The sequence below is a fragment of the Mesorhizobium vachelliae genome (genome assembly GCF_033977325.1).
Taxonomy (GTDB): domain Bacteria; phylum Pseudomonadota; class Alphaproteobacteria; order Rhizobiales; family Rhizobiaceae; genus Mesorhizobium; species Mesorhizobium vachelliae.
The window spans coordinates 277,950-391,512 of the sequence record NZ_JAVIIR010000004.1 but is presented as its reverse complement, the minus strand read 5'-3'; the positions used below and the strand labels follow the sequence as shown (position 1 = coordinate 391,512).

The 113,563-nt window shown below is 63.3% G+C and carries 107 protein-coding genes and 2 tRNA genes (2 of these 109 only partly in view); 74 read left to right on the top strand and 35 right to left on the bottom strand.

From position 1 onward, the window contains the following. The 5 genes from RFM41_RS12135 to RFM41_RS12115 form a co-directional block, all read left to right on the top strand. On the top strand, positions 1 to 895 hold the 3' portion of the coding sequence (locus RFM41_RS12135) for a hypothetical protein (protein ID WP_320245447.1). Its footprint begins 299 nt before the window's first position; the window shows 895 of its 1,194 coding nt (coding positions 300-1,194); the start codon falls outside the window, past its left edge; the stop codon is at positions 893 to 895. 73 nt (positions 896 to 968) lie between these two features. Further along, complete coding sequence (locus RFM41_RS12130; protein WP_320245446.1) at positions 969 to 1,403, top strand: hypothetical protein; 435 nt, start codon at positions 969 to 971, stop codon at positions 1,401 to 1,403. Next, on the top strand, positions 1,403 to 3,604 hold the full coding sequence (locus RFM41_RS12125) for an AAA family ATPase (protein ID WP_320245445.1): 2,202 nt from the start codon (positions 1,403 to 1,405) through the stop codon (positions 3,602 to 3,604). The genes RFM41_RS12130 and RFM41_RS12125 overlap by 1 nt, the downstream gene beginning before the upstream one ends. After that, positions 3,601 to 4,377 (top strand): M41 family metallopeptidase, encoded by a 777-nt coding sequence (locus RFM41_RS12120; RefSeq protein WP_320245444.1) that lies wholly within the window; start codon positions 3,601 to 3,603, stop codon positions 4,375 to 4,377. Before RFM41_RS12125 ends, RFM41_RS12120 begins: the two co-directional genes overlap by 4 nt. 658 nt (positions 4,378 to 5,035) lie before the next feature. Further along, entirely contained in the window at positions 5,036 to 5,536 is a 501-nt protein-coding gene (locus tag RFM41_RS12115; RefSeq protein WP_320245443.1) for a hypothetical protein, read from the top strand. A 196-nt stretch (positions 5,537 to 5,732) separates the two neighbouring features. On the opposite strand, the gene RFM41_RS12110 is transcribed toward RFM41_RS12115, so the two are convergent. From RFM41_RS12110 to RFM41_RS12100, 3 genes are all read right to left on the bottom strand, one after another. Next, a complete protein-coding gene (locus tag RFM41_RS12110) occupies positions 5,733 to 6,230 on the bottom strand; it encodes a hypothetical protein (RefSeq protein ID WP_320245442.1) in 498 nt (165 codons plus the stop codon). After that, complete coding sequence (locus RFM41_RS12105) at positions 6,231 to 6,758, bottom strand: hypothetical protein (protein WP_320245441.1); 528 nt, start codon at positions 6,756 to 6,758, stop codon at positions 6,231 to 6,233. Positions 6,759 to 6,905: 147 nt separating this feature from the next. Further along, on the bottom strand, positions 6,906 to 7,070 hold the full coding sequence (locus RFM41_RS12100; protein ID WP_320245440.1) for a hypothetical protein: 165 nt from the start codon (positions 7,068 to 7,070) through the stop codon (positions 6,906 to 6,908). Between the two features lie 687 nt (positions 7,071 to 7,757). On the opposite strand from RFM41_RS12100, the gene RFM41_RS12095 reads away from it, so the two are divergent. Further along, entirely contained in the window at positions 7,758 to 8,090 is a 333-nt protein-coding gene (locus RFM41_RS12095; RefSeq protein ID WP_320319263.1) for a hypothetical protein, read from the top strand. Between the two features lie 226 nt (positions 8,091 to 8,316). Here the strand turns inward: RFM41_RS12095 and RFM41_RS12090 are convergent, their stop codons facing one another. Beyond that, a complete protein-coding gene (locus tag RFM41_RS12090) occupies positions 8,317 to 11,760 on the bottom strand; it encodes an AAA domain-containing protein (RefSeq protein ID WP_320245438.1) in 3,444 nt (1,147 codons plus the stop codon). A 538-nt stretch (positions 11,761 to 12,298) separates the two neighbouring features. Here RFM41_RS12090 and RFM41_RS12085 point away from each other — a divergent pair. The 6 genes from RFM41_RS12085 to RFM41_RS12060 all read left to right on the top strand — a co-directional run bounded on the left by RFM41_RS12085 (position 12,299) and on the right by RFM41_RS12060 (position 19,390). Continuing rightward, positions 12,299 to 13,180 (top strand): hypothetical protein, encoded by an 882-nt coding sequence (locus tag RFM41_RS12085; protein WP_320245495.1) that lies wholly within the window; start codon positions 12,299 to 12,301, stop codon positions 13,178 to 13,180. Continuing rightward, positions 13,170 to 14,492, top strand: a complete 1,323-nt coding sequence (locus tag RFM41_RS12080; protein WP_320245437.1) for an AbiJ-related protein — start codon at positions 13,170 to 13,172, stop codon at positions 14,490 to 14,492. Before RFM41_RS12085 ends, RFM41_RS12080 begins: the two co-directional genes overlap by 11 nt. 53 nt (positions 14,493 to 14,545) lie before the next feature. Then, positions 14,546 to 15,853, top strand: coding sequence for a hypothetical protein (locus RFM41_RS12075; protein ID WP_320245436.1), 1,308 nt, complete (start codon positions 14,546 to 14,548; stop codon positions 15,851 to 15,853). Between the two features lie 195 nt (positions 15,854 to 16,048). After that, the gene (locus RFM41_RS12070; protein ID WP_320245435.1) at positions 16,049 to 17,053 is read left to right on the top strand and encodes an ABC-three component system protein; all 1,005 of its coding nucleotides are present in this window, start codon (positions 16,049 to 16,051) and stop codon (positions 17,051 to 17,053) included. Next, positions 17,041 to 17,532 (top strand): ABC-three component system middle component 2, encoded by a 492-nt coding sequence (locus RFM41_RS12065; RefSeq protein WP_320245434.1) that lies wholly within the window; start codon positions 17,041 to 17,043, stop codon positions 17,530 to 17,532. The genes RFM41_RS12070 and RFM41_RS12065 overlap by 13 nt, the downstream gene beginning before the upstream one ends. Continuing rightward, on the top strand, positions 17,525 to 19,390 hold the full coding sequence (locus RFM41_RS12060) for a hypothetical protein (protein WP_320245433.1): 1,866 nt from the start codon (positions 17,525 to 17,527) through the stop codon (positions 19,388 to 19,390). Before RFM41_RS12065 ends, RFM41_RS12060 begins: the two co-directional genes overlap by 8 nt. 368 nt (positions 19,391 to 19,758) lie before the next feature. On the opposite strand, the gene RFM41_RS12055 is transcribed toward RFM41_RS12060, so the two are convergent. The 3 genes from RFM41_RS12055 to RFM41_RS12045 form a co-directional block, all read right to left on the bottom strand. Further along, positions 19,759 to 21,777, bottom strand: a complete 2,019-nt coding sequence (locus tag RFM41_RS12055) for a site-specific integrase (protein ID WP_320245432.1) — start codon at positions 21,775 to 21,777, stop codon at positions 19,759 to 19,761. Positions 21,778 to 22,076: 299 nt separating this feature from the next. Next, positions 22,077 to 22,150: transfer RNA gene (locus tag RFM41_RS12050), tRNA-Gln, on the bottom strand. A 192-nt stretch (positions 22,151 to 22,342) separates the two neighbouring features. After that, a complete protein-coding gene (locus RFM41_RS12045) occupies positions 22,343 to 23,275 on the bottom strand; it encodes a lysylphosphatidylglycerol synthase transmembrane domain-containing protein (protein WP_320245431.1) in 933 nt (310 codons plus the stop codon). A 263-nt stretch (positions 23,276 to 23,538) separates the two neighbouring features. On the opposite strand from RFM41_RS12045, the gene RFM41_RS12040 reads away from it, so the two are divergent. Together RFM41_RS12040 and RFM41_RS12035 are read left to right on the top strand one after the other, a co-directional pair. Further along, positions 23,539 to 24,903, top strand: coding sequence for a Ppx/GppA phosphatase family protein (locus tag RFM41_RS12040; protein WP_320245429.1), 1,365 nt, complete (start codon positions 23,539 to 23,541; stop codon positions 24,901 to 24,903). A 334-nt stretch (positions 24,904 to 25,237) separates the two neighbouring features. Then, positions 25,238 to 25,942: an RlmE family RNA methyltransferase gene (locus RFM41_RS12035; protein ID WP_320245428.1), complete on the top strand. Its 705-nt coding sequence runs from the start codon at positions 25,238 to 25,240 to the stop codon at positions 25,940 to 25,942. Positions 25,943 to 26,158: 216 nt separating this feature from the next. On the opposite strand, the gene RFM41_RS12030 is transcribed toward RFM41_RS12035, so the two are convergent. Further along, positions 26,159 to 27,583: an MFS transporter gene (locus tag RFM41_RS12030; protein WP_320245426.1), complete on the bottom strand. Its 1,425-nt coding sequence runs from the start codon at positions 27,581 to 27,583 to the stop codon at positions 26,159 to 26,161. A gap of 298 nt (positions 27,584 to 27,881) precedes the next feature. On the opposite strand from RFM41_RS12030, the gene guaB reads away from it, so the two are divergent. Genes guaB through RFM41_RS12015 form a run of 3 tightly spaced genes read left to right on the top strand, consistent with a single transcriptional unit; the run spans position 27,882 to position 30,419 of the window. Then, positions 27,882 to 29,384 (top strand): IMP dehydrogenase, encoded by a 1,503-nt coding sequence (guaB, locus tag RFM41_RS12025; protein ID WP_320245425.1) that lies wholly within the window; start codon positions 27,882 to 27,884, stop codon positions 29,382 to 29,384. A 46-nt stretch (positions 29,385 to 29,430) separates the two neighbouring features. Beyond that, entirely contained in the window at positions 29,431 to 29,979 is a 549-nt protein-coding gene (locus RFM41_RS12020; RefSeq protein ID WP_320245424.1) for a hypothetical protein, read from the top strand. A 20-nt stretch (positions 29,980 to 29,999) separates the two neighbouring features. Next, positions 30,000 to 30,419 carry an MAPEG family protein gene (locus RFM41_RS12015; protein WP_320245422.1) on the top strand — a complete coding sequence of 140 codons (420 nt, stop codon included), beginning with the start codon at positions 30,000 to 30,002 and terminating at the stop codon, positions 30,417 to 30,419. 43 nt (positions 30,420 to 30,462) lie between these two features. Here RFM41_RS12015 and rnd read toward each other — a convergent pair whose 3' ends face one another. Together rnd and RFM41_RS12005 are read right to left on the bottom strand one after the other, a co-directional pair. Continuing rightward, the gene (rnd, locus tag RFM41_RS12010) at positions 30,463 to 31,614 is read right to left on the bottom strand and encodes a ribonuclease D (RefSeq protein WP_320245420.1); all 1,152 of its coding nucleotides are present in this window, start codon (positions 31,612 to 31,614) and stop codon (positions 30,463 to 30,465) included. Positions 31,615 to 31,791: 177 nt separating this feature from the next. Then, positions 31,792 to 33,018 carry an MFS transporter gene (locus RFM41_RS12005; RefSeq protein ID WP_320245419.1) on the bottom strand — a complete coding sequence of 409 codons (1,227 nt, stop codon included), beginning with the start codon at positions 33,016 to 33,018 and terminating at the stop codon, positions 31,792 to 31,794. Between the two features lie 115 nt (positions 33,019 to 33,133). Between RFM41_RS12005 and RFM41_RS12000 the strand changes: the two genes are divergently transcribed. The 3 genes from RFM41_RS12000 (at position 33,134) to aspS (ending at position 37,412) form a co-directional block, all read left to right on the top strand. Further along, positions 33,134 to 33,892 (top strand): DeoR/GlpR family DNA-binding transcription regulator, encoded by a 759-nt coding sequence (locus RFM41_RS12000; protein WP_320245418.1) that lies wholly within the window; start codon positions 33,134 to 33,136, stop codon positions 33,890 to 33,892. 110 nt (positions 33,893 to 34,002) lie between these two features. Further along, positions 34,003 to 35,445, top strand: coding sequence for an ATP-dependent nuclease (locus RFM41_RS11995; protein ID WP_320245417.1), 1,443 nt, complete (start codon positions 34,003 to 34,005; stop codon positions 35,443 to 35,445). Positions 35,446 to 35,615: 170 nt separating this feature from the next. Further along, positions 35,616 to 37,412: an aspartate--tRNA ligase gene (gene aspS, locus RFM41_RS11990; RefSeq protein WP_320245416.1), complete on the top strand. Its 1,797-nt coding sequence runs from the start codon at positions 35,616 to 35,618 to the stop codon at positions 37,410 to 37,412. Positions 37,413 to 37,510: 98 nt separating this feature from the next. Here the strand turns inward: aspS and RFM41_RS11985 are convergent, their stop codons facing one another. Beyond that, positions 37,511 to 38,701, bottom strand: coding sequence for an aq_1923 C-terminal domain (locus RFM41_RS11985; protein ID WP_320245415.1), 1,191 nt, complete (start codon positions 38,699 to 38,701; stop codon positions 37,511 to 37,513). Positions 38,702 to 39,117: 416 nt separating this feature from the next. Here RFM41_RS11985 and parC point away from each other — a divergent pair, with 416 nt between their 5' ends. Next, entirely contained in the window at positions 39,118 to 41,373 is a 2,256-nt protein-coding gene (gene parC / locus RFM41_RS11980) for a DNA topoisomerase IV subunit A (RefSeq protein ID WP_320245414.1), read from the top strand. A gap of 250 nt (positions 41,374 to 41,623) precedes the next feature. Continuing rightward, complete coding sequence (locus RFM41_RS11975; RefSeq protein ID WP_320245413.1) at positions 41,624 to 42,820, top strand: AI-2E family transporter; 1,197 nt, start codon at positions 41,624 to 41,626, stop codon at positions 42,818 to 42,820. Here RFM41_RS11975 and RFM41_RS11970 read toward each other — a convergent pair. The 4 genes from RFM41_RS11970 to RFM41_RS11955 all read right to left on the bottom strand — a co-directional run bounded on the left by RFM41_RS11970 (position 42,808) and on the right by RFM41_RS11955 (position 46,011). Next, positions 42,808 to 43,704 carry a DMT family transporter gene (locus RFM41_RS11970; RefSeq protein WP_320245412.1) on the bottom strand — a complete coding sequence of 299 codons (897 nt, stop codon included), beginning with the start codon at positions 43,702 to 43,704 and terminating at the stop codon, positions 42,808 to 42,810. The two genes, RFM41_RS11975 and RFM41_RS11970, sit on opposite strands and share 13 nt — an antisense overlap. 123 nt (positions 43,705 to 43,827) lie before the next feature. Next, a complete protein-coding gene (locus tag RFM41_RS11965) occupies positions 43,828 to 44,592 on the bottom strand; it encodes an arginyltransferase (RefSeq protein ID WP_201415167.1) in 765 nt (254 codons plus the stop codon). 148 nt (positions 44,593 to 44,740) lie between these two features. Next, positions 44,741 to 45,211, bottom strand: a complete 471-nt coding sequence (locus RFM41_RS11960; RefSeq protein WP_320245411.1) for an RDD family protein — start codon at positions 45,209 to 45,211, stop codon at positions 44,741 to 44,743. A gap of 107 nt (positions 45,212 to 45,318) precedes the next feature. Beyond that, complete coding sequence (locus RFM41_RS11955) at positions 45,319 to 46,011, bottom strand: methyltransferase family protein (protein ID WP_320245410.1); 693 nt, start codon at positions 46,009 to 46,011, stop codon at positions 45,319 to 45,321. A gap of 159 nt (positions 46,012 to 46,170) precedes the next feature. On the opposite strand from RFM41_RS11955, the gene sthA reads away from it, so the two are divergent. Beyond that, positions 46,171 to 47,559, top strand: coding sequence for a Si-specific NAD(P)(+) transhydrogenase (gene sthA, locus RFM41_RS11950; RefSeq protein ID WP_320245409.1), 1,389 nt, complete (start codon positions 46,171 to 46,173; stop codon positions 47,557 to 47,559). A gap of 104 nt (positions 47,560 to 47,663) precedes the next feature. Here the strand turns inward: sthA and RFM41_RS11945 are convergent, their stop codons facing one another. Continuing rightward, complete coding sequence (locus tag RFM41_RS11945; RefSeq protein WP_320245408.1) at positions 47,664 to 48,329, bottom strand: alpha/beta hydrolase; 666 nt, start codon at positions 48,327 to 48,329, stop codon at positions 47,664 to 47,666. A gap of 198 nt (positions 48,330 to 48,527) precedes the next feature. Between RFM41_RS11945 and RFM41_RS11940 the strand changes: the two genes are divergently transcribed. Continuing rightward, positions 48,528 to 49,712 carry an OpgC family protein gene (locus RFM41_RS11940; protein ID WP_320245406.1) on the top strand — a complete coding sequence of 395 codons (1,185 nt, stop codon included), beginning with the start codon at positions 48,528 to 48,530 and terminating at the stop codon, positions 49,710 to 49,712. A 20-nt stretch (positions 49,713 to 49,732) separates the two neighbouring features. On the opposite strand, the gene RFM41_RS11935 is transcribed toward RFM41_RS11940, so the two are convergent. Further along, entirely contained in the window at positions 49,733 to 50,812 is a 1,080-nt protein-coding gene (locus tag RFM41_RS11935; RefSeq protein WP_320245405.1) for a LacI family DNA-binding transcriptional regulator, read from the bottom strand. 177 nt (positions 50,813 to 50,989) lie between these two features. Here RFM41_RS11935 and RFM41_RS11930 point away from each other — a divergent pair, with 177 nt between their 5' ends. Beyond that, positions 50,990 to 51,133, top strand: coding sequence for a hypothetical protein (locus RFM41_RS11930; protein WP_320245404.1), 144 nt, complete (start codon positions 50,990 to 50,992; stop codon positions 51,131 to 51,133). A 211-nt stretch (positions 51,134 to 51,344) separates the two neighbouring features. On the opposite strand, the gene RFM41_RS11925 is transcribed toward RFM41_RS11930, so the two are convergent. Further along, entirely contained in the window at positions 51,345 to 51,719 is a 375-nt protein-coding gene (locus tag RFM41_RS11925) for a DUF423 domain-containing protein (protein ID WP_320245402.1), read from the bottom strand. A 38-nt stretch (positions 51,720 to 51,757) separates the two neighbouring features. After that, complete coding sequence (locus RFM41_RS11920) at positions 51,758 to 53,005, bottom strand: MFS transporter (protein ID WP_320245401.1); 1,248 nt, start codon at positions 53,003 to 53,005, stop codon at positions 51,758 to 51,760. Between the two features lie 115 nt (positions 53,006 to 53,120). Between RFM41_RS11920 and RFM41_RS11915 the strand changes: the two genes are divergently transcribed. Together RFM41_RS11915 and RFM41_RS11910 are read left to right on the top strand one after the other, a co-directional pair. Beyond that, positions 53,121 to 53,786, top strand: a complete 666-nt coding sequence (locus tag RFM41_RS11915; RefSeq protein ID WP_320245494.1) for a GntR family transcriptional regulator — start codon at positions 53,121 to 53,123, stop codon at positions 53,784 to 53,786. A 115-nt stretch (positions 53,787 to 53,901) separates the two neighbouring features. Then, complete coding sequence (locus RFM41_RS11910; protein WP_320245400.1) at positions 53,902 to 54,873, top strand: glycosyl transferase family 90; 972 nt, start codon at positions 53,902 to 53,904, stop codon at positions 54,871 to 54,873. A 7-nt stretch (positions 54,874 to 54,880) separates the two neighbouring features. Here RFM41_RS11910 and RFM41_RS11905 read toward each other — a convergent pair whose 3' ends face one another. After that, positions 54,881 to 55,924 (bottom strand): aldo/keto reductase, encoded by a 1,044-nt coding sequence (locus RFM41_RS11905; protein WP_320245399.1) that lies wholly within the window; start codon positions 55,922 to 55,924, stop codon positions 54,881 to 54,883. 262 nt (positions 55,925 to 56,186) lie between these two features. Here RFM41_RS11905 and ppk2 point away from each other — a divergent pair, with 262 nt between their 5' ends. Continuing rightward, positions 56,187 to 57,107 carry a polyphosphate kinase 2 gene (gene ppk2, locus RFM41_RS11900; protein WP_320245398.1) on the top strand — a complete coding sequence of 307 codons (921 nt, stop codon included), beginning with the start codon at positions 56,187 to 56,189 and terminating at the stop codon, positions 57,105 to 57,107. A 189-nt stretch (positions 57,108 to 57,296) separates the two neighbouring features. Here ppk2 and RFM41_RS11895 read toward each other — a convergent pair whose 3' ends face one another. From RFM41_RS11895 to RFM41_RS11885, 3 genes are all read right to left on the bottom strand, one after another. After that, a complete protein-coding gene (locus RFM41_RS11895; protein WP_320245397.1) occupies positions 57,297 to 57,944 on the bottom strand; it encodes a dihydrofolate reductase family protein in 648 nt (215 codons plus the stop codon). A 152-nt stretch (positions 57,945 to 58,096) separates the two neighbouring features. Further along, entirely contained in the window at positions 58,097 to 59,128 is a 1,032-nt protein-coding gene (gene hemB / locus RFM41_RS11890) for a porphobilinogen synthase (RefSeq protein ID WP_320245396.1), read from the bottom strand. A 205-nt stretch (positions 59,129 to 59,333) separates the two neighbouring features. Then, positions 59,334 to 60,149: a DUF2066 domain-containing protein gene (locus RFM41_RS11885; protein ID WP_320245395.1), complete on the bottom strand. Its 816-nt coding sequence runs from the start codon at positions 60,147 to 60,149 to the stop codon at positions 59,334 to 59,336. A gap of 90 nt (positions 60,150 to 60,239) precedes the next feature. Here RFM41_RS11885 and RFM41_RS11880 point away from each other — a divergent pair, with 90 nt between their 5' ends. From RFM41_RS11880 to RFM41_RS11815, 14 genes are all read left to right on the top strand, one after another. Then, positions 60,240 to 60,788: a methyltransferase family protein gene (locus RFM41_RS11880; protein ID WP_320245394.1), complete on the top strand. Its 549-nt coding sequence runs from the start codon at positions 60,240 to 60,242 to the stop codon at positions 60,786 to 60,788. A 107-nt stretch (positions 60,789 to 60,895) separates the two neighbouring features. Beyond that, entirely contained in the window at positions 60,896 to 61,939 is a 1,044-nt protein-coding gene (locus tag RFM41_RS11875) for an enoyl-CoA hydratase/isomerase family protein (protein ID WP_320245393.1), read from the top strand. Beyond that, positions 61,936 to 62,358, top strand: coding sequence for a DUF6163 family protein (locus RFM41_RS11870; protein ID WP_320245392.1), 423 nt, complete (start codon positions 61,936 to 61,938; stop codon positions 62,356 to 62,358). Before RFM41_RS11875 ends, RFM41_RS11870 begins: the two co-directional genes overlap by 4 nt. A gap of 344 nt (positions 62,359 to 62,702) precedes the next feature. After that, on the top strand, positions 62,703 to 63,218 hold the full coding sequence (ldtR, locus tag RFM41_RS11865) for a transcriptional regulator LdtR (RefSeq protein ID WP_040983294.1): 516 nt from the start codon (positions 62,703 to 62,705) through the stop codon (positions 63,216 to 63,218). A gap of 484 nt (positions 63,219 to 63,702) precedes the next feature. After that, complete coding sequence (locus tag RFM41_RS11860) at positions 63,703 to 64,956, top strand: L,D-transpeptidase family protein (RefSeq protein ID WP_320245391.1); 1,254 nt, start codon at positions 63,703 to 63,705, stop codon at positions 64,954 to 64,956. Positions 64,957 to 65,218: 262 nt separating this feature from the next. Further along, entirely contained in the window at positions 65,219 to 66,859 is a 1,641-nt protein-coding gene (locus RFM41_RS11855) for a Na+/H+ antiporter (protein WP_320245390.1), read from the top strand. Positions 66,860 to 66,984: 125 nt separating this feature from the next. After that, entirely contained in the window at positions 66,985 to 68,298 is a 1,314-nt protein-coding gene (glyA, locus tag RFM41_RS11850; protein WP_320245389.1) for a serine hydroxymethyltransferase, read from the top strand. Between the two features lie 111 nt (positions 68,299 to 68,409). Then, positions 68,410 to 68,985 (top strand): invasion associated locus B family protein, encoded by a 576-nt coding sequence (locus RFM41_RS11845; protein WP_430691482.1) that lies wholly within the window; start codon positions 68,410 to 68,412, stop codon positions 68,983 to 68,985. A 112-nt stretch (positions 68,986 to 69,097) separates the two neighbouring features. Beyond that, entirely contained in the window at positions 69,098 to 69,577 is a 480-nt protein-coding gene (gene nrdR / locus RFM41_RS11840) for a transcriptional regulator NrdR (protein ID WP_040999929.1), read from the top strand. A 2-nt stretch (positions 69,578 to 69,579) separates the two neighbouring features. After that, a complete protein-coding gene (gene ribD / locus RFM41_RS11835; RefSeq protein ID WP_320245387.1) occupies positions 69,580 to 70,710 on the top strand; it encodes a bifunctional diaminohydroxyphosphoribosylaminopyrimidine deaminase/5-amino-6-(5-phosphoribosylamino)uracil reductase RibD in 1,131 nt (376 codons plus the stop codon). Further along, on the top strand, positions 70,710 to 71,327 hold the full coding sequence (locus tag RFM41_RS11830; protein WP_320245386.1) for a riboflavin synthase: 618 nt from the start codon (positions 70,710 to 70,712) through the stop codon (positions 71,325 to 71,327). The genes ribD and RFM41_RS11830 overlap by 1 nt, the downstream gene beginning before the upstream one ends. Before the next feature lie 109 nt (positions 71,328 to 71,436). Next, positions 71,437 to 71,931, top strand: coding sequence for a 6,7-dimethyl-8-ribityllumazine synthase (locus tag RFM41_RS11825; RefSeq protein ID WP_320245385.1), 495 nt, complete (start codon positions 71,437 to 71,439; stop codon positions 71,929 to 71,931). Next, on the top strand, positions 71,928 to 72,422 hold the full coding sequence (nusB, locus tag RFM41_RS11820) for a transcription antitermination factor NusB (protein ID WP_320245384.1): 495 nt from the start codon (positions 71,928 to 71,930) through the stop codon (positions 72,420 to 72,422). The genes RFM41_RS11825 and nusB overlap by 4 nt, the downstream gene beginning before the upstream one ends. After that, on the top strand, positions 72,419 to 73,639 hold the full coding sequence (locus tag RFM41_RS11815; protein ID WP_320245383.1) for an MFS transporter: 1,221 nt from the start codon (positions 72,419 to 72,421) through the stop codon (positions 73,637 to 73,639). Before nusB ends, RFM41_RS11815 begins: the two co-directional genes overlap by 4 nt. Positions 73,640 to 73,699: 60 nt before the next feature. Here RFM41_RS11815 and RFM41_RS11810 read toward each other — a convergent pair whose 3' ends face one another. After that, a complete protein-coding gene (locus tag RFM41_RS11810; RefSeq protein ID WP_320245382.1) occupies positions 73,700 to 74,272 on the bottom strand; it encodes an NADPH-dependent FMN reductase in 573 nt (190 codons plus the stop codon). 238 nt (positions 74,273 to 74,510) lie between these two features. On the opposite strand from RFM41_RS11810, the gene osmF reads away from it, so the two are divergent. From osmF to RFM41_RS11790, 4 genes are read left to right on the top strand one after another with little or no spacing between them, the layout of a single operon-like run. Next, positions 74,511 to 75,422: a glycine betaine ABC transporter substrate-binding protein OsmF gene (gene osmF, locus RFM41_RS11805; RefSeq protein ID WP_320245381.1), complete on the top strand. Its 912-nt coding sequence runs from the start codon at positions 74,511 to 74,513 to the stop codon at positions 75,420 to 75,422. Positions 75,423 to 75,474: 52 nt separating this feature from the next. Further along, complete coding sequence (locus RFM41_RS11800) at positions 75,475 to 76,638, top strand: ABC transporter permease (RefSeq protein WP_320245380.1); 1,164 nt, start codon at positions 75,475 to 75,477, stop codon at positions 76,636 to 76,638. After that, positions 76,635 to 77,573, top strand: coding sequence for an ABC transporter ATP-binding protein (locus RFM41_RS11795; RefSeq protein WP_320245379.1), 939 nt, complete (start codon positions 76,635 to 76,637; stop codon positions 77,571 to 77,573). Before RFM41_RS11800 ends, RFM41_RS11795 begins: the two co-directional genes overlap by 4 nt. Continuing rightward, positions 77,570 to 78,319 carry an ABC transporter permease gene (locus tag RFM41_RS11790; protein ID WP_320245378.1) on the top strand — a complete coding sequence of 250 codons (750 nt, stop codon included), beginning with the start codon at positions 77,570 to 77,572 and terminating at the stop codon, positions 78,317 to 78,319. Before RFM41_RS11795 ends, RFM41_RS11790 begins: the two co-directional genes overlap by 4 nt. A gap of 15 nt (positions 78,320 to 78,334) precedes the next feature. On the opposite strand, the gene RFM41_RS11785 is transcribed toward RFM41_RS11790, so the two are convergent. After that, the gene (locus RFM41_RS11785) at positions 78,335 to 78,559 is read right to left on the bottom strand and encodes a hypothetical protein (protein ID WP_320245377.1); all 225 of its coding nucleotides are present in this window, start codon (positions 78,557 to 78,559) and stop codon (positions 78,335 to 78,337) included. Positions 78,560 to 78,641: 82 nt separating this feature from the next. Between RFM41_RS11785 and RFM41_RS11780 the strand changes: the two genes are divergently transcribed. Both RFM41_RS11780 and RFM41_RS11775 read left to right on the top strand, forming a co-directional pair. After that, positions 78,642 to 79,142: a DUF2165 family protein gene (locus tag RFM41_RS11780; RefSeq protein WP_320245376.1), complete on the top strand. Its 501-nt coding sequence runs from the start codon at positions 78,642 to 78,644 to the stop codon at positions 79,140 to 79,142. 230 nt (positions 79,143 to 79,372) lie between these two features. Continuing rightward, on the top strand, positions 79,373 to 81,514 hold the full coding sequence (locus RFM41_RS11775; protein ID WP_320245375.1) for a sodium-translocating pyrophosphatase: 2,142 nt from the start codon (positions 79,373 to 79,375) through the stop codon (positions 81,512 to 81,514). A 96-nt stretch (positions 81,515 to 81,610) separates the two neighbouring features. Here the strand turns inward: RFM41_RS11775 and RFM41_RS11770 are convergent, their stop codons facing one another. The 3 genes from RFM41_RS11770 to RFM41_RS11760 all read right to left on the bottom strand — a co-directional run bounded on the left by RFM41_RS11770 (position 81,611) and on the right by RFM41_RS11760 (position 83,827). Next, on the bottom strand, positions 81,611 to 82,555 hold the full coding sequence (locus tag RFM41_RS11770) for a glycosyltransferase family 2 protein (protein ID WP_320245374.1): 945 nt from the start codon (positions 82,553 to 82,555) through the stop codon (positions 81,611 to 81,613). Between the two features lie 46 nt (positions 82,556 to 82,601). Beyond that, a complete protein-coding gene (locus tag RFM41_RS11765) occupies positions 82,602 to 83,147 on the bottom strand; it encodes a dTDP-4-dehydrorhamnose 3,5-epimerase family protein (RefSeq protein WP_320245373.1) in 546 nt (181 codons plus the stop codon). 155 nt (positions 83,148 to 83,302) lie between these two features. Continuing rightward, the gene (locus RFM41_RS11760; protein WP_320245371.1) at positions 83,303 to 83,827 is read right to left on the bottom strand and encodes an outer membrane protein assembly factor BamE; all 525 of its coding nucleotides are present in this window, start codon (positions 83,825 to 83,827) and stop codon (positions 83,303 to 83,305) included. Positions 83,828 to 83,944: 117 nt separating this feature from the next. Here RFM41_RS11760 and RFM41_RS11755 point away from each other — a divergent pair, with 117 nt between their 5' ends. The 7 genes from RFM41_RS11755 to RFM41_RS11725 all read left to right on the top strand — a co-directional run bounded on the left by RFM41_RS11755 (position 83,945) and on the right by RFM41_RS11725 (position 88,725). Further along, the gene (locus RFM41_RS11755; protein WP_320245370.1) at positions 83,945 to 84,487 is read left to right on the top strand and encodes a ubiquinol-cytochrome C chaperone family protein; all 543 of its coding nucleotides are present in this window, start codon (positions 83,945 to 83,947) and stop codon (positions 84,485 to 84,487) included. An 11-nt stretch (positions 84,488 to 84,498) separates the two neighbouring features. Beyond that, the gene (locus tag RFM41_RS11750; RefSeq protein WP_320245369.1) at positions 84,499 to 85,047 is read left to right on the top strand and encodes a YceD family protein; all 549 of its coding nucleotides are present in this window, start codon (positions 84,499 to 84,501) and stop codon (positions 85,045 to 85,047) included. Positions 85,048 to 85,177: 130 nt separating this feature from the next. Next, positions 85,178 to 86,248, top strand: a complete 1,071-nt coding sequence (gene plsX, locus RFM41_RS11745; protein ID WP_040999912.1) for a phosphate acyltransferase PlsX — start codon at positions 85,178 to 85,180, stop codon at positions 86,246 to 86,248. Between the two features lie 9 nt (positions 86,249 to 86,257). Further along, positions 86,258 to 87,229: a beta-ketoacyl-ACP synthase III gene (locus RFM41_RS11740; RefSeq protein WP_320245367.1), complete on the top strand. Its 972-nt coding sequence runs from the start codon at positions 86,258 to 86,260 to the stop codon at positions 87,227 to 87,229. A gap of 104 nt (positions 87,230 to 87,333) precedes the next feature. After that, positions 87,334 to 87,657 (top strand): integration host factor subunit alpha, encoded by a 324-nt coding sequence (locus tag RFM41_RS11735; RefSeq protein WP_040983242.1) that lies wholly within the window; start codon positions 87,334 to 87,336, stop codon positions 87,655 to 87,657. Positions 87,658 to 87,788: 131 nt separating this feature from the next. Further along, positions 87,789 to 88,328, top strand: coding sequence for a MerR family transcriptional regulator (locus RFM41_RS11730; protein ID WP_040983239.1), 540 nt, complete (start codon positions 87,789 to 87,791; stop codon positions 88,326 to 88,328). Positions 88,329 to 88,422: 94 nt separating this feature from the next. Then, complete coding sequence (locus tag RFM41_RS11725; protein WP_320245365.1) at positions 88,423 to 88,725, top strand: ElaB/YgaM/YqjD family protein; 303 nt, start codon at positions 88,423 to 88,425, stop codon at positions 88,723 to 88,725. Positions 88,726 to 89,085: 360 nt separating this feature from the next. Here the strand turns inward: RFM41_RS11725 and RFM41_RS11720 are convergent, their stop codons facing one another. After that, entirely contained in the window at positions 89,086 to 89,274 is a 189-nt protein-coding gene (locus RFM41_RS11720; RefSeq protein ID WP_320245364.1) for a hypothetical protein, read from the bottom strand. 183 nt (positions 89,275 to 89,457) lie between these two features. After that, complete coding sequence (locus RFM41_RS11715; protein WP_320245363.1) at positions 89,458 to 90,066, bottom strand: hypothetical protein; 609 nt, start codon at positions 90,064 to 90,066, stop codon at positions 89,458 to 89,460. A gap of 295 nt (positions 90,067 to 90,361) precedes the next feature. Between RFM41_RS11715 and RFM41_RS11710 the strand changes: the two genes are divergently transcribed. From RFM41_RS11710 to RFM41_RS11680, 7 genes are all read left to right on the top strand, one after another. Next, a complete protein-coding gene (locus RFM41_RS11710) occupies positions 90,362 to 90,628 on the top strand; it encodes a helix-turn-helix domain-containing protein (protein WP_320245493.1) in 267 nt (88 codons plus the stop codon). A gap of 152 nt (positions 90,629 to 90,780) precedes the next feature. Beyond that, positions 90,781 to 91,239, top strand: a complete 459-nt coding sequence (locus RFM41_RS11705) for a YbaK/EbsC family protein (protein WP_320245362.1) — start codon at positions 90,781 to 90,783, stop codon at positions 91,237 to 91,239. A 254-nt stretch (positions 91,240 to 91,493) separates the two neighbouring features. Next, positions 91,494 to 92,822 carry an NAD(P)H-dependent oxidoreductase gene (locus RFM41_RS11700; RefSeq protein WP_320245361.1) on the top strand — a complete coding sequence of 443 codons (1,329 nt, stop codon included), beginning with the start codon at positions 91,494 to 91,496 and terminating at the stop codon, positions 92,820 to 92,822. A 2-nt stretch (positions 92,823 to 92,824) separates the two neighbouring features. Continuing rightward, positions 92,825 to 93,853 carry a thiamine pyrophosphate-dependent dehydrogenase E1 component subunit alpha gene (locus RFM41_RS11695; protein WP_320245360.1) on the top strand — a complete coding sequence of 343 codons (1,029 nt, stop codon included), beginning with the start codon at positions 92,825 to 92,827 and terminating at the stop codon, positions 93,851 to 93,853. Then, positions 93,853 to 94,851, top strand: coding sequence for an alpha-ketoacid dehydrogenase subunit beta (locus tag RFM41_RS11690; RefSeq protein ID WP_320245492.1), 999 nt, complete (start codon positions 93,853 to 93,855; stop codon positions 94,849 to 94,851). Before RFM41_RS11695 ends, RFM41_RS11690 begins: the two co-directional genes overlap by 1 nt. Positions 94,852 to 94,854: 3 nt before the next feature. Continuing rightward, positions 94,855 to 96,249: a pyruvate dehydrogenase complex dihydrolipoamide acetyltransferase gene (locus tag RFM41_RS11685; protein WP_320245359.1), complete on the top strand. Its 1,395-nt coding sequence runs from the start codon at positions 94,855 to 94,857 to the stop codon at positions 96,247 to 96,249. A 137-nt stretch (positions 96,250 to 96,386) separates the two neighbouring features. Next, complete coding sequence (locus RFM41_RS11680; protein WP_320245358.1) at positions 96,387 to 97,532, top strand: DUF930 domain-containing protein; 1,146 nt, start codon at positions 96,387 to 96,389, stop codon at positions 97,530 to 97,532. 63 nt (positions 97,533 to 97,595) lie between these two features. On the opposite strand, the gene RFM41_RS11675 is transcribed toward RFM41_RS11680, so the two are convergent. Together RFM41_RS11675 and RFM41_RS11670 are read right to left on the bottom strand one after the other, a co-directional pair. Then, on the bottom strand, positions 97,596 to 98,270 hold the full coding sequence (locus RFM41_RS11675) for an HAD family hydrolase (RefSeq protein WP_320245357.1): 675 nt from the start codon (positions 98,268 to 98,270) through the stop codon (positions 97,596 to 97,598). A gap of 87 nt (positions 98,271 to 98,357) precedes the next feature. Continuing rightward, positions 98,358 to 98,999 (bottom strand): hypothetical protein, encoded by a 642-nt coding sequence (locus RFM41_RS11670; protein ID WP_320245356.1) that lies wholly within the window; start codon positions 98,997 to 98,999, stop codon positions 98,358 to 98,360. Between the two features lie 189 nt (positions 99,000 to 99,188). On the opposite strand from RFM41_RS11670, the gene RFM41_RS11665 reads away from it, so the two are divergent. The 5 genes from RFM41_RS11665 to ptsP are packed head-to-tail and all read left to right on the top strand — an operon-like array spanning position 99,189 to position 103,900. After that, on the top strand, positions 99,189 to 99,626 hold the full coding sequence (locus RFM41_RS11665) for a transcriptional regulator GutM (protein WP_320245491.1): 438 nt from the start codon (positions 99,189 to 99,191) through the stop codon (positions 99,624 to 99,626). A gap of 53 nt (positions 99,627 to 99,679) precedes the next feature. Continuing rightward, positions 99,680 to 100,438, top strand: coding sequence for a PTS glucitol/sorbitol transporter subunit IIC (gene srlA, locus RFM41_RS11660; RefSeq protein ID WP_320245355.1), 759 nt, complete (start codon positions 99,680 to 99,682; stop codon positions 100,436 to 100,438). 15 nt (positions 100,439 to 100,453) lie between these two features. Next, positions 100,454 to 101,458: a PTS glucitol/sorbitol transporter subunit IIB gene (gene srlE / locus RFM41_RS11655; protein ID WP_320245354.1), complete on the top strand. Its 1,005-nt coding sequence runs from the start codon at positions 100,454 to 100,456 to the stop codon at positions 101,456 to 101,458. A 28-nt stretch (positions 101,459 to 101,486) separates the two neighbouring features. Then, on the top strand, positions 101,487 to 101,867 hold the full coding sequence (locus RFM41_RS11650) for a PTS glucitol/sorbitol transporter subunit IIA (protein ID WP_320245353.1): 381 nt from the start codon (positions 101,487 to 101,489) through the stop codon (positions 101,865 to 101,867). A gap of 47 nt (positions 101,868 to 101,914) precedes the next feature. After that, a complete protein-coding gene (gene ptsP / locus RFM41_RS11645) occupies positions 101,915 to 103,900 on the top strand; it encodes a phosphoenolpyruvate--protein phosphotransferase (RefSeq protein WP_320245352.1) in 1,986 nt (661 codons plus the stop codon). Between the two features lie 16 nt (positions 103,901 to 103,916). Here ptsP and RFM41_RS11640 read toward each other — a convergent pair whose 3' ends face one another. Next, on the bottom strand, positions 103,917 to 104,702 hold the full coding sequence (locus RFM41_RS11640) for a hypothetical protein (RefSeq protein ID WP_320245351.1): 786 nt from the start codon (positions 104,700 to 104,702) through the stop codon (positions 103,917 to 103,919). 152 nt (positions 104,703 to 104,854) lie between these two features. Between RFM41_RS11640 and RFM41_RS11635 the strand changes: the two genes are divergently transcribed. After that, entirely contained in the window at positions 104,855 to 105,868 is a 1,014-nt protein-coding gene (locus RFM41_RS11635; RefSeq protein WP_320245350.1) for a sugar-binding transcriptional regulator, read from the top strand. Positions 105,869 to 105,931: 63 nt separating this feature from the next. On the opposite strand, the gene RFM41_RS11630 is transcribed toward RFM41_RS11635, so the two are convergent. Further along, positions 105,932 to 106,008, bottom strand: a tRNA-Pro gene (locus RFM41_RS11630). A gap of 148 nt (positions 106,009 to 106,156) precedes the next feature. On the opposite strand from RFM41_RS11630, the gene RFM41_RS11625 reads away from it, so the two are divergent. From RFM41_RS11625 to RFM41_RS11600, 6 genes are all read left to right on the top strand, one after another. Then, positions 106,157 to 107,371, top strand: coding sequence for a YcaO-like family protein (locus tag RFM41_RS11625; protein WP_320245349.1), 1,215 nt, complete (start codon positions 106,157 to 106,159; stop codon positions 107,369 to 107,371). Continuing rightward, a complete protein-coding gene (locus RFM41_RS11620; RefSeq protein WP_320245348.1) occupies positions 107,368 to 108,696 on the top strand; it encodes a TfuA-like protein in 1,329 nt (442 codons plus the stop codon). The genes RFM41_RS11625 and RFM41_RS11620 overlap by 4 nt, the downstream gene beginning before the upstream one ends. Positions 108,697 to 108,763: 67 nt before the next feature. Further along, positions 108,764 to 110,152 (top strand): gluzincin family metallopeptidase, encoded by a 1,389-nt coding sequence (locus tag RFM41_RS11615; protein ID WP_320245347.1) that lies wholly within the window; start codon positions 108,764 to 108,766, stop codon positions 110,150 to 110,152. A 22-nt stretch (positions 110,153 to 110,174) separates the two neighbouring features. Beyond that, positions 110,175 to 110,357: a hypothetical protein gene (locus RFM41_RS11610; RefSeq protein ID WP_320245346.1), complete on the top strand. Its 183-nt coding sequence runs from the start codon at positions 110,175 to 110,177 to the stop codon at positions 110,355 to 110,357. A 61-nt stretch (positions 110,358 to 110,418) separates the two neighbouring features. Further along, positions 110,419 to 111,264, top strand: coding sequence for a hypothetical protein (locus RFM41_RS11605; RefSeq protein WP_320245345.1), 846 nt, complete (start codon positions 110,419 to 110,421; stop codon positions 111,262 to 111,264). A 246-nt stretch (positions 111,265 to 111,510) separates the two neighbouring features. Further along, the gene (locus tag RFM41_RS11600) at positions 111,511 to 113,277 is read left to right on the top strand and encodes a tetratricopeptide repeat protein (RefSeq protein ID WP_320245344.1); all 1,767 of its coding nucleotides are present in this window, start codon (positions 111,511 to 111,513) and stop codon (positions 113,275 to 113,277) included. Here RFM41_RS11600 and RFM41_RS11595 read toward each other — a convergent pair. Further along, positions 113,269 to 113,563, bottom strand: the 3' end of a protein-coding gene (locus RFM41_RS11595; RefSeq protein WP_320245342.1) for an O-antigen ligase family protein. It continues 1,022 nt past the right edge of the window; the window shows 295 of its 1,317 coding nt (coding positions 1,023-1,317); the start codon falls outside the window, past its right edge; it ends in the stop codon at positions 113,269 to 113,271. The two genes, RFM41_RS11600 and RFM41_RS11595, sit on opposite strands and share 9 nt — an antisense overlap.

Below are 113,563 nucleotides of genomic sequence, written 5' to 3'. Positions count from 1 at the left end.
ATGGGGACTGGCGCGGCTTTGCGCCGACAATCCCGCGCTGGCGCTGATGCCAGCCGAGACGGCACTTCCCGTGGTGCCGGCAGCGATGGAGCTTCTGGAACGCAACGGCTGGGAAAGCCTGGAGGGTCTCAGGTTGCGTTCGGAGGTGCATTACCGCACGAGCTACATGCCGGACCTCTTCCTGGTCGATACGCAAAACCACGCGGCGCTACTCCTCGACGTCAAGCGTTCGCTCGCGTCCTATGCGGAGCGGCGGCTGAACGCGTTGCGCAAGCGCATGATGGCCGCCGCCCTGATCGCGGGGGACTGGCTGCATGTCGAAGGACGGATGGTCGGCGTGTCGCGGGTCGACATCGCCATTGTCGACGGCTCCAACATCGAGCATGACAGGACCAAGGGCATCTTCGCCCTCGACGAGGTGGGCGAACTGATCGGTGTCGCGGGTGCCGGCCAGGCGATGCTGGCGCTCAGGGCAAAGTTTGCCCGCCGGGTTCGGCGGGAGCTTGAGGAGACCTGCCGCCGGGCTCTCGGTCGAATCCATAGGACAACGGCCGGGAGCTCTCTGGCCCGAAGTGCTGCGTCTGGACGATCGGTGCGAGACGAGGGCCGTGAAGCCTTCCACTTCGGCGGTCCGAGTGAAGAACACGGCGTCGGGGAGGACAGTGCGTTCCTTTCCGGCGGTGGGAATCCACAGGCGGAGCCTCGCAACGATGCCGACGCGGATGCGGATGACGGCGATGGGTATGGCGACGCGGGCGACGGCAATGCCGTCTTGGGCGGCGCTCTCTCATTCGCGCCTCCGCGCCGGGCACGAACGGCCGACTGGCGTCGGATAGCCGCTTCCAGGCGACAGCCGATCAAGGTCGGCTTTGCGCGGGGCCGCGACGGCCCCTGAGCCGTCAGCCTTCACATCCACCATCGTAGCCAGCTTTGCGCACGGCTCCATGCCGCTGCGACAGGAGAGTCTTTTGAACGACAACAACCATGCCGGAACGACTACGGCCAACCGGGCCGTCGATGATGCCGACGCGATCGCCACAGGGATTGGCGTTTCCGTGGCGAGGGACAGCCCGATCGCGGCGCTGCTGGAGACCGCCGGCCACAGCCGTGATTGCATCATGCGCGTGCGTTCCGGCTGGGTCGAGGCGTGTTCCTGCGAGGGGCATGCGCGGCCCTTCGGCGACGCGTCCATGGCCATCGGTCTCGCCATCCGTTTCGCCCGCATGGGAGCGGCACACAGCGTTCCGATCCCGCCCGGCGTGCTCGCACTGCTGGTCGAGCAGGTCGATGCCGGCAATCCGGCGGCGGTCCTTGTGTGGAGATGGCTTGCCGGGCGCGGTCAGGTCCCGACCCCCGCCCTCATGCGTCCGAAGCTGCGCCTGGTCAAAGGAGAGGCACGATAATGGGTAGCACCGTCACGCGGACCCGCGAGCGCCTCACGCGCTTCTTTCTTGCCCGCCTTCAAAGGCGCGCCTTCCTCGCCGCACTCGAGAAAGCGGCCGAAGCCGGCATCGTCGAAGCACGGACCCGCGACAACGGCATCGTTGTCTGGATGCCCGGCAGCGCGGCCGCTGGCCTCAGCGCCGATCGGATCGCCCGGCGTCTCGCACGCATCTCCGGAACAGTCCCCGCGGATCAGCCGCGGGGGCGCCTGGTGAAGAAGCTGACGGGCTGGAAGAGCATCGACGACGAGGACGACGACAGCACGTTCGATGAGCCGCGCTCAGTGCGCGGGCGGCGGGCAAGCGTGGACAAGGAGCAGGTACTGGCCGCTCATGCCGATCCTGGCGATGCCACGGATCGCTGCGCGGTTGAGACGGATACCGCCGTGGGCGGGGAAGGTACTGGCGACAACACCGAGACGGCGCTGGCCGATACACCGCGCAGCGAGACATCCGATCCTGTCTTCCCGGCGGAGGGTGTTCCGCCTGATCCAGTATCCCACGCCGAGGAGAAACCGGCCGGCGTTGTCGATGCCCCGGCGCTGCTCGCGCTGATGCGCAAGGCGGCGCGGCCGCCGAATGCCGCCGAGGTGGCGGCCCTACTCCTGCTCGCCGATGCCGCCGCGCGGTCTGGGTCGGACCTTGGCCGTCTGCAGGCCGTGCTGCGGCTGCCCCAGCCGGTCTTCGCGGTCTCGGGCGTGGCAGGCATCGAGAGCGTGTTCGTCGATCTCCTGCGCCGTGGCCTCGTTCTGCCTGGGATCACGTCGACTTTCGACGGCTATTCGCTGAGCTCCACCCGCGAATTCTACCGGGTCAGCGCGGACGGCGGGGAACGCGCGGTGATCCTGTTCAAGGGCAGGGACCATGAGCTAGACGCGGATCTGCGGGATCGGCAGGTCAGTTTTGCCATGCGCAATGTCTTGCCGATCCTGGCCGTCGCCGACGATGCGGGCAAGCTCCCGGAGGCCCTGGTCGATGCCGCGGACCTTGCCCTGTTATGCGGACCCATCTCGCCTGAGCTCATTCACGCGACGATCCGCATCGTGACGGGCGAGCAAGCTGCGCGGCAGTGGGATGCACGTGGCGGTGTGGCTGTCGCGCCCGTGGATGCTGACGAGGAACCGCAACTTGAAGGTTGCGAGGTTCTGACGCTGACCGATCTGGCCCTCGCCATCCGCCCGGGCATCGGCGCAGGTCGATCCCTGCGGCTGCTCACCGACATTATCGCGCATCGCAAGGCGCAGGCGAACGGGACGGACAAACGCGAGAAGCTCAGGACATCCAGCGGGACGGTCGAAATCAGCACCTTCCGGAGCAATGCAGCGAAGGGCACTGGCAGCACGATCATCCAGCCCGAACCGCTCGGCGGCGCCGAGACGGACAAGGACATCGTGCCTCGGGTTGAGACGCTGAGCGGTTATGGCGAGGCACGCGGCTGGGCGCTGGCGCTGAAGGAGGATCTGGATTTGTGGCGGCGGGGTGAACTCGATTGGTCCGACATGAGCACAAGGCTTCTGCTCGCAGGTCCGCCCGGCACCGGCAAGACGACGTTTGCCAGGGCGCTCTGCAACACGCTCCAGGTTCCACTGGTTGCGACATCGGTGGCGACCTGGCTGGAGCCCGGTTATCTCGGCGATGTTCTGAAGCGCATGACGGCGGCGTTCAAGGAAGCCGAGGACAACGGCCCGGCAATCCTGTTCATCGACGAGGTCGACAGCCTGGGACGGCGCACGGCCACGAGCCGCAGGTTCGAGGATTACTGGAACTCGGTGGTCGCCCGGGCGCTGGAGCTATTGGACGGCGTCGTCAGGCAGAGCGGCATCATCGTCGTGGCCGCCACCAACCATCCCGATGCCCTGGATCCGGCGCTGGTGCGCTCCGGTCGTCTCGAGACGCGCATCGACATCTCCATGCCCGATACCGACGCCCTGGTCGGCATCATCAGGCATCACCTGAAGAACGATCTCGCCGGCGTGGTGGACACGGCACTGCAGCAGGCACAGGGCGACGCGGGTCCGGCGGAAGGTGCGATGGAGATGGTGGGCAGCGGCAAGGGCGCTGCGAAGGTCGAGCACGGGCAGGGAACGTCAGCGGGAGTCGGGCGGCTATCTCGCCTTGCGCGGCACATGATCGGGTATCTGGCAAAAGGGAAACGGCCATGAGCATGAGGATGGATGAACAGGAGACCCTGCGCCGCCTCGCGCGTCTGGCGGCGGGCTGCAGCGGCGCCGACATCGAGCGGCTCGTGCGGGAGGCACGCCAGGTCGCCCGCCGGGCAAGGCGGCCGCTCGCCTATGCGGATCTGGAAACCCGTCTCGCCGGGTCCCGGCCGGTGAGGCCGTTCGCCCTGCGCCGCCGGATCGCGGTCCACGAGGCCGGGCATCTGCTCGCCCGCCTCCTGCACGGTGTCGGCATCGTCACATTGGTCACCATCGAGGGTCGGGATGGCGACGGCTTCGTTGAAGCCATCCGTGACGACGAGGCGATCGACACGAGGGAACGTTGTCTTGCCATGCTTGCCGTATTGCTGGGGGGCCGGGCAGCCGAACAGGTGGCGTATGGGGAAACACTGGCGGGCTCGGGCGGCAGCGAGCGAAGCGATCTCGCTCGCGCAACCGCTCTCGCCTATGCCATGGAGGCTTCCTTAGGCTTCGGTAGCAGCGAGCCGCTGCTTTACCGCGATGTCGCCGACTATCATGCCGGGATCCGTGCCGATCCCGCCCTGGCCGGTCGCGTCAGCGCCCGTCTGGAGAAAGCCCAGGCGGACATCCGCAAGCTGATCGGGCGGCATCGGAACCAGCTCGACATGATCGCCGAGGCACTCGTGCGCCACGGCACGCTGGAGGGCAAGGAACTCGCAGCACTCATCGCGAGCCTCGCCTTGCCGGGCAGGGAGGCTTCAGGAGAGGCGCCTCGCGATCGGGAAGGGTCATGACATCGCGTCGAGCCTGAAACGATGCCCGAGCGGTCAGCTAGCAGGTCTATCGCGGCACATGCTTGCCAGGCAATGGTCCCGCAACTCGAAACGAACTGCCCGCAATCCAACCTGATTTGAGATGATTTGCGGTAATCCGATTCAGGGTTGCGGACCTGCGTTACAGCCCAAACGCCGTTTGCACGAAAGGCGTTACCAACGCGGATCCGCAAGCCCGGCACCGTGCGGGCACATCAAGTCAAATCGAGGCAATTTGTGCTATTCCGATTCAAGGATCGCCGGGAACGATTCTGAATCCGCGCGAAGCGATTCTGAATCCGAAAAGCGCGTTTCAGCCCCTACGCCGTTTGTCGCTTGCAAGTCGGGCCGCCACCATGGTCGTGCAACCCACGAGAGGAGGAGGGCGAGCATGGACCGCAGACAGGAGAGGTTGGAAAAGCAGAGGCTCTACCAGCAGCGCTATCGTGCGCAGCGCAGGCGCGAGAAGGCGCCGGGCCGGGACGACATAGCCCGGGCTCTGCTCGGAGCGCGGTGTCGGCAGCGAGCGCGATCTGTTCAATCGGTGAAATAGAAAAGGGCCGTCAGTTGTACACGTTGTCCGCCATTGGAAACCGGGCAATAGTGAAGGTGGCCTCAGTGAAAGAAGATGGGTCTCTCCATGAAGCATGCCGATTTGAAGATCGTTATGGATGACGTGCGCGCGAGAGATGCGGCGCTGCTGAACTTGATAATCTTCACAGATCGCCAAGCTATGGCTCTCTTTCGCGTCTATGTGACAGTCGGGGCAGCGACGGCAGTGGCAGCCGCATCAGGCTTCCTGGGTGTTGACCCGTTGCTGCATTTTGCAGGTCCATCCACTGCAGCGATTGCCTTGACGCTCGGGTTGGCCTGCTATTTCTGTCTGCGTGCAATGACACCAGCCGACATTGGCCTACCGGGACGCCCAGCTGAATTCTGGCAATGGACAGCCGACGATCGTGTCCAGGTGGAGGATGTTATTGGTCACTACCTGAGCCAGGCCAAAGCGGTTCAGGATCAAAATCGGAAGACCAATGAAGAGGGCGCAAGAGCGTTGGCCTGGGCGAAGCGCCTAGGCATAATAGCTCCGACAACAGGGTTGCTTATCGGAGCTATTCGCTTGGCCGTCACCGGTATTTGAGGGGGTCCGTCTCGCTCTTTTTGCCTCCCCAGTCCGGCGGTGGCGGCGGCGGCGGTTCGCGGGGCGGCGGTGGTGGCGGTTCCTTTTTGTCCTCGGCCATCAATAATCCTCCAAGCCAAAATATGATCAAAAATCTTGGCGGATTCTCGATTTCAAGTCGAGTTCGCAAAAGGTGTTTTCCCCGCTGATTTAAGATTTAAGACGCGGGTCGTTGTCGGCGAGTCTTCAGTGGCGGCCTTAGTCGATGCTCCATGCGCATGTAGGGCGCGAAGACATCGGACCCCTCGTAGTAGAATTGGGTGATTTCATTGAGAAGCCGGGATTGGGCCTCGATATTGCTGCGTCGGACTTCTGGAGTGTCGCCGCCTTCTATCATCGCATTGGCGGCATTCATCTTGATGAATCGATGCCACATGCCTTCAAGATAACTTCGAACGTCGTCCCCAAACAGGAATTCCGCGGCATTGATCGCCTCAAGCAGGGCGAGTTCAGCCTCGCGGCTCGTCTTTCCAGTCGTGTTAACGACGCTTACCGCGCTGCGAACATGACGATAGACGTCAAGCCGCTTCTCGAAGAGATCTAGTACCAGCTTGCTGTGTGCGGTCTTCCATTGCCTGTAGGCGATAATGCCGACGGCGAGAGCGATCGTCGGCGTGAGTAGCGACTGGAGATATTGGACCCAAATCGGCAGCATTTATTCCCGAAGCACTTTCCATGCGCGATCGAGGCCGCTTGGCGATTTAAGATCATAGGTATTCCGGATGCGACCGGCGAGCTTCAACGCTTCCAAGCCTCGTTCCTTGGCGGCCGCATGATAGTCGAATGGATTTTGCTCCCACGTATGCGAATAGTCGGCGAGAGATTCGGAGACCTTCGTGACGTTCGAAAACGACAGCACATCGTTGGCTATCTGCGGCGCGAGGGCCTTCCAGTCGATGTCATCGGGGAATTCGGGAGCGGCTGGCATAGAGCCGCCACTGATGTTCTGGTGTTGCTGAAATTCGCCTTGGCCCATGATGAACAGGTGCCAGCAGTCGACCGCGTAGCGTTCCAATTCTGTGGCGCACCGCATCGCTCCGTAGCGCGCGGCGTTCCTTTTGCTCCACCAGGTCTTGACCAGATCCACGCACCAGGAGGCAGCGGCCGCGACCAGGCCGGTAGCGATGATGGCCGTTACGATGTCCTTTGACGTCCAGATGCTCTCGACCGGCGTCGCCGCCATGTATCATTCTTCCTTGCGCCTTTCGGAGAAGATTTCATGGGAAAAGCACCGAAACACAAGTATGCCCGAGTTCGGATGAACAGCAATATTTTGTAGACGCCGATCCCACTGATTGAACCAAATCGCGCTGGCCGCCATGGCAGTCCCTCAGGCCGCCTTTGCTTGCTTTCTGGGGTAAAGTCGAGGGCTGTCGTCACCCTGAAGGTAGGGCACGGACGTCAGGCAGTCGGAAAGGCAGCCCAGCGCCGCGTCGCACGCATCGTTTGCTTCGTCCTGCGATGGATAGAAATCAGTGTTGATCGTGATGGTCATGGTGAAGCCGCTTGCGTCGGCCTCGACGAACCGCGCGCCGTTTAGTTCCCAATATCGCGCCAGAATCCATGCCGAGCCCACCCTGGCCGGTCACGTCAGCCCCGTCTGGAGAAAGCGCAGGCGGACATCCGCAAGCTGATCGGACCAGCTCGACATGATCGTCGAGGCGCTCGTGCGCCACGGTACGCTGGAGGGCAAGGAGCTCGCGGCGCTTATCGCGAGCCTCGCCTTGCCGGGCGGGGAGGCTTTAGGAGAGGAGCGATCGGGAAGGGCCATGACATCGCGTCGAGCCTGAAATGATGCCCGAACGGTCAGCTAGCAGGCCTATCGCGGCACATGCTTGCCAGGCAATGGTCCCGCAACTCGAAACGAACTGCCCGCAATCCAACCTGATTTGAGATGATTTGCGGTAATCCGATTCAGGCTTGCGGACTTCCGTTACAGACCAAACGCCGTTTGCTCGAAAGGCGTTACCGACACCGATCCGCGCGCCTCGCACCGTGCGGGCACCTCAAGTCAAATCGAGGCAATTTGCGCTATTCCGATTCGAAGGTCGCGGGGATCGATTCAGAAACCGCGCGAAGCGATTCGGAATCCGAAAAACCCGTTACAGCCGATACGCCGTTTGTCGCTTGCAAGCCGGGCTGCCACCGTGGTGGCGCAACCCGGAGCAGGAGGAGGGCGAGCATGGACCGCAGACAGGAAAGGCTGGAAAAGCAGAGGCTCTATCAGCAGCGCTATCGCGCGCAGCGCAAGCGCGAGAAGGCGCCGGGCCGGGACGACATAGCGCGTGCTTTGTTGCACTTTGCGATCACCGAGAACCTGGCGCACGGGCGCCATCAGGACCTGGCCCGGCTGGTCAGGGAAATCTCCCATCGGCTCGAAAACCAAGGGTTCAATCCCGCGGCAACCCGCAAGGCCTGGCAGGAACTCGTCATCCGCTACGGCGAAGGCTGGTCATTCCAGCGGAAGGTGCATCTGCTCTTCGGCTTCCATCCTGATGAGGAGACCGGGAACTAGCAGGGCGACCAAGCTTCGCGCTCACGGCTTCCGTCCCACCAGATGGGATGCCTATCCCAAACGCCGTCATCATCCCAGTCTGGTGTTCTCCCCATTACTCCACAAAACGGCGTTTGCAGGGGAGGCGATTCAAGATCCAGACGCCGCGATGGCATGCGGGCAAACTTTGCCTATCCAATGGAACCGCATGCCACAAAATGGCGGCGACCGGTTCAGTGAAACGAACTCACAAAGCTCGCGTACGGGCTTTCAGGCTATCTTCGAGAGTTTGGATTTCCGGACCTAAATGCTTGCCACGATAGACGATCGAAGTCTCATGGCGGGCAAATTCGCCAGTGCGGTGCGCGCTGAACCAATTAAAAGAACCGACAGCGAGTACCGCATCGTCCCCCCACACCAGCTTGGTATGAAGCTGTTGGACGGCGTGGAGTTTAGCGCCAAACCCGGTCAAAACCTCATGTGCGCTTGCGAATATGTCCTGTCCCGATTTGCCGCGGTTGCGGGTTAGATCGGGATCGGCGTAAATCTCCACCTCGACGCCTCTTGCACGGGCTGCAATGATGGCCTCGGTAAATCCGACCTGCTTCATGGTTGCAATATTGATCCAGGGCGAGACGACGCAAAGCCTGCGCCGAGCGTTCGCAAATTCCTTCAGCAGAAAGGCATCGTGCTCTGCCGCATCACGCAAGGATTCGAGTGCTGGCATCCCCTTGGACAAATCGGTTCGCGATGGCACATCGAAGACCATCTCGTTTGCCTTGTCTCTGGAGAGAAAGTTTGCAAGGACCGATCGCGGGCTGCCTGGAGGTGCGGAAGCCAGCGTATCCATGTCGCCGAAGACCAGAAAGGCGTCTTTCGCACGTGAGGCCGCCACGTTGAGCATGCTGGGCGAGAGGTCGATGAAACTCCCATCGGCATGTTTGGAGTAGACCGGTGAAAAGATGACCACATCGCGCTCGGCGCCCTGCAGTGCATGCACTGTGCCGACGGTCATGCCGTGCCGGCCGATGTCGATGCCCCGATCAGCACAGGCTCTACGGATCTCCCGGACTTGGCGGCCGAAGGGTGTGACGATCCCGACGATATCTTCCAGGCGCTTGCCGTAGCGTGCTTTCAGCTTTTCGGCATTGGCGGCGAGCCAGGCTGCAATGGTCTGGGCCTCCAGCGGGTTGAACCGGCTGCCGCCCGACGATATCGCCATCCCGTCGATATGGAGATAGCCCATCGGCTGCAGCGTGCTGTTCTTCGCCGGGCCGCGCATCGGCTGCAGCGCGCCCTTGTAGCAGAGCTCGTTGCAGAAGCTGATGATTTCGTCGAAACAGCGCCGATGCTCGAAGAGATAGAGACCTCGTTCCAGTTCCGGATAGGCGTAGAAGCGGCAGGCTGACTGCGCCAGCCGCATCGCACTCCCGCTGCGCGACGTAAGGCCCACCTTGTCGAGCGCCTGCAAGGCCTCCTGGCCTGCGTCTGGCGGCAGAAGTCCCGCCTCGATCAGGTTACCGGTATCGACGGCAGCAGTGAGCGTCGAGATCGGCTCGATCTGCTGGATATCGCCGATCACCAGAGCCCGCTTCGCCAGCGCGAAAGATGGTCCCGCGACCTCAGGCAACACCTGACCGGCCTCGTCCACGATCAGAAGATCGATATGATTAAATAAGTATTCCGTGCGATAGCTGCCCGAGGCGTTGTCACGGCAGGTCATCTTGCGCGGCAATGTCGCGAAGGTGGAAACGGCGCATGGCGTCAGCATCATCCGGCGAGACCACATCGGTCCGACCAAGCTGCGGTCATTGCCGCCGCGACCGGTTTTCTGCACACGCTGGAGTGACGGCAGTGCCTTTTCCATCTCCAGCAGCCAGCGGCCCTCCCAGTAGTGAGTTGCAAGCAGGAAGAGACGAAAACGCACCGAACGATCAGCCGCGCGGTCGATTGCCAACAGATCCGCGCCATCTTGTGAGTTTGGCAGAAGGCTCGCCGCCAGCGTGCGCCACGCTTCTTCTCGCAGGCTGTGCTCTGCCATGGCCTGCTCCGCCTGGTCGCAAGCGTCCTTGGCCTTCTTCGTTCGCGCGGCGGTATCGCTCGCGTAGGCCTTCAAACGGCCTTCGATCTCGTCGATCCGCTCGACCGTCGCAAATTCTTCGGGCGCACGCGCTTCGCGCAAAAATACTCGCGCCCGCAGAACCTGCTTTTTCCCGACCGGCGGCAGGAAACCGAACAGAGAAAGCAGCATCGGCTCAGCGGCAAGCCAACCTTCCCATTTGTGTAGCAGACCTTCGGCAGCAGTCTTTTCGGCTGTGCAACGCTCCTTCGCCTCGCGAAGTCTCAAGAGGGCGGAACCCGGTTCGTCTCCGAGCAATCGCTGGACAGCATGATGCGCCGCGCGGCATTTCGCGTAAGCTTCGTCGGCTCGAACCAGAACGCTGCTTTCCTCCCGCAGAAGCCGGTGCAGGGCAGCGACGACCGCTGCCACGTCCACCCGCGTCAGGTCTGGAAAAGCGTTCCGAGCCGCCTCAAGATAGGCTTCGCGAGCGCGCTTCAGATAATCCGACGTTTCAAGTTTTTGAAAGAAAAGTTCGGTCTGATATTTAGCCGACGCTTCCGCTTCCCTGCTGAGAGCGGCGAGGAACAGACCAAAGCTTTTGATATCCGGCAGCCACCGGCCCGCAAAGCGACCTTGCCCTCGCGCGAAGTCCTTGCCGAAGGCGTCGATGATGTTCGTGACCGCCTGATTGTTGGTCGATGCAGCGACGATCAATGGCGGATCGGCTTGCGCGAGCGCGGCGCTGACCCATGCGCCGGCGATGGCCGACAGGAGCATCGTCGTCTTTCCGGTACCCGGCGGGCCGTTTACGGCCAGAATGTCGCCGTCGCGCGTCGCTGCCAGATGAGCGAGGACTTCGCGCTGATGGTCGGCGACGGGGAATTCGTCGCTGGAATGGCCAAGACGCTCCGCTAGTGGGAAAGGGGGCTGGCGCGCAGGCTCGGCTTCGCGGAATGCCCTCCGTGCGAAATTCGCCAGAAGCGCGCTCTCCGGCGTTTCACGGATCAGGGCATCGCTCAGGTCGAGGATCTGCTTTACCGTCGCGGCTGCCTCGGTCGCGGGTCGTATCACCCCATGTCCAACAATCTGGTATTCCGGATCCGCAGCTGGCCAGTTACCGCCGACTTCAGCCATCATCTTTTGCCAGTGGTTCTGGTAGTGCTGCCAGAGATCCGGATCTTCTTCTTTCGCTGCGAATGGTTGAGCCGTCAGGAAGCTGTCGAGATCCGCGACGCGGCCGACTGAGAAGGCGCCACGCGCAAGTGGGTCGAGTATATCCCGTGCAATGACACTATGGTTGGGAATGATCCGGCCTTCGCGTGTGACCTGCGCTTCCGTCACCACCGGCGTGACCTCAAGCGGGAGGCCATCGCCGCGCGATCTTGTGTGCAGGCTCTGACGCCTGACATGGAATGGGCGATAGCTGACTGCGATACGCCGCACGTGCGGCGGCACTTTGTCAAACAGGAAATCAACGGCCTTCCGCCCGAGAATGCCAGTTTCGGCTTCTTCGCGCGAAAGGCTGTAAAATTCCTCGAGCATTTTGCTCGTCAGGCAGGCGTCTCCGATTGCACTGTCTGCGACCGATGATCGCCAGTATTTAAGGATCGCGAGGTCTGCCTTGGTCATTACTTATCCGAAAACGCTTTTTTTCCTGCTCCGCTATCTCCCATAGGGTTGCTGGGTATTCAACGTTTGCATCGCGTGCGGCGTTGGGAAATTCCGGGTGAGAAGGGCTGGATTGGGGCCGACAGCCGACTGTCCGGTTATAGGACGTGCCGAGCCGATAGCTGCCTTTCGGCAGGCGACCCCATCGATCTATCGAAGACAGCTTTTGGGTCTAATCAGCCGTTCGGGCCAAGCCCATCAATGCTCACCGCCGCCGTTTGCTTACGGGTGGCCGGTCGGAATTCGAATCTGAAGCTTTTCATCACGCAACGCGCTTCCTGTCCACTTGTGAAACACGCGCATCCTTTGTAGATCGAGAGCAGAGCGAAACGATCTGCTGACTCCAACTGCTCTGAATTCACGATTCACCTCGCAATTTCCTTGTGCGGCGGGGAGCGGCCTGCTGCTAGACCACGCGGAAGCTTTCGAGGCCTGATCAAGCGATGCGCAGACATCGCAGGAGGGGAGAACTGTGCTGGAAAGCGATGAAGGGGGAAGGGTGTCGACCTATTTTACGGATCGTGAGTACGGGGTCCGCCCTGCAACAATCGATGTGATTGATGAGCGCCTATGGGCCGGTCTCTACAGCTTGATCCTCACGAGGATCGGCGATGGTTCGTTCGGCCAGCGCTTTCCAGAACAGTGTTCTGACGGGAACGGTCCCTGTGGATGTGACGCGCCGGCCTTCAGTCGCGTGCTGGGTGCAGAGGTGCCGTGGATCGGGTGGCCGCTCACCGCGAGTGAATTGCCCGAAACGCCGGTGATTCTCGATCTGCTTGAGTTCTGCGCCGGCGCTGTCGGCGAACCGATTAAGGGCAGTTATCACTCCTACTTCGGGCACTATCACTTGAGCTGGAATCGGGATGCCGGCCTTGCGCGATTTGTGACAGACGTTAACCTCCTGTTTCGCCGCAACGGGGTTGCCTATGAACTGACGTCTACCGGGCAGGCCCGCCGGCTTCTTCCCCAGCCTGTCGCCAATGCGCTCGGCTGGGCGATCTTTCAGACTGGCGAAGCGGAGACGGACCGGCTGCTCGAAGCGGCGCGGCAACGGTTTCTCTCGCCAGAGCTCGAAGACCGGCAGGATGCGCTGGAGAAACTGTGGGACGCTTTTGAACGGCTGAAGACGCTGGAGCCCGGCGCCAATAAGCGCGCGCAGGCCGATGCTCTGCTGGACCGCGTCGCCGCGCCGGGCACTGGATTTCGTGATGCCCTCGGCCGGGAGGCGGCCGATCTGACCACTGTCGGGAACAGCTTCCGCATTCGTCATTCCGAGACGACGCAGGAAGCGCTGACCTCTCCGGATCAGGTCGACTACCTGTTTACGCGGATGTTTGCATTCTTGCGCGTGATCCTGAAAGGGACCGGGCGTGGCGGATGAGCTTTATGGCCATGTCGCCGGGATCCTGTATGGGATGACCCACACGCAAATGAGCGACGAGCCGCAACGGATCGCTGGGCTGGTCGTGCCTGCCCCAGAAGGTTTCTCCAAGCGGCAGCGTATCGAACTTGCGCTCGAGAACCTCACACAGGAGGACCTGGGTCGAGTGGCACTGAAATTCGCTGCGGCTCGTGGCGACATCCCCCTCGACGAAGCGGCGCGCAAGGTGCTCGAGGCTGATGACCCGCCGCTGACGCAGATCACACGGCGGGACATTGCGCGGGTCCTGGGAGACGACTTCGCCGGCGAGCGCAGCACCGTGGAAGTGGTCGAGGGCCTTTTCCCGCTTTCCTCGCCATTTGAAGGTTTCTTCGGAAGCAGCGGCAAAAGCCTTCGCGACCAGATTACCCGGCACATGGATCACAATCCCGGCGACTGGTCGGTGGAACATCTGTTCGGAGAAATCGGGGCATTCGATTGTTCCAGGGCCAGGTTCGGCGCCTTGCTCGAACAGGCTGTTCACCCCCTTTCCCGATCTGGCGATGAGCAGGCGAAGACGGTCGCCGCCCTGAACAAGGCCCTTTCACGGGATGGATATGAGCTGGCCCAGGATGGGGAAATCTCCGGCCATCCGCTCTTCATTTTTCGCTCTCTTGTGCGCGGGGTCGATGGCAGGCCGAAGAACCTGATCTTTGCCTCGCGGGGGCCAAAGCCGGAGATCGGCTTCACCGACGCGATCAACAACGACATCGTCATTCTGTCTGGCGAAGATAGCTGCCTTGTTTACCACCGGCCGATCGGCGCGAGCGGCCTTCTATGGTCCGAGCTCGTCGCCTGGTGGAGCGAGACTACGCCGGGGGCCGACGCCGCAAAGCTCGGAGCGCGCCTCCAGGAATCCATCGCTTCGGACGCGGAACGCAAGCTTTTCGCGACCTACTTCAAGACCTATCGGTCCGCGCTTGGCGAGGCGCTGCCCGCTCTCCTGCCGCAGGTCTATCTTCACTACGACCCCGCCATCGTGAAGACCCTGCGCAATCGCCTTCCGCTGCCGCGTCAGCGCATGGACTTCCTGATATTGCTTCCTAACCGGCAGCGCATCGTGATCGAGGTCGACGGCAGGCACCACTTCTCGGAAAACGACCTTCCGTCATTGAGGGTCTACGCAGACATGGTGTCGGCCGACCGTGAACTGCGCCTTGCCGGATATGAGGTCTACAGGTTCGGGGCGAACGAACTGGTCGGCAGCGGCGCCGAGGCGAGGGTCACGGATTTCTTCGACAAGCTATTTCGGCTGCACCGCATTCGGCAATGACGGTGCCCGCTGATGCATGACAACGCATGACGATCTGTAGGGGGTAGCATTTGATGACGACGATATTCTGGTCTTGGCAAAGCGATCGCGATCCGAAGCTGCACCATTATTTTGTGCGCGACGCGCTTAAGGATGCTTGCAAGCTCATCGCTGTCGACCCTGACTATGAGGAGGCGGTACGACCCGAGGTCGATCACGACACCAAGAATGTCGCCGGAACCCCAGACATCACGAAGACGATCCTGGACAAGATTGCCAAGGCCAATGTGTTCGTCGCGGATATGACGCCGGTCGGGGTAACCGATCCTGCAGCACTTCAGCCGAACACGGCCGTAGAGAAGCGTTCGGAGCCGAAGCATCTGCAAAACCCGAACGTCATGTCCGAGCTCGGCTATGCGGAACATGCGCTCTCGCAAGGCCGCATCATCCTGGTGGCGAACGGCGCGCACTATCCCGGTCCCGTGGCGCTCCCCTTCGACTGGCGTCACCGGAGCGGCGCGAAGGTCTATACCCTGAAGGACGGGGCGACGAAGGAGGAGATCAAGGCGGAGCAGAAGCGTTTCGCCGAGGTCTTGAAAAGCTGCATCGCGCCAATCCTGGCCGAGCAGGCGCCGGCTAGGACGCCGCCGCCGCCCATCGCCTGGCAGGCGCCGAGCAGCAGCGATCGCGCGATCTGGCCGGCGGCGAGGGAGAAGCTCGAGTTCCGCAACAATGCGATGGAGGAGCCGCGGCGCAGCGTTGAGCTGCGGAACGGGACGCGGATCTTTGCGCGCATCGCGCCACGCGAATGGTCGGTACCGGCAAAGGTCGAGCTCGAACAGCGGATTGCAGACGTGGCATTGAACATCCGTGGTCGAGATGGCGACTGGGGTCTCAATGGCGATGGCGCATTGTCGGTCTCGGGCCTTATTACCGGCGCGCGCAACGACATGATCGTAATCAACGCGACGCAATGGTTTCAGTCGAACGGTGAGCTTTGGGCCGTCAACACAAACTGTTTCGCCGAGAACAGCGGCGGCCAGGTTTTCGCGTCGGCGCTGCCGTTCGCACCGCTCGATATGTTCCTCGGCAAGGGCGTCGCCGCCATCAGGGCGATGGGCGGCAAGGGCCCGATCGGAATCAGACTTGGCGCTGGCGATCTGACCGAGACTGTCCTGCCTGGAGAATACCAATCTCAGCGTTACCCAGCTGTCAGTGCATGGGTGGATGTGGGCGAAGAACTTGACACCTGGACGCCGGACGAACGGCGGGCGCTCCTGTTCCGATTCTGGAATGCTTTAATGGACGCCTATGGTCGGCCGCCTGCGCGCTCCATGACAGAGTTCGAGCAAGCAGCTGCGGTAGCGCCGCTTTCGAAATAGGCGATGCCTGATGACCGCTTCGGGGCTAAGCCGACGTCAGCAGCTCGATGCCGGACTGACCGCTTCCCTCAGGGCGGACGCTCGCGCTGTCAAGCTACCATGACTATCCTTGATCAAAGGTACCTATAAGTATGAGGATATTGACCTGTAATGCAACAAGCTGTTGAACAGTACGCTTGAGCGGTGGGGCCGGTGGTGAAAAGCAATCTCTCCTACAGCCGGAGCATTCTGGCGATGGAAGACAAGGAACTCGAGGTCTTTGTCCACCGCTGGGTGGCGCGCCAGATCAAGAAGTACCCAGATCACCATCTTTTCGGGAACGCGAATGACCTAGGTCGCGACGCAGTAGGGTTTCGCACGCTGGACCGACATGACGGCGAATGGGACAACTACCAGTGCAAGATGCTCAGCAGGCGCGTGGACGACGCCATGATGTATGAGGAAATCGCAAAGATACTCTTCCATGCCTCGGAAGGCGAGTTTACGCCGCCGGCGGCCTATTTCTTCGTCGCTCCAAAAGGCTTCAACCGCAAAGCCGAGAAGCTCCTCTTCAGCCCCAGCTCGTTCAAGCAGCAGATGCTGGAAGAATGGGACGCACGATGCGCTCGACGCATCCGCACGGGGCCGCCGGTTGTCCTCACCGACAAGCTGCGCGCAGTCATCGGAGCCTACGCCTTCCAGAACATCGGCGGCATTGATCTGCCGAAGATCCTCGCGATGGACGATATCAACCTTGTCCTCGCCGACGCGTTTGGAGACGATCCGGGTGAAGCACCGCCGGGCGTCGTTCCAACCGATGTTTCGTCTGACGAGGGCTACGTGCAACAGCTCATTGGTGTCTACTCCGATAGCGAGGGCCGCCCCTTCGCCGATGCGGCAGAAGTCCTTCGTCACGCGAGTCATGGCCCTGACCTGACTATGCAGCGGCGGCGGTACTTCGAAGCGGATGCCTTCCGCCGCCACTTCCGCGACAACATCGATCCGCAGCACGTAGAAAAGTTTACCGACGAGATCCTCTACGGCGTTTCCGGTGTGCATTCGCAGACGACGGGCCTGGGACGAGTGCGGGACGTGATGACTGCGGCCGGCTCGCTTCCAGTCTCCGGCATCTTCGGCCGACACAATCGAGCCAACGTCCTTGTCAAGCAGGGAACCTGCCATCACCTCGCCAATGACGGTGTACTGCCATGGAAACGTTGAGGCCTATCGCAACGCCGGTCTTCAACGGTTCTGTCGAGACCGGTCTTCGTTCGCTCATCTTGCTGGAAGCGTTCTATCCGGAAAAGCTCGATCTCGATGCGCTGGCGCTTCTCGATTACTTCGTCGTCCACACCGCCGATCTGGGCGGCCCAGATAGCCTTCACCCAGCGCTGCCGGAGCGTGTCGGGGAATATCGGGTTCGCCGCACGCTGATACAGGAAGCGTTGCGCATGCTGTTGCGGGTGAGCCTGATCGAGGTTGTTGAGGCCGCCGACGGCATCAGCTTCGTGTCGGGCGATAACGCACCGGCTTTCGTGAAGCTCCTCAACTCGGACTACAATCGGGACCTTTCGGACCGTGCGAGCTGGCTCGCCGGCCGCGTCCATGACGACGGCGCAGCCGCCTTTGTCTCAATGCGGCGCCTGATCGATCGGTGGAGCCTCGAATTCCAGACAGAAGTGGGGCTGCCAAATGGCTGATCGATCGCCATTGATGCAGCTCGAACACCTCACCTACACCGGGTCCGGCCTCGCGACGGTAGGAATCGCGTTCAACGACGACCTGACGATCCTGTGGGGTGGCTCCAATACCGGCAAGACCTATACGGTGGCCACGCTCAACTTCATGTTCGGTGGGGAAACGCCTGAGACGCCACCCGAAGGCGACAAGTATGAGTCGGCCTTGCTCGGCATCTCGTTTGCGGACGGCACCAGCGTTACGCTGCGACGTGCGCTGCGCGGGGGTGACATCGAGGTTTTCGACGGTCTAGCTCCGGATGGCATCCTGGACGGTCGAGAAAGCCAGGTCCTCGGTCCGATTCATGGTAAGGGTGGCAAGTCCAAGGACGGCAGCCTCTCGGAGTTCCTTCTGGCCAAAGTGGGTTTGGGGACGATCAAGATCGCCTCGACCCAGGCGGCCATGCTGGACACCTTCAGCTTCCGCTTCTTCATGCCGTACGTGATGGTCACCGAGGACCGGATGCTCAGCGGCAAGACGCCAACCGAGATCAATCCCAAGAGCAGCGATACGCTCAACAGGAACGCGTTCAGGTTCCTTCTGACCGGCCGGGACGATTCCGCCATCGCCAAGGTTCCAGACAAGAAGACGCTCGACGCGGGCAAGACGGGCAAGCTCCAGCTGCTCGACGAGATGATCGCCGACCTTGACCGCGAACTGGGGACCCGCAATGTACCGGAGCTAGTCGCACAGCGTGATCGCCTGCAATCTCACCTCGAGACAATCGGCGAGGACCTGGCGGACGCCCAGGAGCGGATTGACGAGCTGTCTGTGCTGCGACGTGAAGCTTTGAACGCCCAGGGCGAGGTCGAAGCCCACGCCGCGCAGCTGAGGGCAATGCGGCAGCGGTTTTTCGACCTCAAGAGCACATATGAGACCGATATCCGCCGACTCGAGGCGATCGAGGAAGGCGGCTTCCTGCTGCAGCGGTTCGAAGACCACCCGTGCCCGCTCTGCGGAGCGTTGCCCGGTCACCAGCACAAGCCTCACCCGCTGGGGGATGTGGACCTGCAGCTCACGGCCGCGCGGGCGGAGATCGCCAAGATCCGACGGGACATGAATGATCTCGAAGTCACCCTCGCCAGCTTGACGGCAGAAGCCGAAGGGCTTGAGAACCGCGGCCATACACTCGGCGCCGAAGCCCGCGGGCACTTCGAGGAAATTCAGCGCCTCAGGCCGAGAGAGACGAATCCGCGCACGGGCTATACTGGCGACGTAACGCTGTTCGAGGAAATCGATCGCGTCATTGCCCTGTCGGTTCGCCGCAGCGATCTCGACGCCAAGCGGGCGGCCATTGCGGCGATCAAGCACGGCAAGCAGAAGGCGGCCGGGCTCACCATCGGGATCGACGGGCCGACCGGACACAAGTTTGCCCAGACCGTTCAACAGGTGCTGGACGTCTGGGGGTATCCTGGGCTCGAGGCGGTCACTTGGAATGACAAGACGTACGACATTGCCATCAATGGTAAGCCTCGCGGTCGCAACGGCAAGGGCGTCAAGGCGCTGCTACATTCCGCGTTCTCGGTCGCCTACGCGGTCTATTGTAAGGGCGAGGGGTTACCTCACCCTGGGTTCTTGGTACTGGACTCGCCGCTGCTCACGTACCGAGAAGAACTCGACGATGAGCCGCTGACCGATGACGAGCGAGCGATAGCCGCGACGTCGCTCGACGAGCGCTTTTACAAGCATCTCGCTTCGGTTTCGAGCTTTTGCCAGATCTACATCATCGAGAACAAAACGCCGCCCAAGGAGTTCATGCCCCGGACGATCGTGTTCTCGAAAGCCGGCAGGCGAGGGCTTTTCCCGGTGTCGGGTACCTGACACTTTCAATGCCGACTGCGCCCTGGCAACAGGCCATGCAACCGCGATTTGCGCACCTGCGTTGGATGGCGTTCACAGTCAGCAAGAGTAATGTGGACGCTAGGTATCGGCAACGGATGAACTTCGCGTAATTGGTGAGTGTCCGCTTGGAAGGCGCAAAGCTGACGTGCTTGAGGCATTCCAGATTCCAATTTTGTGTCCGTGCAGGTGCAGAGCAAGCCGCCACATGTAGCTGTAGCTGAGCACGTGTAGCCACCCTTTTGATATTCGATGAATTGTTCGCCGAGCAGGGGCGGTCTGGGCAAATTTTGCCTAACGGTTGGTCGTTTGCTGCATGGATGGACGCCATCCTTTTGAGCTAGGAACACTCACGTCGGCTTCTTCTTTGGCCGTCGCCCACGTTTGTCGCCGAACCTTTCGCCGCTCGCCTTCCCAGCCCATGGTGGCGGTTGCCTATGCTCAACCCACGGAAGCAACCGGATAGGCTTTGGCTCCAAGTGCCCAGTGATAATAGGATAGCGGGCGATAATCAGCTGCAGCAGCGACAATCCCGCTGGATTGGTATAGCGGGTCGCTGTTTCAGTTTCGCCCAGGCGGCCAGAGACGTCTTCGATGATGCCATCCGAAATTCCGGCTTGTTTCAGCGTGTCGGCGAAGCCGTGGCGCAGCGCATGGATCGGCCGCTGCCAAAGGCCGTCAGGAAGGCACTTTTCGGCGACGGGAACGAAGTCCTTGTAGAAGCGGTCTCCCGGGTCGTTCTTTTCCAGGTACGGCGAGAACAGCTCCGGGAATAGGAGCTTGTGCCCTAGTTCCTTGAGGCGCTCGACATACTCGATGAAGTTCAGCCGTAGGAGCTCGTTCGGTAACGGCAGCAGGCGATGCGACTGGGCGTTCTTGATCCGCCGAACCTCGTTCCGCTTGATCTGGATCGCCCAGTGGCCATCTCGCTGCATGACTTCTTCGACCATCAGGCCGGCGAATTCGTTCCGCCGGGACCCCAGATAGGTATAGAGCATCGGCAGGTAGAAGCTTGCGCAGTGGAAGGTAAGGTCACCTGGAAGCTCCGGGTTCTCCGCGCTCAGCCGGCCCGTGAAGATCGGGATGTCATAAAGGGGCCGAATCTCCTCAGGCTGAGGCTTGACCTGTTGGAGCCTGACTTCGCCCTTCGGCGGCTTCCTTGGGCGCAACCCCTCGAAGGTCCACTCAGGAACAGTGAAGTAGGACGATCGCAGGTGTTTTAGGAAATGGTCGAGATTGCCGAGGTGCCGACGGATCGTCGCAGGTTTCAATCCCAGGCGAATCTTCTTGCCCTTGGCTTCATCTTCGTCGGCGCGCCTGCGGCTTTCCTCGCGGAGTTCTCGCGACGAAAGGCTGCGCAGCCGAGGGCTACGGCCCCAATTCGGGAGAATGTGATTGAAGTGCTGGCGGAGCGCCGCGACATGCTCCTGGGTGATCTCCCCGGAATGCGTCACGCCGTGCTCTTCCAGGATGCCGCGGAACACGCCAACCAGCACGCGAACATCGGACGCGGTGTCGTCTTCCCACTGGTCCTGATTGTTGGCGATCAGCTTTTCAACCTGCTCATCGAACCCGGAAAGACGCAGGTCCTTGCGTGCCTTGCCCTTGCCTAGGGTGGAAGCCGGCGAGGGGACCGGACGTGTTGCTTCGCCCGGCTCGATTGTCGCGGGGGGCGTTGATGCGGGGTTTGCAGGCGAGGCCGCAACCGTCGGATCCAGTGGCACAAGCTCAGGGATCGCTTCCCCTGCGTCGACGTTCCACATCGCATTGGGCCTCGCAGGGGCAGGCGCGGGAATGACATCGATCGCCGCCCGTTCGCGCTCCCGGGCTCCTCCCGACAGTTTCGGCTTTCTCGGGTCCGTCGCTGAAGCAAGCAGTGCGTCGGCGCGGGCCCTGTAGATTTCTTCGATCGCGGCGTCCCGGTCGAGTGCCGTGTCCTTGAGACCGACTTGCGCCATGCGGTGAAGCACATCCCGCAGGAACGGGCTCCGCGTCAGTCCCCGGCGATCCGAAAGCAGGCCCTCTCGTTCGGACTGGTATGTTGCGGCGATGAAGGGGATGTCGTCTACCCCGGCGCCCGCATCCAGAAGTGCCTCGCGGGCTTCGCCTCCCTCTTCGAAGGAAAGCTCTTCCTTCGCGCCGTAGGCGTCGAGGAGGCGGTAGGCCCAGCCGACCTGCCGGTCGGCTTCGCGTTGGGAAGGGTCGCGGAGTGTACCGCTGCGCTTGGCGGCGCGATCGAGCGCGTCGATCTCCTCGCGCATGGCCTCGACCTCGAGCGCGAAGATCTTCGTGAGCTGTTCCTTGGTCGCCATTCTCGCTTTCGGCATCATCTGCACCTGGAGCAGCAGGGCGTTGAGCCGCTGTGCCACTACGGATGCCTTCTTACGGTCGGAGAGCCTAAGGCTCAATGAAAGCCGTGCGTTTCCGGCTGCCGCGAAGCTGACGGGAATGCGCGCCCGCCAATAGAAGATTGGACCTCTGAGAACGAGATTTTCGACTTGGTGCCTGCGCAATCCCATCCGCCCTTGCTCCCATCGTCCAGGGCGGATGGACACCAGCTCTGGACATCAGTTGTGGGCACCACTTGGGCAAGGTCGGTTCAGCGCGAAACAGCCACTTGGCGAAAGGCGCGGAATCTCGCGGATTTCAAGGATTTCTGAGAGCGGTTTGGCTGGGGAACCTGGATTCGAACCAGGACTAACGGAGTCAGAGTCCGTGGGTCTACCGTTAACCTATTCCCCAGCAGGCGCGGGTGGTACCGCGCGAAGCGGGCGGCTCATGTGCCGCGAGCGCTGCCTTGTAGCCGCCATCGAAAAATAGTCAAGCCCGCAGCTGAGTTCAATCGCAGCCTTTTTGAGGCCTTTGTCCCATGCATGTCGTTCATCCAAAACCGCTCGGCACTTTTGGGCGACATGCGTTGGGGGGCGGAAGGCTTCAGCTTTCGCCTTTGCTGTACTGCGAATGCTCGAAATAGAGCACCACGCCAAGGCCGACCAGCAGCGGGATGATGAGGTAGAACAGGCGGAACACCAGAAGTGCCGCAAGCACGCCGACCGGATCCATGTCCGAAAGTCCGGTGAGGAAGACGACCTCGAACACGCCGAGCGCGCCAGGCGCATGCGACAGCAGCCCGATCGAGAACGACACCATGAACACGCCGAGCACGACGAAATAGCCGGGATTGCCGGCGTCGGGCAGGGCAAAGTAGATGATCGCGGCGGCTCCCAGCAGTTCGACCGGCCCGATCAGCAACTGTCGCGCCACGATAGGCAGCGCCGGGTAGTGGAGCTGGAAGCTGCCCATCTTCAAAGGTCTCAGCCCCAGCCAGCTGCCGAAGGCATAGGCGCCGACGAGGATAAGCATGGCGAGCCCCGCCGCGAGCGCAGCGCCATGATGCGGCGCGCCTGTGAAGCGATCGATGATCTGCGGCTCGAACAGCAGAACGAGGCCGCCGAGGAAAACGCTGGACAGGATGAAGGTGAACCAGCAGATCGCCACCAGCACGCCGATCTCCTGGCCGGTCAGCCCCCGCGTGGCATAGGCGCGATAGCGGATCACCGCGCCGGAAAACACCGAGCCGCCGATATTGTGCGACACCGCGTAAGTGGTGAAGGAGCACAGCGTGACGAACAGCCACGATACTTTTTTGCCGATATGCAGCAGCGCTATGTGGTCGTAGCCGGCGAGCGAGGCATAGGCGACGACCGAGCTCAGCGCCGCGAGCACCCAATCGCGAGGCGGGATGGCGACGATGCCGGCCCAGACATCATCGAGCGAGACGCCGCGCAGTTCGTGGATGAGCAGCCACAGCGAGAACGCCACTGCCGCGATGCCTATGACCGGCCAGAAATAGCGCCTCCAATTCATGGCGTCGTCATCATGCGTTGCAGCTCATTGATTTGATGTTGCCCAACCCTTCGAACCCTCATTTGAGACATGCCTGATTGAAGCCGGCTATTCAACCGGCAAGACATTGCCCCAACGTGACCTTGTCGAATGTGACGTTGGCGAAATTCGGCCCAGCGCTCTTGGTGATTGCGAACGGCACTGCTACTCTGTTGCCAACTTGAAACAAATCGAGGTGCCTGCTGCGTCCGTTCCCGGTTCGCGCGGCGCCGGAAGGAACTGAAGTGGAAGACCACGATACCGGCGCGGGCGCGTCGGCAGTGGGTGTGTCCGGGGCAACGCAGACGCAGTCGGCGGGCCCGCACCCGGCGCGATTCAGCCGCCACGCGGGTGCACATCAAAGACATGCCGACCCCAGACATGCCGGCCAGCGACAGGCCGGCGCAAGTCAGGCCGACCAGCATGGCGATCAGCCGAAAGGCAAGACGCGCAAGCGCCGCAAGCGCAAGCGCGGCCGCAAGGTGTTCGTGCGCGACGAGAACGGCGCCGTGCCGCATGCCGCGCCTGCCGCCTCGGCGGCAAGCCAGCCTCGGAGCGCGCCTTCGCCGGTTGCGTCAAGGCCGGCGGCCCCGCAGCGTCCACCGCAGCAGGAATTGCCTGTCTTCGCCGCGCTCGACCTCGGCACCAACAATTGCCGGCTGCTGGTCGCGGTGCCTGGCCGTCATGGTCAGTTCCGCGTCATCGACGCTTTCTCGCGCATCGTCAGGCTGGGCGAGGGGCTGACGGCCAGCGGCCGGCTCGGCCAGGCGGCGATGGACCGCGCGGTCGAGGCGCTGAAGATCTGCGGCGAGAAGCTGCGCAACCGCAAGATCAGGAAAGCCAGGCTGATCGCCACCGAGGCCTGCCGCTCGGCCGCCAACGGTGTCGAGTTTCTGGATCGCGTCGAGCGCGAGGCTGGGCTGAAGCTCGAGATCATCGACCGGCAGACCGAGGCCCGCCTTGCCGTTTCCGGCTGCGGCTCGCTGGTCGAGCGCGACACGCAAGGCGTGGTGCTGTTCGATATTGGCGGCGGCTCGTCGGAAATCGCGCTGATCGACCTGACCGGACGGCGTTCGCCACGTCTGGCCAACCACATTGTGTCGTGGACCTCGCTGCCCGTCGGCGTGGTGTCGCTCGCCGAGCGCTTCGGCGGCCGCACGGTGACGCGCGAGACCTTTGCCGCCATGGTCGAAGACGTGGCCGCCCGGCTGAAGGCCTTCGATGGCCGCGACCGGCTCGCGCATGTGCTGGCCAGCCCCAACTTCCATCTGCTCGGCACTTCCGGCACGGTGACGACGCTCGCCGGCGTGCATCTCGATCTCGACCGCTACGACCGCCGCCGCGTCGACGGGCTGTGGATGAACCGGGACAGCGTCGACCGCATGATCGAGCGCCTGATCGGCTGGGATTTCCAGCAGCGCTGCGCCAATCCCTGCATCGGCGCCGACCGCGCCGACCTCGTTCTCGCCGGCTGCGCCATCCTGGAAGCGATCCGCGGTGTCTGGCCGTCCGAACGGCTGCGCGTCGCCGACCGCGGCCTGCGCGAGGGAATTTTGAGCGAGCTGATGGCCGATGACGGCGTCTGGCGCAACGATGGGCGCCGCGCATGATCCCAAAAAGTGGCTACGCTGTTTTGATGAGCGGTCGACCCCCACTCCGTCGAGCTTCGCTCGACACCTCTCCCCCGATCGACGGGGGAGAGGAAAGGCGCGAGGCGATTCCAGCTTGCACCCTTCCTCTCCCTCCGGAGGGGGGAGAGGTGGCGCCGCGAAGCGGCGACGGAGTGGGGGAAGCCCTCCGTGAAGCGCGAAGCCGCCGCAAGACCGGCACGACAAAGCGAGCGAGAAAAAGCGGACCAGAAGTGATCCTAAATTTCCGGACCGGGCCAGCGAAACGTGGCGATCGGTTTTCGCACAGGATCATGCTCGGGCAAGAAATCAGGCAATGACGAAGAAACCCGAAAAGCCCGGCTCAGCCAGCCTGCGCGTCCTCAAGACCAGGATCAAGAAGAAGAGCGGCTTGAAGGAATCCTCGCGCCGTTGGCTCGAGCGCCACATGAACGATCCTTACGTGCAGCGCTCCAAGGCCGACGGTTACCGCTCGCGTGCCGCCTATAAGCTGATCGAGATCGACGACAAGCACCATCTCTTGAAGCCTGGCATGAAGGTGATCGACCTCGGTGCTGCCCCCGGCGGCTGGTGCCAGGTGGCGGCTGCGCGAACCAAGTCCGCGGCGGAAAATCCGCATGTCGTCGGCATCGACTATCTCGAAATGGATGCGGTTCCGGGCGCTGTCATCCTGCAGATGGATTTCCTCGATCCGGACGCGCCGCAAAAACTTGCCGAAGCGCTCGGCGGTCAGCCGGACGTGGTGCTGTCCGACATGGCGGCGCCCACGACTGGCCACCGCCGAACCGATCATCTGCGCACCATGCATCTGTGCGAAGTCGCGGCCGAATTCGCGCTGCACGTCCTGAAGCCCGGCGGGCATTTCCTCGCCAAGACCTTTCAGGGCGGCGCCGAGAACGAGCTCTTGTCGCTGCTGAAGCAGAATTTCCGCTCGGTCCATCATGTGAAGCCGCCGGCCTCGCGGGATGAATCGGTGGAGCTTTATCTGCTGGCGAAGGAGTTTAAAGGCGGCGCCGGCTAAGGGCCGCTTGGGCAGCGATCCTTCGCGCTCCCCTCTGTCCTGCCGGACATCTCCCCCACGAGGGGGGAGATTGGCAGCTTCGGGCGGCGCCGCTCACTTTGCTACGTTGGCGATTGGCGAAAGCCGGCGTGACATCTGATCTCCCCCCAAGTGGGGGAGATGTCCGGCAGGACAGAGGGGGGCGCTGTCCCGCCAGCGGTCAAAACAACGCCACGCCTACTTCCCCGCCGTTCCCCCTACCGTCTCCAGCGTCTTCGGCGTCGTCAGCCGGCCATGACCGGAAACCGCACTGCCGGCCTCCGGCGCCAGCCGCATGAAGGTGATCGAGGCCGCCGCCGAGACCGCCGCCACGATGAAGAAGGCGATGTGGAAATCCCGCAGGGTCAGCGGCCCGCCATGGATCGAGGTCGACACTTCGAGGATGCCGCCGGCCAGCGCCACGCCGAGCGCGATCGACAATTGCTGGAACACCGCCGTGATCGGCGTCGCCTTGCTGGTGTCGGCGGGCGTGATCTCGGCATAGGAGAGCGCATTGACGCCGGTGAAGAACATCGAGCGGATGAAGCCTCCGACCAGAAGGATCGCCAGCATCAGCGCGTAGGGCGTTTGCGGCGTGAACAGGCCGTAGATGGCGATCGAGGCGGCCGCGACCAGCGAGCCCCAGATCAGCACACGCTGGAAGCCGGCGAGCCGGAACAGCAGCGCGGTGACGAACTTCATGCCGATGGCGCCGATCGCCGAGACGAAGGTGATCATGCCCGACTGGAACGGCGTCAGCCCGAAGCCGATCTGGAACATCAGCGGCAAAAGGAACGGCACCGCGCCGATGCCGATGCGAAACATCGAGCCGCCGAGCACCGAGGATCGGAAGACCTGATTGCGGAACAGATCGAGCGCCAGCAGCGGGTTCTTGGCGCGCCGCGCATGGAGGAGATAAAGCACGCCGGAGATCACGCCGGCCGCCACCGTGGTGAAGCCGGCCATTGGCGGCAGCGCCGGCAGGCTGATGACCGACAGGCCGAAGACCACCCCGGAAGCTGCGAGCCCGGAGAGCACGAAGCCGGGGAAATCGAGCGGCGGCGTCTGGGCAGGCTCCGTCTCCGGCAGATAACGCGTGGCGAGCCACATGCCGATCAGGCCGATCGGCACGTTGATCAGAAAAATCCAGTGCCAGGTGAAATAGGTGGTTATGAAGCCGCCGATCGGCGGTCCGACCAGCGGTCCGACCAGCGCCGGCACGGTCAGCCAGGACATCGCCGCGACCAGCTCGCTCTTCGGCGTGGCGCGCACCAGCACCAGACGGCCGACCGGCGTCATCATCGCGCCGCCCATGCCCTGCAGGAAGCGCGACACCACGAAAGCCGGCAGCGAATTGGCAAAGGCGCAGGCGACCGAGCCGGCGATGAAGACGCCGATCGCGGCGCGAAAGACGTTCTTGGCGCCGAACCGGTCCGCCATCCAGCCGCTGATCGGAATGAAGATCGCCAGCGACACCAGATAGGCCGTCAGCGCCAGCTTCAGCGCGATCGGGCTGGTGTGGATGTCGATCGCGATCGCCGGCAGCGACGTCGCGATCACGGTCGAATCCATGTTCTCCATGAAAAGTGCGACCGCAAGGATGAGCGGGATGATGCGGTTCAAGGGGAAACGCCCTGATTTGTCTTCGCGATTCTAAGGCACGGCTTGGGGGCGAACCGGTGCGACCGGGCGGTTATCACGCTTCGACCGGGATGTCGCATTAAATTGCTGTCACTTTTGTGCGACCGCAACCACTGGTGGCTGGAAAATAGCCAAGCGCAAGACTTTGCGATTGGTGCAACGATCCGCTTTTCTTCCGTCCCGGGACGTGTTACCAGCCAGCGCCAATCCTGAAAGGGAAGATGAGAGTCGGCGCTGGCCAATCGGCACAGCGCCTTTTCCGCATTCAAAAGGACTGGCCATGGCAAAAATCATCGAAACGTCCACCGGCGCGCTGGCGCTGACCTTCGACGACGTGCTTCTGCAGCCCGGCCATTCCGAGGTGATGCCGGGCGAGACCGATATCCGCACCCGCATTGCCGGCGACATCGACCTCAACGTGCCGATCCTGTCGGCGGCCATGGACACCGTCACCGAGGCGCGGCTGGCGATCGCCATGGCGCAGGCCGGCGGCATCGGCGTCATCCACCGCAATCTGACCCCGGCCGAGCAGGCCGAGCAGGTCCGTCAGGTCAAGAAATTCGAATCCGGCATGGTGGTGAACCCGGTCACCATCGGTCCGGACGCCACGCTCGCCGACGCGCTGGCACTGATGCGCACAAACGGCATTTCCGGCATTCCGGTGGTCGAGAATGGCGGCACCGGCGGCCACACGGTCGGCCGTCTGGTCGGCATCCTCACCAACCGCGACGTGCGCTTCGCCTCCGATCCGTCGCAGAAGGTCTACGAGCTGATGACGCGTGAGAACCTGATCACGGTCAAGGAGAATGTCGACCAGGACGAGGCCAAGCGCCTGCTGCACAAGCACCGCATCGAGAAGCTCGTGGTGGTCGACAGGAAAGGTAGTTGCGTCGGGCTGATCACCGTCAAGGACATCGAGAAGTCGCAGCTCAACCCGCATGCCACCAAGGATGCGCAAGGGCGGCTGCGCGCCGCCGCCGCCACCAGCGTCGGCGATGACGGCTTCGAGCGTGCCGAGCGCCTGATCGATGCCGGTGTCGACTTGCTCGTCATCGACACCGCGCATGGCCACTCGCAGCGCGTGCTGGAGGCGGTGGCGCGGGCCAAGAAGCTCTCCAACTCGGTGCGTATCCTGGCCGGCAATGTCGCCACCGCCGCCGGCACGCAGGCGTTGATCGATGCCGGCGCCGACGCTGTCAAGGTCGGCATCGGCCCAGGCTCCATCTGCACGACCCGAATTGTCGCCGGTGTCGGCGTGCCGCAGCTTTCGGCGATCATGTCGGCGGTCGAGACGGCCAGCAAGGCCGGCGTCAGCGTCATTGCCGATGGCGGCATCAAATATTCGGGCGATCTCGCCAAGGCGCTCGCCGCGGGCGCAAGCGCGGCCATGATCGGCTCGCTGCTTGCCGGCACCGACGAGAGCCCGGGCGAGGTCTATCTGCACCAGGGCCGCTCCTTCAAGGCGTATCGCGGCATGGGTTCGGTCGGCGCCATGGCGCGTGGGTCGGCGGATCGCTATTTCCAGGCCGAGGTTCGCGACACGCTGAAGCTGGTCCCGGAGGGCATTGAAGGGCAGGTTCCCTACAAAGGACCTGTGGCTGGCGTGCTGCACCAGCTTGCAGGCGGCCTGAAAGCCGCTATGGGTTATGTGGGTGGACGTGACCTTGCAGATTTCCGCGAGCGCGCCACCTTTGTGCGCATATCCAACGCCGGACTTCGTGAAAGCCACGCCCATGACGTCACGATCACCCGCGAAAGCCCCAATTACCCGGGCGGACTTTGATCGAGAGGCCGATCAGTCTCACCGTCAGGGGGGACTGTGGCGTGATTTGAGTGTGGCGGTGCTGCGGCTGTCGCGGCATGCGGCAGCACTTTCCATTGCCTCGATTGCGCTTTTCCTCGCCATGACGGCGCTGGAGTTTCTCTATTTCCAGCGCTTGAGCGGCGGCTTGGTCTCGCTCGACATGCGCGTCGCCGGTTTCACGCCCGATGAAGGCATGGCCTGGCTCACCGCGCTTGGCCGGCGCGGCGGCGAGATCATCATCGTCTGGCACTATCTGACCTTCGATCTCTTGTTCCCGGCGCTGCTGTCTTTGACGCTGGTGAGCCTCATCCTTGTTTTCGGGCGGCGGCTCAGCACGTTCCGCGCCATGCCTGCGCAGCTCCAGGCATTGTTCTCGCTGGTGCTGGTGCTTCCCTATGCGGTCGCCGACTACGCCCAGAATTTTGCCCTGGCGCGGCTGCTTTCCGATTTCCAGCTGGCCAACCCCGATTCGCTGGCCTTCGCCTCGTCGCTGACCGTCACCAAATTCGCGCTGCTGGCGATCCCGGTCTTCGTCATCGCGGTCTTCGCGCTGGCCGGGCAGCGGCGGCGCTGACGGCAGGAGGGGCGCACATAATGCACCAGACTGCCATCTTCTGGCCGATGCTGGCGCATGTGCTCCTGATCTACATCGTCTATCTGGTGATGCTGAAGCGGCGCTATCTCGCGGTGAAGTCGGGTGAGGCCAGGATCAGCCAGTACAAGGTCCGCTCGACCGAGCCCGCCTCGAGCGTCACAGTCGCCAACAATCTGATCAATCAGTTCGAGCTGCCGGTTCTCTTCCACGTTCTGTGCCTGGCGCTGTTCGTCACCAACGGCGTCAACTATCTGACGCTGGCACTGATGTGGCTCTTCATAGTCTCACGCTATGTTCACGCCTGGGTGCATCTCGACAGGAACTATGTGCTGCACCGCAGCCGCGCCTTCTTCCTTGGCGCGGGCATACTTCTCATCGCCTGGATCTGGTTCGCGCTGCACCTGCTGGGGCTGATGTGAGGCAGGCTTCCATTCTCCCACAAGAGGAGAAGGAGAAAAGGCGCTACAGATCGAACACCGCGATCCTGCGCCTGTCGAACTTGATGCCGATCTCGCCGCGCACCAGCCTAAGCGCCTGCTCGCCGAAAACGGCGCGGCGCCAGCCCTGCAGCGCCGCCACGTCGGCTTCGTCGCCCTCGGCCGCTATGCGGTCGATATCGTCGCTGGACGCCAGCACCTTGGTGGCGACGCCTTCCTTTTCGGCGACGATCCTGAGCAGCACCTTGAGCAGTTCCGCCGCAGCGCTCGATCCTTCCGGCGGCTGCACGCTTTTCGGCAGCTTCGGCATCGCGTCCTTGGGCAGGGCGAGGGCGCTATTGACCGCGCCCAGCAATGCGGTTGCGGTGGCGGAGCGTTCCCAGCCTTTCGGCGTGGTGCGCAGCTTGCCGAGCGCCGCCACGTCGCGCGGCGCCTGCTGCGCGATCTCGTAGATCGCGTCGTCCTTCAGCACGCGGCCGCGCGGCACGTCGCGCTCTCGCGCCTCGCGCTCGCGCCAGGCGGCCACTGTCTGCACGATCGCCAGTTCCTGCGGCTTGCGCAGCCGCATCTTCAGCCGCTTCCAGGCATCCTCGGGATGCGGATCGTAGGTCTCGCGCGAGGTGAGGATATCCATCTCCTCGTTCAGCCAGTGGGCGCGATCCTCGCGCTTCAGCTCGGCGCTGAGATGCTGGTAGACCTTGATCAGATGGGTGACGTCGGCAAGCGCGTATTCGAGCTGCTTGTCGGAGAGCGGCCGGTGCCGCCAGTCGGTGAAGCGCGAGGACTTGTCCAGCCGCGCTCCGGTGACTTTCTGCACGAGCTGGTCATAGGAAACGCTGTCGCCGAAGCCGCAGACCATCGCCGCCACCTGTGTGTCGAACACCGGATGCGGCACCAGATTACCGAGATGGACGATGATTTCGATGTCCTGGCGCGCAGCGTGGAAGACCTTCAGCACCGCTTCATTGGCCATGAGCCGAAAAAACGACTTCAGGTCGATGCCGGGCGCCAACGGATCGATAAGCGCTTCGATCCCAGGCGCGGCGATCTGGATCAGGCAGAGGATCGGCCAGAAGGTCGTCTCGCGGATGAATTCGGTATCGACGGTAACGAATTCCGACTTTTCGAACGCCGCGATAACGCTTTCGAGTTCTTCTTGTGTGGTGATGACGCGCATCAAATCGCTTTGGCACAATATTAGGCCACTTTCAATTTCAGCCGTGCGCGCTTTCGTCAAGCCGCCGTAACGTAAGCGGTGGTTCGATCATCGGATTCTGAGAAATCGCGTCACATGCCGGCGCGCCGGTCGCGTTCGCGCCGCTACCCGCGATCTACTTGACGATGAGCGAGCCGTTCATGCCTCGTAGGCCCGCGCCGGGACCCTCTCTCCCGTCGAGCCCGATCCTGTGCCGTCAGGTATTGCGTTCGGCGATGGCCGCCGGCCGAGCGCGCCCGCTGCCGCAAGGCTGAGCGCGATGAACGGTATGCCGATGCCATAGGCCGAGCGGATGCCCCAATGGTCCGACACGAAGCCGAGCAGCGGCGGCCCAAGCAGGAAGGCGACGAAGGATATCTGCGACAATGCCGCGACGTTGATCGCGGCGGGGCGGTCGGTGCGCTGCGCCGCCGCAGAGATCGCCAGCGGAAAGATGGCGCTGCTGCCGATGCCCAGAAGCGCAAAGCCCAGCATCGAGATGAAGGGCAGGGGCGAGAAGAAGACGATGAAGACGCCGACCATCATCGTCGCCAACAGCACGCGCGCCACGCCGCTCGGCGAGTGCCGGTCGACGAAGCGGTCGGCGAAGAAGCGTGTCGTCGCTTGCGAAAAGGCGAACAGCGCGACGGTGATCCCGGCCACGAACGGCCCCGAATCGAACACGGTGCGCATATAGATCGCCGACCAGTCCATGCTGGCGCCTTCCATCAGCATCGCCGACAGCGTCACCGCGACGAGGATGAGGATCGGCAGCGTCGGGCGTGCGAACATCTGCGTCTTGTCGCCGGCCGCGGCGAAACGCGTGGGCGCCGGCTCAAAGCGGCCAAGGAACAGCGCCATCGCGACCGCCACTATCGGCACCACCAGCGCCAGATGCAGTTGCGGCGACAGGCCGAGATGCGCCAGCGCGCCGCCGAACAGACCGGCGCCGAAGAAGCCAATGCTCCAGAACGAATGCGCCCGGTTCATGATGCGGCGTTGGAGCAGGAACTCGGTCCTGTCAGCCTCGACATTCAAGATGATCTCGATGCTGCCGATCATCAGTCCGACCGGAAGCAGCATCAGGAACAGCGACGCCGGCCCAGGCGCATGCACCGCGACGGCATAGGCGAGGCCAAGCACCGGCACCAGCCACAGCAGCGCGCGGCGAAAGCCGACGCGCTCGAGGATCGGCGCCGCGAGCGTCAACGCGACCAGCGTGCCGATCGGCGTTCCGATGAGAGCGAGTCCGAGCGTGCCGTCCTCGATCCCCATGGCACGCTTGATGTCGGGCAGGCGCGGGAAGATGTTGCCCATGGCGAAGGAATAGATCGCGAAGCCGGCATAAACGCGGTGCTGGGGAGCGAGTTTCAAGCCAAAGGTCATCGCGGGCATCCAACAACAAGGAGATGTGGCGGGCGAACTGGGTCCGCTTACGACGCTGTTTCTTGCATGAACAGGCAAAACATGCAATAACGTGCACAAATAAACAGGATCGTGCATGCTGACCGAAGAACGGCACCAACTCATTCGCGACCAGCTTGCGACGGACGGAAAGGTGCTGGCGGGCGAACTCGCCAGCCGCTTCGGCGTGTCGGAAGACACCGTGCGCCGCGATCTGCGCGAGCTGGCGAAAGCCGGGCAGTTGCGCCGTGTCTATGGCGGCGCGGTCGCTTCCGCGCCCTTTGCAGCGGCGAGCGTCAGCCAGCGCAGCGCTCATGCGGTCGAGGAGAAGGCACGCCTTGCGAAGGCGGTGGTTGGGCTGCTTGTGGCAGGCCAGTCGCTGTTCATCGATGGCGGCACGACCAACGAGGCGATCGCCAGGGCGATCCCGCGCGATATGGAGCTGACCGTCGCCACCAATTCGCTGGGTGTCGCCTCGGCGCTTGCTGGCCTTCCCTTGGTCGAGCTGATCGTGCTCGGCGGACGCTATGTGCCCGATCTCGGCACCTGCGTCGGCGCCGACACGCTCGCCGCCGTGGCGCAACTCGGCGCCGATCTGTTCTTTCTGGGATCCTGTGGGCTGGATGTCGCGCGCGGCGTCACCGCCTTCGATTCGGCCGAAGCCGAAGTGAAGCGCACCATGGCGAAAAACAGCGCCGGCATCGTCATCGCCGTCACCAACGACAAGCTCGCCACCGCCGCGCCCTACCGCGTGGCGGGAGCGGATGCGATCCGCCATCTCGTGGTGGAAAAGACCGCGCCCGCCGCCACGCTCGCCGATTTCCAAAGCCAGGGCATCGCAATACACTTTGCGTGACCTAAGCAATCTGTCCGCAACAAAGTCGAGACACTTATTCGACGAGCGGCTTATACCTCTTGCATGCGCTTACAGCGAATGGCACCCTTAAAAGAAAATAGGGGGATGCCATGGATTATGCAGAAGTCAACACTATCCGAGACCAGTTTCAAGCCGGTCTGTGGCCGCAGTTTCTTCAGATGGTGTCAATAAACGGGCTTCGCGGTTGGACTGGGCAAGCCGTAGAGTTTAATTTTCCTGTTGTGGCTATTGTGGGAGAGAATGGAAGCGGCAAAAGTACGTTGTTGAAGGCCGCAACGTGTGTCTACAACCAGGAGAATAAAGATAAGAAGTTCTATCCATCCGCGTTTTTTGTTGACACTCACTGGGACGCGATAAAGGGCGTGACCCTCACGTACCGAGTGAAGAGAGGGCACAATATAGATACTTTTCGTGTCTCGAAACCTACGAAACGCTGGAGGGATCCTGAAAACCCTCCCAAGAGAAATGTATATTTACTTGATATCTCAAGGACGCTGCCACTGGACGCGTCTGCCGGCTACGCAAAGATAGCTAGGTCGGCGGCTGCCGAGATTGAAAGCGATGAGATCAATGATGAATTTAGGCAGCGCCTCTCACATGTTTTAGGGAGGACGTATCAAAAGGCGAGATTTGCTACATCCGACGTCGATGCGCGTAGGCAAATTGGTGTTCTGCAACGAGAGTGGGGAGAGGTTTCTCAATTCCATCAAGGGGCCGGCGAAGATGCTACCCTGGATTTGTTTAGAATACTTCAAAACGTGCCCAATAACGCCCTTCTCGTCATAGATGAGGTTGAGGCATCACTTCACCCTCGCGCTCAGCGGCGATTGACGCGCTTTCTGCTTTGGCTTTCACGCCAGCGACGAGTTCAAATAATCCTATCGACGCATAGCCCCTACGTCCTTGAGGAGCTTCCCCAAGAGGCTCGAGTTCTTCTACTACCTGGGCCGCAGGGCCTCAGCGTCGTCTATGGCGCATCACCCGAATTTGCGATGAGTCGATTGGATGATGAAGTTCACCCCGATGCTCATGTCTTCGTAGAAGATAGGAATGCAGAAATATGGCTTCGTGAAATACTTGCATCGTCGCCGGAGACGTCAGAATTATTGCATCGGATTGAGATAAATCCCGTTGGCCCTGCGAACGTCGTTGGGATGCTTGGAAGTCTTGGAAAGGCAGGAAAACTTCCTTACAAATCTCTGGCAATAACTGATGGTGATCACCCGTATCAGGATTGTCAAAAATTACCTGGTGATCTAGCGCCAGAGAGGGTTGTTTTTAATGCCCTCAAGGCGATTGGTTGGTCAAATTTGCCAGATAGGTTTGGGATTGGTGCAGGATCACTGTTTACGGCTCTCGAAGATGCTTTGCTGGAGCCGGATCATCATAAATGGCCGACACTGGTGGGTAACCAAGTTGCAAAAAGCGCAACGAGTGTCTGGGAAATCCTTTGCACTGAATGGAGTAGGTCCTGCTTAGATAAGAACGTAAGACAGGATATCGCGTCAGCTATTATCGCCGCGATCCAGTGATCGATGCCGCCCAGTTGCATTGAGTCCACGTGTCGTCTCCGACTGAAGAGCAGATGTGTGGAGGGCGATATTGCCTGTGTGACCGCTTGCCTTGACAAAGCCGGCCTCTCATGCGCTTTTCGCGCCAATTTTCGAGCCGGGCAGATGCCCGCAATTTCCGGACTTTACCCATGACCACGCATCGTTACCGCAGCCACACCTGTGCCCAGTTGAGAAAGAGCGACGTCGGCAATTCCGTCCGCCTGTCGGGCTGGGTGCATCGCGTGCGCGACCATGGCGGGCTGCTCTTCATCGATTTGCGCGACCATTACGGCCTGACCCAGATCGTCGCCGATCCGGATTCGCCGGCCTTCAAGGTCGCCGAGACCGTGCGCGGCGAATGGGTGATCCGCGTCGACGGCGATGTCAAGGCGCGGCTGCCGGAGACCGTCAATGCGAACCTGCCGACCGGCGAGGTCGAGATTTTCGCGCGCGAGATCGAAGTGCTGTCGGCCGCCAAGGAACTGCCGCTGCCGGTGTTCGGCGAGCCGGAGTATCCCGAAGACATCCGCCTGAAATACCGCTTCCTCGACCTGCGCCGCGAGACGCTGCACAAGAACATCGTCGCGCGCACGAAGATCATCGCCGAGATGCGCAAGCGCATGGGGGAGGTGGGCTTCACCGAGTTCTCGACGCCGATCCTCACCGCGTCGTCGCCGGAAGGCGCGCGCGACTTCCTGGTGCCCTCGCGCATCCATCCCGGCACCTTCTACGCGCTGCCGCAGGCGCCGCAGCAGTACAAGCAGCTGATCATGGTCTCCGGCTTCGACCGCTATTTCCAGATCGCGCCCTGCTTCCGCGACGAGGACCCGCGCGCCGACCGTTTGCCCGGCGAATTCTACCAGCTCGACCTCGAGATGAGCTTCGTCGAGCAGGACGACGTGCTCTCCACCATGGAGCCGGTGCTTCGCGGCGTCTTCGAGACCTTTGCCGCCGGAAAGCCGGTGACCCAGGAATTCCGCCGCATTCCCTATGACGAGGCGATGCGCACCTACGGCACCGACAAGCCGGACCTGCGCAACCCGATCGAGATGCAGGCGGTCTCGGATCATTTCCGCGAGTCCGGCTTCAAGGTGTTCGCCAACATCCTGGCCAACGACGCAAAGGCCGAGGTCTGGGCGATTCCCGCCAAGACCGGCGGCAGCCGCGCCTTCTGCGACCGCATGAATTCCTGGGCGCAGGGCGAGGGCCAGCCGGGTCTCGGCTACATCTTCTGGCGCAAGGAAGGCGAGAAACTCGAAGGCGCCGGCCCGATCGCCAAGAACATCGGCGAGGAGCGCACCGAGGCGATCCGCCAGCAGCTCGGCCTTGCCGACGGCGATGCCGCCTTCTTCGTCGCCGGCGACCCGAAGAAATTCGTTACCTTCGCGGGCGCCGCGCGCACCCGCGCCGGCGAGGAGCTGAACCTGGTCGACCGCGAGCGATTCGAGCTCTGCTGGATCGTCGACTTCCCGTTCTTCGAATGGAACGAGGACGAGAAGAAGATCGACTTCGCCCACAATCCGTTCTCGATGCCGCAGGGCGGCATCGATGCGCTCAACGGCCAGGAGCCGCTCGGCATCAAGGCGTTCCAGTACGACATGGTCTGCAACGGCTTCGAGATCGCATCGGGCGGCATCCGCAACCACCTGCCCGAGACCATGGTCAAGGCGTTCGAGATGGTCGGCCTGGACCGCGCGACGGTGGAGGAGCGTTTCGGCGGCCTCTACCGCGCCTTCCAGTATGGCGCGCCGCCGCATGGCGGCATGGCGGCCGGCGTCGACCGTATCGTCATGCTGCTCGTCGGAGCCAAGAACCTGCGCGAGATCACCATGTTCCCGATGAACCAGCAGGCCTACGACCTGCTGATGAACGCACCGTCGGAAGCGACCCCGCAGCAGCTGCGCGAGCTGTCGCTGCGCGTCGCGGTGGCCAAGAAGGAAGGCTAGGACTCAGAGCCAAGCCTTTCTTTCTGCTCGGAGAAGCAGCATCAACAGAAAAGCCCGGCATCGCTGCCGGGCTTTTCGCATGGAACTGACGCGTTCAATCAGTCCTGGTTTGCCTTGACCTTGACGCCCAGCGTCTTGGGCAGGTCGAGCGGATTGGACATGGCGCCGGCCATGATCAGCGCGAACGGCACCGACGACGGCGGCTCGGCCGAGATTTCCAGGCTCTTCGGATTGTCGAGGAAGGTGTTGACCGCCGTGGAAACCTCCGCCGTCAGCTCGGGATTGTTGAGCTGCGCCATGCCGAAAGGCACGATCGCCTTGGCCTGGTTGGCGACGTCCTTGCCCGACATGCCCTGCTGCTTGCCGACATAGTCGAGCACCTTGCCGGTCAGCGAATCGTCCTTGTAGCGGATCGATGCGCCGTTAAAGGAAAGCTGCTGCATCAGGCCGAGCATGGCCATGCCTTGCGCGGATTTGTCGGCGCCTTCCGGCTGGGCGGCGAGCTGCTTCTGCATGGCCTGCATCGACTTGATGAAGTCCAGCGTATAGCCGCCGAGGTTGAAGGTCATGCCGAGCGTGCCGGCGTTCTCGACCGAGATGTCATATTTCGACAGCTCCATCTTGCCGTCGCTCGGCTGCCAGGTGCCGGCCATCGCAATGTTGCCGGAGATGTTCTGATAGCCCAGCGCCTCGATGGCTTCCTTCGACTTGGGGTCGTCGACCAGCGACAGGTCGGCGGTGAATTTTTGGGTGTTGGCGGTGAAGTCCATCGCCTTGCCGTCGGCCGGCGGGGTGATCTGGACGGCAAGCCCGTCCATCGCGAACGCCGTCTTGTCGCCGACCTTGACCGTCATGTTGGCGAGCTCCGCCGACTTGTACATCATCAGCGAGCCGAGCGGATCGGTGCCGCCTTCGGCCGGGACCTTCATGCCATGGATGACCACCGGGCTGAGGTTGAGCGTCACGCCGTCCTTGCTGTGCTCGAAGGGCGAGGTCGAGACGGTGGCGATCTCAAAGCCGCCATTGGCTTCGCTGACTCCTTCCAGCTTCACGTCGCCGATGGGCAGCGCTTCCTTCTCGGCGGCCGGCTTGATGGAAACACCTTGCAGCGTGGCGTTCGAATCGTCGCCGGAGACACCGGTCCAGGAAATGTCGACGCCCTGGGCGGCAAGGGCTGCCTTGATGCGCTCGGCCACCGCCGGATCGGCGGCGAAGGCAGCATTCAGCGGCAGTGTCAGCAAAAAGGTCGAAAAGGCCAGCTTCTTGAGCGTTGAGCGTTGGATTGTCATGGCGAGTTCCCTGTCCTGATTTGGCTATGATGAGATTTGTTTTTGAAACCTGCTTCATCACCATTCCGTGACGAACGGGACGGGAAAAAGGCATTTCCCGGCACATTTGTCGAAAATGGCGACGAAAAGCAAACGCCGGTCGGCAGCCATTATGCGATGCGGTGAATTTGTCATGAAGGCCGCGGCCCCTTCCGCCAGCGCGTTGCATGCCAGATAGCGGCCGCATGTAACGGATTGATGTTGGTCGGCGTCATGATGCCGCCGCAGCCTGTTGCAGATCGGCGGCAAATTGCAGCCGCCGCCCCGGCGCTTCCGTGAAACCCTTCACACCGCCGGCTGCGCGTTGTGGCCGCGACCAATGCGCCGATGTTCACGCGGCGCTTGCCGCGAATCACCCGCTCGGCTAGTCCAAATCCATGGGAAAGAGGCTTTTGCCGCCTGATGACAATGGCGGCGGCGACAAAATCGAACCGGTCGATCTGAAGGAAGCGCTCGAGCGGCGCTATCTCGCTTACGCGCTGTCGACCATCATGCACCGGGCACTGCCGGATGTGCGCGACGGACTGAAGCCGGTCCATCGCCGCATCATGCATGCCATGCGGCTGCTGAGGCTCAACCCCGATCAGGGTTTTGCCAAATGCGCCCGCATCGTCGGCGACGTGATGGGTAAGTTCCATCCGCATGGCGACCAGTCGATTTACGACGCCCTGGTGCGCCTCGCGCAGGACTTCTCGATGCGCTACCCGCTGGTCGACGGGCAGGGCAATTTCGGCAATATCGACGGCGATAACGCCGCCGCCATGCGCTACACCGAAGCGCGCATGACCGAGGTGGCGAGCGAGCTGCTTGACGGCATCACCGAGGACGCGGTCGATTTCCGGCCGACCTACAATGAAGAGGACGAGGAGCCGTCCGTTCTCCCCGGCGCCTTCCCGAACCTGCTCGCCAATGGCTCCTCCGGCATCGCCGTCGGCATGGCGACCTCGATCCCGCCGCATAACGCGGCCGAGCTTTGCGACGCGGCACTCCATCTGATCGAGCATCCGGAAGCGCCGGTGGCGAAGCTGATGGATTTCGTCCAGGGACCGGACTTCCCGACCGGCGGCATCATCGTCGACAGCCGCGCCTCGATCCTCGAAGCCTATGAGACGGGCCGCGGCGGTTTCCGCGTGCGCTCCAAATGGGGCCAGGAGGACCAGGGCAGGGGCACCTGGAGCATCGTCGTCACCGAGATCCCCTACGGCGTGCAGAAGGCCAGGCTGATCGAGAAGATCGCCGAGCTTTTGATGGCGCGCAAGCTGCCGCTGCTCGAAGACATCCGCGACGAGAGCGCGGAAGACATCCGCATCGTTCTGGTGCCGAAGAGCCGCACCGTCGATCCCAGCATCCTGATGGAATCGCTGTTCAAGCTCACCGAGCTCGAAAGCCGTTTCCCGCTCAACATGAACGTGCTGTCGCGCGGCAAGGTGCCGAACGTCCTGTCGCTCAAGGGCGTGCTGAAGGAGTGGCTCGACCACCGCCGCGAGGTTCTGGTCCGCCGCTCGAAATATCGTCTCGGCGAGATCGAGAAGCGGCTGGAAATCCTTGCTGGCTACCTGATCGCCTATCTGAACATCGACGAGGTCATCAGGATCATCCGCGAGGAGGATGAGCCCAAGCAGGTGATGATGGCCCGCTGGTCGCTCACCGACAACCAGGCCGAAGCCATCCTCAACATGCGCCTGCGCGCCCTGCGCAAGCTTGAAGAGATCGAGATCCGCAAGGAATTCGACGGCCTCACTGCGGAGAAGAAGCAGATCGAGGCCTTGCTTGCTTCCGACGCTAAGCAATGGGCGACGATCAAATGGGAAGTCGCCCAGCTTCGCGACAAGTTCGGCCCCGAGACTGAGCTCGGCAGACGCCGCACCCAGTTCGCCGACGCGCCCGAGCACGACCTGACGGACATCGCGCATGCCATGATCGAGCGCGAGCCGGTCACGGTGGTGGTGTCGGAAAAGGGCTGGCTGCGCGCCATGAAGGGCCACCTGACCGATTACTCGCAGCTCGCCTTCAAGGAAGGCGACAGCCTGAAGCTCGCCTTCCATGCCCAGACCACGGACAAGATCCTGGTCTTCACCACCGGCGGCAAGTTCTACACCATCGGCGCCGACCGGCTGCCGGGCGGGCGCGGCCATGGCGAGCCGATCCGCATCATCGTCGACATGGAAAACGACCAGGACATCGTCACCGCCTTCGTCCACGATCCGAAGCGCAAGCTGCTGCTCGTCTCCTACGACGCCAATGGGTTCGTCGTTTCGGAGGAAGAGGTCGTCGCCAACACCCGCAAGGGCAAGCAGGTGATGAACGTCAAGGCGCCGGACGAAGCCAAGCGCTGCATCCCCGTCTCCGGCGACCATCTCGCCATTGTCGGCGAGAACCGCAAGATGCTGGTCTTCCCGCTTGCCGAAATCCCGGAAATGGCGCGCGGCAAGGGCGTGCGGCTGCAGAAATACAAGGACGGCGGCGTGCTGGACCTGAAGACCTTCACGCTGGAGATTGGGCTCTCCTGGCAGGATTCGGCCGACCGCACCTTCACCAAGTCGCGCGAGGAACTGGCCGAGTGGATCGGAGCGCGGGCCGCTGCCGGCCGCATGGTGCCGAAGGGTTTCCCGCGGACGGGCAAGTTCGGGTAGCGCGACGCCAATCTCCCCCCTTGAGGGAGAGATGTCGCTGAAGGCGACAGAGGGGGTCGCTGCGCGTGAAGCGCCAACCTCCTCCGTTGGCGAAGGCGTTGGCGCTCCATGCGCGGCGACCCCCTCTGGCCTGCCGGCCATCTCCCCCTCAAGGGGGGAGAGACCAATCATTTGGACTATCGTCACGATTGCTGCACTATGATGGTGCATAAGCACCCATTGAACCATCGGGCAGGGGAGAAACGCCGGGTTGAAGCGGGCCGAGATCCAGAAGCCGGGACAGCGCCTGTTTGGCCTGTCGACGCCGTTAAGAGCGGCGGTCATCCCGCCGCTGTCGGCGGCGCGCTGGCTCTTGGTGCTGATCGTCGCCGCCGGCGTCTATTTCTTCCACGGGTTCCTGTTCCCGGTCCTGGCCGCCCTCGTCATCGCCTTCGCCAGCTGGCCGCTCTACCGCAGGCTGCTTGTCGCCGTCGGCGGCAACCGCACCATAGGCGCGACGCTCGCGATCCTTTTCATCCTCACTTTCCTGGTCGTGCCGATCGCGCTCGCCGGCACCTATGCTATCAACGAGTTGCGCGAGTGGGTCACCTGGGCGATCGAGACCAATCGGCACGGTGCGGTGACGCCGCAATGGATCGCCACCATGCCGGTGGTCGGCGAATGGCTGAACGAGCAGTGGACGGCCTATCTCGGCCATCCCGGCGGCATCGGTGAGTTGATCCAGATGATCAGCGGCTCCAACATCGGCACCATCTATCGCGGCGCCTTGGCCGCCGGCGGCAGCGCCTTCGGCCTGTTGCTGACGCTTCTGTTCATGATGATCGCGCTGTTCTTCGCCTATCGCGACGGCGAGTCTTTCGCGGCCCAGGTCGATCGCCTCGGCGAACGGATCCTGCCGACGCGCTGGGAGCGGATTTCGCGTGTCGTGCCGGCAACCATCTCCTCGACCGTGACGGGCATGACCATCATCGCCATCGGCGAGGGCCTTGTGCTGGGCATCGCCTACTGGCTCGCGGGCGTGCCGTCGCCGGTTACGCTCGGCGCGCTCACCGGCATCATGGCGCTGATCCCGGGTGGCGCGCCGCTCTCCTTCACTCTGGTGTCGATCTATCTTGCCGCCAGCGGCAATGTGATCGCCGGCGCGGCGCTCTTCACTTGGGGCGCGGTCGAGCTCTTCATCGTCGACAAGACCTTGCGGCCCAAGCTCGTCGGCGGGCCGATCAAGCTGCCTTTCCTGCCGACTTTTTTCGGCCTGATCGGCGGCGTCAAGACGATGGGTTTCCTCGGCCTGTTCATCGGCCCTGTCTTGATGGCGCTGCTCGTCGCCATCTGGCGCGAATGGCTGCGCGAGGTCGAGTTGATGGACGAGATCCCACCAATCGATGAGGCCGGCGGGCCGCCCCGGATCGAGGCGACCGCCGAGCCGAGGAAGATTCAGGCCGGGTGATGCACCGCGAGGTCCGCACGGCGCTTGCGGCCCTCATGCAACTGCCAAAGCGAATGCGCGACCAGCGTTACGATCATGATGCCGCCGCCAATCAGGCTGTTGCGTGACGGTGTCTCGGCGAAGATCATCCACACCCAGACCGGCGCCAGGATCGTTTCAAGGAGATAGAACATCGCGACTTCCGCGCCCGAGATGTATTTCGGCCCATTGGCGAGGCAGAAGAATGCGATCGGCATGACGACGCCGCCGTTCAGGATGATCCACCACGGGGCTTCGACTTGAAAGCCGGTCCTGGCGACCATGAACGCCGCCACCCCGAAAGGCAGGATGACGCCGATCAGCGCGGTGAAGCCCATGTCCTTGTCGCTGGCGCGCGAGATGGTGATGGCGCAGGCAATCAGGAAGGCCGAGCACAATGCCATCAGGTCGCCGAACAGATATCCGGTGCCGACGGAATCGCCGACGATGATGGCTACCCCGACGATCATCAGCGCCATTGCGGCCAGCGTCAGCGGCCGCGGCCGCTCCTTCAGGAACAGCCACGACAGCAGCGCCGCGAAGACGGTGTTGAAGGCCAGGATGAAGACCAGATCGGCTGTCGATGTGTGGTAGACGGCCGTCATGAAGGCGACCGCGCCGAGCCCGTAGATCACGGCCACGACCAGCCCCGACCGGCCAGGTATGAGCTGCGGCGCGTCCTTGCTGTATGAGCGCCAGACGGCCCACATGATCAATGCGGCCGCGAGGGTGCAACCTGTGCGCAGCAAAAGGATGGTCCACGCCTCGCCATGGGCGAGCCGGATCAGCGGGATATCGATGCTCAACACCAATCCGCCGACGGCGGTGACCAGGAGACCCTTCTGGTGATCGGTGTGGGAAGACATGGGATCGTTCTCGAAACAATACGGAAGCAAGGGCTGGCGCGATTGCACATTTCTCGCGTGAGGGCGCAAGACCAGCGTCTTCTCCCTTGAAACACTATAAAGGGCGGGTTCGGGAAAACTGTTTTAGCGACTGACCGCTTCGTGGTCGTAGCGTTCCCAGCCTTTCGGGCCGAGATGCTCCTGCGGCATGAAGCGCATCTTATAATTCATCTTGCGCGAGCCGTTGACCCAGTAGCCGAGATAGACGTGGGGCAGGCCCATCGCCTTGGCGCGGGCGATGTGGTCGAGGATCATGAATGTGCCGAGCGAGCGGTCCTCGAAGTCGGGACTGAAGTAGGAATAGACCATCGACAGGCCATCGGCCATCTTGTCGGTGAGCGCGACGGCTATCAGCTCGCCATGGCCCTTGCCGGTGATGAACGTGTCGGGGCCGCGCCGCCGGTATTCGATGATCTTGGTGTCGACATGCGTGTCCTCCACCATCATCGCATAGTCGAGCACGGTCATGTCCGACATGCCGCCGCGACGATGGCGGGCGTCGAGATAGGCGCGGAAGAGCGAATATTGCTCGGTCGAGGGCTGCGCGTCATGCATGGCACCGACGAGGTCGGCATTGCGCTGGACGACGCGGCGCATGTTGCGGCTGGGGTCGAATTCCTGCGCCAGGATGCGCACCGATACGCAGGCGCGGCACGATTCGCAGGCCGGACGGTATGCGATGTTCTGCGAGCGCCGGAAGCCGCCTTGCGTGAGCAGGTCGTTCATCTCCGGCGCCTTGTCGCCGACAAGGTGCGTGAACACCTTGCGCTCGAACTGTCCCTCCAGATAGGGGCATGGCGACGGCGCGGTCAGGAAGAACTGCGGCGACTGGGTCGGATGCTGCGTCATCTAATCTTGGAAACGCTCCTGCGAATCGCCCTACCTTTGGCCCGGCCGGCGAAAAATTCAACAGGATTGTGCTGACGCGACGGCCTGGACCTGTTCATATTTTGGCGCAGGCGGCGCGGCGGTTCAATGAACGCGGCCTTGGACACCCTCAGACATCGGTGCGGGTGACCACGGTGCCGAGCAAAAGGTCGTGCAGCGTGCGCTTGCGGTCGGAGAACAGCGTGACCAGCAGCACCAGCGGCGTCAAGATGACGTTGCCGGCCCAGAACAGCACCGAATGGACCACGGCGGTCATGCCGTCGATGCGGCTGCCGTCGAGCTTCTCCAGGCGGATACCCATGATCTTCATGCCGGTCGTCGCCTGGTCGCGGCTGCCCAGCGTGTTCCAGATGTAGAGAATGGCGACCAACGGCACCAACACCGAAAACAGCGCCCAGCCAAGGCCGAAAGTCAACAGCCCGAGAATGGCGACCAGGATGGCGAAGGGAATGGTCAGAAGCGCGACGAAGAAATAGTCGAGCAGGAAGGCAAAGATACGCCTTGTCCGCACCCCGCGATAGGCGCGGGTGTCCTCGAACCTGGTCGTGATGATCTCGCCATCCAAAACGCGTGCGTTCATGTCCGTTCCTCGATTGCGGCATCCACAACGAGATGCCTGCCGCCTTCTCAAATGGTGAGAGCGGCCTGGAATTCAAGGAACATGCCCGTCGGCCGGTGGGCGCGATGTCAAAAGATACCGGGGCAGAGCCTGTAGCGAACCCGGCCGAGATAGTCGCGATACTCCTGCGTCAGCGCCAGGATACGTTCCTCTCGCAGGATGCGATGGATCTGGAACAGGGTGATGATCGCGTAGACGGTGAAATTGTAGACCGAGAAGCTCGACATCAGGAAAAGGACGTGTCCCGCCAGGTAGCCGGCATAGATCGGGTGGCGAACGAAGCGGTAGGCGCCGCCGGTGACGACGCCGCGATTGGCAGGCAGGATGGCGAAGGAGCGGCCGAGTGACATCTTGCCCCAAATCACGAGCCATAGTGCCAGGAACTGCAGCGGTGCCGCGATATAAAGCGGGATGACGGCGGCGCCGTCCTGGAGCGAGACGAAGCCCGAGCCGAAACCGGCTGTCAGCGAGATGAATACCGTGAAAGGGCTCCAGTCGCGGACAATCGGCCGTCGTGCCAAAAGCAGCCAGATGAAAGTCAGCGCGTCTGAGATCATGAGCAGCAGGATGTTCAGCCGGCCGGGATCGATGACCAGATGACGCACGCCGCGATAGACGAAGATTGCCGCGACTGCCAGCGCAATGAAGCGGAACAGGCCTTCGCGCAGGTCGGTAAGGACCGCGCTGCTCTGAAGGCCGGACTGGAAACCCGTCTCTGTGCCAGGCAGCGCATCGCCTTTGGAAATCGCCAATTCTGCCACCCCGATGGTTCCCTTAGCGCGGACCATTGCACGTAAGCCTTGCCGTCCGGTTAAGGTTTCGCTTGCATTGGTGGATTCGTCTGCCGAGGAAATGTGTTGCCTGTTGAACATGACATTCTTCCCGGTCTAGCTTGCTGCGGCGCACAAAGGGGACGGGACATGGACTACGACATGGTGGTCATCGGCAGCGGCCCTTCGGGGCGCCGCGCCGCGGTGCAATCGGCCAAGCTCGGCAAGTCTGTGCTGGTGGTCGACAGGGGCCGCCGCCTGGGCGGCGTCTCGGTGCATACCGGCACCATCCCATCGAAGACGTTGCGCGAGACGGTGCTCAACCTCTCGGGCTGGCGCGAGCGCGGCTTCTACGGACGCGGCTACCGGGTCAAGCAGGACATTTCGATCTCGGATCTGGTCGACCGGCTGCACAAGACACTCGACCATGAGGTCGAGGTGCTGCAGCACCAGTTCATGCGCAACACGGTAAGGAGCGCGCGCGCCGCGGTAAAATTCCTTACGCCCAACAAGGTCAGCCTGACCGCCGACAACGGCGACTACAGCGAGGTCGGCTTCGCCAATGCGTTGATCGCCGTCGGCACCAGGCCGCACCGCCCGGCCGACGTGCCCTTCGACAAGAAACGCGTTTTCGACAGCGACGAGATGCTGGAGCTCCACCATCTGCCGCGCACGCTGACGGTGATCGGCGCCGGCGTCATCGGCGTCGAATACGCCACCATCTTTTCCGCGCTCGACGTGCCGGTGACACTGGTCGAGCCGCGCAACACCATCCTCGACTTCATCGACCGCGAGATCGTCGACGACTTCATCCACCAGATGCGCGACCGCGGCATGACCATCCGGCTCGGCAGCACGGTGAAGGAGATCGCCTCGAAACCCGACCATGCCGAGGTGACGCTTGCCGATGGCCGCACCATCCGCTCCGAGATGGTGCTCTACGCCGCCGGCCGCACCGGCAACGTCGCCAGCCTCGGCCTCGACCTGGTCGGCATCGAGGCCGACGCCCGAGGCCGCATCAAGGTCGACCCGCACACTTTTCAGACCAGCGTGTCGAACATCTACGCGTCCGGCGACGTCATCGGCTTCCCGAGCCTGGCTTCGACCTCGATGGAGCAGGGAAGGGTGGCCGCCTGCCACGCCTTCGGCGTCAACCTGCCGCCGCCGCCCGAGAGCTTCCCCTATGGCATCTACGCCGTGCCGGAGATCTCGACGGTCGGTCTGTCGGAAGAGCAGGTGCGCGAAAGCGGCGCCGCCTATGAGGTTGGCCTGGCGCGCTTCCGCGAGACCTCACGCGGCCACATCATGGGTGTCTCAAGCGGCTTCCTGAAGCTGTTGTTCTCTGTCGAGACGCGCCGCCTGCTCGGCGCCCACATCGTCGGCGAGGGCGCCACCGAGCTCATCCATATCGGCCAGGCGGTGATCAATCTCGGCGGCACGGTCGACTTCTTCGTCAACAACACCTTCAACTACCCGACGCTGGCGGAAGCCTACAAGATTGCGGGTTTGGACGCCTGGAACCGGATGGGGCAGGGGTAGGGGTTTCTCCGGGAGGCCGCTCGAATAGTCTGCCACGAGGCGCTTTTTTGAGAACGGCCTCGACCTCTTGATTGCTGGCACCGAAGCCCGCCGGGCCAGCACAGTCAGACGGCCGCTATAGGCGCTGCCAGCCACTGCCGCACGATCGCGGCGTCCGCATCGCCGAACTCATGGCCCGAGGCGATGATGCGCGCGTCGACCTCGGCGCGGCGCTCGCTGAACAGCGCCACCAGGGCCGGCGCGAACGGACCGTAGGTCTGGTCGGCAGCGCCGGCGATGATCAGCACGCGGCTGCCGCCGAGGTCGGTCATCGGCGAGGCGTCGAGCACCGGCATTGCCCGCAAGAGCGCCGCCTGGCTGACAATGCCGGGATGGAGCAGCATCAGGCTGGAGACCACATTTGCGCCGTTCGAATAGCCAAGGAAGGTCGCACGCTTCAGGTTGAGCCCATGTCGCCGCACGGCTTCCGTCGCGAACTGGGCATAGGCGGCCGTCTCTGCGCGTATGGAGACCTGGTCGAAACTGGTCGGCGTGATTCGCTCGAACCAGCGAAATCCATCCTCTTGGCGGATGCGGCCGCGCGCCGCGACAATCACCGAACGCGGCGCGATCTGCCTCGCCAGTGGCAGCATCGTCGTCTCGTCCACACCCGACCCATGCAGCACGAACAGGCACTCGCCGCTTGCGTTTGCCGGCTTCAGCAGACGGTAGGGAAATGTGAGATCGCCACGCAGGATACTGTTTTCGTCGTTATATTCGGGAACGCTCATATCCATTTGATTCCATGAGAGATTCATTGATTTGCCGGCTTCAAAACGGAATATTTTCGCGCTCCGCGAAAGTTGATTGAACCAGGCGCATTTCAGTCCGTTTCTGCGGCAATACACTCCCCATGGGAGGAATCGAAGCGGTGCGCCCCGGGGGTCGCATTGCTGGCTATGAACAACCAGCTTTGAGGCCTTTTGTCGATGACCACCCCTGTTCCTACCGATCGCGACAAGCGTGACACACGTATCGACGTGTTGCGCGCGCTCGCGTTGCTCACCATTTTCGTCGACCATGTGCCCGGCACCGTCTTCGAGAACTGGACCTACAAGAATTTCGGCTTTTCCGACGCGGCCGAAGCCTTCGTGCTGATCTCCGGCATCTCGGTGGCGCTGGCCTATGGCACGAAGTTCAAACCAGGCGGCCGGTTGCTCGCGACCTTGAAGATGTGGCGGCGCGCCGGTGTGCTCTACATCTCCCACATCGTCATCACGATGGTGGTGATCGCGCTGTTTTGTGCCGCCGCGCTGCTCGCGCACCGTCCGGAAATGCTGACGATGATCAACATCGAGCCCTTGATGAAGAACACGCCGCAGGTGCTGCTCGGCATCGTCACGCTTGGCCACCAGCTCGGCTACAACAACATCCTGCCGGTCTATGCCGCACTGCTTCTGGCGGCGCCCGCCTTCGTGCTGTTCGTCAGCTGTCGGCCGGTGCCGGCGCTGATCGTGTCCGGCCTGCTCTGGCTCGTCGCCGGCATCTGGCAGATCGCGCCGCCGAACTATCCCGAGTCCGGCTTCTGGTTCCTCAACCCGCTGTCCTGGCAGTTCCTGTTCAACATCGGCCTTGCCGCCATGCTGCATGTGAAGCGCGGCGGGCGGATCCCGGTCAATCCGTGGCTGTTGGGTGCTGCCGGAATCTATGTGGCCGGCGCGGCGATCTGGGTGCACAGCCCGCTCTGGGGCCAGATCACTTGGTTCAACCTGCCGGTGGTGATCGGCGGCTTCGACAAGACGTTCCTGTCGTTGCCGCGGCTCTTGCACATTCTATCGGTCAGCTATCTGGTCGTGGCGCTGCCGGCGGTCTCCAACTTCTTCCGCGTCCGGCCCGACAATCCTCTGGCGATCCTGGGCAAGCGCTCTCTGCCTGTGTTCATCGCCGGCACGCTGCTTGCCATGGCGGCGCAGGTGCTGAAGCTGATCAACCCGGGCGGCCTGGCCTACGACACGCTGCTGATCGCGGCCGGCATCGCCATGCAGCTCGCACTTGCGCTCTACCTCGAGTGGCTCGCCGGCCTCGGCCCGTCCCGCGCCAAGCCGGTACGCGAGGAGCCTGCGCGTGCGCCATTCGGCGCGCAACCGGTGCCGGCGAGAATAGGCGGCTACTGATGCGGATCGCCTGAGCCTGCTCAGACTCTCGGAGCCGGTCCGGTCGAGCTTCTGACGATGAACTCGACGCCCATCGTCTCGCGCCGCACCGTACCGTCATGGTCGAGGATCATGTGTGCGGCGCGGCGGCCGATCTCGGTGATCGGCTGGGCGATCGTGGTCAGCGGCGGTGTGGACAGCGCGCCGTCCGGCACGCCGTCGAAGCCGACGATCGAGACATCGCCGGGAACGTCGAGGCCTCGGGCTTTCAGCCAGTCGATGGCGATGAGCGCCATGCGATCCGACATCGCCAGGATGGCGGTCGGTGGTTCGCTCTTGGCGAAGATCGCCTCGAGGCCGGCCCTGGTGCTCTTTTCCTCGTTCTCGGTCTCATAGACCGGGATTTTCGCTGTATCGATTCCGAAGCGGGAAAGCTCCTCGAAATAGCCGGCAAGGCGATCGCGCGTGCCGGTGTAGACCGCGCTGCGCACCACTTCCGGCGTCGCGAAGCCGGTGCGATTGTCGGCGAAGCCGAGCGACAGGACGGCGAAGCGGCGATGGCCAAGCTCGGCGAGATGGCGCGCGGCGAGCCGCGCACCAGCGACATTGTCGACACCGATGGCCGATACGGTCTCGTCCTGGAATCCGAGCTCCAGCGCAACGAAAGGCAACTTGCGCTCGCGCGTCAGGTCGACAAGGCGCGAGCCGCCTTCGATGCAAAACAGCACAAATCCGTCGACGAGCGCGCTCTGGATGTTCCAGGAGAGCTTCTCCTGATTGGCGGCCGACACCAGCGCGATGCCCGCGCCGGTGGCGTCGCAGGCTTCGGAAATGCCGGCCATCATCACGCGGGCGAAGGGATCGTCGAAGAAATAGGAGAGGGGCTCCGTGGTGGCGACGCCGATGGCGTTGACCTTGCCGGCGCGCAGCAGCCGGCCTTTCGGGTCGGGACCGGCATAGCCCATCTGCTCAGCGACCGCCTTGACCCGCTCGCGCACTTCGGCGCGCACGATCTCGGGGCGGCTGAAAACATTCGAGGCCGTGCCATGCGAGACGCCGGCGGCCTTGGCGATGTCGGCCAGCCTGATCGGCCTTGCCTGGCCTTCCAGGAGTGATGCCATGTCGTTCCTCCGAATCCGGTCATGTGACGACCATGACCGCTGAATTGTCGTCGGTCATCTAACAATTTTGTTGGATCGATTCAAATTCTCACTTGACGCAGCGTGACCGAAGAGTATGATTTGAATCGATCCAAGGTATCCGCTTCATGACGGAGCGAGTTTCAATAGGAGGGCGCCATGCATCCGGTGAGCTATTTGTTCGAGGATATCTACCGCAACGACTGGGGCATTGCCTCGGCCGCCGCCAGCGAGAAGCGGCGCGGCAGGGTGGGTCCCTGGCGCCGTGAGCCTCGCTTCCTTGTGGAGCGCAAGCGCGGCTGAACCGCCGCCATTTTTCGCGCCTATCTCTTGGATCGATTCAATTACGAGAAGGAGCAGCCATGCATCCGATTGGTCATCTGTTTCAGGACATCTACCGCAACTATTGGGGCATCACGCCCGGAACCGAGCAGCCCGAGCGGTGCTGCCGTGACGAACGGCCTGCGCAGGAGCGCAAGCGGCGGACAAGCCGAAAATAGCTGCCGAAAGTAATCTACAGCCGCGGGCGCCATAGCGCCGAGACGGCGATCGCGATCCAGCCGGCGATCAGCAGGGTGCCGCCGATCGGCGCCGACATCGGGAACAGCCGCGAGGCGAGAAAGTCGCGGGCGAGCAGATCGCCGCAGAACAGAAGCAGGCCCGCGAGCAGGACGAGGCTGGCGATCCTGAGGCAGCGGTTGCCGCCGGCGAGGCCGATGACAAGGAACACCGGCGCATGCATCAGCAGGAAATTGGCCGCCGTGCCGGTGAAGGCGCCGCCGCGATGCGCGGCCGCCGCCGACAGCGCCACGCCGGCCGCGCCGACGAGGCCGGCTGCCAGTACAAAGGCGCGGCTCCCGCCGTTTGACGCTTGCCCGGTAAGGCTCATCTTGGACGCTCCATGCTGCGGTTGGGCGAATAGGCCGGTCAGGACTCGCCGGCCTCGAGCAGCATATGCCGCGCCCGGCGCGACTGGACAATCCAGTTGTAGACGGCGCCGAGCGCCATCAGCACCGACGTGCCCAGAAACACCGCGCGCATGCCGAAATGCCCGCCGACGAAGCCGCCGGACAGCGGTCCCGCGACCTGGCCGACATACTGCGCCGAGATCGCCAGTCCCAGCACATTGCCGCCGATCCCGTCGGGGATGTTGTGGCGGATGACGCTGGTGATGCAGGGCAACAGCCCGCCAAGCGCCAGGCCCATCAGGAAGCGCAGGCCGATCAACTGCCAGCCATTGGTGACGAAAGCCTGCGGGATGAGCAGCAATGCCGAGACCGCCAGCGCGCCGACCACGACGTTCCAGTGGCCGACGCGGTCGGCGAGTTTCCCCAACCAGGATGAAGACAGGATGGTGCCGAGCGCCGCCGCTGACATGACGACGCCCGCAACCATGGTCACCTTGCTCTGGTCCTCGACGAGTTGCTGCACATAGACGGTGATGATCGGCTCGATCGACATGGTGGCGAAGGCAAGCAGCATGCCGGTGGCCAGCATGGCGACCACCGGCCGCTTGTCGGGGATCTGCGACCAGCCGCTTTTCGGCTTCGCCGTCGAGGCGGGCTTGGGCGCCGGCGGATTCTCCTTGATCAGGAACGTCGTCGCCAGGAACGCCAGGAAGATGACGCCGCCGGAAAGCAGGAAGGTCGCGCGGATGCCGATCAGCGGCGGCAGCAGGCCGCCGAGCAGCGGTCCGACCAGCGAGCCCGCCGTGATGCCCGCCGCCAGCACGCCCAGCGCCCAGCCCGAGCGCTCCTTCGGCGTCTGCATCGCGACCAGGATCGTGGAACCCGACGAATAACCGCCGGCGAAGCCGATCAGCAGCCGAAGCAGCACCAGTTGCCACACGCTTTGGACCATGCCGGTCAGCGACATGCAGATCGCCATGCCGAACGAAGCGCGCACCAGCATCAATTTGCGGCCGTAGCGGTCGCCCAGCCGTCCCCACAAGGGCGCGACCAGCGCCGCGGCAAAAAAACAGGCGCCGTATGCGATGCCCGACCACTGAACGATCGCCGAGTGGCCTTCGGCGCCGAGCTGCTCGACATAGAGTGGCAGGAACGGCAGCAGCAGCGTCATGGCGACAAGCGTGCTGAACGAGCCGGCGAAGCAGATCGCAAGGTTGCGCCGCCAATGGATGTTGAAGCCGCTTTGTCCGGATTCGTTCGGCGTCATGTCTCACATGCCAATGCTGGGGTTGTGACGGATACCAATTTGGGATACCAAATTGGTATCCGTCATGGACCTGACATCAGCCGCTGTCAATGCGGCTTTGGAAAGCGGAATGACAATGTCGCAGATGCAGAATGTCGAAAGGCAGCTTCGCGAGATGATCCTCGGGCTGGAGATCGGCCCGGGCGAACGTTTGACCGAGCGCTGGATCGAGAGCCGGTTCGGCGCTTCGCGCACGCCGGTGCGGGCGGCGCTGCTGCGCCTGGAAACGGAAGGGCTGATCGGCCGCGACGGCCGTGGCTGGACGGTGGCGCCGATCAATCTCGCCGAGCTCGGGCAGATCGCCGTCTACCGCGAGGCGGTCGAAGTTGCGGCGGTTCGCCTGACGGCGGCGCTCGAAGACCGCAGCGGCATCGACGTGATCGCGGCGATGCTCGATTCCTGCGGCGCCGAGACGCCGCGCGAGGAATGGCATCGCGTCGGCCTGGATTTCCACATCGAGCTAGCAAGGCTTTCAGGCAACGAGTTCCTGCTCAGAGCCGTTCGCGACGCGATGACCAGGCTGTCGCGGGCGCGCTGGCTGGAGGTGCGCGATGAAGAAGCCCTCGGCCGCGCCTGGGCCGAACATCACGCCATCCTCGCTGCCGTCAGGAGCGGCGATGCCGAGCAAGCGGCGCGGCTGCTTTCCGCTCACATTGCCGGCAGCCGCGATCGGCTGGTCGCTTCGCTGCATGACGACCGCCGCGGTCTGCGCGCAAGAGGGTTCGCGGTCGTCGCGGCGTAAGTTGTCGTGTCGTCATTCGCATTAGCAGGCTTGCAACATGGCCGAGAGAATGCTGTAGGAGACGAGGGGGATGAAGGCAGACTACCATTGACCATTTTGCTGAATTCGCGGACGCATGGCCTCACTCTCCCGAACCGCCGCAAAGCTGTTCTACTACGCGCGCAATTTCGCGCGTGACCGCGCACCGCAATCGCTGTTCCGCGACCGTCTGGCCAGCCGGCTCGAGCAGGCAAGGCTTTCGGGCAAGACGGTTCGCGAGCGACTGAACTACTACAACAAGCTGGAACAGCCGTTCGTGCCCAGCCCGGACGCCATGGCAGTCCGCAAGCTGCCGACCGCCTCCAGCATGTATTATTATGACCTCAAGGAATTCGCCCGCTATTTCGATCCGGGCCTGCGGATCGATTTCGAATTCGGCGACGTCGTCGGCGTTCCGGAACTCCCGAGGATCGTCAAGGACCGGCCCATCGGCGACGACAATGCGAACGGCGTGCTGATGAAGCTGAACAAGTTCCGTCACTTCTACATGCCGCCCGACAAGCTGTCTTTCGCCGACAAGCGCCCGATGGTGGTCTGGCGCGGCCATCTCAACAACCCTCTCCGCACCCGCTTCGTGGAAAAGGCCGCCGATCTGCCCATTTGCGATGCGGGTTCCCACAGGGCCGACGCGCCGGACGGATACCGCAAGCCGTTCCTGAACATCGAGCAGCAGCGGCGCTATCGCTACATCGTCTCGCTCGAAGGCAATGACGTCGCGACGAACCTGAAATGGATCATGAGCTCCAATTCTCTCTGCCTGATGCCTGAGCCGACCTATGAAACCTGGTTTGCGGAAGCCCGGGTCGAGCCCAACGTCCACTATGTGCCGCTGCGGCAGGATTTCTCCGACCTGGTCGACAAGGTGGCCTATTTCGAAAAACATCCCGCCGATGCGGAGCGGATAACCGCCGCCGCCAACGCCTATTGTCGCGAATTCGGCAATGAGCGGGACGAGCAGGCGATCTCGCTGCTCGTCCTCTATAAATATTTCGTGCTGAGCGGGCAGATAAAGCCCGACGCGGAAGTCTGGCGCTTTATCGCCGGCTGACCACGGGTTAGATAGCGCTGCGGTCGAGCACCTTGTCGGCCGGCCCGAACCGGTCCCTGGCCGTGAACTGCTGGTGCCAGTAGGGATAAAGCACCGGCGGCCGGCTGACCACGTCAAGCCGCTGCCGTTCTTCCTCCGAAAGCGAAAGGCTGGCCGCGGCGAGATTGTCCTTGAGCTGCGCCTCGTTGCGGGCGCCGATCACCAGTGAGCTTACGGCCGGGCGGCCGAGCAGCCAGGCAAGCGCCACCTGAGCGCCTGAGACGCCGCGCGCCTTGCCGATGTCGGAGAGCACGTCGACGATGCGCCACAGACGATCCTCATCGCGGATCGGCGGCTCCGTCCAGCCGCCGAGCTGGCGCGCCGTTGGGCTGTCGCGATGGTATTTTCCAGAAAGCAGCCCGCCCGCCAGCGGGCTCCAGACCAGCACGCCGAGACCCTGGTCGACCGAGATCGGCAGCAATTCATATTCGGCTTCGCGCGCTTCCAGCGTGTAGTGGATCTGCTGGGTGACGAAACGGGCCTGATGGCGGCTGTCGCTGACCGCAAGCGCCTTCATCACCTGCCAGCCCGAGTAATTGGAGCAGCCGATGTAGCGGATCTTGCCCTGGTTGACCAAGGTGTCGAGCGCCGCGATCGTTTCCTCGACCGGGGTGAGCCCGTCCCATTGATGGACGAAATAGATGTCGATGACATCGGTCTTGAGCCGCTTCAGGCTCTTTTCACATTCGCGGATCAGATGGTGGCGCGACAGGCCTTCGTCATTGGGACCAGTGCCGATGCGCATGCGCGCTTTCGAGGCGATCAGCACGTCGTTCTTGCGCTTGCCGCCAAGCGCCTTGCCGATGATCTCTTCCGACAACCCGTTGGAATAGACGTTTGCCGTGTCGATGAGGTTGATGCCGGCATCGATGCAGGTGTCGATGATGCGGCTGGCCTCTGCGAGATCGGAATTGCCGACGGCGGCGAAGGGACCGGCGCCGCCGAAGGTCATGGTGCCAAGCGTCAATGTCGAGACTTTCAAGCCGGATCGGCCCAGCGTGCGGTATTCCATGTCGGTCCTCGCAATTTTGTTTGAAGAAGCGCCGTGGCGAGCGCCCGAAAGAGGCGAGGGGATTTGTAGGACAATTCCCGCCGCTTGTCGCCCCGCTATCGATACGGGTCGATCACATATCTTCTATACCGATCCTCGCTGCCGGTCGATTGCAATAAAACCGTCATTGCGCCTCTGTATCTCAGTCGGCTCAAGGAACGTCCGTCCGGAGCCGGCGCGGATTCCGAAGCGATGATGGCTGACAGGCAGACGGAGTTGCGCGATGAATGAACTGAAACCGAATTCCGGGGCGAAGGACTGGCTCGAAGCCGAACTCGAGGACACGCTCGACGAGGACTATGAGCTGGAGATTTCCGAACCGGCGCTCTCGCTCGAGATCGCCAAGATCTACAAGAAGTCGCATCCGCCTTCCATCGAGCGGATGACCTATTTCCGCGAGCTGCTCCGGCTGCAGTCCGAGCTGATCAAGCTGCAGTCATGGGTCGCCTACCACAAGAAGAAGCTGGTGGTGGTCTTCGAGGGCCGCGACTCCGCCGGCAAGGGCGGCGTCATCAAGCGCATCACGCAGCGGCTCAATCCGCGCATCGCCCGCGTCGTGGCGTTGCCGGCGCCGACCGAACGCGAGAAATCGCAATGGTATTTCCAGCGCTACGTACCGCATCTGCCCGCCGGCGGCGAGATCGTGCTGTTCGACCGCTCCTGGTACAACCGCTCCGGCGTCGAGCGCGTGATGGGCTTTGCCGATGACAACCAGGTCGAGGAGTTCTTCCACGACGTGCCGGAATTCGAGCGCATGCTGGTCCGTTCCGGCATCACGCTGGTGAAATACTGGTTCTCGATCACCGACGAGGAGCAGCAGATGCGCTTCCTGATGCGCATCCACGATCCGATGAAGCAGTGGAAGCTCTCGCCCATGGACCTGCAGTCGCGTGTGCGCTGGGAGCAATACACCAAGGCCAAGGAAGAAACCTTCGCCCGAACCAACATTCCGGAAGCGCCCTGGTTCATCGTCGAGGGCAACGACAAGAAGCGGGCGCGGCTGAACTGCATCGACCATCTCTTGCAGCAGATGCCGTATGAGGAGGTCCCGCACGAGGAGATCACGCTGCCGGAGCGTGTCTTCAACCCGTCCTACGAGCGCCAGGTCCTGCCGCGCGAGCTTTACGTGCCGGGGAAGTATTGAGGCTGTGGAGCTGTGATCTCCCCCCTTGTGGGGGAGATGCCCGGTAGGGCAGAAGGAACACTGCCTATCGGTAGGTAGCGGCCTGCCGAAACAGCGGAAACAGAACTGCTATGAACTGAAGCGCTGGCGGGACAGCGCCCCCCTCTGGCCTGCCGGCCATCTCCCCCACGAGGGGGGAGATTACGCCAGTCACGCCCGCCCGATCGTCACATGCGTCGCATAGGCGGTCGCCACTTGCTCGGTGCAGCGGTATCCCAGCTTCACCATGTCGAGGCCGGCGAAGAGATTCTCGCCCGAGCCGAGCAGCACTGGCGAGATCGCCAGGTGCATCTCGTCGATCAGCTTCTCCTGCAGATATTGCCGGATGGTCGAAACGCCGCCACCGACGCGCACATCCCTGCCGCCGGCTGCTGCCTTCGACTGTTCGAGCGCCGAGTGGATGCCGTCGGTGACGAAGTAAAAGGTCGTGCCGCCTTCCATCTCGATCGGCGCGCGCTTGTGATGCGTCAGAATAAAGGTCGGCACGTGGTAGGGCGGGTTGGGACCCCACCAGCCTTTCCAGTTATCGTCCGGCCATTCGCCGCGGCTCGGCGCGAACATGTTGCGGCCGAGGATCCAGGCGCCGACATTCTCGAAGCTGCGCACGGCGAAGCCGTCATCGGCATCGGTGGTGCCGCCGTCCTTGCCGAGCACCATCTGGCGAAAGGTGCGGGTGCCGACCATCCATTTGTGCAGATTTTCGCCACCGACACCGAGCGGATGTTCAAGCGTCTGATCGGGACCGGCGCCATAGCCGTCGAGCGATAGGGTGAAAGCGTTGACACGCAGCTTGGACATGATCGTCTCCACAACCAATTGTTCTTTGCAAGCGGTTATGGACTAACTTAACCGATTGCAGATTGCAAACAGTTGTTCTCGGATCGAGCGACTTCTACCACAGGCTGGTGACGTCAACTGACTACGATCGCAAAGGGCTTGTCGCCAGGCACCTAGCCCTTCAGCATCTGCGCTACCACCGGCGCGAAATAGGTCAGCACGCCGTCGCAGCCGGCGCGCTTCAGCGAAAGCAGCGATTCCAGCATCGCCTTCTCGCCATCGATCCAGCCATTGGCGGCGGCTGCCTTGATCATCGAATATTCGCCCGACACCTGATAGGCGAAAGTCGGCATCTGCAGTTCGTCCTTCAGCCGGCGGATGATGTCGAGATAAGGCAGGCCGGGCTTCACCATCAGCATGTCGGCGCCTTCGGCGAGGTCCTGCTCGGCCTCGCGCACCGCCTCATCCGAATTGGCGTGGTCGATGTAGTAGGTCTTCTTGTCGCCCTTGAGCAGGCCGGCGGTGCCGACCGCCTCGCGGTAGGGGCCGTAGAAGGCCGAAGCGAACTTCGTCGCATAGGACATGATCGCCACGTCCTGGAAACCATTAGCGTCGAGCGCGTCGCGGATGGCGCCGATGCGGCCGTCCATCATGTCCGAAGGCGCGATGATGTCGGCCCCGGCCGCGGCCTGGATGACGGCCGCCGCGGCGACCTGCTCCACTGTCTCGTCATTGACGATGATGCCGTCGCGCAGGATGCCGTCATGGCCGTGGCTGGTGAACGGGTCGAGCGCGGCATCGGTGATGATGCCGATCTCCGGCACCGCGTCCTTGATGGCGCGGGTGGCGCGGTTGATGACATTGTCCGGGTCGAGGATGTGCGAGCCGGTCTGGTCGCGCAGCGCAAGCTCGACATTGGGGAAGGTGGCGATGGCCGGAATGCCGAGCTTGGCGGCGCGCTCGGCTTCCTTCACCGCAAGATCGACGCTCAGGCGATAGACGTCGGGCATGGCGGCGATCGGCTCGCGCGTGTTCTTGCCGTCGACCACGAAGATCGGCCAGATCAGGTCGTTCACCGAAAGCTGGTTCTCCTGCACCAGCCGGCGCGACCAGTCGGCCTTGCGCATGCGCCTGAGCCGCCGGCTGCCGGTGATCTCGTCGACGCTGCGCGTGCCGGCAGGCTTTGCGGGGGTGAATTTGTTCATGGCTGAAACTCTCTTTTGCGTCGGCTTTTACCATGCGTCTCCGCCGCTGACCAATGCGACACGATTGTGCCAAGCTAGGTGCAATTTCCTCGCCCCGCAACGCGGGGAGAGGTGTCCGCGAAGCGGACGGAGAGGGCCTTCGGAGGGCGCTCCCCCTCCGTCGCGGCTGCGCCGCGCCACCATTTCATGGGGCGAGGAAATGCTCTCAAGGCTGCCCGTGCCCTGACAAGATCTGCGCCGCGCCCCTTACCGCCACGCGAAAAGCTTCGTCGAAGCTGACGCCGCGCACCTGCCAGCGATAGGTCTTGCCGCGGTCGGCCAGCCGCCAGTCGGCAACCCAGCCGAGGTCCTTGTCGCTCCACACGATGCTGCCGGCGAGTGCCCGGGCTGCTCCCGCTTTTTTCGCGAGCTCATCGAGCCTTGCCATGTCGGCCTCGGAAAGCGCCTCTTCACCCAGGCCGCCAAGCTGCCCTGTCTTTGGAAAGGTGATGCGCATCAGCAACGGAGCGGTGGCGTTAGAAAAGGATTCACGCATCGTCTTGCCCTGGTCCTCGTCCGCCGTCAGCACGAAATGCCGCGAACCCTGCTCGGCGCTCATGAAGACGGCGATCAGCGGCCGCTCGCCGAGCCAGGGCTTGCTGCCGAGCTGCGCCAGAAGCTTGTCGACGACGGCCGGCTTGTAGAGGCAGCTCAGGTCGTGCGGCCTGTCATGCGTGCCTTGCTCGTCATGGACCGGGATGCCTTCGAGCCGGTCGCGGTAGCGAAAGGACTGGACGAAGTCGGCCGCCTTGTCGCGCAGCGCCAGCATCTCCGGCTTCTGCGTCAGCCGCTGGTCGCCCGAGACCTTGACCAGCACCTTGTCCAGGCAATCCTTGAAGCCGATCTGCCGGTTCACGTCTCCGGTTCCGGTGACGATCGTTTGCGATTGATATAACTCACTCGCCGCCGCGGCAGGGTAAGACGTCAGCAGGATAGCGATCAGGCTGATCGTCGCAGCCTCGATGCGTGAAAAACCCGGCATCTCTTGTCGTCCGGTTCGAAATGTCCATTTCCTAGCACCGGGCCCATGCGGCGGCCAAGGCAGATTGCCGGCTAACCGAAGGAGCAAGGCATGACCTTCATCTGGTTCATTTATGCTGCCTGGCTACTGCTGATTGTCTATCTGACCGTTAAGTCGATTGGCGTGAAACGCGATACGGAGCCGCATCTTCTGCAGAGCTTCGGCTTGATGTTTGCCATGATCGTGGCCTTCCTGCTCCCGCACCTGCCATTGTTTGCTTTCGTCAACTTCGCTCCGGTCGGCCCTGTCCTGAGCAGCGTCGGTGTTGTCCTGGCGGTTGCCGGCATGCTTCTGTTGGTCTGGGGGCGGCAAGCTCTCGGCCGCGATTGGAGCCAGACCGTTTCGGTCAAGCAGGAACATGAGCTGGTGACATCGGGCCCTTACCACGTGCTGCGCCACCCCATGTATGCGGGTGGCCTGCTCGCATGCATCGGCTCGGCGATCGTGGTGGGTGGGCCTTTCGTCTTTCTGCTTGTCCTGTTGGGTGCGATCTTCATCTGGCGCGTTGGCGCGGAGGACCGGCTTCTGGCGCGGCAGTTCCCCGACGAGTTCCCTGCCTATGCGCGGCGCACGAACGCCCTTGTTCCATTTGTCTGGTAGCTGGTCGCCGCATGGGATCAACAGTCGGGAGCACTCGACAATTGACGTTCGTCCGGTCGCCGCTTAGCACTTCTCCTCCCGCAGGCGCGGGGGAGGATTCTCTCACGATGGATTTTGGCGGAGGCGACGAGATCCGCTTCGAGCGGCTGGGTAGAGCGGGCGTGGTCACGTTGACGCGGCCGAAGGCGCTCAACGCCGTCACGCACGCCATGGTCAGGGCGCTCGGCAAGGCGCTTGACGCCTGGGAGCAGGACCCGGGCGTCGGCGTCGTCATCGTCAAGGCCGAGGGCAGGGCGTTTTCCGCCGGTGGCGATATCCTGCACATCTATGAGGCCGGCCGCGCCGGCAAGCCGCCCGTCGACTTCTTCGCCGACGAGTACCGGCTCAACGCCCGCATTGCCCGCTTCAAGAAACCTTATGTCGCGCTGATCGACGGCATCGTCATGGGCGGCGGCGTCGGCATCTCCTTCCATGGCTCGCATCGGGTGCTGACCGAGAACGCGCAGTTCGCCATGCCGGAGGTCGGCATCGGCTTCTTCCCCGATGTCGGCGCCAGCCATTTGCTGCCGGACCTTGGCGGCTGTTTCGGCATGTATCTCGGGCTGACGGGAAATCGCATCCGCTATGGCGACGCGCTGTGGTCGGGGCTCGCCACTCACACCATCAAGGCCGAGGACCAGGCTGGCCTGCTCGACGAACTGGCAACGAGTGGGGACGCCAATGCGGAGCTGCGCGATTTCTTCGTGCCCGCCAAACGCGAGACCGAGCGGCAGGACCTCGAGGCGATCGCGCGCCATTTTTCGAAGAGCTCGCTTGCCGGCATCATCGACAGTCTGGAGCGGGCAGGGGCCGAAGACGCTTTTGCCGCAAAGACGCTGGCGACGCTGAAAACCCGCTCGCCGACCAGCCTCAACGTCGCCTGGCGCCAGATCAGCGCTGGATCGACCTTGTCGATGGACGAATGCATGAAGATGGAGTTCCGCATCCTCAACCGCATGCTGGCCGGCCATGATTTCTACGAAGGCATCCGCGCCGCCATCATCGACAAGGGCTCGCAGCCTGAGTGGCGGCCGGCAGGCCTTGATGACGTCAGCGCGGCAGATATCGACGCCTATTTCGCGCCGCTCGGGGACAAGGAACTTACCTTGTGAGCGAGGTCACCTCCAGGCGCGTGGTGCTGCAGCCCTCGACCACCGAGGTCATCTTCGCCTGGTTCCAGCGCGTCATCGCCGGCTACTGCCTTTTGTTCGGCATTCTCTACTGGATTCGCCTGATCGGCATCTATCCGGGCGAGTTGTGGCGCTTCGACCTGATGCCGGTGCATTGGCAGGTGGCGGCGGCGACGCTTGCTGTCTTCTTCCCCTTCGCCGCGGCGGGCCTTTGGATGCTGGCGTCCTGGGGGCCGGTGATCTGGTTCATCTGCGCCGTGACCGAGACGGTGATGTATGCCGGTTTCCCCGATCTCTTCGGCCACCGGATCTTGATCGTCGTCTCGCACGCCTGCGTGGCGCTGCTCTACATCGTCTTCCGCGTGGTCATCTGGCTGCAGAAGCGCCAGCTCAGGCAGTAATGCATGTCGCCCGAAAGTGGGCAGCGGTTTCGGGAGAACGACATGCATCAAAACAAAGCCTGAAGCGCGTCGCCTGAATCCGCTTCAGCGCAACGCGCTTTAGGTTGCCAGGGGGTTCCAGGGGCCTAGATTCGGGGGGTGGCGATTGCCCCAAAACCATTGGCTAAATCTTTAGGTTAATTGTTCTTGCCCGGGTGACCGATCGTTAAGCGTCTTCCGAAACCTCTTACCGGTAAGCTCTTGTTAGCCCTGGCGTTTAAGTCGAATTTTATGAGTATTCGATAGTGTCGCGATCAAGGTGAAAAACAAAAAATCACCAAGGCGACAAACGAGAGGCAAAGACAATGATCAATTCGCGTCCGGCGGCGAAGACCGCAAACGTATCCGACGATCGCCGCGAGGCTATCCGCTCGCTGTACATGGAATCGCTGCAGCTGGTGGAGCGCCTGCACCGCCGTCTGCTTGACGTGATCAAGGACGAGTTCGACCGCAACGGCCGCTCCGACATCAACGCCATCCAGGCGCTGCTGCTCTTCAACATCGGCAATTCGGAGCTGACCGCCGGTGAGCTGCGCTCGCGTGGCTACTATCTCGGCTCGAACGTCTCCTACAATCTGAAGAAGCTGGTCGATCTCGGCTTCATCAACCACCAGCGCTCGCGCATCGACCGCCGTTCGGTTCGCGTCTCGCTGACGCCGAAGGGCAACGAGGTGGCCGACGTCGTCGCCGGCCTCTACGAGCGCCATGTCGGCTCGATCGAGGCGGTCGGCGGCATCAATACCGACGAGTTCAAGCAGATGAACCGCGCGCTGCAGCGCCTGGACCGCTTCTGGAACGACACCATCGCTTACCGGATGTAAGGGCCAAGGAAATTGGGGCGGGAAAGCCGCGCCGAAGAAGCGTGACCTCGGGGGAAAGAATATGGGGCCGGTGCCGAAGCGCGCCGGTCCTTCTCTTTTTGGCGAAGGGCCGGCATCTGCGGGAGTCGGCCGTCGCGCCGCGCAAATTGAAGCTCGGCTCCCGAATGGGAAGGCGCAGACCTCGCAAGGGCGCGCTGATGTATTGCGATGCAAAAAAGCATCGCCCCCATTTCTTTCACCTCGCCGCCACAAGCAAATCGCGGGCCAAGGCCACGTTGCCGCCATAATCGCGGTGGATGCGAATTGTGGGTGATGCTGCGGGCCTATGCCCTGCGCTCCTTGGAACCTGCGTGGCGGCAGCGCGTTTCTGGCGGCCGAATGGTGCGGGTCGTGGTTGGCGAATTGTTAAGTTTGCCGCCCCTAGAGTGCGGACAAGCCGCCGGCAAGCGATTGAGCGAGAGCGATTAAGCAAAGAATGTCTGCCATGAGAACCAGCCGCCGTTTCTTCCTTACCGGAGCCTCCGCGCTCGCCGCCGCCGTGGTTGCGGGTCATGCCAGCGCGCAGGACGTGGTCGGGGACATCCTGAAATCCTCGACGCGCGGCAATTGGGACGACCAGTTCGACGCCCGTGGCAACAACACCAACAAGGTCGCCTCGACGCTGCCGATTTTCAGCCAGCAGACGGTGGCCTTCACCGAGCAGGCGGTGGCGCAGTACCAGAACATCGTCTCCCAGGGCGGCTGGGAACAGGTTCCGGCGACCAAGAAATTGCAGCTCGGCGACGACGATCCGGATGTCGTTCCGCTGCGCAAGCGCCTGATGATCTCGGGCGACCTGCCGCAGAGCGCAGGCATTTCGACGGCCTTCGATTCCTATGTCGACTCGGCGGTCAAGCGCTTCCAGCTCCGCCACGGCCTGCCGGCCGACGGCGCCATGGGCAAATACACCTATGCCGCGATGAACGTGTCGGCACAGGTCCGGCTCGGCCAGTTGCAGACCAACCTGCAGCGTCTGAAGGAAAAGGCCGGCACGCTGGGCAGCCGTTACGTCCTGGTCGACATTCCGGGCGCCCAGGTCGAAGCGGTCGAGAACGACCGCGTCGTGCTGCGCCACACGGCGATCGTCGGCAAGATCGACCGCCAGACGCCGATCGTCAATTCGAAGATCAACGAGATCATCGTCAATCCCTACTGGAACGCGCCGGTCTCGATCGTGCGCAAGGACATCATTCCGCTGATGCGGAAGGACCCGAACTACCTTAAGGAGAGCCACATCCGGCTGTTCGCGCCGGACGGCAGCGAAGTCGATCCGATGAACGTCGACTGGTCGACGGACGATGCCGCGAAATACCGTTTCCGCCAGGATCCGGGCAGCAACAACGCCATGGCCTCGGTCAAGATCAACTTCCCGAGCCCGGACGGCGTCTACATGCACGACACGCCGCAGCAGAGCCTGTTCGGCAAGCTGATGCGCTTCGATTCTTCCGGCTGCGTGCGCGTCCAGAACGTGCGCGACCTCGTCACCTGGATCCTGCGCGACACGCCCGGCTGGGACCGCCAGCATTTCGAAGCGGCCATCAAGACCGGCGAGAACACGCCGATCCAGGTCGTCAACCCGGTGCCGGTCCACTTCCTCTATCTGTCGGCATGGTCGACGGCCCCGGGCGTCGTGCAGTTCCGCGACGACATCTACGCGCTTGACGGCGCCAGCGAGCTGCAGATCAGCTCCGCGCAGTAAGCATCTGATATCTTGGACAAAAAGGCCGCTCCTGGAGCGGCCTTTTTGTTGGCGATGCAATGTGCGCACAGAGCAATTCCGGGAAAAGTGCATAGCGGTTTTCCGTCCGGAATTGCGTAAGAACAAAGTGGGTCGGCGGTCCAGCAAACCCTGAACTGCCCGGGCGGAACGGGCGCACCGCATGATACGCCGGCGTGACGTCCACCGGCTGGACGGCACGCGTTCAATTGCGCATGGTCCGCCAGAGAGTCGGAATCGCGCCATGGACGTCGCCGTCTTTATCCTCGTCGTGCTCGCCTTCGTGACGCTGTCCGGCGCGCTGGTGCGGCTGGTGCGCGTGCCGCTGCCGGTTCTGCAGATCGCGATCGGCGCCGCCCTTGCCTGGCCTGCAGGAGGCTTTCACATCGAAGTGGATCCCGAGCTGTTCCTGCTGGTGTTCATTCCGCCGCTTCTGTTTGGCGACGCCTTCTCGGCGCCGAAGCGTGAGCTGATGGCGCTGCGCGGTCCGATCCTCGCCCTCGCCATCGGACTGGTCTTCTTCACCATCGTCGGCTCTGGCTACACCTTGCACTGGCTGGTGCCGAGCATTCCGCTGGTGGTGGCCTTCGCTCTGGCCGCCGTGCTGTCGCCGACCGACGCGGTCGCCGTTTCCTCGATCGTCGACCGCAATCTCGTCCCGGCGCGGCTTATGCACATATTGGAAGGCGAGTCGCTGCTCAACGACGCCTCCGGCCTGGTGATGTTCCGTTTCGCCGTGGCGGCGGCGCTGACCGGCAGCTTTTCGTTCGCTGGGGCATCCCTGAGCTTCGTCTTTGCCGTGGCGGTCGGCATCCTTGCGGGCGTGGCGGCGCTGTTCATCGCCGCGAGGTCTTTGCAGATCCTTGGCCGCATCACCAGCACACCGGCCGAAGCGCAGGTGCTGGTCATGGTCCTGCTGCCCTTTGTCGCCTATCTGATCGCCGAGCATTTCGGCGCCTCGGGCGTTCTGGCGGCGGTCACCGCCGGCCTGCTGACCGGATATTCCGGCATCGTCCGCCACATGGCGGTCTCGGCGCGCATCCAGACCATCTCGCTCTGGTCGATGCTGATCTTCATGTTCAACGGCTCGCTATTCATCCTGCTTGGCCTGCAACTGCCCGACATCATCCGTAAGGTGCCGCCGGAACTGACCACCCGGCACTGGTTGTTCGAGCCGGCATTGACCGTGCTGATCCTGACGCTCTGCCTGATCGGCTTGCGCTTCGTCTGGATCTGGATCGGCGATATCGGCGCAGTGCTTGCCGCGCGGCTCGGCAAGCGCAAGGCCGAGCCCTTTGGTTTTCGTGTCAGGCTCGCCGGTTCGATCGCCGGCGTGCGCGGCGCCATCACGCTGGCCGGTATTCTGTCCCTGCCGCTTGCCCTGCAGGACGGCTCGCCCTTTCCGGCGCGCGACCTCGTGATTTTCCTCGCCGCCGGCGTCATCATCTGCTCGCTGGCGATTGCCAGCCTTGCTTTGCCGGCGGTCGCGCGCGGTCTCGTCGAGCCCGGCGAGCATCCGGGAGCGGGCGAAGAGCGCCGGGCCCGGGTCGGCGCCGCCAACGCGGCCATCGCCCGGATCGAAGGGCTTGCCAGCGACGGCAATGAAGGAGAGGCGGCGCAGATGAAGCTCGCCATCGCCGAGAGCGTCGCGTCCATCTACCGGCGCCGCATCTCGCTCTCCGATGGCGCCGAGGAAGCGCGCGCCGAGGCTCGCGAATCCGGGCGGATCGAGCTCGGCTTCAGGCTGGCGGGCATCGAGGCCGAGCGCGCCGAACTGCAGGCCATGCTTCGCCGCGGCGACATCAACGACCATACGGCGCGCAAGCTGTTCACCGAGATCACCTTCTCCGAAGCGATCCTCAAGGGGCGCGAGCCGCAGGATTAGAACCGGATGCGCTGTCTTGGCGCAAACCGGCCAGCAAATTTCGCGCCGCAAACGTGGCGGCCCGAAAACAACTGTGTTAATGCGCGGCGACCTCGCAGACCTCCGGCCCCAAGGGAAAGCAAGCCATGTCAAATGCAGCGGCAGCCTCCAGCAAATTCGAATCCTTCTTCGAGACCACGCTTGCCGACGCCGATCCGGAAATCTTCGGCGCCATCCGTAACGAGCTCGGTCGCCAACGCCATGAGATCGAGCTGATCGCGTCGGAAAACATCGTGTCGCGCGCTGTGCTCGAAGCGCAGGGCTCGATCATGACCAACAAATATGCCGAGGGCTATCCGGGCAAGCGCTACTATGGCGGCTGCCAGTTCGTCGACGTGGCCGAGGAACTGGCCATCGAGCGCGCGAAAAAGCTGTTCGGCTGCAACTTCGCCAACGTCCAGCCGAATTCGGGCAGCCAGATGAACCAGGCGGTGTTCCTGGCGCTGCTGCAGCCCGGCGACACCTTTATGGGCCTCGACTTGAATTCGGGCGGCCATCTCACGCACGGCTCGCCGGTCAACATGAGCGGCAAGTGGTTCAAGGTCGTCTCCTACGGCGTGCGCAAGGACGATCACCTGCTCGACATGGATGCGATCGAGAAGACCGCGCAGGAGACCAAGCCGAAGCTGATCCTGGCGGGCGGCACCGCCTATTCGCGCATCTGGGACTGGAAGCGTTTCCGCGAGATCGCCGATTCGATCGGCGCCTATCTGATGGTCGATATGGCGCATATCGCGGGCCTCGTCGCCGGCGGCATGCATCCGTCGCCGCTGCCCCACGCCCATGTCGTGACCACGACCACGCACAAGTCGCTGCGCGGCCCGCGCGGCGGCATGATCCTGTGCAATGACGAGGAGATCGCCAAGAAGATGAATTCGGCGGTGTTTCCGGGCCTGCAGGGCGGACCGCTGATGCATGTCATCGCCGCCAAGGCGGTGGCGCTCGGCGAGGCGCTGAAGCCGAGCTTCAAGGCCTATGCCGAAAGCATCGTTGCCAACGCCAAGGCGCTGGCCTCCAGCCTGCAGGAGACCGGCCTCGATATCGTCTCGGGCGGCACCGACAACCATTTGATGCTGGTCGACCTTCGTCCGAAGAACGCCACCGGCAAGCGCGCGGAGGCAGCCCTCGGCCGCGCCAACATCACGTGCAACAAGAACGGCATCCCGTTCGATCCGGAAAAGCCGTTTGTCACCTCGGGCGTGCGTCTTGGCACGCCTGCCGGCACCACGCGAGGCTTCGGCCAGGCCGAGTTCCGCGAGATCGGCAAGCTGATCGCCGAGGTGCTGGACGGACTGAAGGTGGCGAATTCCGACGAAGGCAATGCGGCGGTCGAGGCTGCGGTGAAGGCCAAGGTCACGGCGCTGACCGACCGCTTCCCGCTTTATCCTTACCTCGGTTGATCCTTCGGCCGCTCGCCCGCTCTCGGTTGACCGGCCGCTGCGCGTCATCTTTTATCCTTGCGCTTCGCGCCGCTCCTTGATCGAGCGGCGCGGCTTACCGGAGACTTGATGATGCGCACTTCCCGTTTTGCCGCCTTGGCCCTGTTTGGCTCGCTGACCGCTTCCGGCGCGGCCGCCCAGGAACAGACGAACGCCGACATGCCGGCCACCAATACCTTCGGCAAGTGGACCACCATCATCGATACGCTCGATACCGGGCAGGACGCGCACAAGACCTGCGCGGCCTCGACGGCTTTCCTCGACGGCGCCGGCAATGCGGGGTCCCTGACGCTGTCGATTTCGACCGGCGACGCGCTGCCGCCGGATGCGTATCCGGCCATCATGTTCATCATTGACAACAACACCCTGCCGACCGGCAACAAGATCGCGGCGACCTTCGGCGACCCCGGCGTGAAGGTCGCCGCCACCGTGACCTCCAACGCGGCAGCGGGCGGTCGTCCCAGCTGGATGGTGGACGACCAGGACAAGACCAGCCTTGCCGTGCTGCGCGCCATGCGCAAAGTCACCTCGCTCGATGTGGTCTTCGGCAAGCAGGCGGTGGCCTCCATTCCGATGGACGGCTTCACCAAGGCCTATCGCAATCTCGGCACGTCCTGCGGCTTCTCGACCAAGGACGTCGCGCCCTGACGCGTGCGGCCGGCCGGGCAGGGCGCTGGCAATCTTGCTCGCGCCTCGCTATCTCTGAGGCATAAAAGGCTCTAAGCCCGTAGCCCGTAGAATCGCGAACCCAAGGCTCTCCATGCGCTGTCCCTATTGTCAGTCCGAAGATACGCAGGTGAAGGATTCGCGTCCCGCCGAGGACGGCGCGGCGATCCGCAGGCGGCGGGTGTGCCCCGATTGCGGCGGCCGCTTCACGACCTTCGAGCGTGTCCAGCTGCGCGACCTCGTCGTCATCAAGAAGTCCGGCCGCAAGGTGCCTTTCGACCGCGACAAGCTGCTGCGCTCCGTCGAGATCGCCGTGCGCAAGCGCAATGTCGACCCCGAGCGCATCGACCGTGCCGTCACCGGCATCGTGCGCCAGCTCGAAAGCTCGGGCGAGACCGAGATTGCTTCGGGCGAGGTCGGCCGGCTGGTCATGGAGGCCCTGAAATCGCTGGATGACGTCGCCTATGTCCGCTTCGCCTCGGTCTATCGCAATTTCCGCGAGGCCAGGGATTTTCATGAGCTGCTGGGCGAACTGAAGGGCGACGAGGAAAAGAGCGAAGAGGACGCCGGCTGATCATGGCGGGACCGCGACTGGACGAGGCCGCGCAGGCGGCGCTTGATCGCCGTTTCATGGCCGCGGCCATCAGGCTGTCGCGCCGCAATGCCGGCCGCACCTCGACCAACCCTTCCGTCGGTACCATCATCGTGCGCGACGACGGCGCCGGCCCGATGATCGTCGGCACCGGCGTGACGGCAGTCGGCGGCCGCCCGCATGCCGAGACCGAGGCGCTGGCCGAGGCCGGCGAGTTGGCCCGTGGCGCCAGCGCCTATGTCACGCTGGAGCCTTGCGCCCATCACGGCCGCACGCCGCCTTGCGCCAACGCGCTGGTCAATGCCGGCATCGCGCGCGTTGTCGGTGCGGCGAGCGATCCCGACCCGCGCGTCTCCGGCAAGGGCTACGCCATCCTGCGCGCCGCCGGTGTCGAGGTGGTGGAGAAGGTGCTGGCCACCGAGGCCGCCGAGCAGATGGCCGGCTATCTGACTCGCTCTCTGAAGAAGCGTCCGGAAGTCACTCTGAAACTTGCGCTTTCAAGCGATGGCAAGATCGGCCGCAAAGGCGCCGGCCAAGTCGCCATCACCGGCGAGATCGCGCGGCGCGACGTCTATCTGATGCGCGCCGAGGCCGACGCCATCCTGGTCGGCATCGGCACCGCGATCGAGGACGACCCGGCGCTGACCGTGCGCCTGCCGGGACTGGAGAACCGCTCGCCGGCCCGCATCATCCTCGATCGGCAGATCCGGTTGTCGGAGACATCCAAGCTGGTGTCCGGCGTCGACCGCGTGCCGCTCTATGTCGCCGCGTGCCTGGAGGCCGATCCGCATCGGCGGGCGGCGCTCGAGCGCGCCGGCGTGCGCTTTATCGGCACCGAAACCCATGACGGCGTCGTCGCCTTGCCGGAATTGCTCGAAGACCTTGCCGCGCTCGGTATGGCGAGCGTTTTGGTCGAAGGCGGCGCCAAGGTGGCTGAGGCCTTCCTCAAGGAAGACCTCGTTGACCGCATCGTCCTGTTCCAGGGCCCGGACGCCATCGGCGAAGACGGTATTATATCGCCCATCGACGCCGACCATATCCCGGCTGGATTTCGCAAACTGCGCGAAATGCGGTTTGGCGAAGACAATTATGCTGAGTGGGTGAGAGATCTCTGATGTTTACGGGAATTGTCACGGATGTGGGCACCGTCGCCTCTGTAAAGTCTCTTAGCGAGGGCGCCGGCCTGCGCATCGATACCGCTTACGATCCCGAGACCATTGCGATCGGCGCTTCGATTTCCTGTGGCGGCGTCTGCCTTACCGTCACGGCGTTGCCCGAGCATGGCTCCAATGCGCGCTGGTTCGAGGTCGAGGCTTGGGAGGAGGCGCTCAGGCTGACCACCGCATCGAGCTGGAAATCCGGCACCAGGATCAACCTGGAACGCGCGCTGAAGATCGGCGACGAGCTCGGCGGCCACATCGTCTCCGGCCATGTCGACGGCACCGCCGAAATCGTCGAGCGTAGGGAGGAGGGCGATGCCGTGCGCTTCACGCTGGAAGCGCCGCGCCATCTGGCGAAGTTCATCGCGCCGAAAGGTTCGGTGGCCCTCGACGGCACCTCGCTCACCGTCAACAAGGTCGAAGGCACCCGCTTCGACGTGCTGCTCATCCATCACTCGCTGAGCGTCACCACCTGGGGCGAGCGCCAGGCAGGCGACCGCGTCAACCTCGAGATCGACACCATGGCCCGCTACGCCGCGCGCCTGGCGGAGGCCGCGAAAGAGGGGCTCTAGAGCGGATACCTCGCAGGCCAGCGCGGCGAACTGACATACCTCGGCCAATCTTCCGCTTGCGATCAACCCGGCTTCGGCCTAAGTCACCGGCAACCCCCCGGAGACTTTTATGGCTGGCACATCCCAACACGGCAAAGCGTTCACTCGCCCGAAGGCGAAGGCGCATCTGCTCATTGTCGAAGCGCGCTTTCACGACGATCTCGCCGACGCTCTGCTCGAAGGCGCGACAGGCGCGCTCGACGAGGCCGGCGCCACCTATGACGTGGTGACGGTTCCCGGCTCGCTCGAAATACCGGCCGTCATCACCTTCGCGCTCGATGGCGCGGCTGAAGGTGGCACGCATTACGACGGCTTCGTCGCGCTCGGCACCGTCGTCCGCGGCGATACCTACCACTTCGACATCGTCGCCAATGAATCGAGCCGCGCGCTGATGGACCTTTCGGTGCAGGAGGCGATTGCGATCGGCAACGGCATCCTGACCACCGAGAACGACGCGCAGGCATGGACACGCGCGCGAAAGACGGAAGGCGACAAGGGCGGCTTCGCCGCGCGTGCGGCGCTGACCATGATCGCGCTCAAAGAGAAATTCGGAGCTCAATCGTGACCGAGCCCGGCTCGACCGGAGGGGTGCGCCACGCCAACAAGCGCGGCGCCGCCCGTCTTGCCGCCGTCCAGGCGCTCTATCAGATGGATGTGGCCGGTAGCGGCGTCTTCGAGATCACCGCCGAATACGAGGCCTTCCGCCTCGGCAAGGAAGTCGACGGCGCGCTCTATCGCGAAGCCGACGCGCAATGGTTCCGCGCCATCCTGACCGGCGTCGTCGAGAACCAGAAGACTATCGATCCCGTCATCCGCCAGGCGCTGACCGAGGACTGGCCGCTGTCGCGGCTGGATTCGACGCTGCGCGCCATCCTGCGCGCCGGCGTCTATGAACTGATGAAGCGCGAGGACGTGCCGGTGGCAGTCATCGTCTCCGAATATGTCGACATCGCAAAAGCCTTTTACGAGGAAGACGAGCCGAAGCTGGTCAACGCCGTTCTCGATCGCGTCTCGCGCCGGGTTCGCGGCGAGGGGCGTGGCAAGGACGCTTCGTGACAGCTGCAACAGCCGCGATCGCCGAGGCCGGCAGGGAAGGGCGCCGCACGGCGGTGCTGCTGGCCGCCGCGCAGGCGATCGTCGGTTCGGCCGCTCCGATCGCCATTTCGCTCGGCGCGCTGGCCGGTCAATACCTGCTCGGTCCCGACAAGTCGCTCGCGACGGCGCCGATCACCGGATTCAATCTCGGCGTGGCGCTCGGCGCCTTGCCGGCCGCGGCCATCATCCGCAGTCTCGGCCATCGCGGCGGCTTCATGACCGGCACCGTGGTCACCGCGCTCGGAGGTCTGATCGCGACCCTTGCGCTCTTCCAGGCGAGCTTCTGGCTGTTCGCCTTCGGCCTCTGCGTCATCGGCGTCGGCGGCGCCTTCGTCCAGCAGTTCCGCTTCGCCGCCGCCGACAACGCGCCACCGGAGTTCAAGGCGCGCGCCATCTCCTTCGTGCTGGCGGGCGGCATCATCACCGCCATCCTCGGGCCGCAAATCGTCATTTACACCCGCGAATTGCTGGCCCCGGTCATGTTCGCGGGATCCTTCGCCTCGATCCTGCCCCTGGCGGCGGTTGGCACGCTCATCCTGTCGTTCCTGCGTGTGTCTTCAAGGGCCAACACCGGCGCTGAAACCGCCGCAAGCGATGCCCGGCCACTGGCCGAAATCGTCACCCAGTCGCGCTTCGTCGCCGCACTTTTCTGCACCGTCGGCAGCTACGCGCTGATGAGCTTCGTCATGACCGGCGCGCCGCTCGCCATGGTCGGCTGCGGCCTGTCGGAGGACAATGCCACGCTCGGCATTTCCTGGCACGTCATGGCGATGTTTGGACCAAGCTTCTTCACCGGCTCGCTGATCCATCGCTTCGGCGCCGAGCGCATCGTCGCCATCGGCCTTGTCTTGCTGATCGGCTGCGCCGCCGTGGCGCTTTCCGGACTGGCGCTGTGGCAGTTCTGGACCGCGCTAATCCTGCTCGGGCTCGGCTGGAATTTCGGCTTCATCGGCGCCACCGCGATGGTTGCCGCCAGCTACCGGCCGTCCGAGAAGAGCAAGGTCCAGGGTTTCCACGACTTCGTCCTGTTCGGCTCCGTCGCATTCTCCTCACTGATGTCGGGCGCGATCTACAATGCCTGGGGCTGGACCATGTTGAACTGGATCGTCTTTCCGGTCGTCGCGCTGTGTTTTGTGGCACTCGGCACGTTGAAGTTCGTGGGCGCTCCCAAATTTTGAAGAGGCGCCCGACCAGCTCTTCCGGTCACTTGAACAACCTGCCTGAAAACGAGGCCGGCGTCATGCATCCGGCGGGAGCACCTGCAGGACCCGCGCGATGAACATGTGGAACTCGTCCATGTAGTTGCGCAGGAACGTCTCGGTCGATTCCACCGTCACCTCGCCATCGTCGGTGATCAATCCCGGAGTGAACTGAATGTAGGCTTCGGGCGAGTTCATCTGGGGCGCGTTGCAGAAGCTCAAGACGCTGCGCAGGCTCTGCTGGGCGACGGCGGTCGCGATCGCACCCGGCGACGTTCCGATGACGGCAGTCGGTTTGCGGGCAAAAGAGTTCTTGCCGTAGGGGCGGCTGGCCCAGTCGATCGCATTCTTCAGGCCGCCGGGGATGGATCGGTTGTACTCCGGCGTGACGAAAAGCACCGCCTGGACGGACGCGATGGCTTTCTTGAACTCCAGGGCGACGGGCGGGAAAGCTGCGTCATAGTCGTAGCTGTAGAGCGGCAGGTCCTTGAAAGAGATTTCCGTCATCTCAAGTTCCGGCGGCGCCAGTTTGACGAGAGCCTTCGCAAGCTTGCGGTTGATGGAGCCCTTGGCAAGGCTGCCGATGAGGTAGCCGACTTTATGCTTGGCCATGACATACTCCTGTGTTGGCCGCCGACCCGCCTCTACCAAATATTCCCCAGAATAGGGCAGGCCGCCAGTCGGCCTTAGGTCGGCATTGCGCCGTGTCGGGTGGAACAGCGCTTTTGTCGGACCGAACAAAATTATTGCGCCTCTCTCCCTAGTTATGAAACCGTATGCCCCGACTGGCCGTTATAGCCGTGCTCATATGCAGCCACCTATCAATCGGTTCATAGCAAGGGATTTCACAATGTTTTCAATCGGAAAGCTCGCCGTAGCAGCCATCGCGCTCGGCCTTGCCACTGCCTCGGCCAGCGCCCAGGTGGTTGTCTCCTCGAAGATCGATACCGAAGGTGGCGTGCTGGGCAACATCATCCAGCTCGTGCTCAACGCCAACAACATCAAGACCACCGACCGGATCCAGCTCGGCGCGACACCCGTGGTGCGCAAGGCGATCACCGCCGGCGAGATCGACATCTATCCCGAATATACCGGCAACGCCGCCTTCTTCTTCCAGAAAGCCGACGATCCGGTCTGGAAGGATGCCGCCAAGGCCTATGAAACCGCCAAGAAGCTCGACTACGACGCCAACAAGATCGTCTGGCTGTCCCCGTCGCCGGCCAACAACACCTGGGCGATTGCGCTGCGCAAGGAAGTGGCCGATGAGAACAAGCTCGTCACCCTGACGGACTTCGGCAAATACGTCGCGGGCGGCGGCAAGGTGGTGCTCGCCGCTTCCGCCGAGTTCGTCAATTCGGCAGCGGCGCTTCCGGCTTTCCAGACGACCTATGGCTTCAAGCTGAAGCCCGACCAGTTGATCACGCTCTCCGGCGGCGACACCGCGGCGACCATCGCGGCCGCCGCCAACCAGACCAACGGCGCCAACGCCGCCATGGTTTACGGCACCGATGGCGGCATCCAGCCATCCGGCCTTGTCGTTCTCCAGGACGACAAGAATGTGCAGCCGGTCTACCAGCCGGCACCGATCATCCGCGAGAAGGTACTGAAGGAACATCCCGAGATCGAGACGCTGCTGAAGCCGGTCTTCGCCAAGCTCGACCTCGTCACGCTGCAGCAGCTCAACGGCCGCGTGCAATTGGGCGGCGAGCCTGCGAAGGCGGTGGCCGAGGATTTCCTCAAGAAGAACGGCTTCCTGAAGTAAGCTGGGTTCGGCACGCCGTGTTCGCGGCGCGCCGGCTCGATTGGGGACGATCGTGACCATCCGCTTCGACAAGCTCGGCGTCGTGATCGCCGCGATCGTCGCCTATGCCGCCTTGGCGGCACCCTTTGCCACGTTCCGTGCCAATCGCATCGTGCCGGGGCAGGCGCGCTCGATCCTTGAAGCGCTGCCGCCCGCGCTTGGCATGCTGTTGCTGGCGATAGTCATCGCGGCCGCCATCGTCGCCCTGCTCAGGACGCCGCTTGTGCTCAGGCTGGCGGCCAGCGTCGTCGCGCTGATTGCGCTTACGATCCTGCTCGGCGTCGCCGGCACTTTCCTGACGCCCGACGGCAACACCTTCGCCCGTGTCGCGCCGGCCTCCGGTTTCTGGCTGCTCGTCTTCGCCTTCACCCTGCTTCTGGCCGATGTGCTGACTAGGCTGAACCTGTCGCCCTTGGCGCGCATCGGCGTTCTTGCCATCGCCACGCTCGCCATCGGCGCGCTGCTTGTGTCGGGGCTTTGGGACGGTCTTTCCATCCTCAAGGAATATGCCAGCCGCGCCGATAGTTTCTGGGCCGAAGCTTCCAAGCACGTCACGCTGGCGCTTGGCTCGCTGGCTGGCGCGGTGATCGTCGGCATACCGCTTGGCATCCTTTGCCATCGCGTCGAGAAGCTTAGTGCAGGGGTGCTGAATGTGCTCAACATCATCCAGACCATTCCCTCGATCGCGCTCTTCGGCCTTTTGATCGCGCCGCTTGGCTGGGTCGCCCTGCATGTGCCGGGTGCCGCCGCGATCGGCATCAGGGGCATCGGCACCGCGCCCGCCTTTGTGGCGCTCTTCCTCTATTCGCTGCTGCCGGTGGTGGCCAACACCGTGGTCGGGCTGGCTGGTGTACCCCGCGCGGCCAACGATGCCGCGCGCGGCATGGGCATGACCGACCGCCAGCGTCTGCTCGACGTCGAGTTCCCGCTCGCCTTTCCGGTGATCCTGACCGGCATCCGCATCGTGCTGGTGCAGAATATCGGGCTTGCCACAATTGCCGCGCTGATCGGCGGCGGCGGCTTCGGCGTGTTCGTCTTCCAGGGTGTCGGCCAGACGGCGATGGATCTGGTGCTGCTCGGCGCGCTGCCCACCGTGGCGCTGGCCTTCGCGGCGGCGATCATCCTCGACGCGGTCATCGAGATGACCGCCACCAAGCGCAGGGTTGAAACGGCATGATCGAGATCGAAGGCATCACCAAGCGCTATGACGAAACGACGGTGGTCGATAATGTTTCGATGGTCATCGAGCCCCGAACCATTGCCACCATCGTCGGCACGTCGGGGTCGGGCAAGACGACGCTGCTCAGGATGATCAACCGGCTGGTCGAGCCGACCTCCGGCGTCATCAAGCTCGACGGCGCCGACAACCGCTCGGTGCCCGGCTATCAGCTGCGCCGCAGCATCGGCTACGCCATCCAGGGACACGGCCTGTTTCCACACCGCACGGTGGCGCAGAACATCGCCACCGTGCCGCTGCTGCTCGGTTGGGACCGAGACCGCATCAAGGCGCGCGTCGACGAGTTGATGACGCTGTACCAGCTCGACCCGCAGGCCTATGGCCCGCGCTATCCACATGAGCTCTCCGGCGGCCAGCAGCAGCGCGTCGGCGTTGCCCGTGCGCTCGCCGCGGAACCCAATGTGCTTTTGATGGACGAGCCCTTCGGCGCGCTCGACCCGATCATACGCACCAAGGCGCAGGAGGATCTGCTGGCGATCCAGAAGCGCTTCGGCACCACCATCATCCTCGTCACCCACGACATGGAAGAGGCGGTGCATCTGGGTGACAAGATCGCTGTCATGGACGCCGGCAAGGTGCTGCAATACGCCAAACCGGCGGAGATCCTGGCGAGGCCGGCAAATGGCTTCGTCGAGACCCTGGTTGGCGCCAGCGAGCGGCCGTTCCGGCTGCTGTCGCTCGGCCGCGCGCGCGATGCCGTGGAGGCCGGCGGCGCAGAGGGCGACGCAATCCCCGGTGACGCCAGCCAGCGCGACGCATTGGCCGAGCTTCTGTGGACAGGTCGCCCGGCGCTGCCGGTGAAGGACGTCGACGGCAAGCTCCTTGGCCGCGTCACAGTCGAAGGCCTGGTGAAGCGCGCGGCGAGGCCACAATGAAAGCCTGGCTGCCCGCGCTGCTGAGGCTGGCCGTTCTGGTGCTGCTGGTGGTCTTCATCGCCAGCCCGAACTGGTTCGAGCCACTGCTGAAGCCCCTGACCGAGAATGGCGCGCCGGCGATCTACAACCAGGGCAGCCTGCTGACGCTGACCCTGCAGCATCTGCGGACCGTGCTGGTCGCGACGGTGGCGGCGACGATCGTCGCAGTGGCTTTAGCTATCCTGGTCACCAGGCCGGCAGGCGCCGAGTTTCTGCCCCTGTCGCGCAGCCTGGTCAATATCGGCCAGACCTTCCCGCCGGTTGCCGTGCTGGCGCTTGCCGTGCCGGCCGTCGGCTTCGGCGAGAAGCCGACGCTGATCGCGCTCTTCCTCTACGGCCTGCTGCCGATCTTCGAGAACGCGCTGACGGCGCTCACCACGCTGCCAGGCAACGTCATGGAAGCAGCGCGCGGCGCCGGCATGACCGGCTGGCAAAGGCTGGTGAAGGTCGAGCTGCCGCTGAGCGCCCCGGTGATCCTCGGCGGCATCCGGCTTTCCGTGGTCATCAGCCTCGCCACCGCCACCATCGGCTCGACGGTTGCCGCCAAGACGCTGGGCGAGGTGATCATCGCTGGCCTTATCTCGAATAATCTTGCCTTCGTTCTGCAGGGTGGCCTGATTGTCGCCGCGCTTGCTGTGCTGATCTATGACGGGTTGTCAGCGATCGAGCGCTACGCCGCACGCCGCATGGGGCGGGAAGCGGAGTAGCCGCACGGTTCTGCGTCAAACCGAGCGGGCGGGGTGGTCCAGCGTCAGTTCGAGCTTCACGCCGGCTCCGCTGGCAATCCAGCGGCGACGGATGATGGCGAAGTCATGCCTGGCGCCGGCATCTTCCAGTGAAACAAGATCACCCACCGTGCAATCGCTATAGAGACGAAGCGCTCCCAAGGCCCCAGCGATCGAATGCTTGCCGGCATAATGGCTTGCTGCCGATGTGAGCGTGATCATGACCGGCCCACCAGTTGCGCGATCTTCGGGACTCGGCGATTGATCTTGCCGATGCCCCGACCTTTCAGCAGGAGTTCTTGCCATGACCTTGCGTCTCTCCAAGATCGTCATGTGTCTATGTCTTGCGGCGTTCGCCTTCCTGGTCGCCTTCGGCAACATCACCGATTACGGCTCAAACTTCGCCTTTGTCCAGCATGTGCTGAGCATGGACACGACCTTTCCGGGCAACGCCCTGATGTATCGCTCGATCACCAACCCGGCGCTGTGGACAGCCGGCTACTGGCTGATCATCCTCGGCGAGGCATTGACCTGCCTGCTCTACCTCGCCGCCGCCTGGGCGCTGTGGCAGGCGCGCAAGGCCAGTGGGCAGGACTTCAACGATGCCAAGAAATTCGCCGTCATCGCCGCCACCATGGGCTTCCTGATCTGGTATCTCGGCTTCATGGTGGTAGGCGGCGAGTGGTTCGCCATGTGGCAGTCGAGCATATGGAACGGCCAGCAAAAGGCGTTCATGTTCTACATGACCATGCTCACCGTGCTGATCTTCGTCATCCAGCCGGATGGCGATTTGCGCGAGCGCTGATTTACGCGGCGCCATTTCAATCGATCTAAAAGGACGGTGGCGCCCGCCGGTGAGTCGCTGCCTTTTTCTTTTGGGCGAAAGCCGGGCAAAAACCGAACAATATCTTGACGTTCCAAGCCTTGTTTCGCATACACCCCAGCCAAGGGGTGGATTCCGTGCGCGGCATGCATCTCCGTTCCAACGGCCCAGGGAGGGGTTCTTTTGGGCCAACAATCGAGGAAAATCCGGCAATGACCATCATTACCGCCGTCATCGCCTGCGGCTTGCTTTCAGTCCTTTACGCCATCTGGGCGACACGTTCGGTCCTTGCGTCCGATCAGGGCAACCAGCGCATGCAGGAAATCTCCGCAGCCATTCGCGAAGGCGCCCAGGCCTATCTGGCGCGCCAGTACACCACCATCGCCGTCGTCGGCATCGTGGTGCTCGTGCTCGCCTGGTGGCTGCTTTCCATCACCTCCGCGATCGGGTTCCTGATCGGCGCCGTGCTTTCGGGCGCTGCGGGCTTCATCGGCATGCATGTTTCGGTGCGCGCCAATGTGCGCACCGCGCAGGCCGCATCGAACAGCCTTGCCGCCGGCCTCGACATCGCCTTCAAGTCCGGCGCCATCACCGGCCTTCTGGTCGCGGGCCTGGCGCTGCTCGGCGTCTCGATCTACTACGCCATCCTGACCGGCCCGATGGGCCTGCAGCCGAATGACCGCGTCGTCATCGACTCGCTGGTTTCGCTCGGCTTCGGCGCGTCGCTGATCTCGATCTTCGCCCGTCTCGGCGGCGGCATCTTCACCAAGGGCGCGGATGTCGGCGGCGACCTCGTCGGCAAGGTCGAGGCCGGCATTCCCGAAGACGACCCACGCAACCCGGCCACCATCGCCGACAATGTCGGCGACAATGTCGGCGACTGCGCCGGCATGGCCGCCGACCTTTTCGAAACCTATGCGGTGACCGTCGTCGCCACCATGGTGCTGGCCGCCATCTTCTTCGGCGGCACGGCCGCGCTTGGCGCGTCCATGCTCTATCCGCTCGCCATCTGCGGCGCCTGCATCCTGACCTCGATCGTCGGCACCTTCTTCGTCAAGCTCGGCTCCAACGGCTCGATCATGGGTGCTCTTTACAAAGGCCTGATCGTCACCGGCCTGCTGTCGATCGTCGGTCTTGCCGCCGCGACCTCCGCCACGGTTGGCTGGGGCGAGGTCGGTACCGTCGCCGGCATCGCCATCACTGGCAAGAACCTGTTCATCTGCGGCCTCATCGGTCTGCTGGTGACCGGTTTGATCGTGGTGATCACCGAATACTACACCGGCACCAACAAGCGCCCGGTGAACTCGATCGCCCAGGCGTCGGTGACCGGCCACGGCACCAACGTCATCCAGGGCCTCGCCGTCTCGCTGGAATCGACGGCGCTGCCGGCCATCGTCATCGTCGGCGGCATCATCGCCACCTACCAGCTCGGCGGCCTCTTCGGGACCGCGATCGCCGTCACCACCATGCTCGGCCTTGCCGGCATGATCGTGGCGCTCGACGCTTTCGGCCCGGTCACCGACAATGCCGGCGGCATTGCCGAAATGGCCGGCCTGCCCAAGGAAGTGCGCCACTCGACCGACGCGCTCGACGCCGTCGGCAACACCACCAAGGCGGTGACCAAGGGCTATGCCATCGGCTCGGCCGGCCTTGGCGCGCTGGTGCTGTTCGCGGCCTACTCGAACGACATCAGGTTCTTTGCCGCCAATGGCGACAAGTACCCCTACTTCCAGGGCATGGGCGAGATCTCCTTCGACCTCTCGAACCCGTATGTCGTCGCCGGGCTGATCTTCGGCGGCCTGATCCCCTATCTGTTCGGCGGTATCGCGATGACCGCCGTCGGCCGCGCCGCGGGCTCGATCGTCGAGGAAGTGCGCAAGCAGTTCCGCGAGGACAAGGGCATCATGGCCGGCACCTCGAAGCCGAACTATGCGCGCGCGGTCGACATCCTGACTAGGGCGGCGATCCGTGAAATGATCATCCCGTCGCTGCTGCCGGTGCTGGCGCCGCTCGTCGTCTATTTCGGCGTGCTGCTGATCTCCGGTTCCAAGGCCTCTGCCTTCGCGGCGCTGGGCGCCTCGCTGCTCGGCGTCATCGTCAACGGCCTCTTCGTTGCCATCTCGATGACCTCGGGCGGCGGTGCCTGGGACAACGCCAAGAAGTCGTTCGAGGACGGCTTCACCGACAAGGACGGCGTCAAGCACCTGAAGGGCTCCGAGGCTCACAAGGCCTCGGTCACCGGCGACACCGTCGGCGATCCCTACAAGGATACCGCCGGCCCGGCCGTCAACCCGGCGATCAAGATCACCAACATCGTCGCGCTGCTTCTGCTCGCCGTGCTCGCGCACGGCTGATTGCGGCGGCTGATTCCAGGACAAAGCCCGCGGGAGCGATCCCGCGGGCTTTGTTTTTCGGCGTGACATCATGCATCCCGCGTTCCGGCGGGGCACTCAGTTGGCGTCCGGCCTCTCGCCGTTATGGCGATAGCGGGCCAGCAACTCGTCGGCGCCTGGTTCTCGCTCCGGCATTGGCGGCAAGCCGCGTGTCTGGCGCAGCATGGCAATGAGTGTGCCGCGGCGATATTGGCGGCGGAAGGAACGCGCTCGCGGATGCATGCCGAGGACAGCCAGCAGCCTGCGTCTGAGGTAGCGGGAGCGGCTTGGCAGGGCAGGTTCCTCGGCGTTGCCGAGAATCCTCGAACGCAGCGCGTCCGGCGCGCTCATTGCTTCCAGCAATTCCTCCTGCTCCCAGGCCGAGTCGTGGACATAGCTGCCTTCGCGCGCGCCCGAATGCAGCATGAGCACTGTAAGATGCGGCATCGTCGCGATCCGCGCGCCCTTGCGCCAGGCGCGGAATAGCCAGTCCTGGGAGCTCTCGCAGACGCAATGGCTTGCCGGGCGCCATGGCCCGAGCCTTGGCAGCGAGCTCCGCCGGATCATCTGCGTCGAACCGTAACCCACCGTGATGACGGGGTCATAGAAGCCGCCGCGCCCCCTTCCGAGAAGGGTATGCCTGGAGCCTTTGCTCTCGGCCGGTGCGACGGCCGCGCCCCGTGCGAGAACCACATCGGCGCCGGTGGCGTCGATCCAGCCGCACATGGACGCCAGATGGTCGGGAAACCAGAGGTCGTCATGGTTCAAGATGGCAATGAAGCGTCCGCTGGCCCGGGCAAAGCCGATATTGTTAGGCCCCGATTGCTCGCCGAAATTCACCGGAAGATCGACATAGGAGATGCGGGCGTCTTCGAATACGGCGACCGCCGCTGCGGTGTCCGCCCGGCACGCGTCGCCGACCACGATCGCCTCCCAGTCCTGCACCGTCTGGGCGAGGAGGCTCTTCAGCGCCTGGCGCAGCGCCGCCGGGCGATTATGCGTCGCGATGACGACCGAAACCAACGGTTCGAACCGTCCGCTCGGCGCGCGGGGGCCGGCCGGTTCCACGCTACACCAGCTTGTAGGGGATCTGCTCTGTGTCCGGCGGCAGGCGCCAGTGGTCGGGCGCGTCATAGGCGTAAGCCTTGTCGACGAGGTTGAGCAGCAACGCGGTCTCCGGTCCGAGCGCGACCACACCGTGCCAGACACCGGGTGGAATGGTGACGATTGCCGGTCGCAGGGCACCGACGATCTTGTGCCAGACCGTGCCGGAACTTGGCGAGTCCTTGCGCCCGTCGAAAAGCGATATTCGCACGCTGCCGGCGCAGCAGAACAGACGGTCGAGGGTCGCGGCATGTGCGTGCCAGCCCGTCACCGCGCCCGGATACATCGTGCGTTGAAACACCTGCCCGACGGACGATTGATCGAGCGCCCATTCCTCGCGAAAGATCTCGGTCAGGTAGCCGTTGGAGGTCGCGACGGATCTGATTTCCTTGATCCGGACGCCTTCGATTGCCGGAGGGTCGATTGCAAGCCAGTCAGGCGTCACGGTTGGCCGGTCGGCCGTGCCCGTGACCATCCAGCTGTCGGGCCCTGCACGCTCGTTGCTGGTCATTTCAAGTCCTCCCCAACCCGGCGGGCTTGATAAGGGTTTGCCCCGGGGATGACAAGCTGAGCTATTTCGCGGGCGGACAAAAACCCGTGAAAGCGGTCACACGGGTTTTGTCGCCGAAAGAAAGAGGTCGCCGAAAACGGCGGTTCAGGAAGGCCTCAGGGCGTACCGCCGCTGCCGCCGCCGGGGACGCCGGGCGCCAGCTTGCTCGCGCCGCTGATGATCTGGCTGAGGAAGTTCTGGTCCTTGCCGCCGGTGGGCGTCGTCCTCGAGATGAAGTCGAAGACCTTGCCGTCCTTGAGACCGTAATTGGCGATCTGGGTGACGCGGCCGTCTGCGCCGAAATAGACCGCCAGCACGTGCTGGTCGATGATGTGGGGGTTGTCGAAGGCGACGTAGCGCTTGCGCGTCTGCGAGATGTAATAGAAGGCCTCGTTATCGAAGGTCGCCGTCGTCGACGGCGTGCCCAGCGCCAGAAGCACCTGTTCGCGGCTCGACCCGACCGGTACCGAATCGATAGCCTGCTGGTCGATGACGTAGCCTTTCGTCAGCGTCTCGCTTGGATGGAGATCGCCGAACATCTTGGACGAATTGCAGGCGGAAAGCGCCGATACCACGACCAGCAGCGAGGCCACGCCCACCGGGGCGGGCGCAAAGAACGACTTGAATTTCAGCGCACCCAACAACAATTCTCCATCACATCCCCGCAACTTGCGCTGGGCCGCAAAACCGGTAAACCAGCTTCGATGCCGATGCAACAAGGCCAAATCAAACAACAGGTCCCCGGGAGACCGCCCTCAATGTTCCAGCGCCTTTTTGGCCGCGAACGCAACGCCAACCGCGCTATCACCGACGCGCTCTACGCACAAATCGTGGCGGCGGCGCGGCAAACGGTGTTTTATTCCGACTGGAATGTGCCGGATACGCCGCTCGGCCGCTTCGAGATGCTGTCGCTTCACATGTATCTCGTCCAGCACCGGCTGCATGGCGAGCAAGGTGTGGCCGCCGAGGTCGCGCAGGTGCTGATCGACGAGTTCTTCCTCGATGTCGAGCATTCGCTGCGCGAGCTGGGCATCAGCGATGTCGGCGTGCCCAAGCGCATGAAGAAGCTGGCAAAGATGTTTTACGGCCGTACGGCCGCTTATGACGACGCGCTCAGGCAGGACGATCGGGTGGCGCTTGCGGCGGCGCTCGCCCGCAACGTCAGGCCAGATGCAGGTTCCTGGCCGCAGGCGCCGCTGCTGGCGGACTATGTCTGCGAGGCTTGCCAAAAGCTCGCCGCGCAGCCGACCGAATCGATCATCGCCGGCGCTGCCGCGTTCCCGGCCGCCGGGGCCGCGTGAGGGAGGCCGTGATGAAAGACGCCGAATTGCGCAGCCCGGTATCCTTTGTCGCCAATGTCGCGCGGTTGCCGCAAAAGGGCCTGCCCGTCGTGGTCGAGGCCGATGAACGCCAGCGCGAAGCGCTTGCCGCCGAATATGACCTGCTTTCGGTCGAAAGCTATCGCGCGGAGCTGCTTGTGGCCTCCTGGAAGCGCAATGGCGTCAAGGTCACCGGTCGCGTCGAGGCCGACATCACGCAAGCCTGCATCGTCACGCTGGATCCGGTCGCCGCGCATATCGACGAGCCTGTGGAGGCGCTGTTCCTGCCCGAGCAGTCGAAGCTTGGGCGCGAGGGCTTCGAGGGCGGAGGCGAGATCATCCTCGACGCCGACGGACCGGACAGCCCCGAGACATTTTCCGGCGACACGATCGATGTCGGTGCGCTGGCCGAACAGTTTTTCGGTCTGGCGATCGACCCCTATCCACGTAAGCCGGGAGCCTCGCTCGATGTTGCCGGCGATGATCAGCCCGAGGAAAGCGAATTCCAGAAAAAGCTGCGTTCGCTGCTTGGAAAATCCTGAGAGTGGTCCGGATTTTGGAAAAGTTGGTTGTGCGTCAGCCCAAAACCGCTATTTTCGCCGAACCTTCGCGAGCCCCCTTACCTTGGCAGGCGTCCGCCGCAAGCCAGGCAAACCGTGAGAAAAGCACTACGTGATCAGGATTTCCATCGATGCCATGGGCGGCGATCACGGACCGAGCGTGGTCATCCCGGCGCTGATGACGGTCGCCATCCGCCGCCCTGACATCCGCTTCGTCATCTATGGCCGCGAGGACGTGGTGCGTCCCGAGCTCGCCAAGTTCCCGAAACTCGGCGAGGTGAGCGAGTTCGTTCATTGCGAGGTCGCCGTGCGGATGGACGACAAGCCGAGCCAGGCCCTGCGCCATGGCCGCTGGAAGTCGTCGATGTGGAAGGCCGTCGAGGCGGTCAAGAACGGCGGCGCGCAGGCCTGCATCTCGGCCGGCAACACCGGCGCGCTGATGGCGATGTCGAAATTCTGCCTGCGCACGATGGCCACCATCGACCGCCCGGCGATCGCGGCGCTCTGGCCCACGACGCGTGGCGAAAGCGTGGTGCTCGATGTCGGCGCCACCATCGGCGCTGATGCGCATCAGCTTATCGATTTCGCCATTCTGGGCACCGGCATGGCGCGCTCGGTGTTCGGCGTCGAGCGCCCGAGCGTCGGCCTGCTCAATGTCGGCGTCGAGGAGATCAAGGGTCAGGAAGAAGTCAAGGAAGCCGGCCGCATGCTGCGCGAGGCCAATATGGCCTCGATGAATTATCGCGGCTTCGTCGAGGGCGACGATATCGGCAAGGGCACGGTCGACGTGGTGGTGACCGAGGGCTTTGCCGGCAACATCGCGCTCAAGACTGCCGAAGGCACCGCAAGGCAGATCGCCGGCTATCTGCGCGCCGCCATGAGCCGCACGTTGATGGCCAAGATCGGCTACGTTTTCGCCAAGGGCGCCTTCGACAGGCTGCGCGAGAAAATGGATGTCGGTCGCTCCAACGGCGGCGTCTTCCTGGGGTTGAACGGCATCGTGGTGAAGAGCCATGGCGGCGCCGATTCGGATGGTTTCGCGGCCGCCATCGAGCTCGGCTACGACATGGTGCGCAACAATCTGCTTGACCGGATCGAGGCCGACCTCGATCTGTTCCATGCGCGCAACCCGACCGCGCAGGCAAACAGGAAATCCGGTGTCGCCGCCGACGCCGAGGAATAGGAAAGAGCCTTGATCAGATCAGTCGTGCGCGGCAACGGTGCCGCGCTGCCCCGCCGCATCATGAAGAATGCCGACTTCGAAGGCATGGTCGAGACCTCCGACGAGTGGATCGTCCAGCGCACCGGCATTCGCCAGCGCCACGTCGCGGCCGACGACGAGACGACAGCCTCGCTCGGGGAGGCGGCGGCGCGCGCCGCGCTCGACAGCGCCGGCATGACGCCCGCCGATATCGACCTCATCATCCTGGCGACCTCGACGCCCAACAACACGTTCCCGGCGACGGCCGTCGAAATCCAGAACCGGCTCGGCATGCATCACGGCTTCGCCTTCGACATGCAGGCCGTGTGCTCGGGCTTCGTCTATGCCGTTGCCACTGCCGACCTTTATATCCGTGGCGGCCTCGCCAAACGCGTCCTGGTGATCGGCTCGGAAACATTCTCGCGTATCCTCGACTGGAACGACCGCTCGACCTGCGTGCTGTTCGGCGACGGCGCCGGCGCGCTGGTTCTGGAAGCGGAAGACGGCGCCGGCGCGATCACCGATCGCGGCGTTTTGGCGGCGAGCCTGCGCTCGGACGGCGTGCACAAGGACAAGCTCTTCGTCGACGGCGGCCCTTCGACCACGGGAACCGTCGGCCATCTGAGGATGGAAGGCCGTGAGGTGTTCAAGCATGCCGTCGGCATGATCACCGACGTCATCGAGGCGACCTTCGGCGAGGCCGGCATAACGGCGCAGGACCTCGACTGGTTCGTGCCGCATCAGGCCAATAAACGGATTATTGACGCTTCCGCCAAGAAGCTCGGGATTGCCGAAGAGAAAGTGGTGGTCACCGTCGATCTGCACGGTAACACCTCGGCTGCCTCGGTGCCGCTCGCTCTCTCCGTGGCCGTCGCCGACGGCCGCATCAAGAAGGGCGACCTTGTGCTTCTCGAGGCGATGGGTGGAGGTTTCACCTGGGGCGCGGTATTGCTCCGCTGGTAAGTGCCGAACTCGCCGGTTCGGTTCTTGACCTTGCCGGATCAATTACTTAGGCTCTGCCTTTACCTGTATCGATTTACGTTTTGGCGAGCAGATGGGACGGTCGCATGGGGGGAAAGACACTTACGCGTGCCGACCTAGCTGAAGCCGTTTATCGGAAGGTTGGTTTGTCGCGAACTGAATCGGCGGAGCTCGTCGAGGCGGTCCTGGACGAGATCTGCGAAGCCATCGTTCGCGGCGAGACGGTGAAGCTGTCTTCCTTCGCCACCTTCCACGTCCGTTCCAAGAATGAGCGCATCGGCCGCAACCCCAAGACGGGCGAGGAAGTGCCGATCCTGCCGCGTCGGGTGATGACGTTCAAATCGTCGAACGTGCTCAAGAACCGGATCCTGCGTTCGCACCAGAACAGCAAGGGCAAGGGCGGCAAGTAGTTTGCTGGCGAATGCGGTTGAAAACCGCCGGCGGTTTTGACGCCGGGCTTGAATATCGTTTCATAAATCGCTGAAATAAGGCGCGATTCGGTACCATGCCCGGATCGTGGTCCAGTGTGGAGGATTGGCCCATGGACAAGAGCCCCGATGCTTTCCGCACCATCAGCGAAGTCGCGGAAGACCTCGATCTGCCGCAGCACGTGCTGCGTTTCTGGGAGACGCGCTTCACCCAGATCAAGCCGATGAAGCGTGGCGGCGGCCGGCGCTACTACCGGCCGCAGGACGTCGAGCTCATCAAGGGCATAAGGCATATGCTCTACGATCAGGGCTATACGATCAAAGGCGTGCAGAAACTGTTGCGCGAGAACGGCAACCATTTTCTGGTCGCCATCGGCAATGGCGACATGGCCGCGGTGGAGGCGATCGCCCAGCGCCGCCAGGCCGAGCAGGTGCCGCTGACGGCGGCCGCGCAACCGCGCGGCGACGAGGACGCGCTGGTCGGCCAGCCGAAGGTGAAGCCCAGCCGCCGTTTCTTCGGCCTAGGCAAGAGCGACGACGAAGGTCCGGTTCAACCCGACTCTTCGAAATTGTCGCGTGACAATCGTGCCTTGCTGCAGGAGGCGCTGTTCGACCTCTTGGAATGCAAGCGCCTGCTCGACCAGGTTCGTTGAACGGGTCATCTTCGACTTGATGCCGCGCGGTCGGCCCGCCGGAACTGGCTCGTTGTCCGCGCGTTAGGCCTTCTCGAAGAGAAGGACAACAAGCATGGCATCGTTTTCGACCCTCTCCGACGTTGATATCGACAAGCAGGTCGCGGCGCTTTCGCGGCAATTGCACGATCTCAAGAAGGTTTTGGCCAGGCGCGGCGACGCCTATTACGAGGATGGCCGCGAGGCGGCGTCCGACTATTATTCGCAACTTGCCGATCGCCTCCACGAGGCGTTGCCGGCGATAAGGCGCAGGGGCAGGGCGATCGAACGTACGGCGCGCGATCATCCGGCGACGGCCGCCGCCGTTGGCTTGGTCGTGGTCGGATTGCTTGCCGGCCTTCTCATCAGCCGGCGCTGATCTTTTCTGAATCGTTATGGAAATGGCGGCCGCAAAATGCAGCCGCCATTTCCATGCCTTGGGCGGTTGATCAGCGAGCGAGCTCTTTGCCACAACATCAGCTCGTATAGCGTCGGGCGGTGGGGCAGATAGCCAAGCTTCAGGGCGAAGCGGGCATTGAGAACCGGATGGCGAAGCGTCGGGATGGTACGGGCGACCGCCAAGACCAGGCGGTGTCTGGCCGCGGATCGGCGCAGCCCACATCATGTACATTCCGGCGTGCGGTTCGACATCACCGGGTGCTTAAGCGGAAAACCCGATGGGAAGGCCGACCCCGCTCTAGCGAAGAAGGCCAGCCCTCCCATCGGCAGAAGGGAAGGATCAGGCCTTCTTCGGAGCCATCTTGTGGTGGTGGCGATGATGGCGGTGGTGATGGCGGTGATGATGTCTGTGGTGATGACGATGATGCTTCTTCATCGGGGCCGCATCTGCGCTGGTGGCGCCGAGGATCGGCATGGTGAACGCCAAGGCTAGACCCAGCCCGAGCGCGGAGAGGAGGGACTTCTTCATGACTTCGTTTCCTTTTTACGCGGGCGTTCCGAGATCCACCGGATCAAATCCGTGACCCAAGCCTCGCGATAGGGACTATCCTCCTGGTTTTTTTCGACAATTTTTCCCAAATATAGATTTTTGTTTCTGGATTGTTTCTGAGAAGTCCTCTTGCGCCGCAGGCTCGCCCTGACGGGTGAGGCCTCACATGGGCGGCGCGACGCCGTGATTCCCGACCACGACGCGATTGGCGGCGAGCTTGCCGTCGCCGCCGCGCTCGGCGTTGACGAACACCGCGACGCCCGGCGTCAGATCCGCCGCGGTGGCGGCGGCGACCGTCACGATCGGTGTGGTCTGCGGGATCGCGATCTGTTTCTTCTGGCCGTTGTCATAGGTGAGCGTGACCGTGCGGCCCTCGATCTCGGTGACGTCGGCGACGGTGCAGTTGGTCATGCGGCTGTTGGGCTGCAGATCCCAGTCGCGGTCGCCTTCTCCCGTGCCCTTGAGAGCAGCCGGGAAGATTACGACTTCCAGCGCGCCGCTGCCGCCATCGGCCTTGGATATCGAGGCGATGCCGAGAAAATCGCCCTGCTTGATATCGGCTGCCGATGCCTTGGCGACACCCGAGATCTTCCAGCCGTCGGCAAGCCTGATCGCATCGGTCTTGCCGTTGCGGTCCTTCACCGTCAGCGTCGATCCGGCGACGCCGACGACAGTGCCTCGAATACGTGCGGCATCCGCCGCCCAGGCTTGCGTTGTGCCGACGACGCTTGAGATTGTGCCAAGCACAATTGCGAACGATTTCAAATTCATGGCATCCGATCCTTCCGAGAAGCTTCCGGCGCCGTCTGTCGGCGCCGGTGACGGCAAGCTAACGAATCGGGACGTCGAAAATGCCGGCGAATCCGGTCGCGGATCTTCAAAAGAACTTGATTGAGCGCCGCGCGACCTCACATTGTCGAAGCCTGAGGCATTCAGCCAAAGCGCTGCTTCACGATGGCGTGACGCTGCATCGGTGCTCTTGGCAAATCATTTGTTAACGAGCATTCTCCCGCCCGTCTCAGGCAACACCATTTCATCAGACCCTGTTTCATCTCAAGGAGTTGCCATGCCCAACACCGCACGAAACGCTGTTTCCAACAACATCATTGCCGCGTCCGGCCTCAACCCGTTGAAAGCCGCTCGCGAAACGAGGGGATATACGATCGAGGAGCTGTCTTTGACCTGCGGCCTGGCCGTTGGCGAGATCATCGATATCGAGGATGGCAAGGACGCCGACCCCGCCAAGCTCCGGCGCATCGCTTCGGCCCTGCAGATGCCGGAAGAGGAATTGATCACAGTGCCGACTGAAGAGAACCGGTCTATTAAGCAATAGAGACGCGAAAAGCGCCCATCGAAAAGCCCGCCGGGATTTCGCCCGGTGGGCTTTTTAGTGCCTGCACAGCGCAGGCGCTGGCTCTTGCCAAGAATGGCCGCATCGTGCGATTCGCCACCGCTGCTGCTCGATAGGCCTGACGAGGAATTCACATGAGCTTGGAATCGGTCCGCACCTTCTTTGCCGAGCACGCACCGGACGTGGAGGTCATCGTCACCGAGGCAAGCTCGGCCACTGTCGCGCTGGCGGCGGAGGCGCATGGTGTGACGCCGGCGCAGATCGCCAAGACGATCTGCCTGCGCGTCGGAGACGAAACCATGCTGGTCGTGACCAGCGGCATCGCCAGGCTCGACAATCGCAAATTCAAGGACAGGATGGGCGGCAAGCCGCGCATGCTGGGCGGCGAGGAGGTGCTCTCCGTCACCAGCCATCCGCCGGGCGGCGTCTGCCCGTTCGGCCTGCCGGCGTCGCTGCCGATCTATTGCGACCTGTCGCTCAAGCCTTTCGACGAAGTCGTTCCCGCCGCCGGCGCCACCAATGCGGCGGTGCGCATCACGCCGCAGCGCATGGCCGACCTGGTCGGCGCCGTTTGGGTCGACGTTTGCCAGTAACAATTGCCGCCTAGATATCTTCTCGCTGCCCGCGAACGGCTTGCCGCGCGGCTTTGACCGGCGTTCGGCCCGAACACCTGCTTCCATTCGGCTCCTCACAGGGCGCTCGCTGGACGCGTTTCGCCGTTGCGCCCCGACCAATTGGAAAAGCGTCGATCAACGGCCAAATTCTGGACATTAGTCTTGACAGAAATACATATGTTCAATACCCGTCAAGCAACCGAACAGCATGCGATATGGGAGGAATACACGGTATGGCGTCCAATATTTCGTTGACGGGCCTTGCCCGCGATCTCGAGGAACGAGCCAAGTCCGGCAAGCCCATACGCATCGGCCTGATCGGCTCCGGCGAAATGGGCACGGACATCGTCACCCGCGTCGCCCATATGTCCGGCATCGAGATCGGTGCCATCTCCGAATTGAACCTTCCGGTGGCCAGCAAGGCCGTCGATATCGCTTTCCAGGAAACCGGACACGCGCGCGAGGTTTCGAACGCCTCAGCGATGACGTCCGCCATGGAGGCCGGCAAGATCGCAGTCACCAACGACTCCAGCCTGATCATCGGCAACGATCTGATCGACGTCGTCATCGACGCGACCGGCGTCCCGGCCGTCGGCGCAGAGATCGGCCTGCGCGCCATGGAGCACGGCAAGCATCTGGTGATGATGAATGTCGAGGCCGACGTCACCATCGGCGCCTATCTCAAGAGCGAAGCCGACCGCCTCGGCGTCACCTATTCGCTGGGCGCCGGCGACGAGCCGTCTTCCTGCATGGAGTTGATCGAGTTCGTCTCCGCCATGGGCCATCCGATCGTCGCCGCCGGCAAGGGCAAGAACAACCCACTCAACATCGACGCCACGCCTCCGGACTATGAGGAGGAGGCCAAGCGCCGGCACATGAATGTGCGCATGCTGGTCGAATTCGTCGACGGTTCAAAGACGATGGTCGAGATGGCGGCGATCGCCAATGCGACCGGACTGGTTCCCGACAAGCCCGGCATGCACGGTCCGTCGGCGACGCTCGGCGAACTGTCGAAGGTGCTGGTGCCGCAGAAGGACGGCGGCGTGCTGTCGAAGGTCGGCGTCGTCGACTATTCGATCGGCAAGGGCGTGGCGCCCGGCGTCTTCGTCGTGGCCGACATGTCGCATCCGCGCATTTCGGAACGCATGGAAGATCTGAAGATGGGCAAGGGCCCGTACTTCACCTTCCACCGCCCCTATCACCTGACTTCGCTGGAAGTGCCGCTGACCTGCGCGCGCGTCGTGCTGTACGGCAAGGCCGACATGGTGCCGCTGGCAAAGCCCGTGGCCGAGGTCTGCGCGGTCGCCAAGAAGGATCTGAAGCCGGGCGACAAGCTCGATGCCATCGGCGAATATTGCTATCGCGCCTGGATCATGACGGCGCCGGAAGCCCATGCGGCGCGCGCCATCCCTTGCGGCCTGCTGCAGGGCGGTTCCGTGACCCAGCCGATCAAGAAGGGCGAGCTCATCACCTATGCCAACGCGGCGCCCGCGCCGGGCTCGAAGATCGCCGAGCTGCGCGCCCGCCAGGACAAGCTCGTCTACGGCGCTGTGGAGGCGTGATCATGGCCGGAGCCAGCAAAGCCGTCGTGGATAGCCGGGCCAACCTGCCTTTCGTCTATCGCCAGTACAGTCCCGAGCAGCTCAGGCAGGTGCTTCACAAGATGTACCTTATCCGCCGCTTCGAAGAGGGCGCGGAAGAGTGCTACATGCGCGGCCTCATCCACGGCACCATGCACCTGTCGATCGGCCAGGAAGCCAGCGCCATGGGCATCTGCATGCCGCTCGCCGAGGATGACCAGATCACCTCGACGCATCGCGGCCATGGCCATTGCATCGCCAAGGGCGCCGAAGTCAGCCGCATGTTCGCGGAGTTCTTCGGCAAGACCACGGGCTACTGCAAGGGTCGCGGCGGCTCCATGCATATCGCCGACGTCGCCAAGGGCAATCTCGGCGCCAACGGCATCGTCGCCGGCGGCATTCCGATCGCGGTGGGTGCCGCGCTCACGTCCAAGAGGATGAAGACCGGCAAGGTCGTGGTCTCCTTCTTCGGCGACGGCGCCAACAACGAAGGCGCCTTCCACGAGGCGCTGAACATGGCGGCGATCTGGAAGCTGCCGGTGATCTTCGTGTGCGAGAACAACGGCTACGGCATGTCCACCTCGACGGCGCGCTCGACCGCGGTGAAGAACATCGCCGAGCGCGCGGCCGCCTATTCGATGCCCGGCGTCATCGTCAACGGCAACATCTTCTCCGAGGTCGCCGAGGCGTCCTTCAAGGCGGTGGAGCGGGCGCGCGCGGGCGAGGGGCCGACGCTGATCGAATCCAAGACCTACCGCCATCGCGGCCATTCCAAGAGCGACCGCAACCGCTACCGCACCAAGGAAGAAATCGAGGATTGGATGGCGAACCGCGATCCGATCACGCTGTTCGAGACCGAGTTGCGCGATTTCGGCTTCATCGACGACCAGGGCATTGAGGCGATCCGCGACGCGGTCGCCAAGGAGATCGCCGACGGCATCGAGTTCGCCAAAGCGAGCCCGGCGCCCGAGATCGCCACCCTTCAGGACTATGTTTACACGGAGCATGCGTGATGGACGCCGCGGTGCGTGAACTGAGCTACGCCCAGGCGATCCAGGAAGCCATGGCGATCGCCATGGACATGGACGAGCGTGTCTTCCTGATGGGCGAGGATATCGGCGTCTATGGCGGCGCCTTCCAGGTGACCGGCGATCTGGTCGAGCGCTACGGTACCGACCGGGTGATCGACACGCCGATCTCCGAACTGGGCGGCGCCGGCGTCGCAGTAGGCGCGGCCGTCACCGGCATGCGGCCGATCTTCGAATTCCAGTTCTCGGATTTCGCCACGCTTGGCATGGAGCAGATCGTCAACCAGGCGGCGAAGATGCGCTTCATGCTTGGCGGCGAGGTTTCGGTGCCGGTGGTGATGCGTTTTCCGGCCGGCTCCGGCACGGGCGCCGCCGCGCAGCACAGCCAGAGCTTGGAGGCCTGGCTCGGCCATGTGCCTGGCCTCAAGGTCATCCAGCCGGCGACGCCGCACGACGCCAAGGGCATGCTGCTTGCCGCGATCGCCGATCCGGACCCGGTCATGATCTTCGAGCACAAGCTGCTCTACAAGATGAAGGGCCATGTGCCCGAGGGCCATTACACCGTTCCGATCGGCAAGGCCGAGATCCGCCGCGAAGGCCGCGACCTCACCATCGTCGCCACGTCGATCATGGTGCAGAAGGCGCTCGACGCAGCGGCCGCGCTCGAAGGCGAGGGCCTCGACATCGAGGTGGTCGATCTGCGCACGATCCGCCCGATCGACAGGCAGACCGTCATCGACAGCGTGAAGAAAACATCGCGCCTGCTCTGCGTCTACGAAGCGGTGAAGACGCTCGGTATCGGTGCGGAAGTGAGCGCGCTCGTCGCCGAAAGCGAGGCGTTCGACTATCTCGATGCGCCGATCGTGCGCCTCGGCGGCGCCGAGACGCCGATCCCCTACAATCCGGATCTGGAAAAGGCGACGGTGCCGCAGGTTCCCGACATCATCGCCGCCGCGCGCGACCTCGTGAAAGGGGTTCGCTGAGCGATGCCGACAGAGGTCATTCTTCCCAAGGTCGACATGGACATGGCGACCGGACAGATCTCGCGCTGGTTCGCCGAGGAGGGCGCTCACGTCAAGAAGGGCGACGTGCTCTTCGAGATCGAGACCGACAAGGCAGCAATGGAGATCGATGCGCCGGCCAGCGGCACGCTGCGCAACATCACAGGCAAGGAGCGCGTGGACATTCCGGTCGGTGAGCCGGTGGCATGGATCTATGCCGACGACGAGGTTTACGCGCCAATCTCCGCCCAAGCGGGGGAGATGTTGGCGCAGCCGACAGAGGGGGGCGCTGTCGCGCCAACGTCTCATTCCGTCGCGCCCCCCTCTGGCCTGCCGGCCATCTCCCCCACAGGGGGGGAGATCAGCCAATCGCCGTCGGCCGCCCGCGCGACGCCGCTTGCACGCCGCTTGGCGCGCGAGGCGGGTCTTTCGATTGCCGGTATAAAGGGCAGCGGTCCGCGTGGCCGCGTCGTGCGCGCCGACGTCGAGGCCGCGATTTCCTCCCCCCTCGAGGGGGAGGTGTCCGCGGTGCGGACGGAGGGGGTCGCCTCAGAAGGCACCGCCTATTCGGCGCCGAGCCCAGCAGAAGCGACCCCACCCGACCTGCCTGCGGCCGGCCACCCTCCCCTCAAGGGGGAGGGGGACGTTCTGCGTCTCTTCGCCGAGGGCTCCTACGAGCTCGTGCCGCATGACAACATGCGCAAGACCATCGCGCGCCGCCTGGTCGAGGCCAAGTCCACCATCCCGCATTTCTATCTGACGCTCGACTGCGATCTCGATGCGCTCTTGGCGCTGCGCACGCAGTTGAATGCCGCGGCACCCATGAGGAAGACCGACAAGGGCGAAGCCCCGGCCTACAAGCTTTCGGTCAACGACATGGTCATCAAGGCCATGGCCATGGCGCTGATGGCGGTGCCGGATGCCAATGCGTCCTGGACCGAGAACGCCATGGTCAAGCACAAGCACGCCGATGTCGGCGTCGCTGTGTCGATCCCTGGCGGCCTGATCACCCCGATCATCCGGCATGCCGATGAAAAGACGCTGTCGGTGATCTCCAATGAGATGAAGGACCTGGCCAGCCGCGCCAGGAGCCGCAAGCTCAAGCCCGAAGAGTATCAGGGCGGCACGACGGCGGTGTCCAATCTCGGCATGTTCGGCGTCAAGGATTTTGCCGCCGTCATCAACCCGCCGCATGCGACGATCCTGGCGGTCGGCGCCGGCGAGGAGCGTGCGGTGGTGAAGAAGGGCGAGATCAGAATAGCCACCGTGATGTCGGTGACGCTCTCGACCGACCACCGCGCGGTCGACGGCGCGCTCGGCGCGGAACTCCTCGGCGCCTTCAAGCGCATGATCGAGAACCCGATGAGCATGCTGGTGTAAGCCAATCCCCGCAGGGCCTTGATCCGGCTTGCTCTTAGGCTACGGGCCCTGCGATCACCGAGTTGTCAGGCCAGCTTCTCGGGCAAATCCCAGCCTGGTGCTTGAAGCCGCCGTCATTTCGTTCCACATCGGACGCAATGAGCGGCAAGATGCGGGAATGGTTTCGGAATTGGCGGTGGGCCTTGGCCGCATCGCTATTCCTGCATGCGCTGATCGCAACGTTCTTGTTCTTTGGCTTGCCGAGACCCGAGCAACAGCCGGATCAGCAGGAACAGCCGGTCAACGTCGCGATCGTGCCGCCCGAGCAGCCAAAGCCTAAACCTGCCCCCAAGTCGCCGGAGCCGACGCCTGAAAAGAAGATTGAAAAGCCGCCAGAACAAAAGCCGCCTCCGGAGCCGAAGAAGCTGCCGGACGACCAGGTTCTGAAACGCGTTTTTCAATATGGCCAGAAGGATACCGGACCGGAAAAATCGCTGAACGGCAGCAGTGCTCAAGCCAACACGCCGCAGCCGGCCAAGGACACGGCCGCGAAGCCGCCAGCCGAGGCGAAGCCCGCGCCAAACCCGCCCCCCAGTCCCGAGCAGCAAGCAGAGTCCAGCAAGGCCGACCAGAAGCCTGACACAACCCAGCCGGAGGCCAAGCCCACGCCAAGCGAGGAGAAGCCGGCAACCGAGGACACCGATAAACAGCAGCCGGACAAACAGGAGCCGCAAACCGAGGAGAAGCAGGCAGTCTTGGCGCCAAAGCCGTTGGCGGCCGAAACTGGAGGCAAACCCGCGCCTCCATCCTCGACCCAAAAGGCAAAGCCGAAACCGGCAAAGCCAATGAAGTTCAAATCCGCAAGAGCTTTAAGGGCTCCCAGCGCTGGTATGGGGATGTCAAATCCCACGAACAACGAGGCTGCCGGATCGCCGATCTATTCCGGCCTTCCAGGCGTCAGGAAGCTTTACTCGCAGGGTGCGACCGGCAACATGGAGGCCACAAGCTCCATGGAGAACGTGCCGCGTGATCAGCGTGTTGCCAACCTGTGCGCCAACGTGCTGAACCAGGAACTGCAGAGCGCCGATTACTCTCCCAGGTGGCTGCCTACCATTCCGCTGAAAATCGGCAACGTTCTCAATCCGACCCAGGCCGCCTTCAGCACGGCCACCCAATGGTTCGATTTGACCTTCCGCTGCGAGGTCGACGCCGATGCAACGAGGGTCCTGTCCTTCAACTTCCGCGTGGGAGCATTGGTCCCTCCCGGCGAATGGGCCGGTCGCAAATTTCCAAGTCTCCGCTAGAACATGATCCTGAAAAGTGGGAGCCCGTTTTCGCAGAAGATCTTGTTCCAACAAAGGGTTAGATCAGGCCGGCACGCCCAGCCTGGCCAATTCCCGACTGACGTCATGCCAGTCTGCGCAAACGAAGTCGGCTCCGGCGGCCATCAGCCGTGCGCCATGCTCGGGATAGGTATGTCCGCCGCCGGTATAGCCGATCGCGATCATGCCGGCCGCGACCGCACCTTGGACGCCGAAAGGCGAATCCTCGACCACGATGCAGTCAGCCGGTTTCACGCCCATCTTCTCGGCGGCGTAAAGGAATATGTCAGGCGCCGGCTTGCCGTTCTTCACCATCGAGGAAGAAAAGATCACCTCACCGAAGAAGCGTGACAGCCCGGTCACCGCCAGGCTGTGGTTGATGCGTTCGACCGAGGACGACGAAGCGACACAGCGGTCGCCAGCAAGCGCGCCCAGGAATGGCGCGATCCCCGGCGTCGGCTTCAGCTCCTCGGAAAAGAGCAGCTTGGTCTCGGCCCAGATGTCGCCGTCGGCGGCGGGCGGAAACTGATGGCCGGTCAGTTCCTTGATTTTGACGATGATGTCGGACTGCTTCATGCCGACGCATTGCGCGATGATGCCGCCATGGACGCCAGGCATGCCATGCTTCTCGTAAACGCGCTCATAGGCCTTGGCGGCGAGCGGTTCGCTGTCGACGAGAACGCCGTCGCAGTCGAAAATCATCAGTCTAGGTTGCGCCACGCGCTTCTCCCGGCTCCTGTGCCAATGCGCACATCGCTATCGATAAAAAGTCAGATGTTCAATAGGAGGCGGCTGCGTCCCCAACCTTCAAAGCTGGCGAAGCGCCTCGCTGACCGGCGAGGATCCGAGCGCGCGCTGCATGGCCTGGCGCGACTGGGCGCGGTCGGGGGTGATCCAGTTGGGCTCGGCGCCGAGGAAGCGGTCGAGGAAGGCCACGGCATAGGCGGGCATTTCCGTCGCGTTCTCGCGGTAGGACCACCAGGTGCGCAGGTCGTCGGCGCATTTGTCGATGCTGGGCGCCGTGCCGAATTCCTGCTCGTGCACGGCCAGGATCGCCGACACGCAATAGTTGGTATAGAGGAAACCTTCCGGCCAGAAGCGCACGATTTCCGCCGTGCCGGCATTGGCTTCGGTCTCGATCATTTCGCCGAGACCTGAGACCTCCCGCGCCGGCCCTTGTCGGATCAGCTCGCGCAGAACCAGCCCGGCGGCGAAGACGATGAAGTCGGCGCGGTCTATCGCCGCGAATCGCTTCTGCGCCTCCATGACTTCGATCCAGTCGAGAAAGGCGCGCGTCAGCTTGGCCTCGTCGATCTCGAAACGCACGCCGAAGGTTTCCGACACCACCTTCGCGCTGCTGCGGAAGGTGGCGCGAAACCAGCGCAACTGCCGCAGCCGGTGGCGAAGGTCCGGCATAAGCGCGAGTTCGTGCCTGAAAGGCAGATCCATGTCTCACATCCCGTTTGACGACAGGCTAGCACAGGCCCTGCCGATGCCGAAATCGGCCGGCTGCCTGTGGAGCGATATACCGGCTAATATAATACATGTTGACATTCGAGGAAACAAATGTTCTCACTTTCGGGTCGTCTCGGCTCCGTTCAATATGTGCCGAAGAAAGCGACTCGGGAGGAAACCGAAATGGCGATCTGGCAGTGGGCGCTGCTTCTGCTGTTTGTTGTCTGGGCGCTGCAATCGCTCGGTGTCTGGCTGCAGATGCGGCATTATTCGGACGTCTTCAAAGGTGTCACCGGAGAGTTCAAGGACGGCTTCGTCGGCGCGGGCAATTTCCGCGGACGGCTGGCCAAGGGCACGATCGCGCTGGTCGTCGTGACGCCGGATCTCATCGTGCGCCGCATGATGGTCATGAGCGGCCGCTCGGTGCTGACCAAGTTCAAACGACATGAAGAATTCGAGGGCATCCCCCTCGATCGACTCCGGTCCAACCCTGCGATCATGGGGGAGGGGGAACCCGGTGTGGCCGAGGCCGTGAAGCGAGCGATCGAGCAGATCGACCGCGCGCGGTCGGAGCCGGGGAAGAAGCCGGGCCTGGCCGGCTTGAACGTAGCAAGGGCATAAACGGACGCCGGCAGCCGGCTGGGAATGACCGGCAGGGGTCATAAGGAGGAGAAATGTCTGTAATTACACTATTGGCGCAGCATGCCGACCTGGCGGTGCATAACCTGCATGTCGCAGGCACCATGGTCTCGGATGCTGCCTGGCACGGCAAGCTCGGTATCGAGCGCGCCACCGATCATCTCGTGGTCCTGGCGCAGGCGAATGCGCCGGTCACCGCCGATCAGCTGAAGGAACAGCTGAAGAACGTGCAGCAGGAAGAGCAGCTCGGCTGGCTGACCGCGATTGGCAAGTACTTCATCGGCATCTTCCAGAAGGGCGGCGAAGTGTTTGCCGGCTTCGTCACCGGCATCATCCCGACCCTGGTCGTGCTGATGACCGCCTTCTACGCCGTCACCGAACTGGTCGGCGAGGAGCGCGTCCACGGCCTGGCGCGCGGGGCCGGCCGCGTCGCCTTGACCCGCTACACGGTGCTGCCGGTCCTGTCGGTGTTCTTCCTTACGAACCCGATGGCCTACACGTTCGGCTCGTTCCTGGAAGAAAAGCACAAGCCTGCCTTCTACGACGCGGCAGTGTCCTATGTGCATCCGCCGCTCGGCCTCTTCCCGCACATCAATCCCGGCGAATATTTCGTCTGGGGCGGCATGCTGGTCGCGCTGCTCGACCTCGAGAAGCGGGGCGTCATCGCCAATGGCTATCACGTCAAGGTGGCGATCTGGTACGCCATCGTCGGCCTCGTCGTCATCCTGCTGAAGGGCATCCTGACCGAGCGCATCACGGCCATCATGGCACGCCGCCAGGGCGTCGAGCTCTAAGGGCGGGAGGACACCATGGCCAAGACATACAAGTCAGTAAAGATCTCAAGGGGCTCTACCGGTTGGGGCGGCCCTCTGGTCATCGAGCCGACCGAACAGCGCAACAAGGTAGTGTCGGTGACCGGCGGCGGCATCCATCCGGTGGCGCAGCTCATCGCCGACATGACCGGCGCCCAGGCCGTCGACGGCTTCAAGTCGCCGCCGATCGAAAGCGAGATGGCGGTCGTCGTCGTCGACTGCGGCGGCACGGCGCGCTGCGGCGTCTATCCGCGCAAGCGCATCCCGACCGTCAACCTGACGCCGGTCGGCCAGGCGGGTCCGCTCGCCCAGTTCATCACGGAAGACATCTACGTTTCGGGCGTGAAGCCGGCCAACGTCACAATGGCGGACGGATCCGAAGCGGTCACCACTGCGGGGGGAGCAGCATCGATGAGTTCAAGCAACAACACCACTGCCAGGGCGGCCGAGCCGCTGCCGAGCGAGGGCGGGCTTATCGGCCTGATCAGCTCGATCGGCCGCGTCATGGGCCGCGTGGTCGGCATCTTCTTCAATTCCGGCCGCCGCACCATCGATCAGGTCGTCCGCAACGTGCTGCCCTTCATGGCCTTCGTGACCATGCTGATCGGCCTGATCCTCTACACCGGCATCGGCGACGTGCTTGCGCAGCCGATGGGTCCGCTGGCCAACAACATCGTCGGCCTGCTGGTCATTTCGGCCATCTGCGGTCTGCCGTTCCTGTCGCCCATCCTGGGGCCAGGCGCGGTCATCGCGCAGGTCATCGGCGTCGCCATCATCGGCCCGCAGATCGCCAACGGCACCATCTCGCCCGCAATGGCTCTGCCGGCGCTGTTTGCCTACAACACCCAGGTGGGCTGCGACTTCGTTCCCGTCGGTCTGGCGCTCGGTGAGGCCAAGCCGAAGACGATCGAAATCGGCGTGCCGGCGGTGCTCATCAGCCGCCAGATCATGGGCCCGGTCTCCGTGCTGATCGCATGGGTCGTCTCCCTGATCGTGTTCTAAATCACAGGTAAAAAACGAGGTTCGCCATATGTCGGTTCTTCTCAAGACACGGGTCACAGCAATAGGACCCGAAGTGGCGGACCTCGCCGAGGGCGGCGTGGTCATCCTTTTCGCGGATGGCTCGCCTCCCGAACTGGCCGAGGTTTCCGTGCTGCACAAGACGGAAGACGGCCCGAGCGACGATGCGCCGGCGACAGGCGCCTCGATCACGGTCGGACCGGTCTCGGCGACGATAACGGCGGTCGGCTCCACGGCCTGGAGTAAGGTCCGCGAGATGGGTCATGTCGTGATCTCCTTCAATGGAGCATCGGAGGCCGAAAGGCCGGGCGAGGTTTGCGCTTCCGAGGTCGATACCGAAGCGCTCGTGGCCGCCCTGACGCCGGGCGCTGTCATCACAATCGCCGCCTGATAATATCCGCGCTGTCTGTCGACGGCGCCCAAACCTAGAGTATTGCCATGGAACGCTCGACCATCGTCAGAGTGCACGAAGGTTTGCACGCCCGTCCCGCCACGCGGTTCGTGAAACTCGCCAAGGGTTTCGAATCCGATGTCGAGCTGGTCAAGGACGGCAAGGCGGTCAGCGCCAAAAGCTCGGTCAAGCTGATGCTCCTGGCGGTCAAGGAGAACCAGGAGGTCACCGTGCGCGCCAACGGCGCCGACGCGATCGAAGCGGTCGAGGCGCTGATCGGCTATCTGGAAAATCCGCGCGCCGGCCTCGATGACGAGGGCGAGGCGGGTGAAGCTGGCTCGGAACCCGCGGCCGCGGCGCCCGCTCCCGAGGCCGCGCCGCCTGCCGCCGCAGCGGTGGATGGAACCCCGAAACTGCAAGGCGTTGCCGCCAGCGAGGGCGTGGCGATCGGGCCGGCCTTCGCCCATTTCCCGCCGGAGATCGAGGGACCGGGCAGGCGCCTGCAGGCCGGTGAGATCGAAGGTGAGCTCGAGCGCTTCCACGGCGCCGTCGCCAGCGTCCAGGCGCGCATGGACCGCACGCTCTCAGAGAACAACCTCTCCGCCGGCGACCGTGGCATCGTCGCGGCCCTGCGCGACATCGCCGCCGACGACAGCCTGACGGGCGAGGTCGAAAGGCTGATCCGGGGTGGCGACGACGCGGTCTCGGCCGTCATCGCGGCTTCGGCCACCATCGCCGCCGATTTCAGCGCGGTCGACGACCATTATCTCAACGCCCGGGCCGACGACGTGCATGCCGTCGGCCGGCAGATCTGCCTTGTGCTGCTTGGTCAGGACGAAGTCAGCCTTGAGACGATTCCGCAGGGCGCGATCCTCATTGCCGACGATATCGGCGCCTGGGATCTGGCACGCGCGCCGCTGAAGCGCATCGGCGGCGTGGTTTGCGGCCACGGCGGCGCCACCTCGCACATCGCCATCATCGCCCGCTCGCACGGCATCCCGGCCGTGCTGGGTCTTGGCGACAAGGTCAACGAGCTGCGCACAGCCAGGGAAGTCGCGATCGATGGCAATGCCGGGCATGTGATCGTCGATCCGGACGAAGCCGCGCGGGCTGATTTCGCCCGGCGTGTCGAAGCAGCGGCGCAGGAGCGCGCCGGCCTGAAAGTGTTCAAAAGCGTGACCCCGACCCGCGCCGACGGCACGGTGATCGAGGTCGCGGCCAATATCGGCTCGCTGGAAGAGATCGAGGCGGCGCAGGAAGCCGGCGCCATGGGCGTCGGCCTGTTTCGCACCGAGCTGCTCTTTATGCGTCACATGCATCTGCCGTCGGAGGATATGCAGGCCGAGACCTACAGCGCGCTGGCCAAGGCTTTTGCGCCGCATTCGGTCATCGTGCGCACGCTCGACATCGGCGGCGACAAGCCGATCGCCGGCATCGAATTTCCCGACGAGGAAAATCCCTTCCTCGGCTGGCGCGGTATCCGCATGTGCCTCGACCGCCCCGACATCTTCAAACGCCAGTTGCGGGCGCTGCTGCGCGCCGCCGTCCAGGGCAATATCAAGGTGATGCTGCCGATGGTTTCGGAAATCGCCGAGGTGACGCGCACTCGCGCCGTGGTCGATGAATGCGCGGCGGAACTGAAGGCTGAAGGCGTGCCGCATGCGAGCTTCGACCTCGGCGTGATGATCGAGACGCCCGCCGCCGTTCTGATCGCGCCGGCGCTGGCAAAGGAAGTGGCGTTCTTCTCGATCGGCACCAACGACCTCACCCAGTACATCATGGCCGCCGATCGCCTCAATCCGACGGTCGCCAAGCTCAATGACGTCACCAATCCGGCGGTGATGTCGGCGATCGAGCTGACCGCCAAGGCGGGTGTCGCCGCCGGCATCATGGTGGGCATGTGCGGCGAGGCCGCCGGCCGTCCGGACCTGATCCCGACCTTCATCGGGATGGGCCTGACCGAGCTCAGCATGAGCCCGGCCTCGATCCAGCGCGCCAAGAAGACCATCGCGGCCCTGGCGGTCGAGCAATAGCGGTCACTGTCCGCGGTTACGTCAGATGCGCGAGCAGAGTGGCGAGAGCCGGTGTCAGTTCCTGGACGGCATTGGCCTGGGCGCAGGCCTGCCGGATGCGATCCTCCCGCACCTCGGCCGCCAGCACCGCGATCTCCAGAATGTCGGGCTCGGGCGTGCCGCGGTCCGCCTTGGTCGCCAGTCCGCAGGCAAGCACCACCGGCGCAAGGCATCTGATGTCGAGAGACCGGTCGCCGGCTATCGCCGGGCCTGTCCCGATCTCGCCGGGCTGGACCGGACGGTGGTTGAGGCACTCGACGAGGAGGGCCGCGCAGGCCGCCGCGACCTGGTCCGTGGATGCCGTTTCCGCCGTCGCGGCAGCCAGAAGATCGGCATAGCGCTTGCGCATCGCGGCATGCACGGCGGAAAAGCTCGCCTCGTGAACGCGTGGGTTGTCTATGCCGTAGCCGGCGAGAACCGCGCGGGTCAGATAATACATGTCACGCCTGAACTGACGCTCGCCGCCGATCTGCCGGTCTTCATCCCCCTGCGGGAAATAGGTCCGCAGGCTTTTCACGGTCGTGCCGTCGACCTTGATTGGCCGGGAATGCGGAACGAAGGATTCGGCGATCGTCAGAGCCTCGTCGACGGCGCTCGCGGCATGGCCAAGCAGGCTGCGGCCCGGAAAGGGCGGCAAGTTGCCGGCGATGTCGTGCGAGGCACCGCCAGCGCTGTCGTGACGGTTTTGGCGGATCGCGTCGCGCAGTTCCCGAAGCCGGTCCTTCAGGTTGGCGCGGACATCCTCGGAGATTTGTCGCAGCATCGCCAATTGCCTCGAAATGCTGAAGCCGCTCGCGGCTTGGGGCGCCAGTCGCCCTCTCTAGATTGTTCGTCTCGCTTGGTAGATCAATAGACGATATTTAACCAGCATGCAGAATCGGCGAGGCGGTCTCATCGTCGGGGTTGGAGGGGAAGTTGGGCAGGCGACGGCAGGGCGAACCAGAAAACGGCAGGACGGTGGCTGAGGCATCCGAGCAGGTCGTGAGCGAAAGCCGGACCGACCGCCTCAGGATCCGCGCCGCCTGGATGTATTTCGTCGAGCAGATGACGCAAAACGAGATCGCCGACGTGCTCGGCGTCGGCCGCGTCACCATTGTGCGCATGCTGGCCGAGGCAAGGGCGCGCAACGAGGTGAAGATCACCATCGAGAGCGAGCTTCTGGAGATCGTTCGGCTGGAGCGCGCGCTGGAACGGACCTTCGGCCTGCAGCAGGCGCTGGTGGCGCCGCTCACCGACCCCAAGGCCGATCCGATCCCGGCGATCGCCGCCAAGACCGGCATGTTCCTGTCCGACGCTATGAAATCCGGCATGCGGGTCGGCGTCGGCTGGGGCGTGACATTGTTCAACACCTTGCCCTTCATCAGCGCCAAATCGCTCACCGATTTCAGCGTGATTTCGCTGCTTGGCGGCGTCGGCGTCGCGCGCCGGGTCAATCCGGCCGAGTTCGCCTGGCGCTTTGCCCAGATATTCCAGGGCGACGGCTATCTGATGCCCACGCCCGCCGTCGTCGACAGTGTCGAGACCAAGATCGCGCTGGTCGAGCGCTGCGGCCTGCAGGAGATTTTTGCAATGGCCGACGCGCTCGACGCGGTGCTGCTCAGCGTCGGCGGCATCGCTTCGGCCACCACCTTCTCGCGCGGCGGCTTCCTCAAGGAGGCGGACCGCGAGGCCCTGCTGGCGCGCGGCGCCGTCGGCGACCTTCTGTTCCATTTCTATGACCGCAAGGGCGACCTAGTCGATCATCCCGTCAACAGCCACGTGATGTCGGTGGATGTCGACCGCCTGCGCAAGGCGCCGATCCGCATCCTCACTTCCGGCGGCGAGGAGAAGACCGATGCGCTGCTCGGCGCCATGAACCTGATCGCGCCGACCATCCTGATCACCGATGAGGAAAGCGCGCGCCGCATGCTGGCGGGGCATGCGAGTTAGGCGGCGAGCATAAGCTCGCCTGGCACATTCGTGCCGCCTTCGCGGGGGATTTCAAGGATTTAGTGGTCGGAGTGGCCGGATTCGAACCGACGACCCCTTGACCCCCAGTCAAGTGCGCTACCGGGCTGCGCTACACTCCGGACCGCGCAAAGCCCTATATTCTCAAAGGTTGGAGTGCAAGGGCCAAGCGGGCAAAATCATCGAAAATGTAGGCTGAGCCGCGAGACCTGATCTGTTGGGCGTCGGTGGAAATCGGTAAGCTCTGGCGATCCCTCGGAGAAAACCTCAGTGTCGTTGGCGAATGGCGCCGTGCCGGGAATTCCTGATCGCGCAGACGGCGCCCACAGCGCGATTGCCCGGATTCGCCCGCACTGGGCGCGAATGGGGATTACCAGGGTCGCCAATGTGACCGGGCTTGATCGCATAGGCATACCGGTGGTGATGGTGTGCCGCCCCAATGCCCGATCGCTGGCTGTTTCGCAAGGCAAGGGCATCGACCTGGAATCGGCCACGGCTTCGGGCCTTATGGAAGCGGCGGAGCTTTACCATGCGGAGCACATCGACCGCCCACTGAAGCTCGGCAGCATGGCTGAACTCTCGCAATCGCACCGGTTCGCCGAGATTGAGCGGCTGCCTCGCATCAGCGCCACGGCATTTACGAAGGACCTTGTGACGCTATGGATTGAAGGCCGGGAGATGATCTCAGGCGAGACGCGCTGGCTGCCATATGAGTCGGTGCGGGCCAACTTCACGGTCCCACCGCCTCCTGGAAGTGGCTTCTTTGACTGCAGCAGCAATGGGCTCGCCTCGGGAAATACTGCCGACGAAGCGATCCATCACGGGGTTTGCGAGATCGTCGAACGCGACGCGACTGCGTTGTGGAACCGGATGCCGTCCGCCAGTCGCCGACGCACCGGCGTTGACCTCGGCAGTGCGTCGGACGGTCCGTGTCGAGAAGTGTTGAAGAAGCTGGAAGGCGCGGACTTCGACGTCGCGGCGTGGGAAACGACCTCTGACGTTGGCGTGCCGGCCTTTTTCTGCCTGATCGCGGATCGCCGGGACCGCAACAGCCATTATGGCATAGGTGCGGCGGCGCACCCGGTGCCGGAGACCGCTTTGCTGAAGGCGCTCATCGAGGCGGCTCAGGTGCGAACGACTTACGTATCGGCGGCACGAGACGATCTGAGCGCCGAAGAATATAGCGAAGACTATCGTGACAAACGCCGACGGCAGGCAGAGAGATTGCTAGCCGAACGTTCCAGCACGAGATGCCTTGCCTCCGCCGAGGGGAGGGCTGCACAAGGGATTGCAGGCAATGTGGCCTGGCTGGTCGAAAGGCTGCAGGCGGCAGGCGTAAGCGAGATCATCGCCGTTGATCTGTCCAAGGAGGATATCGGCCTGCCTGTGGTTCGCGTTGTGATACCTGGCCTCGAAGGTCCCGACGATCATGACGCCTATATGCCGGGCGAGCGAGCCCGCCGAATGTCGGATGACGGACCGTGAATCCGATCGTCTTTTGCGGCCCAAGCCTGCGCGCGCATGACATCGCATCTTACGGCGGGTTCGAATTCCGCCCTCCTGTGCGCCAGGGAGATCTTTATGCCGCCACGCGCGACCGCCCCAGGGCAATCGGCGTCATCGACGGTTATTTCGACGGTCAGCCGGCTGTGCTGCACAAGGAGATACTTTGGGCCTTGACGCAAGGGATCGCCGTGTTCGGCGCGTCCAGCATGGGCGCGCTGCGCGCCGCGGAACTGCACTCTTTCGGCATGCGCGGCGTCGGGCGTATTTTCAATGCCTATCGCGACGGCGAGCTCACCGACGACGACGAGGTCGCCCTCATTCATGGTCCGCCGGAGACCGGCTACATCCATCTGAGTGAGCCGATGGTCAATATTCGCGCGACGCTCGAGCAGGCGGTCGCGGAGGGTATCATCGACAGAACGACTGGGGCGCGCCTCGCGGCTTCCTCAAAGGCGCGCTTCTACCGGGGAAGAACCTGGCCGGACGTGCTGGCGGACGTCGGCGATCGCCGTACGGAACAGGAGCTGGCGGCCTGGCTGCGAACGGGCAAGCTCGACAGGAAGCGCCAGGACGGACTGGAGCTGCTGAAGGAGATGGATGCCTTTATCCGCAGTGGCGCTGCGCAGGGGCCTCCCAACTTCCATTTCGAATGGACGGAGAATTGGCACAATGCGTCCTGGCGAAACGAAGCCGCCCGGCCAGGCGGCAAGGCCACCGCTGAACAGGACGCCGTTCTCGACGAGCTTCGGCTGTGTGGCGACTATGCGCAACTGCGTCGCGAGGCGCTGCTTCGCCTGCTGGCCCGCGGCGAGCATGCCGCACCGGATCGCCAGGCGGTCAGGCGTGCCATGGGCGATTTCCGCTCGCGACGCGGGCTTATGCGGCAGACCGACGTCATCGGCTGGGCGCGCGACAATGGAACGGACCTTGCCGGCCTCGATCGCATGATCGAGGACGATGCGGCCGTCGAGACGCTCGCGCGGGACCGCGATGGCGAACTGCATCGAGCCATCCTCGACCGATTGCGCGAACTGGGTCTCTATCCCGGCTACCGGGACAAGGCTCTGGCCAGGCAGCAGTCACCATCGCCGCCGGCGCCGGTGCCGCGTGCCCTGCTGGCAGCCTGGTTTTTCGAAAAACGGCTGGGCCGCGAGGTTCCCCGGGACGTTGGCGACTATGCCATCTCCATCGGATTGCCCGGCATTGACAGATTCTACGACCTGCTGGCTCACGAATATGCTTTCGCGGTTGGCCGCGGCGCGTCCGATGACTCTGGCCTGACCGACGAAAACGGGCTAACTTGAAACAGCATTCGCCGACGATATCGCAGCCAGTTTGACGTGCATGTCTTTGTCCATGCGAGGGGCAAGCGTGACATCTGGACAGGAAGGCTCTGCATTCAAGGATGGGACGCGCTTCCGGCTGTTTGCCCAGGCGCCGTTCCTCAAGGCTTTTCATCGGCCCGAAATCGTGCACGTGTCGTCGCCGGCGGGGACGGTCGGTCCTGGCCCGGGCGACCGGCGCATGTATGTCGTAGATCCCATTGGCAAGGCGTTTGCATACGGCCTTGCGGAAAATGTCCGCGGTGACCCGCTCTATTTGATGCCGCCTTGGCGCGGCGATGTCTTTCCTCCGGCGTTTCCCGATCTCGACGGGCATTTCGATCACATTGGCACGGACGATCCGACATTTGAGGCGGCGCATCTGTTCGGCTCGGTGCGTTTCACGCTGGACGTGTGGGAGAAATATTTCGGCCATCCCATCACCTGGCATTTCCGGCGCGACCTCGACCGCCTGGAGCTGGTGATACAGCGCAATCTGCACGAAAACGCCTTCATGGGTTACGGCTTTCTGGAGGTTGGCGTCCACGAGACGCCGGATGGCCAGGTGGAGCCGTTCACCCTCAACTTCGACGTTGTCGCGCATGAGGTCGGCCACTGCGTCATCTACTCCATCATCGGCGTGCCCGACCCCGGGACGGCCAGCGCGGAATATTACGGTTTCCACGAATCCTCGGCCGACCTCGCCGCCCTCGTCACCGCCCTGCATTTCGAGTCCGTCATTGACGAGTTGCTGGAGACCAGTCACGGCAATCTCTACACGCACAATCTCGTCAACCGCATCGCCGAGCTATCCTCCAACAGCCAGATCAGGCTCGCAGCCAACCCGCTGTCGATGCTGGATTTCGTCCAGGGCTGGAGCGACGAGCATGCGCTTGCGCAGCCGCTCACTGGCGCGATGTTCGACATTTTTGTCGACCTGTTCCATGAGGAACTCGTCGCGAGGGGCCTGATCACGCAAAGCCAGGAAGACCTGTCCGACCGGCTGGAGGACAGTCCCGACTATTTCCGCGTCATCCAGCCGATGTTCGACGAAGCCTATGCGGCGTCGCCTTTGGCCTTTCGCGAAGCGCTGGTCGCCTCGCGCGACGAGCTGGGCATGCTACTCGCCGAAACCTGGCGGCGGCTTTCGCCGGACGGTCTCAGCTACTCGGAAATCGGATACACGTTGCGCGCCGTTGACAGGCTGATGACAGGCGGACGCTGGCGTTCAATCATCGACGTCAACCTCAACCGCCGCGCGATCGGTTTTGTAAGCGCCGGCCCCAAGATCAAGCCGTTCGGCCCCAAAAGCCACTTCGGTTTGCCGAGGGTGTTCGTGCCAGCACGTCATGGCGCTTGTTGTGCACGGCATCTGCGTGTTGCGAGACAGACGGGAGCGCGAGACAGACTGGCCAGAAGCAGGGCCGGCGTTCTTTGAGTCAGATGAGGAGGAATGCCCAATGCCTTACGTCGTGACGGAAATCATGGACGATATTGAATTGTTGCAGGCCCATGTAGACAGCATATCCAAAAAGCGAGGCAGGGTCGTAAGCGTATTATGGCGCGAAAGTGATCGCGCTTATGTTGTGACGCATGAGGTCGAAGCGGTTGAGAAACAAAACAGAAGTCAGAAGGCCGCATGATGCCAAGAAATCATACTGTTTGACGTTAGATATATGATCCAGGAACCGGAGGGTTGCGGCTATGGTAGAGAGCCTTCTTAGCGTGTCGGGTATAAATCTATTCGGCCATTTTGTGATCGATTTGCAGGTTGTGAACCCACTTCTAAATCCTATCGTGGCGCAGGTGGCAACTACCAAGAACATACCGGCATTGACTGGCAACAAGGCCGTGAATGGTGTGCGTCTGGCGGATAAAAACAAGATTGTTGTTTGGAAACAGAAGGTTCTGGATCAGATCGGCGTGTACACGGTGGGCGGCACGGACGGTCGATGGACCAAGGATGACACGCCTGCCGGCGCGATAATCCAGGTGATCGGCGGGAACAGCTTCGTCGGCTATTTCATGAAGCTTGAGGGCGGGTTCGAATTCATCGGGCGTCGCCCGGGCGCGGCAAACCGAAGCGGGAAGAACAGGCTCCTCGAGGACCAACTGCAAAATGGCAGGTTCGCAAGGATATATGGCTTCAGTTTTGAGGGCAGCTACTACGACCTCCCGAGGCCCATAATATTCCTTGTGCACGGTGATGGAGAACTCGTTGCGGAGGATCTCGGCACGTTCAGTCCCGCCCGCTCACCCAGTCCGACCGGACTGACGGGCCTCGCGGCAGCCGACTTCGACTTCGCCGATGGCTTGCGTGTCTGGTCCTACGACAAGGCCGACTACACAGTCCGCATGGACGTAGAGACAGGCATGTTCGAAGATGTGCTGCTTGCAGCGGTACTCGGCGGCGGCGGACCGGGCGGCATGGACAGTGCCGGCATGAGCGCGCGCGGGATGAGTGCGAGAGGGATGAGCGCGCGTGGCATGAGCGCAAGGGGAATGAGCGCCCGCGGCATGAGCGCCCGCGGCGGTGGCAACAGCGATTGACCTGCATGCAATGAGTCCCTGACGGGGCGCTTGCTTCACCATGCCGGGGGCTGGCCGAGGCTAGCGATCGACGAGGGCGGAGCCCTGCCGCTCCCATCGCGCGAGAGTTGCATTAGAAGAAGCTAATTCGTTTAAATCTCAGCAATATTCCTTTGAGCACGTCTTTCTTTCCTGGGTGCTGTTGGCGATTTCAGCGTGCTATGCTGCACTGCCCGGTGGTTGCTGGGAACACCGGCGGGAAGAGCAATGGTTACAAGCCGATACGAGCTGCTTAATCGAAAGCTGTCGGCGATCGTCTATGCGGACGTGCACGGCTACAGCCGCCTTATGGATCAGGATGAGGCGGGGACAGTTGTCCGCCTGACCCAGTCACTCAGCTTCATACGCGGCTTGGTTGGCGACTATGGCGGTTCGGTCGTCGATACTGCCGGCGACGGCGTGGTGGCTTTGTTTCCCAGCCCGACCCTGGCATTGCATTTCGCGGTCGAGATGCAGCGGGAACTGTCCAACGCGACGGTGTGGTCAGGCGCCCAGGATCCCATCGCCTACCGGATCGGCATTACCATCGGAGATACGATCGCAGCCGATGGCGAGATTTATGGCCATGGCATCAATCTGGCCGCTCGAATCCAGTCGCTGGCGGAGCCGCGCGGCATATGCATCGCCGAATCCGTTCGCCAATTCGTTCGCGGTGAGCCGGAGTGTTCGTTCCGCTCGCTGGGCAAGCAGAAGCTGAAGAACATTGCCGATGAAGTCGAGGTCTTCGCGGTCGATTTTGACTTGGCGCATGCGGAGCCGAGGGAGCCGGCGCTACGCTTTGCCCCTGCGCCCGAGCGTTTCGTGCCGGAGAGTTCACTGGCGGTCCTGCCGCTTGAGAACGTTTCGGGTGACCCTGCGGACCTTCATTTGTGCCAGGGTGTCGTGGCGGACTTGATTTCCAACCTGTGCCGGTTCCGCAACCTGATGGTGATCGCCCGGCACTCGACACTGGCCGTCGTCACGCAGACACGATCGCTGCGCGAGATCGCCAACCAACTGGGTGTTCGCTATCTTCTGACGGGAAGCCTGCGCCGTGCAAGCACGCGCCTCCGGGTCGCCATGGACCTGATCGAGGCGCAAACCGAGCATACAATCTGGTCGGAACGCTACGACGGCAGCATCGAGGACATCTTCGCCTTCCAGGATGACGTTACCACGACGACCGCGTCGCGGTTGGCCGTGCATATCGACATGGCTGAGAGGCGGCGGCTGATGACGCAAAATCACCCCAACATCCATGCTTACGGCATGATCTTGCGCGGGCAGGATCTCAGCTTCCGCTTCCGCCCGGAGAGCAATTGGCACGCGAGGCGGCTTTATGAGCAGGCAAGGAGTCTCGATCCCCGCTATGCCCGCAGCTATGCCGCCCTGTCACGAACGTTCAACGTCGAATGGCGCTATGCGTGGACCAACGATCCGGAAGCCGCGCTGAACGAGGCATTGAAGCTCGCGAGCCTGGCCGTGCTGCACGACGACCTCGACGCACGTGGTTACTCGGAGATGGGCTTGGCCCACCTCTACAAGAAGGAGCACGATCCGGCGATCGCCGCCTACGAACGTGCTCTGCAGCTCAATCCCAACGACGCCGACCTGCTGGCCGAGATGGGCGACTGCCTTGTCTATGTCAGGCAGGCGGAGCGGTCCGTGACGCTGCTGGAGCGGGCAATGCGGCTGAACCCCTACTACCCCGATGCCTATCTTTGGTATCTGGGCGACGCCTATTTCCAGTTGGGAGAATATGAAAAGACGATAGAGACGCTACAAAAGATGCGGGATGGCTCCGAGGGCCATCGGCTTATGGCGGCGAGCCATGCCCATCTTGGCAACACCCAGGAAGCGGAGAGGCATGCCCGTGCGCTGCTGGAGGTGCATCCGAATTTCACCACCGAGCAGTGGCGTAAAGTTCCGCCGCACAAATATCCCGAGGATACTGAATTGCTCGTCGATGGCCTGCGCAAAGCGGGGTTAAGATAACGCAGCGGCAGAAGCGTGCTGCGCGATAGACGACGCGGCCGCTGCCGGAACGGGTACTCGCGCCAGCCGCAATTCCCGCTGGTGCCGATACTCAAGCGCGATCGCGCCCCAGACCAGGCCGAGCAGCAGGTAGAGATGGCGCCAGTGGTCGATGTCGATGAAGGTGCCTAGGCCGATATTGCCGAGATAGGCGACATAGGCGCAGAGCAGATAGGGCTGCCATGGCCGGTCGCGCAGAAGGATGCGGAAGCCGGCGCCGATCGTCCATAAGGTCAGCGTCAGGAAC

Excerpts from the sequence above, each read along its gene's own strand:
- RFM41_RS12125 (WP_320245445.1), top strand. The coding sequence starts at position 1,403 with ATGGGTAGCACCGTCACGCGGACCCGCGAGCGCCTCACGCGCTTCTTT.
- RFM41_RS12120 (WP_320245444.1), top strand. The coding sequence starts at position 3,601 with ATGAGCATGAGGATGGATGAACAGGAGACCCTGCGCCGCCTCGCGCGT.
- RFM41_RS12115 (WP_320245443.1), top strand. The coding sequence starts at position 5,036 with ATGAAGCATGCCGATTTGAAGATCGTTATGGATGACGTGCGCGCGAGA.
- RFM41_RS12110 (WP_320245442.1), bottom strand. The coding sequence starts at position 6,230 with ATGCTGCCGATTTGGGTCCAATATCTCCAGTCGCTACTCACGCCGACG.
- RFM41_RS12105 (WP_320245441.1), bottom strand. The coding sequence starts at position 6,758 with ATGGCGGCGACGCCGGTCGAGAGCATCTGGACGTCAAAGGACATCGTA.
- RFM41_RS12100 (WP_320245440.1), bottom strand. The coding sequence starts at position 7,070 with ATGACCATCACGATCAACACTGATTTCTATCCATCGCAGGACGAAGCA.
- RFM41_RS12095 (WP_320319263.1), top strand. The coding sequence starts at position 7,758 with ATGGACCGCAGACAGGAAAGGCTGGAAAAGCAGAGGCTCTATCAGCAG.
- RFM41_RS12090 (WP_320245438.1), bottom strand. The coding sequence starts at position 11,760 with ATGACCAAGGCAGACCTCGCGATCCTTAAATACTGGCGATCATCGGTC.
- RFM41_RS12075 (WP_320245436.1), top strand. The coding sequence starts at position 14,546 with ATGACGACGATATTCTGGTCTTGGCAAAGCGATCGCGATCCGAAGCTG.
- RFM41_RS12065 (WP_320245434.1), top strand. The coding sequence starts at position 17,041 with ATGGAAACGTTGAGGCCTATCGCAACGCCGGTCTTCAACGGTTCTGTC.
- RFM41_RS12060 (WP_320245433.1), top strand. The coding sequence starts at position 17,525 with ATGGCTGATCGATCGCCATTGATGCAGCTCGAACACCTCACCTACACC.
- RFM41_RS12045 (WP_320245431.1), bottom strand. The coding sequence starts at position 23,275 with ATGAATTGGAGGCGCTATTTCTGGCCGGTCATAGGCATCGCGGCAGTG.
- RFM41_RS12035 (WP_320245428.1), top strand. The coding sequence starts at position 25,238 with ATGACGAAGAAACCCGAAAAGCCCGGCTCAGCCAGCCTGCGCGTCCTC.
- guaB (WP_320245425.1), top strand. The coding sequence starts at position 27,882 with ATGGCAAAAATCATCGAAACGTCCACCGGCGCGCTGGCGCTGACCTTC.
- RFM41_RS12015 (WP_320245422.1), top strand. The coding sequence starts at position 30,000 with ATGCACCAGACTGCCATCTTCTGGCCGATGCTGGCGCATGTGCTCCTG.
- rnd (WP_320245420.1), bottom strand. The coding sequence starts at position 31,614 with ATGCGCGTCATCACCACACAAGAAGAACTCGAAAGCGTTATCGCGGCG.
- RFM41_RS12005 (WP_320245419.1), bottom strand. The coding sequence starts at position 33,018 with ATGACCTTTGGCTTGAAACTCGCTCCCCAGCACCGCGTTTATGCCGGC.
- RFM41_RS12000 (WP_320245418.1), top strand. The coding sequence starts at position 33,134 with ATGCTGACCGAAGAACGGCACCAACTCATTCGCGACCAGCTTGCGACG.
- RFM41_RS11995 (WP_320245417.1), top strand. The coding sequence starts at position 34,003 with ATGGATTATGCAGAAGTCAACACTATCCGAGACCAGTTTCAAGCCGGT.
- aspS (WP_320245416.1), top strand. The coding sequence starts at position 35,616 with ATGACCACGCATCGTTACCGCAGCCACACCTGTGCCCAGTTGAGAAAG.
- RFM41_RS11985 (WP_320245415.1), bottom strand. The coding sequence starts at position 38,701 with ATGACAATCCAACGCTCAACGCTCAAGAAGCTGGCCTTTTCGACCTTT.
- parC (WP_320245414.1), top strand. The coding sequence starts at position 39,118 with ATGGGAAAGAGGCTTTTGCCGCCTGATGACAATGGCGGCGGCGACAAA.
- RFM41_RS11970 (WP_320245412.1), bottom strand. The coding sequence starts at position 43,704 with ATGTCTTCCCACACCGATCACCAGAAGGGTCTCCTGGTCACCGCCGTC.
- RFM41_RS11965 (WP_201415167.1), bottom strand. The coding sequence starts at position 44,592 with ATGACGCAGCATCCGACCCAGTCGCCGCAGTTCTTCCTGACCGCGCCG.
- RFM41_RS11960 (WP_320245411.1), bottom strand. The coding sequence starts at position 45,211 with ATGAACGCACGCGTTTTGGATGGCGAGATCATCACGACCAGGTTCGAG.
- sthA (WP_320245409.1), top strand. The coding sequence starts at position 46,171 with ATGGACTACGACATGGTGGTCATCGGCAGCGGCCCTTCGGGGCGCCGC.
- RFM41_RS11945 (WP_320245408.1), bottom strand. The coding sequence starts at position 48,329 with ATGAGCGTTCCCGAATATAACGACGAAAACAGTATCCTGCGTGGCGAT.
- RFM41_RS11940 (WP_320245406.1), top strand. The coding sequence starts at position 48,528 with ATGACCACCCCTGTTCCTACCGATCGCGACAAGCGTGACACACGTATC.
- RFM41_RS11935 (WP_320245405.1), bottom strand. The coding sequence starts at position 50,812 with ATGGCATCACTCCTGGAAGGCCAGGCAAGGCCGATCAGGCTGGCCGAC.
- RFM41_RS11930 (WP_320245404.1), top strand. The coding sequence starts at position 50,990 with ATGCATCCGGTGAGCTATTTGTTCGAGGATATCTACCGCAACGACTGG.
- RFM41_RS11925 (WP_320245402.1), bottom strand. The coding sequence starts at position 51,719 with ATGAGCCTTACCGGGCAAGCGTCAAACGGCGGGAGCCGCGCCTTTGTA.
- RFM41_RS11920 (WP_320245401.1), bottom strand. The coding sequence starts at position 53,005 with ATGACGCCGAACGAATCCGGACAAAGCGGCTTCAACATCCATTGGCGG.
- RFM41_RS11915 (WP_320245494.1), top strand. The coding sequence starts at position 53,121 with ATGTCGCAGATGCAGAATGTCGAAAGGCAGCTTCGCGAGATGATCCTC.
- RFM41_RS11910 (WP_320245400.1), top strand. The coding sequence starts at position 53,902 with ATGGCCTCACTCTCCCGAACCGCCGCAAAGCTGTTCTACTACGCGCGC.
- RFM41_RS11905 (WP_320245399.1), bottom strand. The coding sequence starts at position 55,924 with ATGGAATACCGCACGCTGGGCCGATCCGGCTTGAAAGTCTCGACATTG.
- ppk2 (WP_320245398.1), top strand. The coding sequence starts at position 56,187 with ATGAATGAACTGAAACCGAATTCCGGGGCGAAGGACTGGCTCGAAGCC.
- RFM41_RS11895 (WP_320245397.1), bottom strand. The coding sequence starts at position 57,944 with ATGTCCAAGCTGCGTGTCAACGCTTTCACCCTATCGCTCGACGGCTAT.
- hemB (WP_320245396.1), bottom strand. The coding sequence starts at position 59,128 with ATGAACAAATTCACCCCCGCAAAGCCTGCCGGCACGCGCAGCGTCGAC.
- RFM41_RS11885 (WP_320245395.1), bottom strand. The coding sequence starts at position 60,149 with ATGCCGGGTTTTTCACGCATCGAGGCTGCGACGATCAGCCTGATCGCT.
- RFM41_RS11880 (WP_320245394.1), top strand. The coding sequence starts at position 60,240 with ATGACCTTCATCTGGTTCATTTATGCTGCCTGGCTACTGCTGATTGTC.
- RFM41_RS11875 (WP_320245393.1), top strand. The coding sequence starts at position 60,896 with ATGGATTTTGGCGGAGGCGACGAGATCCGCTTCGAGCGGCTGGGTAGA.
- ldtR (WP_040983294.1), top strand. The coding sequence starts at position 62,703 with ATGATCAATTCGCGTCCGGCGGCGAAGACCGCAAACGTATCCGACGAT.
- RFM41_RS11860 (WP_320245391.1), top strand. The coding sequence starts at position 63,703 with ATGAGAACCAGCCGCCGTTTCTTCCTTACCGGAGCCTCCGCGCTCGCC.
- RFM41_RS11855 (WP_320245390.1), top strand. The coding sequence starts at position 65,219 with ATGGACGTCGCCGTCTTTATCCTCGTCGTGCTCGCCTTCGTGACGCTG.
- glyA (WP_320245389.1), top strand. The coding sequence starts at position 66,985 with ATGTCAAATGCAGCGGCAGCCTCCAGCAAATTCGAATCCTTCTTCGAG.
- RFM41_RS11845 (WP_430691482.1), top strand. The coding sequence starts at position 68,410 with ATGCGCACTTCCCGTTTTGCCGCCTTGGCCCTGTTTGGCTCGCTGACC.
- nrdR (WP_040999929.1), top strand. The coding sequence starts at position 69,098 with ATGCGCTGTCCCTATTGTCAGTCCGAAGATACGCAGGTGAAGGATTCG.
- ribD (WP_320245387.1), top strand. The coding sequence starts at position 69,580 with ATGGCGGGACCGCGACTGGACGAGGCCGCGCAGGCGGCGCTTGATCGC.
- RFM41_RS11830 (WP_320245386.1), top strand. The coding sequence starts at position 70,710 with ATGTTTACGGGAATTGTCACGGATGTGGGCACCGTCGCCTCTGTAAAG.
- RFM41_RS11825 (WP_320245385.1), top strand. The coding sequence starts at position 71,437 with ATGGCTGGCACATCCCAACACGGCAAAGCGTTCACTCGCCCGAAGGCG.
- RFM41_RS11810 (WP_320245382.1), bottom strand. The coding sequence starts at position 74,272 with ATGGCCAAGCATAAAGTCGGCTACCTCATCGGCAGCCTTGCCAAGGGC.
- osmF (WP_320245381.1), top strand. The coding sequence starts at position 74,511 with ATGTTTTCAATCGGAAAGCTCGCCGTAGCAGCCATCGCGCTCGGCCTT.
- RFM41_RS11795 (WP_320245379.1), top strand. The coding sequence starts at position 76,635 with ATGATCGAGATCGAAGGCATCACCAAGCGCTATGACGAAACGACGGTG.
- RFM41_RS11790 (WP_320245378.1), top strand. The coding sequence starts at position 77,570 with ATGAAAGCCTGGCTGCCCGCGCTGCTGAGGCTGGCCGTTCTGGTGCTG.
- RFM41_RS11785 (WP_320245377.1), bottom strand. The coding sequence starts at position 78,559 with ATGATCACGCTCACATCGGCAGCAAGCCATTATGCCGGCAAGCATTCG.
- RFM41_RS11780 (WP_320245376.1), top strand. The coding sequence starts at position 78,642 with ATGACCTTGCGTCTCTCCAAGATCGTCATGTGTCTATGTCTTGCGGCG.
- RFM41_RS11775 (WP_320245375.1), top strand. The coding sequence starts at position 79,373 with ATGACCATCATTACCGCCGTCATCGCCTGCGGCTTGCTTTCAGTCCTT.
- RFM41_RS11765 (WP_320245373.1), bottom strand. The coding sequence starts at position 83,147 with ATGACCAGCAACGAGCGTGCAGGGCCCGACAGCTGGATGGTCACGGGC.
- RFM41_RS11755 (WP_320245370.1), top strand. The coding sequence starts at position 83,945 with ATGTTCCAGCGCCTTTTTGGCCGCGAACGCAACGCCAACCGCGCTATC.
- RFM41_RS11750 (WP_320245369.1), top strand. The coding sequence starts at position 84,499 with ATGAAAGACGCCGAATTGCGCAGCCCGGTATCCTTTGTCGCCAATGTC.
- RFM41_RS11735 (WP_040983242.1), top strand. The coding sequence starts at position 87,334 with ATGGGGGGAAAGACACTTACGCGTGCCGACCTAGCTGAAGCCGTTTAT.
- RFM41_RS11730 (WP_040983239.1), top strand. The coding sequence starts at position 87,789 with ATGGACAAGAGCCCCGATGCTTTCCGCACCATCAGCGAAGTCGCGGAA.
- RFM41_RS11725 (WP_320245365.1), top strand. The coding sequence starts at position 88,423 with ATGGCATCGTTTTCGACCCTCTCCGACGTTGATATCGACAAGCAGGTC.
- RFM41_RS11720 (WP_320245364.1), bottom strand. The coding sequence starts at position 89,274 with ATGAAGAAGTCCCTCCTCTCCGCGCTCGGGCTGGGTCTAGCCTTGGCG.
- RFM41_RS11715 (WP_320245363.1), bottom strand. The coding sequence starts at position 90,066 with ATGAATTTGAAATCGTTCGCAATTGTGCTTGGCACAATCTCAAGCGTC.
- RFM41_RS11710 (WP_320245493.1), top strand. The coding sequence starts at position 90,362 with ATGCCCAACACCGCACGAAACGCTGTTTCCAACAACATCATTGCCGCG.
- RFM41_RS11705 (WP_320245362.1), top strand. The coding sequence starts at position 90,781 with ATGAGCTTGGAATCGGTCCGCACCTTCTTTGCCGAGCACGCACCGGAC.
- RFM41_RS11700 (WP_320245361.1), top strand. The coding sequence starts at position 91,494 with ATGGCGTCCAATATTTCGTTGACGGGCCTTGCCCGCGATCTCGAGGAA.
- RFM41_RS11695 (WP_320245360.1), top strand. The coding sequence starts at position 92,825 with ATGGCCGGAGCCAGCAAAGCCGTCGTGGATAGCCGGGCCAACCTGCCT.
- RFM41_RS11690 (WP_320245492.1), top strand. The coding sequence starts at position 93,853 with ATGGACGCCGCGGTGCGTGAACTGAGCTACGCCCAGGCGATCCAGGAA.
- RFM41_RS11685 (WP_320245359.1), top strand. The coding sequence starts at position 94,855 with ATGCCGACAGAGGTCATTCTTCCCAAGGTCGACATGGACATGGCGACC.
- RFM41_RS11680 (WP_320245358.1), top strand. The coding sequence starts at position 96,387 with ATGAGCGGCAAGATGCGGGAATGGTTTCGGAATTGGCGGTGGGCCTTG.
- RFM41_RS11670 (WP_320245356.1), bottom strand. The coding sequence starts at position 98,999 with ATGGATCTGCCTTTCAGGCACGAACTCGCGCTTATGCCGGACCTTCGC.
- RFM41_RS11665 (WP_320245491.1), top strand. The coding sequence starts at position 99,189 with ATGGCGATCTGGCAGTGGGCGCTGCTTCTGCTGTTTGTTGTCTGGGCG.
- srlA (WP_320245355.1), top strand. The coding sequence starts at position 99,680 with ATGTCTGTAATTACACTATTGGCGCAGCATGCCGACCTGGCGGTGCAT.
- srlE (WP_320245354.1), top strand. The coding sequence starts at position 100,454 with ATGGCCAAGACATACAAGTCAGTAAAGATCTCAAGGGGCTCTACCGGT.
- RFM41_RS11650 (WP_320245353.1), top strand. The coding sequence starts at position 101,487 with ATGTCGGTTCTTCTCAAGACACGGGTCACAGCAATAGGACCCGAAGTG.
- ptsP (WP_320245352.1), top strand. The coding sequence starts at position 101,915 with ATGGAACGCTCGACCATCGTCAGAGTGCACGAAGGTTTGCACGCCCGT.
- RFM41_RS11640 (WP_320245351.1), bottom strand. The coding sequence starts at position 104,702 with ATGCTGCGACAAATCTCCGAGGATGTCCGCGCCAACCTGAAGGACCGG.
- RFM41_RS11610 (WP_320245346.1), top strand. The coding sequence starts at position 110,175 with ATGCCTTACGTCGTGACGGAAATCATGGACGATATTGAATTGTTGCAG.
- RFM41_RS11605 (WP_320245345.1), top strand. The coding sequence starts at position 110,419 with ATGGTAGAGAGCCTTCTTAGCGTGTCGGGTATAAATCTATTCGGCCAT.
- RFM41_RS11600 (WP_320245344.1), top strand. The coding sequence starts at position 111,511 with ATGGTTACAAGCCGATACGAGCTGCTTAATCGAAAGCTGTCGGCGATC.